Here is a 110,568-nt window from a genome sequence, read left to right as displayed (position 1 = left end):
GGGCTCTGCTGGAAAAGGTCTCGCCCAACGATTTCACAAACGCGACCAACCCCTTTGGTACTGCCCAGCAGATCGAGATCGGAATGGGCCTGGCCCGTGCACATCGCGTGACCTATGTGGGTGAGCTTGGGTGGGAAATCTATATTTCCTCAGACATGGCGGGCCACGTCTTTGAGACCCTGCATGAGGCTGGTCAGGACATGGGGCTGAAGCTGTGTGGTATGCACATGATGGACAGCTGCCGGATCGAAAAGGGTTTCCGGCACTTCGGCCACGATATCACCTGTGAGGATCACGTGGTTGATGCTGGTCTTGGCTTTGCCGTCAAGGTGGACAAAGGCTGTGATTTCATCGGGCGTGAGGCGGTGATTGCACGAAAAGAAAGCGGCCCGAAAAGCCGTCTGGTACAGTTCCGTCTGACCGACCCTGAACCGCTGTTGTTCCACAACGAGCCGATCGTGCGTGATGGCGAATATGTCGGCTACCTGAGTTCCGGCAATTACGGTCATAGCCTCGGTGGTGCCGTCGGAATGGGCTATGTCCCGTGCGAAGGTGAAAAGGCCGCAGACGTTCTGGGTTCAACCTATGAGATCGATGTTTGCGGCGTGAAGGTTAAAGCCGAAGCATCGCTTAAACCGATGTATGACCCGAAATCCGAACGGGTGAAGGTCTGACAGACAGGGTAGGGGGCGCTGCCCCCGCCGCCCGTGCCGGGCGACTCCCCCGGGATATTTTGGGCCAGATGAAGTGCGGATCCCTTGCTTCACCTGGCTCTAAATATCCCGGAGCGCGAGGCAGAGCCTCGCAATTTTAGGGGCAACAGCTGCGGTCAGCAAACTTATCACAAATCGTTATGTGACACTTCACTGTTTTCAGAGTTTTCAATCCGTTCAGTTCTGCCGTAAACGGAACCGGTATAAACCGGAGAGCCTTCGTGACACCCACGCCATTACCACCTCAGAATGTGGATACTCCCAAAGGTTTGGCTTTGGCTGTCACAGCGTACGTCATGTGGGGATTCCTGCCGCTTTATATGAAGGCGATGGATCACATTGGACCTGTCGAGGTGGTGGCGCATCGGGTTATCTGGTCTGTTCCGGTTGCAGGTTTGCTGCTGGTCGCGCTGGGGCGCACCCGGGACTTGAAAGCTGCACTGGGCAATCCCCGGATGCTGGCCATGGCGGCTTTGACGGCGGCGCTGATTTCCGTGAACTGGGCGATCTATGTTTGGGCGATCTCGACGGGGCACGCGCTGGACGCGGCGTTGGGGTATTACATCAACCCGCTGTTCAGTATCGCGTTAGGCGCGATTTTGCTGCGTGAGCCCCTGACGCGGACCCAGCTGTTCGCGGTGGGGCTTGCCGCGCTGGGCGTTCTTGTGCTTGTGCTTGAGGCTGGGCGACTTCCCTGGGCGGCGCTGGGTTTGATGGTCAGTTGGGGTTTCTATGCATTCTTTAAGAGATCCCTTCCAATTGGTCCCAACCAGGGTTTTCTGCTTGAGGTCCTGATCCTTTTGATCCCGGCCCTGGCCTATGTCACCTGGCTGGGTGTGCAAGGCACAGGCCATTTCGGCGCAGCGATGTCCGATACCGCATTGTTGTCCTGCGCCGGTATCGTCACGGCGGTGCCATTGCTGGTCTATGCGAACGGAGCCAAGCTGGTGCGCCTGTCGACCATGGGCATCCTACAATACATTGCGCCGACTATGATTTTCATTACAGCCATCACTCTGTTCGGTGAGAAGATCGACACCGGACGCATGATCGCATTCCCCCTGATCTGGGTGGCTTTGGTCATTTACTCGATCCCATTGATCCGGCAGGCGCGGGCTCAGGCCTGAAGCAACAGGCGTGCTGCAGCATCTGCCCACAGCGCATAGGCCCGGGGGCTTGGGTGATAGCCGTCCGGTGCCGCCAGGGCCGGGTCGTCGGGCAGATCAAGCCTCAGGTGCAGCACATGGGGATGGACGGACACAACCTGTTGCAACGCATTATCCAGCCGCGCAGCCTGACGGCCAAGCACCCAGGCCAATGGATGTGGCAGGGCCGGAAACCTGTTCATTTGCGGAACGCCGGTGATGACTATTCGCCGCGCCCCCAGTTCGTTTGACAGGATGTTGATAAGCTGCGCCTGGCGATCCGCAAATGTGCGGCAAGAGACGGCGCGGGTGACGTCATTCACCCCCAAAGCCGTGACCACCGCATCGAATTCGCCCTTTATGCCCCTCAGGCGGTCAATCGTATCCAGCGTCGTGTACCCTGTGGTGGCCTCAAGTTGCCACTCAACCGTGTGATTTCTGGCCAGCCGGTCCACAAGCTGTCCCGACAAGGCCTGCGCCTGAGTTCCCGCGCCCACTCCGGCCGCCGAGCTATCGCCGGTGATCAGCAAACGAAGGCGGGGGCCACGCCCTGTTCGGCCCTCTCGCGGGCCAGTTGGCTCTGGCAAAAGCCGGGCGTTGCGGCGCACCAAAAGCGCTTGCGTGGCCAGAACGGGCAGCAAGGGCACACGTAGTACCTGGTCGGGTGCTATCAGGGCGCGCATCATCAAGTCACGTCAGGGCGTTTTTGAATTCCAGAAAACGAGCGTCAGTCATCACGCGCGCCATCATCGCCTCGCGTAAAGCGCCGACTGTTTTGTAGGGGCGCATGGCGACTTCGAAGATTTGGATCAAACCGGCCTCGTTCAGTGTAATGAGGTCAACGCCAATGCCGTCCAAATCTCCAATCTTGCATTGAAATTCCAGCGCCCAATCGTTGCCGGCGCCCATGACCCGGCGATACCGGAAGTCGGAAAAGACCTGCCCGACATGGCCAAGTACGGCAGCCACAGGTGCGCGCCCGGTCCACGTACTGTAATAGGTTGGTGGCAGGAACTGCACATCTTCGGCCAGCAGATCGTGAATCAGCGCCTCATCGCCCTTGGCGACAACCTCTTGTAGTCGTTCAATTGTCGGGTGCATGTCCTGTCCTCCTGCGCAGAAGTTCACCGAACATGGCCGGGCGCGCAAGGACGACGTTGCGGGAAGGTGCGCGCTGAGATAGGCAGGCCCGCATGAGCGAAACCTATGCCCCCCCGCAAACCGCGCTGGACGTGCTGCACGAAGATGCGCAGCTGATTGTGGTGAACAAACCGTCGGGTCTGCTTTCCGTACCGGGGCGGGGCGAGCATCTGGCTGATTGCCTTCTGACACGCGTGCAGGCGGCTTTCCCTCAGGCGTTGCTTGTGCATCGACTGGACCGGGACACATCAGGTGTCATGGTTTTTGCCCAAACACCCCATGCGCAACGGCATCTGAGTATGCAGTTCGAAAAGCGGCAGACCCGGAAAACCTATATTGCCCGTGTCTGGGGGCGGATGGAGCCAAAGACCGGCACGGTTGACCTGCCGTTGATCGTGGACTGGCCCAACCGGCCCAGACAAATGGTGTGTCATGATACGGGCAAACCTGCGGTCACCGATTGGCGCGTTGTGAAACATGAGGGCGAGACCTCTCGCTTGCGTATGTTTCCCAAAACCGGGCGGTCTCATCAGCTGCGCGTTCATATGCAGGCATTGGGTCACCCGATCCTGGGCGATCCGTTCTATGCAACAGGTGCGGCGAGGGAGTTCCCCAGATTGATGCTGCATTCCGAAGAATTGCGCCTGAAGCATCCTGAGGGCGGGCACTCGATGAAATTTCGCGCCCAGCCCGATTTCTGATCTCAGACAATTCCGGCCCACAGCATCTTCAGGTTGCCCAGCGAAATGCGTCTTGTTCGTTTCGTCGAAACCGGCTGGCGGCAATGGCGCTCCTGCGCGAGCTCACGTTCAATCTCGAAGGCACGCAGTGTGTGATCCTGTGACCATTGACCAAGCTTCAGTGTCATCATGACGTGGTTGTCGAGGTGCGGCATTTCTTGGCTCCTTGTGTGATATCCACCCATTGTCGCGCGTCACTGCTGACAGCATGTTGTCAGTGGGGTGTGCTAGGGTGTCAGCAGAGTGTCAGGAGAATGCGATGCGCCGTTCGACCCGTTTATTTGAAATCATCCAGATTCTGCGGGCCGCAGGTGCGCCGGTCACGGCAGAAGCGCTGGCTGCCCGGCTGGAGGTGTCCATGCGCACCGTCTATCGTGACATTGCCGAATTGCAGGCCCAGCGAACACCCATCGAAGGTGAGGCCGGTGTCGGCTACATGATGCGGCGTGGTTACGATTTGCCGCCGCTGAATTTCGACGCCGAAGAGGTTGAGGCTCTGTGGGTTGGCCTGTCTCTTCTGGCGCGCACCGGCGACAGCCACTTGCAGCGCGCTGCAAGTCGAATCTGTCGGAAGATCGATGCACTGCATAGCCCGACCGATTGGTTGCAGGTTTCACCCTGGGGGGCTCCGGCGGATGATCCCGAGAAGGGATGTGTTTCTGTTTCGCATTATCGCGAAGCTATTCGGGCAGAACGGAAAATCCGCATCACTTACGTAGATGGTGAAGGCGAACAAACCATCCGCGTGGTGCGCCCACTGGCGCTGATCTATCACGTCGAATGTACGTTGCTGGCAGGGTGGTGCGAGATGCGAAACGGCTTTCGCCATTTCAGAACCGATCGCATCTGGTCCAGTGAATTCACTGACGAAGGATTTCTGGGGCAAGGTAAATCTTTGCGCGATCTCTGGCAGGAGCAACAGCTCGCGGGCACCTTTGCGGAACCGGTATGAATGGCCTTTGGCGGGTATTCGCCGATTTCACCGCATTGTTGCTTGAGCCTGTGAGCAAGCGCAGTGATATACTGGGTGAAATGGATCAAGCCCGAAAAACGGGTACCGGAGCAGAAGGTGATATCATGACGATTTCAAAGTTTTTCCTGGCGACAGGCTTGTGTTCAATCATGGCCGTGACGGCCTGTACCGATCCGGGCACCCTGACCGTTCAGAACGACCCCAACAAAAACACCAAGCAGGGTGCGGTTCTAGGCGGCCTTATCGGTGCGGGTGTCGGCGCGATTGCCAATAATTCGAACCCGGGTCTTGGGGCGCTGGCCGGCGCCGCCATTGGTGCCGCCGGTGGCGGTCTGATCGGCAACCAGTTGGACAAGCAGGCTGCCGAGTTGCGCCAACAACTGGCGAATGACGGGATTACAATCGTCAATGCGGGTGACCGGCTGATCGTGACTGTCCCGAATGACATTACGTTTGACACAGACAGCTCGACCGTGCGCCCGGCGCTGCGGGCGGATCTGGTGAAAGTGGGCCAAAACCTTGTCAACTATCCCAACTCGAACGTTCAGATCATCGGTCATACCGACAGCGATGGTGACGCGTCTTATAATCAGGGGTTGTCCGAGCGTCGCGCAAACGCGGTCGCGGATATCCTGCAAGCCAATGGTGTCAGCTACAGCCGTATCAGAACCTACGGTCAGGGTGAAAACAACCCGGTCGCGTCCAACCTGACGCCGCAAGGAAAAGCGCAAAACCGTCGGGTTGAGATTGTTGTGGTCCCCAGCGGAAACGCGTGATCCTGAAACGCAGGACCGGTCTGGCCCGGCCCCTGTTGCGCAATGACTGTGCGTCAATGGGGGTTTGGTCAGGGCCAATCTCGGTCTAACTATTGGGAAACACTGATACGGAGTTGTCCCTGATGTCTCAACCGACCCTGCTTGGCCTGTCCGGCTCCCTGCGCAAGGACGCGACGAACCGCAAACTGCTGCGCGAAGCGGCCCGGTTGTTCGACCCTGTCAGCTATACCGAAGCAGACCTGAACCTGCCGCTTTATGATGGCGATCTGGAGGATGCCGAAGGGATACCGGCACCTGTTCAGATGCTGGCCGACCAGATCGGGCAGGCGGATGCGGTGATCATCTCGACGCCCGAGTACAACAAAGGGCCTTCGGGAGTTCTGAAAAACGCACTGGACTGGGTCAGCCGGACGAAAGGCAATCCATGGGCGAGCAAGCCGGTTGCTGTAATGTCGGCTGCGGGTGGCCGCGCGGGTGGGGAAAGGGCACAGATGATCCTGCGCGCCTGCATGGTGCCCTTTCAGCCCCGCATCTTGCAGGGTCCGGAAATCCACCTCGCCGACAGTTCGAATGAGTTCGACGATCAGGGAAGGTTGTTATCCGAGCGATACGAAAACTCGCTGCACATGCTGATGCAGAAACTCAGGGCCGAGGCCGGTTTCTGAGCTTGGACTGCCCATATGTTGGAACAGCGTCAAAGCGATATCCTTGACCCGGCCCGTGCAGCGTCGTTTCAGGTTGCGTTGGGCTCTGAGCCAACAATTGCCAAAGGCTCAGCTCTGCCGCCATTCTTCCATCAGCTCTATTTCTGGGCGCCGCAACCGCCTGCCGAGCTGGGGCGGGATGGGCATCCCAAGGTGGGTGGCCTGATCCCGGATATGGGATTGCCCCGCAGAATGTGGGCCGGTGGGCAATTGGAATATCATGCACCGCTGATCGCGGGTGTCCCTGCTGACAGGACATCGGTTCTTGAAAACCAAAGCGCAAAAGCGGGCCGGTCCGGCCCGTTGGGTTTTGTCACGTTGCGGCACGAGATACGGCAAGGCGGCCAACTTTGTCTGACAGAATGGCAGGATCTTGTTTATCGTGAAGACCCCGCACCGGGTGTGATGACTCCGGCGCCGCCCCAATCGCGCACGGATGAAACGGATATCCGCGCGGTCGAGTTTAATTCCACCCTGCTGTTTCGCTATTCGGCGCTGACCTTCAACGGCCATCGCATTCACTACGATCTGGACTATGCGCGTGATGTGGAAGGATATGCAGGGCTGGTTGTGCACGGGCCACTTCTGGCGCAGCTTCTGATGCTGTTTGCAGTTGATCTTGGCGGACCACTCAAGTCGTTTTCTTTCCGTGCGACCTCACCGTTGATGCATTTCGAGACTGCCCAGCTGTGCCGGAAAGGTCAGGACATGTGGGTGCGCGGCCCGGACGGGCGGCAATGCATGAAGGCTGTGGCCCTATTACAGTGAGACTTCGGGGCGGAAGTCATCGGGGATCGAATCCCGGTCCTCCAGCATCAGATCGGCCATAACCTCGGCAACTTTCGGAGCCATGCCAAAGCCGATCTTGAAGCCGCCATTGGCGATGAACTGGCCCTGGTGCAATGGATGCAGGCCCAACATCGGGGCGCGGCTTTTGCTGCGGGGACGCACCCCGGCCCAACGTTCGATCACCTCGGCCCCGTGCAAAAGCGGCAGCGCGCGCGTGGCGCGGTCTATGACATCGTCCAAAGCACTGTCTGTGCTGGTCGGGTCGTCATAATCCCGTTCAGACGTTGATCCGATTGCAAGCGTTCCGTCCGCATGTGGCACGATATGGACCGCATCTGCGAATAGCTGTGGCATCTCTCCTGCATCAAAGCGCAACAGGGCGGCCTGGCCTTTGACACCGTTTCCGACGGTTTTTCCGTAGGCGTCGTTCAGTTCCAGTAATCCTGCTAGGCCCGTGGCGTGGACAACCTGTCCTTTATCATCAGCGTTACTGACAACGTGAACGCCCATCACCTCAAGGGCTGCAACCAGAGCGGCGCAGGCCCGCCGGGGATGCATGCGCGCTGTCAGTGTATCGCGGATGACAAAGCCGGTGGGGCTGGGCGGGCACCACGATCCGGCCTGCGATGTGCTGATCACCCGCCACTCTGCCAGCCCCTGCCAAAGTTGATCGGCTGAACCTTCGCGTTGCCGGGCCAGATCAAGGCTGCGGGTGTCAGGAATGGGTTGAAGACGGCCCAGACGGCCATAGCCGGGGGAAACGCCGCCGGTACCCTCGACCTGCTGCCAAAAGGGTTCGGCCATGATCAGGCTGTCGAATTGAAAAGCTTTCTTGGCATTCCAGTTTTCGGGCACATGCGGGGCCAAGGCCCCCACCAGACCGCCACTGGACCCGGAGCCCGGCCCAAAAGGGTCGACAACCTGTACCTTCGCGCCCCGCCGGGCGCAGGTCCAGGCGATGGACAGGCCGAAAATTCCTGCCCCGCGAACCGTCACATCGACCATTGCCAATTCCCTTTTCCTTGTTCAGTGTCGCGCCGCTTAGCTACAGGATTCCCCGATGGCAGACCAGCATGCCGAATTGACGTGGACCGAGGATCATATACCGGTCTCGGACCGTTTCGACGATCCCTATTACTCGTTGCAGAACGGGCTGGAAGAGACGCGCCATGTGTTTCTGGCAGGCAATGGTCTGCCAGAACGCTTTGCGCCGGGGTTTCATATTGCCGAGATGGGCTTTGGCACCGGTCTGAACCTGCTGACGGTTTGGTCTGAATGGGAGAAATCCGGCCAAACAGGCCCGCTTCGGTTCACCAGTTTCGAAGCCTTTCCCATGGCCACGGATGATATGCGTCGCGCGCTTGAGGCCTTCCCCGAGTTACACCCGTGGAGCAGCCGGTTTCTGGCCCATTGGACAGGTCACGCCTGCAATCTTGAAACCCTTCAATGCGAAGTGATCATCGGCGATGCGCGCAACAGCCTGCCGCAATGGGCAGGCATGGCCAACGCCTGGTTCCTTGACGGGTTCTCTCCGGCTAAGAACCCTGAATTGTGGGGGGCAGAGCTGATGCAGCAAGTGGCGGCGCATACTGCCACCGATGGCACGGCAGCCACATATACGGCCGCCGGGTTTGTTCGCCGCGGGCTTCAGGATGCCGGTTTCACCGTCACCCGTACATCCGGCTATGGCCGCAAGCGGCACATGACGCGGGCGCTCAAGGCATGACGCAGAAAAACAATGCAGGTGCGGGTATCGCCCTGATGGTGGGCGCGACGATTGTCTTTGCCTTGCAGGACGGTATCTCACGCCATTTGGCCGGAACCTATAACACCTACATGGTGGTGATGATCCGCTATTGGTTCTTTGCGGCCTTTGTCATTGCACTGGCGGCGCGATCTTCCGGCGGGTTAAGGGCGGCCATGCAGACGAACCAGATGGGGCTTCAAATCCTGCGGGGCCTGCTGCTGGCCACCGAGATCTGCGTCGCCGTGTTCGGTTTCACAGTGCTCGGTCTGATCGACAGTATGGCCGTTTTCATAAGCTATCCCCTGCTTGTCGCCGCGCTGAGCGGGCCGGTTCTGGGTGAAAAGGTTGGATGGCGGCGCTGGGTTGCGATCGGTGTCGGTTGCATTGGTGTTCTGATCATTCTGCAGCCGGGCGTTGGTGTTTTTGATCCTTGGGCCGTCATACCGCTGATCTCGGCGTTTTTGTTTGCGATTTACGGCCTGCTGACGCGCTACGTCGCACGTCAGGACAGCACGGCCACCAGCTTTTTCTGGACCGGCGTTGTTGGTGCCATCGCCATGACCCTTTTTGGAATGTGGTTCTGGGAGCCAATGGCCCGCAGCGACTGGCTGTGGATGGCGTTGCTGTGCGTCAGCGGGGCAACGGGGCACTGGCTGCTGATCAAATGTTATGAGATGGCCGAAGCCAGCGCCGTCCAACCCTTCGCCTATTTCCACCTTGTCTGGAGCGCGATTCTGGGGATTTCGATCTTTGGTGAAAAACTGCGCCCCGAAGTTGTCACGGGCGCAGCGATTGTTGTGGCCGCAGGTCTGTTTACCTTATGGCGCGAACGCCGCCAGCGATGATCCGATCAGTTCCTGCGAAAACGGAACCGGCAGGGCGGGCTGCCCCAGACGGGCGCGGTAGACCGGCAGGCTTTCGGTCACGCGCATCACATAATTGCGCGTCTCATTGAACGGAATGGTCTCAATCCAGTCTACGATATCCACCTCACCGGTGCGCGGATCACCATAGCGTTCCATCCACGAGATCGGGCGCTTTGGACCGGCATTGTATCCGGCCGCCATCATGACGACATTCCCGTTGAACTCGGTCGCAAGGCCCGAAAGATAGTTGGCGCCAAGCTTGGCATTGTATTGCCAGTCCGACGTCAACCGACCGGTCTGATGGCCGCTGAGTATCCCCAGTTCTCCAGCCACCAGCTTGGCTGTTGCAGGCATCACTTGCATCAGGCCGCGCGCCCCCGCGCCGCTGACGACAACCGGATCAAATTCGCTTTCGCGCCGCGCGATGGCCAGCGTCATTTCCTTGGCCATTGGCAGACGCATGTCGGCCACCGGATGAACTGGGTAATAGGCCGCAGGCAAAACGGTGCCCGTGGTCGCTGCCCGCTTGGCGATCATCACAGCCAGATGCGGCTGTTTCAGCTCAATCGCAAGGTCGCCCAACTGATTGGCCTGCACAGGGTCAAGACCTTCGACAAGATGGGTCAGGAACCTCTCGGACAAGTTGTCTTCGCCGGCCTTGAGCAACAGCAGCCCGGCTTCCAGAACGCTGGAATCGGCGAAATCTGCCTGACGCCAATGCGGGGCGCGACGCGGATTGGCCAGTTCCTTGTCAAATGGTCGTCCGATCCGTTCCGCCGCCAGAAGACCATAAAAAGAGGTCTGATGGTCCGCGCCCATGGCGTAGGCCTCATAGGCTTTGTCTGCGTCCCCAAGCTCGGCGTAAGCCCGCCCCAGCCAATAGCCCCCGCGCCCTTTCGAGATTGGCGATTGCACGGCATCCGAAAAATTCTGGAAGTGTCGCACGGCTGTGGCGGGGTCATTCAGTTTGCGCAGGGCCAAAAACCCGGCCAGCCACTCCAGATCCGCATAGGAATATCCCATTTCCGGGGTCATATGGTGCTTGGCCGCTACGTCATAAGCACGCGCCGCCCGCCCCGATCGCATCTCGAGCCGGGCCAGACGGCGACGACCCTCGGCCCATTTGTCAGGCTCGCCCAGGGCTTCCGGTCCGCTTGACCGTGCCAGCATCAGGTCGACGGCGCTGTCATCCAGTTCTTTCTTGTCCCGCCAGACAAAACGGTCGAATGCCAGCCCCGGCGTATCTGCCAGCGACTTCGGCACCGCCGCCACCTTGCCGTCAACGCCTGGCTGGCGTTTCTGCAATGCGATCCGCGCTTCGGCCAACTTGCGCTCGTCGGTGCTGACTAAGGGCAGCATCTGTTCTGCGCTGACCAAATGGCCATCCCACAGCATCCGGTCCAGCCGCGCGGCATGGTGCGGCTTCAGCAGTTTGGCAAAATTCTCCAGATAGTCCTTTTGCAACCCCGACCCCATCGGCATGGTACGCCAGGCTGTCACGATATCGGCTTCCGCCTCGCCAATGCGCCCTTTGGCCTTAAGGGCCACCGCATAGTTCAGCGCGCCTTCAGCAGTCTGAGGGGGCAAGCCAGCGTAAAACTTCAGAACTCTGTCGGGATCGGCCCCGGTAAAGACCGGCTCGCTCTTGCGGCGCAGCCAGTCCAGCCCGGGCCAGTCCGGGCGGCGTTCGAGAAACACCAGCACATCGCCCGAGCTGCCAAATCCCTCACGTAACCAGTGCCAGACGATGACATCGCGCGAGACCGAGCCGCGCTGGCCCGATACGCGCAGCGCCGCATTCCAGTCGCCCTTGCGCATTTCATACAGCCCGGAGCGCAAATCATCGGCCGCATCCGCGCGTGCGGCTTGCGGTGTCGTCACTGCGTATAGAATCAAACCGGTCAACAGTGCCAGAAAGCGTGTCATCCCTTGCATTTCCCAACCAACCGAGGATAGAGCCTGTGAGGATAAACCCTGCGCCGGCGGGATCAACTCACAAAGCTGGAAACGTGAGTGACCAGGGCGCAAAAACCGCAATATGCACCTTAAGGAGCGTGTCATGTTCAAAGGCTCGATGCCAGCCCTCGTCACTCCGTTCAACAACGGCGAGTTGGACCTGAAGACGCTTAAACATCTGGTTGAATGGCAGATCTCCGAAGGCTCGACCGGGCTGGTGCCTGTTGGAACCACCGGCGAAAGCCCGACGCTCAGCCACGACGAACACGAAACGGTCATCGAAGAAGTGGTCAAAACGGCTGCTGGCCGTGTTCCGGTTATTGCCGGTGCCGGGTCGAACAACACGGTCGAAGCCGTCCGGTTCGTTCAGTTCGCCGAAAAAGTTGGTGCCGATGCGGCGCTGGTTGTCACGCCTTACTACAACAAACCGACTCAACGCGGCCTGATCGCGCATTTCCAAGCCCTGCACGAGGCTGCGGATATTCCGATCATCATCTACAACATTCCCGGGCGATCGGTCATCGACATGACCCCGGCCACCATGGGCGAACTGGCCCGGTTGCCGCGTATTGTCGGGGTCAAGGATGCGACGGGCGATCTGGCGCGCGTCAGCCAGCAGCGTGCGATCTGTGGCAAGGACTTCTGCCAGCTATCCGGTGAAGACGCCACTGCACTGGGTTTTAACGCCCATGGCGGTGTCGGATGCATTTCAGTCACCGCAAACGTGGCTCCCAGGCTATGCGCCGAATTCCAGCAGGCCACATTGTCGGGCGATTATGCAAAGGCACTGGAATACCAGGACAAGCTGATGCCGCTGCACGAAGCGATCTTTATAGAACCCGGGTTGGTCGGCGCCAAATACGCGCTCAGCAAACTGGGTCTCTGCAGCACCGAAGTCCGCTCACCTCTGACTGAGCTGGAAGACAACACAAAAGCCGCGATTGATGCGGCAATGGCACACGCGGGCCTCATCTAACCCGGCCTTCAGAAACCAGTAAAGGCGGCCTCGACTACCGAGTGCCGCCTTTTTGGTTTTCAGGATCCAAACTTCATCTGGCCAAAAATATCCCGGGAGAGCCGCGGCTTGCCGCGGCGGGGGCAGAGCCCCCTCAGCGTTTGCCGTAATAAAGCCCTACGACATGTTCAGCCTGCGCAAAGAACAACCAGCGCGAGGTCGCGATGCCTGCCAGATGCGATGCCACTGCCAGCAGGGCCAGGAAATGGTTGAATGGCAGGACCAGAAACAGAACCGGCAGGACAAAGGCCAATACAAACGAGATCACCCTTAGCTTATCGGCATGTTTGCGCCCGACCACATGAACAAACTCACGCAGCAGATAGTTGGTACCGGTATGCGGTGGCTCGAACGCTCTGACGGTACCCCGGTTACCCAAACCTGTGGCTGTGCCCAGATTCGTTCCGGATGCTTCCAGCGCTTTGTCGCCTTTCTTCCAATACAGGATTTGAACCAAAGCGGCGATCAGCAGAAGCGGAATGGCAACCCGTGTCTGGCCAGCCAGCAACGCACCACCTGCCAGGCTGAAGCTCAGGAACATGGCGGGGGTCAGGTTCATATTCCAGCGCGGGATGGTCTTGAGTTGCGTGTAGATCATCGAAGTCGTGAACACGGTCGCCAGTGACATCAACGCTCCGATCCAACCCAGCAGGCTCCATTGCCGATCCAGAAACACCACGCCAATCGCGTAAAGCCCCATGACGACCAGGGCGAGCACGGCACACCAGCCCTCACGGCTGAGCCAGCTCGTTTTCCATTGAGTAAAAGCCTTCCAGGCCCGTTCTGGGTGGCCGAGATGGAAGGTCGAGGCCATCAGCCCTCCGACGGCCAGACCGTAAGCAATGGCGAAGAACACAAAGGCCACCCAACCCGAGACAGCCGGAAGGCCAAGACCAAGAAAGAAGAGCAGGCCGAAGCCCAGACCGGACAGGGTGGTAAAGAGGATGACGGAGGGTGCAGGATGCATCAGAGTTTCTCCAACGTCTTGTCGAGCCAGCCGAGGAAGCCCTTGGGCTCTTCAGCGACAGGTGCCAACAGGGGGGCCAGGATGTCGATCTGATCTTCCACCGTGTCTTTCGGGCGCGGCGGCAGATATTTATTGACGGGTTTGGTGCCCATTTCGGGCATCAGGTCCATTCCGCCGCGATCCGCAACAAGCTTGCTGACGTCGCTGTCCGGATCGCCCAGATCGCCAAAGTGCCGCGCGCCCGCCGGACAGGTTCGGACACAGGAGGGAATCCGGTCCACCTCGGGCAGGTTCTCGTTATAGATCCGGTCGACGCAGAGTGTGCATTTCTTCATCACCCCCTCGGCCTTGTCCAGTTCACGCGCGCCATAGGGGCAGGACCAGGCACACAGGCCGCACCCGATACAGTCGCTTTCATTAACCAGCACGATGCCATCTTCGACCCGCTTGTAGCTGGCCCCGGTCGGGCACACGGTAACACAGGGCGCATCTTCGCAATGCAGGCAGGATTTAGGGAAATGGATCAGTTGCGCGTGCCCTTCCGCCGGTTGCACCTCGTAGGAATGCACGCGGTTCAAGAAAGTGCCCGAAGGATTGGCGCCATAGGCATCCTGATCGGACAGTGGCGCGCCATAATTCTCCGTGTTCCAGCCTTTGCAGGAAATCACGCAGGCATGGCAACCAACGCAGGTGTCCAGGTCGATCACCAGACCCATCTTGCGCTCGGTGGAGTTCGGTAGCTGGGTCATGTCAGGATACCTGTGCTGTTGAGGACGGGTGAGGGGGCCAGCCCCCTCTTGAGCCTGCGGCTCAATTCACCCCCGGGATATTTGTGGCCAGATGAAGTGCGGATCCGGGTCATTTGCCCACCTTCCACGCCAAATTCGCAGGGCCCGTTCCTACCGGTGATTTGATTGGGTCAAAATGAGGCTGGCTTTGGGCATCGGCGGGCGCGTCGGCCTTTTCGATTTTCACCTTCAGGTCAAACCATGCGGCCTGACCAGTAATGGGGTCGGAATTGGCCCAACGTAGCCCGTCGCCTTTTGGCGGCAGCAATTCGTGGATCAGGTGGTTGAGCAGGAAACCCTTGGTGGCCTCGGGCGCGTCCTCTTGCAGGGCCCAGGCGCCTTTGCGTTTGCCGATGGCGTTCCATGTCCAGACGGTGTTGTCGTTCAGCGCGGCCATTTCCATCACAGGGACCGTAATCTCACCATGAGGGGATGTGATTTTGGCCCAATCTCCGTCGTTCAGGCCGTGCTTGCGCATCAGCCTGGTCGGAACATAAAGCGGATTTCGCCCGTGCAACTGCCGCAGCCAGGCGTTTTGCGTGCCCCAGCTGTGATACATCGCCATCGGGCGCTGGGTCAGCGCGTTGACTGTGAAGCCGTCGTTGCCGTGCTGATCGGTTTCGTACCAGATCGGAAGCGGGTCCATCGTGTCTTTGATCCGCTGGCGCAGATGATCAGGCGGCTGTCGGTCGCCATGGCCTTCGGCTGCCAGCTGAAACTTGCGCATCGGTTCGGAGTAGAGTTGGAATAGGTATGGCTGCGGGCTGTCATAGAGCCCCATGCCCACGGCCCAGTCCTGATAGGCTGTATTCCATGGTTTGTAGTAATCCGCGCCTTGCGGGATATGCGCCACGTAGAAGCCACCGTTTTCGATATAGCGGTTCAACTGATCCGGGTTGACCTCTCCGCGCCCTTCCTTGTCGGCGTTTTCACCGCGGAATCCGGCCAGCGGGCCAATACCCGGCTTGCGTTCGTGATTGACGATATAGTCGGCGTAATCGACCCATTTTGCGCTGCCGTCTTCATGGGTGAAACCCGGGAGCTTCATGCGGTTTGCGAGATCGATCAATACTGACTGAAACCCGCGCACGTCACGGTCCGGTTCGATCACAGGCCAGCGGATGGCGTCAGCGGCCGCGTCCGCCTCGCAAATCGGGCGATCCAGCAGCGAGATACAGTCGTGGCGTTCGAGGTAAGTAGTATCCGGCAGGATGAGGTCCGCGTAAGCCACCATCTCGGAAGAATAGGCGTCTGAATAGATGATGCGCGGGATCACGTAATCGCCGTTTTCATCCTTGTCCGTCAGCATCTCGATGACACCCGTGGTGTTCATGGTCGAGTTCCAAGACATATTGGCCATGTACATGAACAGCGTATCGATCTTGTACGGGTCGCCCGCATGTGCGTTCGAGATCACCATATGCATCAGCCCGTGGCTGGACATCGGGTTTTCCCAGGTGAACGCCTTGTCGATCCGTGCGGGGCTGCCATCTTCCTTCAGTGCAAGGTGTTCCGGACCGCGGACGAACCCCAAGTGCGGGCCATCCAAGGGCGAGTTGGGCGTCACCTTGCAATGCGGTGTCGGGTGCGCCTCGACCGGTTTGGGGTAGGGGGGCTTGAAGCGGAAACCGCCGGGAACCTCGACCGTGCCCAGGATGATTTGCAGCACGTGCAGAGCGCGGCAGGTCTGGAAACCATTGGCATGAGCCGAAACGCCGCGCATCGAGTGCATCGCGACAGGGCGGCCGATCATCTTTGTGTGTTTCTCGCCCCGGAAATCGGTCCATTCGTGATCCAGTTCGAATGCCTCGTCAAAGGCGACGCGCGCCAGTTCCGCGGCAATCGCGCGAATGCGCTTGGCGGGAATACCGCATGTTTCGGCAACGGCTTCGGGCGCGTGCTCCTCGGACAGGTATTTTTCCGCCATCAAGTGAAATACAGGGCGATGAACGACACCGTCGTTTGCGTAGACCGCCGACAAATCCGGGCGAACGCCAGGCGTATCGAAAGCCGTCAGCTTGCCTGTATTCCGGTCGATGACCAGAGGCTTTCCGTCATCGTCGCGCAGGAACAGGCCTTTTCCGGCGCCTTCGGACGCGTTCACCAAAACCGGGGCATTGGTATAGCGGCTGAGATAGTCGAGATCGATCTTTCCGGCTTTCATCAGCACATGGATCAACGACAGGATGAACAGCCCGTCAGTTCCCGGTGTGATGCCGACCCAATCATCAGCGACGGCGTTGTATCCGCTGCGGATGGGGTTGACGCCGATAACACGTGCACCGCGCGCCTTGATCTTTCCAATACCCATTTTGATCGGGTTGGAGTCGTGGTCTTCGGCCACGCCAAACAACATGAACAGTTTGGTGTGGTCCCAATCAGGCTGGCCGAATTCCCAGAATGCGCCGCCCATCGTATAAATGCCGCCCGCAGCCATATTGACCGAACAAAAGCCTCCATGCGCCGCATAGTTGCAAGTTCCGAAATTTTGCGCCCAGAAGCTGGTGAAGCTCTGGCTTTGGTCCCGTCCGGTGAAAAAGGCCAGCTTTTCCGGGTTGTCTTTGCGGATTGGCTCCAGCCAGCTGACCGCCAGTTCCAGCGCTTCGTCCCAGCTGATCTCTTCAAATTCACCCGAGCCACGCGGGCCGACCCGTTTCAGTGGCTTGCGCAGGCGCGAGGGGGCATTGACCTGCATGATCCCGGCGGATCCCTTGGCACACAGGACACCCTTGTTCACCGGGTGGTCGCGATTGCCTTCGATATAAGCAACCTTGCCGTCTTTCATGTGGACGTTGATGCCGCATCGGCAGGCGCACATGTAGCAGGTGGTCCTGCGGATTTCGTCCGAGACTTTCGGTGACGTATCAAGGATCGGCTGCTGATGGGTCATTTGCGGGTCCAGTTGGTTATGTCAGGAGGATTTTGTCAGTTTCCTCGGTACTTTAGAACATCGTTCCGGGAACGGTGCGAAAATTAAGTGTTACAGTCCAGTTGCCTGCAGCGCGGTCACGGCGATCATCTGGGTCACATCCTCGGCGCTGCATCCGCGGGACAGGTCGTTGGCGGGTTTGGCCAGCCCCTGCAAGACCGGACCAATGGCGGTGTAGCCCCCCAACCTTTGGGTGATCTTGTAGCCGATATTACCAGCATCAAGGTTGGGAAAGATCATCACGTTGGCCTGCCCGGCGACTGACGATCCCGGCGATTTTCGCTCGCCAACCGAAGGTACAAAGGCGGCGTCAAATTGCAATTCACCGTCGACATTCAGGTCCGGCGCGGCCTGGCGCAGCGCCTCAGTGGCCTCGATCACTTTGTCCACGTCGGGATGCTTGGCGCTGCCCTTGGTGGAAAAGCTGAGCATCGCGATTTTTGGATCGACCTGCAGCAGCGTCCGGGCCGATGCGGCGGATGCGATGGCGATCTTGCTCAGCTCGCTCGCGGTCGGATTGATGACCAGCCCGCAATCGGAATACAGCATCGCCCGCGCCCCGGGCTGAGCGTTTTCCGGCGGGTACATCAGGAAGAAAGACGACACCATTCCTGCATCGGGGGCCATGCCAATCACCTGGATCGCCGCACGGACGATTTCGCCGGTCGTGTGAACGGCCCCTCCTACGGTGCCGGTGGCACGTCCGCTGCGCACCAGCATGGCGGCATAGACGGGGGGTGTTTCAACGGCAGCACGGGCTTTGGCCCGATCGACGCCTTTATGCTGGCGCAGTTCGAAAAAGGTCTGGGCAAATTCTTCGGTCAGGTCCGAAGTCACAGGGTCATGGATCTCAACGCCCTGAGAGGCCGCAGCCCCCTGATCTTTCAGGGCTGCTTCGACCTCGGCGTACGGGCCAACCAGAATGATATCGGCCAGATTGGCCCTCTGCGCGTTGATGGCCCCTTTTGTGATGCGGGGGTCGTTGCCTTCGCTGAGGGCGATTATGGGACGGGTGGCCGGAGCGTTTTGCCGCAACAGCTCGACGGGTGTCAGGGTCATGTGCTCCGGCCTCGTCCTGGGGTTATGCGCCCTGCGCCTTCATGTCATCGGCGCTGATGCCGGCGACGGCGACGGGTTTTTTCATTGCGTCGCGGCGGAAAGGCTCGCCAAGCTCCTGGTTGATCAGGGCCTCGATCAGCGTGGTGATGCCGTTCTTCTGGTCCTCGATCGCCTGGTTCAGCGCCGCGGTCAGCTCGTCCTGGGTGCGGGCGACAACGCCTTTCAGGCCACAGGCCTGCGCGATACCGGCATAAGACACCTTGGTGTCCAGCTCGGTGCCCACGAAGTTGTCGTCGAACCACAGGGTCGAGTTGCGCTTTTCCGCGCCCCACTGGTAGTTGCGGAACACGATCTGGGTCACGGCGGGCCATTCCTCGCGGCCAATCGCGGTCAACTCGTTCACCGCGATGCCAAAGGCGCCGTCACCGGCAAAGCCCACAACCGGAACATCCGGGCAGCCGATCTTGGCACCGACAACGGCGGGCAGGCCATAGCCGCAGGGGCCGAACAGGCCCGGCGCCAGGTATTTGCGACCCTCTTCAAACGACGGATAGGCGTTGCCGATGGCGCAGTTGTTGCCGATGTCCGAGCTGATGATCGCCTCTTTCGGCAGCGCCGCCTGAATGGCGCGCCACGCCATGCGCGGGCTCATCCAGTCGGGCTTGGCCGCGCGGGCGCGCTGGTTCCAGGTGGTGCCCGGATCGTCATCCTCATGGGTCATCGAGGTCAGTTCCTGCGCCCAGGCCGATTTCTTCTGCGCGATGCGCTCTTTGCGCTCCTTGCGGCCTTCGTCACCGGCGGTGTCGCTCAGCTGGGCCAGAATACCCTTTGCAACCTTGGCAGCGTCGCCGATGATGCCGACGCTGACCGCTTTGGTCAGGCCGATACGGTCGGGGTTAATGTCGACCTGGATGATCTTGGCATCCGCGGGCCAGTAGTTGATGCCATAGCCCGGCAGGGTCGAGAACGGGTTCAGACGGGTGCCGAGGCACAGGACAACATCCGCCTCGCTGATCAGCTCCATCCCCGCTTTCGAACCGTTATAGCCCAGCGGACCGGCAAACAGCGGGTGGCTGCCCGGGAAGGCGTCATTGTGCTGGTAGCCGACGCAGACCGGCGCATCCAGACGCTCGGCCAGCGCTTTCGACGCCTCGATGCCGCCTTCGGCCAGAACCACACCGGCGCCGTTCAGAATGACAGGGTTTCTGGCGTTCGACAGCAGCTCGGCCGCCTGGGCCACGGCGGTTTCGCCACCCGAGGGGCGCTCGAACTCGACAATGGCGGGCAGGTCGATATCGACAACCTGGGTCCACATGTCGCGCGGGATGTTCAGCTGGGCCGGGGCGCTGGCGCGCTTGGCCTGCATGATCACACGGTTCAGAACCTCGCAGACGCGGGTCGGGTCGCGGACCTCTTCCTGATAGGCGACCATGTCCTCGAACAGCTTCATCTGCTCGACTTCCTGAAAGCCCCCCTGACCGATGGTCTTGTTGGCCGCCTGCGGGGTCACCAGCAGAAGCGGGGTGTGGTTCCAGTAGGCAGTCTTGACGGCGGTCACAAAGTTGGTGATGCCCGGACCGTTCTGCGCGATCATCATCGACATCTTGCCGGTCGCCCGGGTGTAGCCATCCGCCATCATCCCCGCGCTGCCCTCATGCGCACAGTCCCAGAACATGATCCCAGCCTTCGGAAACAGATCCGAAATCGGCATCATCGCAGAGCCAATGATCCCAAACGCATGTTCAATACCATGCATCTGCAAAACCTTAACAAAGGCCTCTTCCGTCGTCATCTTCATAGGGGTGTTCTCCAAGCAAGAGTGAGAAAACCGGGCACCGGGACCCGGGGGTTGATATGGTTTTGGCGTAAGGGTGCGACCTGCGTTAGGGCCAGACGCGTCTGCGGAATATGTCCAGTGCGATCTCAGGCAGACCGGATGGCATCCGCGATCAGTTCGACGCCGGGGCCTATGCGGTTGGTCGAAATAGAAGAGTACCCGAGGCGGTAGAAATTCTGCGGCCTGTCGGGCCCCGAGAAAAACGGAGCACCCGGTTCGATATGAACACCCTGGTTCTGCAGCTTTAGCGCAAGCTGCGTTGTGTTGACGTGCTCGGGGGCCGACATCCACATTGATGAGCCGCCCATTACGCCCCGTCCAGCCACTGTGAGCCCGCTTTCTTCGATGGCTTTGTCCATCGCATCGCGCCGCTCTTGCAGGGCTTTCGACATACGTCGGATCTGCGCGTCGTAATGGCCCAATGACAGAAAATACGCTGCCGTGCGCTGAATATGACCCGGAGGGTGGCGCAGGACCAACGAGCGAAGAGCACGTGCTTCGCGGATGAAAGGCTCGGATCCGACCATGTATCCAAGCCGCAATCCCGGAAACAGCGACTTGGAAAAACTGCCGACGTAAATCACGCGCCCATCCCGATCCATGGACTTGAGTGCAGGTGAAGGTGCGCTGCGAAAGGCCATTTCGAATTCATAGTCGTCCTCGACAACCATTGCATCCAGATCGCGTGCCCGATCCAGTAGCTTGTTGCGGCGGTCGATCGGCATCGTCGCGGTTGTCGGGCTTTGATGGCTGGGGGTGGTAAAGATGACATCTGCTTCGTCGGGGATCGCTTCTGGTGGCAAGCCGTCGCGATCGACGCTCAGGGGGGTCACAGCGCAGTCCCAGTGGTTCAAAAGGCTTCGCAGCGCGTAGTAGCAGGGATCTTCGATTACAGCCGTGCGTTTGTGTGTCAGCAAGATGCGTGAGGCCAGCCAAAGCGCGTTCTGCGCGCCCAGGGTGATCAAGATCTCTTCGGGGCGGGCGACGATACCACGGCGCGGCAGGGTGTGGCGCGCGATGAATTCGATTAGCAACGGATCATCCTGATCCACGTAATCCCCTGTCAGCGAATCGAAGTCTTTGTGCCCCAATGCGCGAACCGCGCATAATCTCCAGTTGGCGTGATCAAACAGGGTTCGGTCGGCCTGACCGTAGATGAACGGATAGCGGTATTCGCGCCAATTGCTGGGTTTCGGCAGGACGTCGCTGTCCAGAAAGCGGCGCGCCAATGCCCTGTCCCAGTCGACAGATTCCGTGCCGCGCTGCACGGGCGAGTATTTGGGCGGAACCGGTGCGTTTTGCGAGACGTAATATCCTGACCGGCCCTTTGCCGTCAGATAATCATTGGCCAGCAACTCGGTATAGGCAAGCGTCACCGTGATGCGGCTGACGCCCAGATGTGCGGCCAGCTTTCGCGAGGATGGCAGTTTTTCCCCCACGTGAAAGCGACCGGACAGAATGCCCTCGGCAATCATCTGCTGGATCTGGGCCTGCAACGTGCCCTGACCGTTGAGCTCAAGAAAGAATGTTTCGACCGATATCCCCATGCCTGCTTATAGGTTGGACTTAAGGCAGGGGCAATCTGGACTTACAGTGTCATGAAAAATTTTCCCAAGGTGGGTTGACCAGGGTCCTTTGTGAAACTACAAAACTAGAGATCTAGTTTAATGGAGGCAACTCATGTGGGAAACTGCTGCTGCCGGATTTTCCGCCATGGGTTCGGAAGCCCGGCTGAAAGTCCTCAAGACGCTAGTGCGGGCTGGTGAGGCCGGTCTGACCGTTGGCGAAATCCAGAACCGGACGGGGATTGCCCCGTCGACTTTGGCGCACCACCTGCGGTTTCTTGCAGCCGGAGGTGTGGTTGAGCAGGAAAAGATCGGTCGCACCACGATCAACCGGGCCTGTTATGACGAATTGAAGACGCTGGCGCAGTTCATTCTTAGCGAATGCTGCGCTGACGCGGTTGGAAAGGCGGCCAACGATGGCTGAATTGACGCAATCGCCCCGACTGACCGCCAAAGGTGCGCTTGAGATGATCAAGACACCCTGGGCATTGATCATGGTCATTCTTGTGGCGGTGGCCGTTCTCGACCCCGGCAACCTGCGTGAGGTTGCGAGTTTTGCAGTCAGGGCCTTGGCGCATACAGGACAATACATCCTGTTTGCTGTGCTTCTGTTGTCATATCTCAAGGCAACCGGGGCCGAGGTGATGGTGGCGCGCGCTTTTGAAGGGCGCGAAACCCGGATGATCTTTCTGGCCGCCCTGTTCGGCGGCCTCGCACCGTTTTGTTCTTGCGAAGTCATTCCCTTTATTGCGGGCTTGCTTGCACTCGGAGCGCCGCTGTCGGCCGTGATGGCGTTCTGGCTCAGCTCGCCGTTGATCGACCCGCCGACGCTTTTGATTACGGCTGCCGCGCTGGGATGGCCCTTTGCCATCGGTAAGGCGGTTGCCGCCGTTGCGCTTGGCCTGTTCGGCGGGTTCGCGGTTCGGTTACTGATGCGGCAGGGGGCATTTGCCCAGCCCTTGCGCGAATACAAACCTGCCGGGTGTTGCGGATGTGGTCCGAAAGCGGATGACAAGCCGGTCTGGAAGTTCTGGCAAGAGCCTGAGCGTCGCGTTCGGTTTCGTTCGGAATTCGCACACAACGGGCTGTTCCTGCTGAAGTGGCTGGCACTGGCCTATGTGCTCGAAGCTTTGTTGGTCAACTATGTGCCTGCGGACCTGATCGCTGGCGTCGTTGGCGGAGAAGGCGTGCTGCCGATCATCGTTGCTTCTCTGGTGGGGATGCCGGCCTATCTGAACTCTTACGTCGCGCCGCCGCTGCTGGCGGGTTTGATCGATCAGGGCATGACCGCGGGGGCTGCGATGTCGTTCATGGTTGCCGGTGCCGTCAGTTCCATACCGGCAATGGCCGCAGTCTGGTCATTGGTCAAACCGCGCGTGTTTGCGACTTACCTGAGCCTTGGTGTGGGGGGCGCAATAATCGCAGGCATCATCTTTCAGGTGGTATGAACGAAAAAGCCGCCCGGTGTCAGCATCGGGCGGCCTTGTTTTGTCTGAAATTTCGATCAACCGGATTCGCAGAGACGGGGCAGTTTGAACCGATACCGGGCTTCGCCGCTTTTGACGTAGATGCGTTTTTCCACGCAGGCCGTCGTTCCAACGGTTTGTGAAATCTGCGACTCGGTCGACGTAATCGACGTGGCCGATCCATCGGGCAGGCGAACCGAGGCTACGACGCCGTTCTTCAGGTCCCCGTTCACCGGGGTTGCGGCCAGAACCGGTACGAGCAGGAAAGCCTCGTGCTCGTGTTCGCCTTCGTCCCCCAACAGAAACAAGGTGGTGACGATGGCGATCATGACAACACCACCCGCCAGACCCAGCCCCCATGTCCTGAGAAAGGCGTAGATCGTTACGGCGCGGTGCGGGCCGAAAATCGCAGAAAGAATGCTCAACATGACAAGTCCGTCAAAAAAGCCCCAGCCGTTCCGACCGGGGCTGATTGTCTGTTACAGACGAGGATCATCCTCGTCTTCATCATCCGCCCCGCCTTTGGGCAGGTTGAAGAAACTGTCGGCGTCGATGATAGGCTCGTCGTCTTTTTCATCCGACCGATCATCGGACAGCGAGAAGGTTTCCAGACCTTCGATCGCGGTCGGGATTTTCGGCGCAGCGTCCATTTCCAGCGACTGCTCGGTCGAAACCAGCTTGCGACGCTCGTCATCGCTCATCACGCCGCCTTCGGCCGCTTTCTTGGCAGCGGCCTTCTGCACGATCGCATCCAGTTCGGACTGTTTGCACAGGCCCAACGCAACCGGGTCGATCGGCTGCATGTTCGAGATGTTCCAGTGCGTGCGCTCGCGGATCGACTGGATAGTCGGCTTGGTGGTGCCAACCAGCTTGGCGATCTGGCCGTCGCTGAGTTCGGGGTGGAACTTGACCAGCCACAGGATCGAGTTCGGACGGTCCTGACGCTTGGACAGCGGGGTATACCGCGGGCCACGGCGCTTTTCTTCGCCGGATGCCGCCGGGTTGAACTTGAGCTTCAGCTTGTGCAGCGGGTTGTTCTGCGCGGCGTCGATCTCATCCTGAGTCAGCTGGTTGTTTGCGATCGGGTCAAAGCCCTTTACGCCTGCGGCCACATCGCCATCGGCGATGCCCTGCACTTCCAGTTCGTGCATCCCTACGAAATCCGCGATCTGCTTGAAGCTGATCGTGGTGTTGTCCACCAGCCATACGGCGGTTGCCTTGGCCATAAGCGGTTTTGCCATCAGCCCGTCTCCTATACATACATCTTTCCCGTCGCCGGAATTCGGCGGCCCCTTGGTCTTGGGGCAGGTTTCCGTTGTCGGGGAACTTGGCCCGTATATAGTCGCCACGCAGCAAGAAGGGAAGAGGCGAATGCGCTGGGTCGTATTGTGGGTCTTCAGCGCGATGACAGCGCTGGCCGAAGGTGAAAAAGCAGGTGAGTTCGACTATTACGTCCTGTCTCTCAGCTGGTCGCCCAACTGGTGCGCCCGTGAAGGGGACGCGCGCGGGTCAGACCAATGTGACGACCGGCACGACCACGGATGGATCCTGCACGGGCTCTGGCCGCAATTTCATCAGGGCTGGCCATCCTTCTGCGGCTCGCCCGAGGCGCCGCCAACACGCCGCATGACGCGGGAAATGGAAGATATTCAGGGTAGTGCGGGCCTTGCATGGCATCAGTGGAAGAAACACGGCACCTGTTCGGGGCTTTCTGCGCCCGACTATTTCGCCCTGTCCCGGCGTGCCTATGACGCTGTCGAACGCCCGCAGGTCTTCCGCAAGCTGGACGCATCCGTCAAACTGCCGGCTTCGGTGGTCGAGGATGCGTTTTTGAAGGCCAATCCGGGGCTTGAGCGCGATATGATCACGGTCACCTGCAAACAGGGCTATATCGAAGAGGTCCGCCTATGCCTGTCGCGCGACCTTGATCCGGTGCCATGCGGCCGCGATGTAATTCGCGACTGCACCGCCAAGGACGCGCTGTTCGATCCGATTCGCTAGAGCTTCTTGTTCTGGCAGTCCCGCGCATAGTCCAGCGCCTTGGCGGTGCCTTTCAGATCAATCGCCATCACCACCTCGCCTGCGGGATTGTAAACCGTCATCGTCTTGTTCTGGGCAATCGCGGTGACGAAATTCCGGTCGGTAAAAAACACCGTCGCACCGGGCACTTTGCGTTCATTGAACCCGATAGCGGTGGCATCAAAGCTCTTGCCGTCCAGTTCGAACCGGATGGGATAGCTCTCACCTTGCTTAATGTCGCCCCAGGCCTTGTTGTAAACGGCGAAATACCCGCGATTATCCAATGCGTCATAGCCCAGCCGCACGACCGAGAGATCCTGATACACCGTCTGGATCAGACACCCGTTCCCAAGCGCCGGGTCCATCATGATGTTCCAGCCTTCGACAAAGCCCTTGTCGACCAGTTCCTGCGACAGGGCAGCGGTTGCGGTGAAGGCGGCGAAGGTAATGGCGAGAAGGCGGGTCATGGGCGGCTCCAAAATAATCGCTGAGTTTACCTATCCTTAGAGTAGTTCCATGGTCATCCAAAGTCGCTTTTTTGTCACCGCGACTGTTCTGACAACGATGATGAGTACAACATGAGTTTCGAACCCAAGCAATTTGTTCAGGTCACTATGGTTTCAACTCCGTTTGAAAGATGAAACACGCAACCCTGAGTTCGGGGTAGCTGTAGCAACTTGTCCAGATCGAGACCCAACCAAAGCCCTCTCAGCACCAAGGACGTGACGCCGTGGGTTACTATGATCGCAGGTTCATCTTGTTCCTTCAGAAATGAGTCTACTCTACCGCAGATGTCATCAAAGCTTTCCCCACCCGGGCTGCGGAAGAACCAATGATAGCTTTCATAGGAACAATCGATTTGCTCTCGGATGAAATCACGCGTTGCGCCTTCCCATTGCCCAAACGCGATTTCCATAAGCCGTTCATCATGTATCAACTCATGATGAGGCGTCGTTGCCAAGCGGGCGGTATGCATTGCTCTCTTTTGCGGGCTGACGAAAACGCGCAAAGGTGCATTCGGTATTCGCCTGAGTATCTCATTTTGTTTCCGGGCCTGAGACTTGCCAATTTCCGTCAACGGCGAATTCTTGCGCCCTTGGAACTTCCCCAGTGTGTTCCATTCGGTTTCGCCATGTCGCAGCACAAAAAGATCTGGATACTTGTTCAAGATGTGTACCTGAATTGAATACCGTTTGAGGTGCCATTCTTGTTGCCTCTTTTTAAGGACGCTGATTTATAGATGCTGACCTAAATTTCCTTGCGCGCCCGGAGCGCCGCCGTGATCGTTCCGTCATCCAGATAATCCAACTCTCCACCGATGGGCACGCCTTGCGCAAGTGAGGTCAGGCGCACCTGACCTTCCAGCTGGTCCGCGATGTAATGGGCGGTGGTCTGACCGTCGACGGTGGCGTTCAGGGCAAGGATCACTTCGGTGATCCCTTCGGCCAGGACCCGATCCTTGAGGCGGGGAATGCGCAGCTCGTCCGGGCCGACCCCGTCCAGTGCAGACAGTGTGCCGCCCAGCACGTGATAGCGGCCTTTGAAGACGCCTGACCGCTCCATCGCCCAAAGGTCGGCGACGTCCTCGACCACGCATAGCTCTCCGGTCGCTCGGGCCTCACTATTGCAGATGTCACAGATATCGGTGGTGCCTACGTTGCCGCAATTCAGGCATTCGCGGGCGGTGACGGCCACTTGCTGCATGGCGTCTGACAGGGGCGTCAGCAGCAAGGCGCGTTTGCGGATCAGGTGCAGCACCGCGCGGCGGGCCGAGCGCGGGCCCAGCCCCGGCAGTTTGGCCATCAGGTCGATCAGATTGTCGATTTCGCTGTTCGTTCCCATGGCCTGTCCTGCTTTGCGCCGGAGGGAGCCTCCGGCGGGAGTATTTGGGAAAAGATGAAGCTCAGAACGGTAGCTTGATGTCTTTGGGCAGGCCCATGCTTTCGGTCAGCTTGCCCATCTCTTCCTGTGAACGTTCGGCGGCTTTGGCCTGAGCATCCTTGATGGCAGCCAGGATCAGGTCTTCGACCACTTCCTTGTCATCGCCGTTGAAGATCGACGGGTCGATGTCCAGCCCCTTGAGTTCACCCTTGGCTGTGGCCGTTGCCTTGACCAGCCCTGCACCGGATTCGCCGACAACCATCATGTTGTTCAGCTCTTCCTGCATTTCGGTCATCTTGGTTTGCAGGTCTTGTGCGGATTTCATCATCTTTGCCATGTCGCCCAGTCCGCCAAGCCCGCCGAGTCCTTTCAGCATCAGTCGTCTCCTGTGTTTCTGTTTGGTTCTAAATACGGACCGCAGGCAGGTGGCACAAGAGGTCTCCCGCCTGTCCAGATCAGAGCGTCGCGGACCGATCATTTATGTGCCTGCAATCCCTCCCTCAGTTGCATGGTGGAGGGGCGTGAGTATGCCGGTTTCTTGAAACGTGGACCCACGGGCTGAGGCCTAATCCTCTTCGAACGGGTCCCATTCCTCTTCGACTTCGGGAAGGGCTTCGGTCACAACCTTGGCGGCGCGCTGCTCCGGTGTTTCGATCCGAATGATCTTTGCCTTGGGGAATTGCGTCAGCACGGCCTGAACCAGCGGGTGTTCTTCGGCCTCGGCTTTCAGGGCCAGCTCGGCCCGGTCCCGCACTTCCGCGATGGTCGCGGCATCCCCGTCCGAGACAATGGAGACGGCCCATCGATTGCCGGTCCAGCGTTGCAGGGCAGAGCCCAATCGCGACGCCAGATCCGACGGTGCCTGAGGTGTCTGGGTGAATTCGATCCGGCCAGGCTGGTACGACACAAGGCGCACGCCGCTTTCCACCTCGACAAGCAGTTTCACATCGCGGTTTGTGCGGATCAGTTCCACCACATGCCCGAAGGTTGGATAGCGGGCCAGGGCCGTCTGTGCATCCTGCGCCAGTGCAGCAACCGGTGCGCCACCCGCGCCGCGCGGGGGCGATGTATAGGCAGGCGGCGGGGTCGCGTTGGATTGCGTTGCCACCGGGGCCTGCCGGGACGGTGACATGCCCCCGCCCGGCCCGCCGGGTGGCGAAGGTGGGGCGTCTTGCAGCCGTTTGATCAGCTCTTCGGGGCTGGGCAAATCGGCGACATGCGTCAGTCGGATAACAGCCATTTCGGCGGCCATCATCGCGTTGGGCGCGGCAGAGACTTCCTCCAGCGCCTTCAGCAGCATTTGCCACATCCGGGTCAGAACCCGCATTGGCAAGGCCTCGGCCATGTGCTGGCCCCGTGTGCGTTCGTCGGGGGAAACCGTCGGGTCCTGGGCCGCGTCAGGTGTGATCTTTACGACGGACACCCAATGCGTGATTTCGGCCAGATCGCGCAGCACGGCCAGAGGGTCTGCGCCTTCCGCATATTGACCGCTCAGTTCAGTGAGCGCCCCTGCCGCGTCACCGCGCAGGATCATGTCCATCAGGTCCAGAACCCGTCCACGATCGGCCAGACCCAGCATCGCACGGACCTGATCTGCCGTCGTCTCTCCGGCCCCGTGCGAGATTGCCTGATCCAGCAATGAGGTCGCGTCGCGGGCCGATCCTTCTGCGGCGCGGGTGATCAACGCCAGCGCATCGTCGGCGATCTGCGCGCTCTCGGCCCCGGCGATCTTGCGCAGCAGGCCGATCATGTCTTCGGGCTCGATCCGGCGCAGGTCAAAGCGCTGACACCGCGACAGAACCGTGACCGGCACTTTGCGAATCTCGGTGGTCGCGAAGATGAATTTCACATGTGCGGGCGGTTCCTCGAGCGTCTTGAGCAGCGCGTTGAATGCGCTGGTCGAGAGCATGTGAACCTCGTCGATGATGTAGATCTTGTAGCGTGCACTGGCGGCGCGATAGCGGACACTGTCGATGATCTCGCGGATATCGTTGACGCCGGTACGGCTGGCCGCATCCATTTCCATCACATCGACATGGCGACCTTCCATGATTGCGACGCAATGCTCGCACTGACCGCAAGGCTCGGTTGTCGGTCCTCCGGTTCCATCCGGTCCGATGCAGTTCATGCCTTTGGCGATGATCCGCGCCGTGGTGGTTTTTCCCGTTCCGCGAATGCCGGTCATGATAAAGGCCTGCGCAATCCGGTCGGCCTCGAAGGCGTTTTTTAGGGTGCGCACCATAGCATCTTGACCCACCAGGTCGGCAAAGGTTTCCGGGCGGTATTTGCGGGCGAGAACCTGATAGGCGGGGCTTGGCGTGTCTGTCATGTCTTCTCGCTCGGATTCGGTGCTTCGGCACAGCGTAGTGGCGGCGGCAGTCCGCGTCCACTGTGGGGCGTGATGATTTTTTGTTTCAGAAACGGGCTGGTTTCCAACTAAACTGGTCCAGCGGATTTAATGACTCATTTCTTAAAGAGTACCTTGGGGGAGGACGCACTTCATGTCGCAGCTGGTCATTTTTACTCTGCAGGTCGGAGGCGGAACGCTTGCCCTTACTTCAATGCCCGGGCGTGGCGGGGATTACGTCGGCGATCTGGATATGATTGCGGCTTGGAAACCGGGCCTTGTGATTTCAATGACGACGGATGTTGAAATGCTTCAGGATGGCGCGCAGCACTTTGGCAGCGACATCCAAAGCCGTGCCAGCCGGTGGGTTCACCTGCCGATCGAAGATTTTGGAGCACCGACGCAGGCGGTTCAGAAGGCCTGGCCAGAGGTCAGCGCCACGGCCCGACATGCGCTGTCGGGCGGTGGCCGGGTTCTTGTGCATTGCCGTGGGGGGTGCGGCAGATCCGGGATGATTGTTCTGCGACTGATGGTTGAATGCGGTGAACGCGCCAGCGACGCACTGGACCGCCTGCGGGCCGTGCGCCCCTGCGCTGTCGAAACCGATGCGCAGCTGGCCTGGGCGTCCCGGATCACCCCGGCACAGGTGGAAGTGGGATCAAGCTGACAGCTGCTGGGGTGCGTAGCCGGTTTTCCGGGGCCGGATCGTTGAAACCTCGATCATGGCGCAAGGCGGGTTCGCGACAATGCCCGAGGGCAGCGTGCTGAATGTAGGTCCGAAGATCAAATCGGCATAGGCATCAAGGTCCCGAATTGCCGTATCAGGGTGCGCCCCGCAGAAAACGCGAACGCTGTCGGATCGCGCTCGGATCGTTGCCATGCACCCTTCCGCGCAATGTGACAGCGCGCTGTTGCCTTCAAATTCGAAATCTTCGCTGGTGGCCGAAACCGCCTGCGCCATGGCTTCGGAAATCGAGCGGGCCAGTCGCGCCAAAGCCGGGCAGGTATTGCCCGTCCGCTGGCACACAGTTGCGCTGTATTCGTGTGACTTTGTCTTCCAGATCATCCTGCGCCCTCCGCGCGTGGTGGGCTGGATATTGGGGCAGGTGGGACAGCATCTCGCTGTCAGGACCTGCCCGGACACCCCGCCCGAGTTTCGGTTTCAGTTCCGATGGCAGGTCTCCTGACTTGCGGGTCATTGCTCTGCCGACCTTCCCAGCCCGTGGGCCAGTGGTATTTCGGCATTGCTTACCGCTTACAGTTGCGGGGGCAGTCGCGGACTTGGTTGATATCTGTGTGACCAGACAAACCGCACCGTGTTCCCTTTTCATCCCGACCTCTTGTGGGGGCCGGAAACCATCACACAACCGCTAGCGCCTGATCGCGTTCCGAGTCAAGCCGATCTTTAGGCCGGACGTTTGGTCATGCTGGATGCGGTTTACGTTCCGGCTTAGTTTCGTCGGCATCGAAGGCAGGCAAACCATTGTTTCAGCGAAAGCCGGGGATCATGTTGGATACGGAACAGACGGTGTTGATCGAAGATTTCCGCTTTCCGTCAGGGTCCGTGACCTTGTCGGCGCGGCTGTACCGGCCAGTGGGTGAGCCGGAAACCGTTGTCGTACTTAACAGTGCCACGGGTGTGCCGCGTGACTATTATCAACACTTTGCGCGATGGCTGGCTACCGAGCGGGGGATAGCTTGCCTGACCTATGACTATCGGGACTACGGGCTTTCTTTGGTCGGCCGCCTGAAAGACGCAACTGCAACAATGGCGGATTGGGCGTTGATCGACATGCCAGCGGCACGGGCCGAAATGCGCAGGCGGTTTCCAAAGGCGCAGCAGTGGACCATCGGCCATTCCGTCGGTGCGATGCTGGGGCCGGTGCAGCCGGATATCGACCAGATCGACCGAATGATCGGTGTGTGTTCGGGGCTGGTGACTTTGAAAGATCACCCATGGCCCTATCGGGGGTTGGCAGGGCTGTTCTGGTATGGCCATGCACCGCTGATGGTGCGGGCGCTTGGGTATCTGCCCGGCAAAGCGATCGGGTTTGGTTCGGACCTGCCCGCCTCGGTCTACTGGCAATGGCGCAAATGGTGTACAGCTCCTCTTAGCTACATTCCCGAGATCGGGCAGAATTTGCCTGATGCGCATTGGGGCAGTTCTGGAACACCTGTGGATCTGTTCACGTTCGAAGATGACCAGATGGCTCCGCCCGAGGCAGTTTGGCGCCTTGCCGACCTGTACGGCCCCGAGTCCAGACGCCACCTTATGAAGCCTGCTGAATTCGGACTGCCGGAAATAGGCCATATCGGAGCATTTGCCCGTCGCAATGCAGCGGTCTGGCCGCGCCTGATCGCCTGATCAGACGCGACGCAGGTTTTCCTAACACCTTGCAGTTATGGCCGTTTGCGAAGTTTCTTGTCCTGCATGACACCGCGCACCATCTTGCCGAACGCCTTGTCCCGCGCCCGCGATTGGGCAACGGTTTCCGAGTTTCGCTGATCTTCACGCCGCAGCTTGCGCCAACGGTCCAGCCGCGCCGGATCAAGAACGCCTTCGTCGATTGCGTTCTGCACGGTACAGCCGGGCTCGGTCTCGTGCTGACAATCCGAAAAGCGACAGCTTTGGCCAAGCTCCGTGATGTCCGAGAACACGTTGTCGATCCCGTCCTGAGCGTCCAGCAAACGCAGTGCGCGCATTCCCGGCGTGTCGATCAGCCAGCCACCGTTACCCATCCCGTGCAACGCGCGCACCGTTGTCGTGTGTCTGCCCCGTGCGTCGTCGTCGCGAATTCCAGACGTGGCGAGGTTTTGATCCGTCATGGCGTTGCTGAGCGTCGTTTTACCTACGCCCGACGACCCGACCAGCGCGCCGGTCTGGCCTTTGGGGCACCATGCCAGAACCTTTTCGACATCTGCCGGGTCCAGCGCATTGATCGCCAGCACCGACAGAAAAGGGTCCAGAGATTGCACTTGTCCCGAGAAACTGCCGGGGTCATCCGACTGGTCAGCTTTCGTCAGGACGACGACCGGATAACATCCGGCCTGATGCGCCAGCGCCAGATAACGTTCCAGCCGAGGCAGGTTGAAATCGGCGTTGCACGAGCTGACGATGAACAACACATCGACATTAGCGGCAATCAGTTGTGTTGTGGCACCTGTACCGGCAGCCCTGCGTTGCAGCAGGCTGCGCCGGTCCAGAAGGCGACGTACGCGGTATTCGGCGTCCGCAAGAATCCAATCCCCGACGGCATATGAACCGGTCGGACTATCCGGTGTCAGCAAAGGGATTTCACCATTCGGGCTCAGCCCGATCAGACGGTCCCGATGAACCGAGGTAACGCGAAAGGGCGTGTCGGAAGGAAAAGCCGCGTGTTGCGCGGCAAAGTGAGAGGACCATCCCAGGTCCGAAAGCGTATAAGACATTTATCTGCCTGTTTTCAGAAACAGCAATGCCAACGGATGGCAATCGCGCATCCGCAGGTCGTGTGTTCAGGCAGTCCGGTGATTCCGGTGAATCAGAACCAGTCTGCCCGAAGGGTTTTCACTACAATCATAAAGCCCTCCTGCGGCTGTGGTTCACGAAGTGAGAGGTTGGACATCGACCCAAGCGGGGCTCGTTGTGGCTGCTTCCTTCCGGACCTGACCAGGTTGGCGAGGCGCTCGCCCGCGCCAACCTCTCGAGTCCGAGATATAGGGAAGGCATCGGGAAAAGACAACCCATCAGAGCGTCAGGCGAATGCGTTCAAATCCCCTGCCATCCGAGCCCAGCGACACGGGATCGAACCTGTGCAACTCATCCAGATATTTCAGGGCACCCGGACCTGTGCGAAGAATTGTTGTCACGCCCCGTTGCGGCATCAGCGAGAACGGGTAGGGCTGCGTGGCGATCGGGTCGGGCGGAAGGTGCTGCGCCAGGTAAACCTGCACAAGGTCCTTGATGCTCAGCGGTGGCAGGCTGATCAGCTCAGACGTTGTCGCATGCGGGAAATGCCCGCCTCCGCTGGCGCGGTAATTGTTCAGCGCCATAACGAACATCTGCTCCGGTCGTACGGGACGGCCTGCATATGTCAGATCGCTGATCCGCTTTTGGTCGGGGCGGATTATTTTCCCCTGCGCATCGTAACGAGGCGGCCGCGTGGGATCGATCTGATAAGACAGTCCAAACACGATGTCGAAATTGTATCCGGCCCGTTCAGGGTTGATCAGCTCGGGTTCGGAACCGGGCTTTAACTGGTTGAATACGCTGGCCGACATCTCCAACCAGTCCAGCAAATGCGCGCCGCTGATCCGGATTGCACGCAACTCGTTGGGAAACACATGCAGATCCGCGACATGGCGCAAACATATTTCTCCGGCGGGTACCTCGGTATAATGGCGCGGGCCTGAGCGTCCGCCGGATTTGGCAGGCGAAACAACCGACAAAATCGGCAGATCCGCCAGGTCTGGTCCCTGCAAAAACGGGCGCAGTGCGGCGGCTTGCGCCGCAGCTACAAGGGTCAGCCCGCGATCCGGCGCACAGCAACTGAAATAGCTGTGCAATGTATCCGGGATATGTGCCACCGGTGCGGCAACGGATTGACGGGTCATACGATGTGCCACCTCACACAAGCCCGCAATTTCACTGTCTTCCCCGACGGCTGTGCCGTTGCTGATAACCGGGCGCAGTTCGACGCAGCAATCCCGGATTTGCACTTTGCCGTCCGGCCCGGCGGTCACGGCCAAATCGATAACCCCCAGGTAAGAGCCCGCTGATCCCGGCATGACAACGGGTGTTCCATGTACCAGCCCCGTCAGGTGATCGACCATCGGGGTATTGGCATGGCCCTCTCCTGGAAGTGTCAGGTGAGTGTGCCCGGCCACAATGGCATCGATGCCTTTGATCGCGGCCAAGGGTATCACGGCGTTTTCCATCCCTGCCACCGGTTCGTTGCCCCCAAGGCCGGAATGAGCAAGCGCCACGATGATATCACACCCCTCGTCGCGCAATGTCTGCGTCAGGGACTTTGCCGCAACTAGGATATCCTCGACGACGATATCGTCATCCAGATTATGCGCCTCCCAACAGGCCGTTTGCGGCGGAAGAACCGAGAAGATGCCGATGCGAACGGGAATGTCTTCACCGTTCAAAGATACAGTGCGGTCCAGAACGGTGTATCGCTGCCAGAGCTGTGGGCCGCGCGTGCGATACAGGTTGCTGCAAACGACCGGACAGGGGGCTTGCGTCAGGATGTTGCCCAATGACACCAGCCCGAACCCGAAATCATGGTTGCCCAGCCCGATCGCGTCATAATCCAGGGCTTCGAACGCCTTCATCATCGGATGGGCAGTGCCACTCTTTGCCGCCCAATCGCCCATTGGGGTTCCCTGCAACGAATCCCCGTTGTCAAACATCAGCACCAGCGCGTCCTTGGCCTCTTGTCGGGCAGCGCGGATCAGGCTGGCAGTGCGCGTTAATCCAACCGTCTGGTCTGGCGTGTCAGTGTAATAGTCAAAACCGGTGAGGTTCATATGCAGGTCGGTTGTGGCCAGAATGCGAATTTTCCCAATGTCACCAATGGGCTGTACCTGCGTCGAGGAGGGGATCTTCACTTTGAGTATTCTGCTATTGAATGTGTGTATTGATTAAATCCATCAAAATTCACTCTAGATGATTTTTCCGAGGCCACCATGCGGCTTTTCAGCGGCAGGGTGGTGGATTTTCTATCCCTGAATAGCCATTGCAACACGGGCTGAGACGTGGCAGCCCTGTGCGCAAGACCAAAAGGAAATCCAATGAAAAACGCAGAGCAGGTAACCTTCGGGGGTTCGGGCCTTGATCGGGCGGCGCAGTATCGCGGAGATGCGGACAAGCTGGCCGAGGCGATGCACAACCCGGCCGCCCGCTGTGTCTTGCTGTGGCGTGGAAAACTGCTGGTACAGGGTGAGGGGCTGGACCAGCTTGCCATGATCCCGATGACGCACCCGCTGATTAGCAATGGTCCCGGCGGCGTCATTGAATCCCCGGTGTTTTTGAGTCTGAGCGCTGACAGCGCCCCCGTGTTTGCCGTTGATATTTCCGCATGGACAGCCGAGGGGCTGGATCTAACAGGTCTGGGCGCGTTCGTGGACAAGTCCGAACAACAGCACCCGGAGTTACCGCAAGGCCACGTGTTTGCCGAGCTGCGCCGGATCATGACACGGCTGTCGGCACGCGACGCGGAACTGGCGGCCACGTCTAAGGCAATAATCGGGTGGCATGAAACACATCGCTATTGCGCCCGATGCGGTGCCGCCAGCGAGGTGTCGCAGGGGGGATGGCAGCGCAGTTGCCCGTCCTGTGGCGGGCAGCACTTTCCGCGCACCGATCCGGTTGTGATCATGTTGATCACGCATGGAGACAGCGTGCTGATGGGCCGGTCTCCGGGTTGGCCTGATGGGATGTTTTCCTTGTTGGCGGGATTTGTTGAGCCCGGCGAAACACTTGAGGCAGCAGTGCGCCGCGAAGTGATGGAAGAGGCGGGCGTGCCGGTGGGTGCGGTTTCGTACCTGTCCAGTCAGCCCTGGCCATTTCCGGCCTCATTGATGTTTGGATGTGCGGGTGAGGCGCTGTCACGCGACATCGTGATCGACCCGGTCGAGATAGAAGAGGCGATGTGGGTCAGCAAATCCGAAATGATGCAGGCCTTTGCCGGTGATCATCCTAGGCTATTGCCAGCGCGCAAAGGGGCAATCGCTCATTTTCTGCTTCAGAACTGGCTTGCAGATACTCTGGACTGAGGAAACATTAGCTCAGCAATAAAACAGCAAAGGTCATTATGCAGTTTTCAGCGCGCGAAGATATCGAGGCCCCCATCCAATCGGTATTCGACATGGTGTCGGATTTTGAACGATTCGAGCGTATGGCAATGCGCCGTGGCATCGATGTGCGCCGTTTGGGCGGTGGCACAGCGGTGACGGCCGGAACCGAATGGAATACGGAGTTCAAGCTGCGCGGAAAGCCGCGTCAGATGTCGGTGGTGATGACGGATTTCGACAGGCCTTCGCAAATGCGATTTGACGCTGCCAGCAAGGGCATTACCGGGTTCACGACCGTGGATTTTCTGGCCCTGTCCCCGCGCCGGACGCGCCTGAGCGTAGAAATGTCACTCGCCGCCAAGTCCCTGCCGGCACGGTTGCTGTTGCAATCCATGAAGCTGGGGCAATCCAGATTTCGCAAACAGTTCCAGGTGCGTCTCAGCGAATTCGCACGCGAGTTGGAGCAAAGGTACCTGCATGGCGGGTAAGGCACATGATCGCACGGCAGGTGCGATGGGCCCGGACCACCTGAGTTTCAAACCCGCATCCGAAAGCGATGCCGAAGGGGTCGCTGGCGTTCTTCACGATCTGGTCTTGGTTGGCAAGCGGCGCAAAGCCCACGATGTCGATTTTGCCCTAAGGCACTATGTTCGCCACCCGGATCAAATACGGTGTACAATCGCCACGGACCCGAATGGTCACGTGCTTGGGTTCCAATCCCTGAAATATGCGGTCGAAAACCACCCCTACGACGTGTCAGTCGGGTGGGGCGTGATTGGAACCCATATCCGACCATCAGCCGCCCGGCTTGGGATCGGGCGCGCACTTTTCGCGCACACTCTGGACGCGGCCCGCGCGCATAGTCTCCCTGCTATCGATGCAACAATTGGCGCAGGCAATACCGAAGGTCTGGCCTACTACGAAGCCATGGGTTTCCGGACCTACCGCACGCAAGATGGGTCTGTGTCAATGGTCTACCGGATTAACCGCTAGAGAGCGACGATTCCAGGCGCAGCGGCGCGGGACATTGGGAGCCACCGGCATTGCAAACAGCTTCGAAAAACGGGCAACATCCAAACAAGCCCAAAGGAATGCCGTCGTGAACCGTGATTATCCACGCGGATGTGCTGCCGGATAGACGCCCAGAACCTCGACATTTGTCGTGAAATGCTCAAGCTCGTCCATGGCCAGCTGCACGTTGCGGTCTTCGGGATGCCCGACGATATCCGCGTAAAACTGCGTCGCGGTAAAGGAGCCGTCGACCATATAGCTTTCCAGCTTGGTCATGTTGATCCCATTGGTGGCAAACCCGCCCATCGCTTTGTAAAGCGCAGCAGGGATGTTGCGGACCTGAAACACAAAGCTGGTGATCATCCCATGATCGCCCCGGCGGGACAAATCCGTTTCGCGCGACATGACAAGAAAGCGGGTCGTATTGTCGTCATTATCCTCGATATGGCGGGCCAGAACGTTCAGGTTATAGATCTCACCGGCCAGCTCACTGGCCAGCGCGGCTGAATGCGGATTGCCTTCCTCGGCCACTTCGCGAGCGGCGCGGGCGTTATCGGGGCTGACGCGGCCGCGGATGCCGTGTTCCTTAAGGAAACCCGCACATTGCGGCAGCAGCACCAGATGCGAATGCGCCTCGGTTATGTCTTCCAGTTTTGCACCCGGCACGGCAAGAAGGTTGATATGAACCCGGACAAAGGCCTCATCGATGATATGCAGCCCGCTGTGGGGTAACAGCCGGTGAATATCGGCCACCCGCCCATAGGTCGTGTTCTCGACCGGAAGCATTGCCAGATCCGCATCGCCTGAGCGGACCGATTCGATCACATCCTCGAAGGTGCGGCAGGGCAGGGCTTCCATATCTGGCCGAGCGTTGCGGCAGGCCTCGTGACTGTAGGCGCCGGGTTCCCCCTGAAAAGCAATGCGATTGGTCATTTGGTCGATTCCATGCAACAAGTTCGCGATTTGGTCGTTTCGTCGCGGTGTCTATACCTTGCCTCTCGCAAGGGGAAGCCTTAGACAGCTGCCCAGACAGCTGAAATGGACTCGCGATCAATGTTCGACACGATGACAGTAACCAAGGCCGCCGCAGGCCTGTTCGGCACATTCCTGGTGCTGCTTCTGGCCAAGTGGGGGGCGGATGTCCTCTATTCTTCCGGTGGCCATGGCTCGGCTGAGGCCGCCTACATTATCGAAACCGAAAGCTCGGGCGAAAGCGCCGACGGTGAAGAAGTGGTCTTTGAGGACCTGCTGGCCGCCGCAGACGTCGAGAGCGGCGCAAAAGTGTTCCGCAAATGCACCGCGTGCCACAAGCTGGAAGACGGCGCAAACGGCACCGGCCCTTACCTGTACGGTGTGGTTAATCGCCCCGTCGCCTCGGCCAACGGCTTCACCGGTTACTCGGCCGGTATGCAGGCGCATGGCGGCAACTGGACACCCGAAGCGCTGGATGCCTTCCTGACCAAGCCCGGCAGCTATATCTCGGGCACATCGATGAGCTTTGCCGGCCTGAAAAAGCCGCAGGATCGCGCCGACGTGATTGCCTATCTGCAGACAATCGGCAACTGATTGCCTGACCGATCAGAACCATTCAAAGCCGCTGCCGCAACGCAGCGGCTTTTTTGTCTGAAGAAACCTTCACAAAGTGCTCACGCATTCTAAACTTGAATCTGCACGTGCTGGCACTTTAGCTAGCGGTTACGACATTGACGGTGACAATGACCGAGAGGATGAGCAATATGATATCCCTGATGCCTGCTGCACGTGATCTTGAGGTAAGGCCATGGGTTGGCATTTTGGGGCTCTGCGCCGCTCTGATTGCTCCGCATGCAGCACAGGCGCTGGATGAAGGCGTCACCCGCAGTCACGGGTATTCGTATTTCGGAAATCTGGATTACCCGGCGGATTATTCGCATCTGAATTATGTGAATCCCAACGCCCCCAAGGGTGGCGAGCTTTCGCTGGCAGCCTCTGGAACGTTCGATTCTCTCAACCCCTATTCACGCAAAGGGCGCGCCGGTGCGCTGACCACATTGCAATATGACCGTCTGTTTGAAAGTACCGAAGACAGTGTCGGGCAGTATTACGGCGTAGTTGCGGAAAGTCTGGAATATGACGAAGGGCGCAATTACGTCATTTTCCATTTGCGCCCCGAAGCAACTTTTTGGGATGGCACGCCTGTCACGGCGGAAGATGTTGTCTACAGCCACCGTTTGTTCATCGAACAGGGCCTGCCGTCTTATGCGCAGGCCGTTGGCCGTATGGTGACAGGAGCCGAGGCGTTGGATGACCATACCGTAAAATTTACCTTCAATCCCGAAGTCACCCGCCGCAGCCTGATCGAAACCGTCGGCTCAACTCCTGTTTTCTCAAAAGCATGGTTCGAGGCGGATGAGACACGGCGATTGGATGAACCGCGGCTGGAAGTGGCGGTGGGCTCTGGCCCCTACAAGCTCGACAGCTACGACATCAATCGCCGCATCGTTTACAAACGCCGGGACGATTATTGGGGCAAGGACCTGCCTTTCAATGTCGGGCGCAACAACTTCGATACAATCCGGGTTGAGTATTTCGCCGATCAGACGGCAGCGTTCGAGGGTTTTAAGGCAGGTGAATACACATTCCGGATCGAAAGTGACCCTAAGCTTTGGGCGACCGGGTATGATTTCCCAAAGCTGGATGAAGGCACAGTTATTCGGGATGAGATCGCGGATGGCAGCCCGCCGACACCTTCGGGCTTTGTCTTCAACCTTGGAAAGCCGCAATTTGCCGACAAGAATGTTCGCAAGGCCCTGGCCCTGGCCTTCAATTTCGAATGGACGAACGAGTCATTGTTGTTCGGCCTGAACACGTCGCGGGATTCTTTCACGCAAGGAACCCCGATCGAGGCGCAAGGCCTGCCCGAAGGGGCGGAGCTGGCGTTCCTGCAGGCGCTTGGCGACGTCGTTCCCGAAGATGTCCTGACGGAACCCGCTGTTGTGGCGCACGAATCAAACCCTGCACGCCTGAATGACCGAAAAAACCTGCGCAAAGCTGCCAACATGCTGGACGAGGCAGGCTGGTCCGTCGGCGAAGGCAATATTCGTCGCAATGCCGAAGGGCAGACTTTGAAGGTGAATATTCCATATCCTTCAAACCTGCCGACCTCGACCGCAACGATGATCGAAACCTATGTCCAGAACCTGCAATCCATCGGGGTGGATGCCTCGACCGAGAAAGTGGATCCGGCGCAATACACGTTGCGCAGCCGCGAGCGGGATTATGACATTGTCTATTCCACGCGCTACGGATCGTTCTTGTCTACCGGGGGCGGTCTGAGCCAGATGTACGGATCGGAAGAAGCGGCCTTTAGCCTGTTCAATCCGGCAGGTCTGGCCAGCCCCTTGGTCGACGCAATCATCGAAGCGTCCTTTGAGACTGACAATCAGGCCGATCAGGACACGGCGTTGATGGCTTTGGATCGCGCCTTGCGGTACGAGTTTTTCGTAATCCCCGTGGGATACATCGCAGAATACTGGACAGCATATTACGATATGTACGAATACCCGGAAAACCTGCCGCCCTATTCGCTGGGTTATCTTGATCTGTGGTGGATCAATCCGGAAAAACAGGCTGCGTTGAAAGCGAAAGGCGCGCTGCGATAACATGGGCGCCTATATACTAAGACGCTTATTGCTGATCATTCCGACCCTTCTGGGTATCATGATCGTCAACTTCACGCTGGTCCAGTTCGTACCTGGCGGGCCGGTCGAACAGATCATCGCGCAAATCGAAGGTCAGGGTGACGTGTTCGCCGGGTTCGCCGGTGGGGGCGACGCCGGAGCGGGTTCCGAACCGGCGGGCGGTGTCTTCGACGACAAATATGTCGGCGCACGCGGCCTTCCGCCCGAGTTTATTGCTGAGCTGGAAAAAGAATTCGGCTTCGACAAGCCCCCGCTTGAACGGTTCCTGATCATGATGGGCAACTATCTGACGTTTGATTTCGGCGAGAGTTATTTCCGCTCGATCAGTGTGATCGACCTGGTGCTAGAAAAGATGCCGGTCTCGATCTCGCTGGGGCTGTGGTCGACCCTGATTGCCTATCTGGTCTCGATCCCGCTGGGTATTCGAAAGGCGGTCAAGGATGGATCGCAATTCGATACCTGGACAAGCGGGGCGATTATTGTGGCCTATGCTATTCCGGGCTTTCTGTTTGCGATCCTGCTGCTGGTGCTCTTCGCTGGCGGATCATATTGGCAAATCTTCCCGCTGCGCGGCCTGACGTCGGACAATTGGGATAGCCTGAGTTTCTTTGGCAAGATCACGGATTATTTCTGGCACATAGCACTGCCGACGATTGCGCTGACGATATCTGCCTTTGCGACGCTGACCCTGCTGACCAAGAACTCGTTTCTGGATGAGATCAAGAAACAGTATGTCATGACCGCCCGTGTCAAAGGGCTGAGCGAGCGCAAGGTTCTCTATGGTCATGTCTTCCGCAACGCGATGCTGATCGTGATTGCAGGGTTCCCGGCCGTGTTCATCGGGGTGTTTTTTGGCGGGTCGATCATCATCGAGACGATCTTCTCGCTGGATGGTTTGGGCCGATTGGGGTTCGAGGCCGCCGTGGCCCGCGATTACCCGGTGATCTTCGGCACGCTGTTCATCTTCGGTCTGATGGGGCTGGTCGTTGGCATCATCAGCGACCTGATGTATGTGCTGGTCGACCCGCGCATCGATTTTGAAAAGCGGGAGGGGTAAATGGCTTTGTCCCCGCTAAACCAGCGCCGCTGGAGCAATTTCCGCCGCAACAGACGGGCCTTCTGGTCGCTGATCATCTTCGCGGTATTGTTCGGCCTGTCGTTGTTTGCCGAGTTCATCGCCAACGACAAACCCATCCTTGTAAAGTATCGGGGAGAGTACTTTACGCCGGTTTTCAACTTCTATGCCGAAACCGAATTTGGCGGTGATTTCCAGACCGAAGCGATCTATCGCGACCCCGAGGTTCAGTGCCTTATCGACAGCGGTGGATTGGAAGACTGTTTCGACGATCCCGAAGGCATCATCGAACAGATCGACGCCGGTACATTCCAGGCCGAGGGTTTTGAACGCGGCTGGTCGCTCTGGCCGTTGATCCCCTATTCCTTCAATACCTCGGTGGATCGGCCCGGCGCGGCGCCCCTGCCGCCCAACGGCCAGAACCTGCTGGGTACCGATGATACCAAGCGCGACGTGCTGGCCCGCGTGATTTACGGCTTTCGCCTTTCGATCCTGTTCACGCTGCTTGTGACGGGCGCGGCAAGCCTTATCGGGATTTTCGCGGGCGCCATCCAAGGGTTCTTTGGTGGGTGGCTGGACCTGATCTTTCAGCGGATCATCGAGATCTGGTCCGCAACCCCGTCGCTTTATGTCATCATCATCATGTTTGCGGTGCTGGGGCGAAGTTTCTGGTTGCTGGTCGCGCTGATGATCCTGTTCAGCTGGACCGGGCTGGTTGGCGTGGTGCGCGCCGAGTTCCTGCGGGCGCGGAACCTTGAATATGTGCGCGCCGCGCGGGCGCTGGGCGTGGGCAACATGACGATCATGTTCCGCCATATGCTGCCCAATGCGATGGTGGCCACGCTGACCTTCATGCCGTTCATCGTCACCGGAACCATCGGCGGGCTGGCTTCGCTGGATTATCTGGGCTTTGGCCTGCCATCCTCGGCCCCCTCGCTGGGAGAGCTGACCTTGCAGGCCAAACAGAACCTGCAGGCCCCATGGCTGGCCTTCACCGCCTTCTTCACCTTTGCCATCATGCTGTCGCTGCTGGTCTTCATCTTTGAAGGCGTGCGGGATGCGTTCGATCCCAGAAAGACCTTCTCATGAGCTTGCTGGATGTGAAAAACCTCAAGGTCTCGTTCCGTCAGGATGGGCAGGTCAACGCGGCCGTCAAAGGCGTGTCCTTCACTGTGGACCGCGGGGAAACCGTCGCGCTGGTGGGCGAATCCGGATCGGGCAAATCGGTCACCGCGCTCAGCACCGTATCTTTGCTGGGCGACAGCGCGTTGGTCGAAGGCTCGGTCACCTATGACGGGCAAGAGATGATTGGCGCCTCGGAACAGCGTCTGATGGATGTGCGGGGCAACGACATCAGCTTTATCTTTCAAGAGCCGATGACATCGCTGAACCCTTTGCACACGATCCAGAAACAGATGGCTGAATCGCTGGCCCTGCATCAGGGTGTCGCTGGCGATGTGGCACGGGACAGGATTGTCGAATTGCTGACCAAGGTCGGTATCCGCGATCCTCAAGACCGGCTGGACAGCTATCCGCATCAGTTGTCGGGCGGTCAGCGGCAGCGGGTGATGATCGCCATGGCCCTTGCCAACAAACCGGACATCCTGATCGCGGATGAGCCGACAACGGCACTGGATGTGACCATTCAGGCGCAGATCCTCGAGCTGCTGGCTGAATTGCAGAAATCGGAAAACATGGGGATGCTGTTTATCACTCATGATCTGGGCATCGTGCGCCGCATCGCCGACCGGGTCTGTGTGATGAAAGACGGCGAGATTGTCGAGACCGGCGTGACGGCCGAGATATTCGAAAACCCGCAGCACCCCTATACCCGCAAACTACTGGCGGCAGAACCGTCGGGTCAGCCTGAACCCGTTGCCACAGATGCGGAAGAGGTCGCACGCACCGACCACATTAAGGTCTGGTTCCCGATCCAGCGCGGGTTTCTGAAGCGTACGGTTGGATATGTGAAAGCGGTGAACGACGCGACCCTCAGCGTGCGCGCGGGTGAGACGTTGGGGATTGTTGGCGAAAGCGGGTCGGGCAAGACCACACTGGCACTGGCCATAATGCGGCTGATTGCGTCCGAGGGTGGCATCACCTTTCGCGATCAGGACGTGCGCAAATGGTCCACGCGGGAACTGCGCCGGTTGCGCAAGGACATGCAGATCGTGTTTCAGGACCCGTTTGGCAGCCTCAGCCCGCGGATGACCTGTCAGCAGATCATTGCGGAAGGTCTGGCCATTCACAAAGTCGACCCGGACCGCGCGCCACGCGAACTTGTGGCCGAGGTGATGACCGAAGTGGGGCTTGATCCGGCAACGATGGATCGATACCCGCACGAGTTTTCCGGCGGTCAGCGTCAGCGCATCGCCATTGCCCGCGCGATGGTTCTGCGGCCCAAACTGCTGGTCTTGGACGAGCCAACCAGCGCGCTGGATATGACCGTTCAGGTTCAGATCGTCGATCTGCTGCGCAATCTGCAACAGAAATACGGGCTGGCCTATCTGTTCATCAGCCATGACCTGAAAGTGGTCCGTGCCATGTCGCACAAAGTGATCGTCATGCGAAACGGCGATGTGGTCGAAATGGGCGCGGCAGAGGATTTGTTCGAAAACGCCCAGACCGACTATACCCGCGAGCTGATTGCAGCGGCGGGATAGCATGAAAAAACAAAGAAATGACTACGTCGGTAAGGCATTCTTCGTCGGGATTTCTTGCTTAGTTGCATTCAGCTGCCAAGAGTTCCGAACCTCTTTCAAAGCTCAAGTTGGTCTAGGTCTCGCAGTTTTCGCGGTTTTGTTTGGCGCGTCGCTTTGGGAATGGCTCAAGTCCAAGTGGTGACTGTACAGAGATAGGGTCGAAGGCACTTGTGCCTTCGACAGTCTCAACACCGACTGAGTAAACGTGGGCAAGTTAAGCGCTTGCCTTTTCTTTGGTCGCCGCTTTCGGCACAGGCCCGCGCAGTTCCTCGTAGTGATCAAAGCTAAGCTTGACCCACCCGGTCCCGCGCGTGGCACTGGCAAGGGTGCGGTGCAGTTCGTCCTCGGCAACGGCGGGCAACTGGGCGTTGAATATCTCCCAGCCCGTCGCATTCGGGTTGCCCTCAAATCCCAGAACCTGCCCCTGAAGGGTGCTGATCGTTGGCACAAGATCGCCCACAAAAGCCGAGGGCAAGTGTATCTCGGCGCTCAGGATTGGTTGCAGGACAACCGGCTTGGCCTGCGGCAACGCCTCGCGCACGGCGTTTTTGCCTGCGGTCCGGAAGGCATAATCCGAACTGTCCACATTGTGGTGTTTGCCATCGCTCAGGGTCACTTTGACATCAACCACGGGAAAGCCTTCGGGGCCTTGTTCCAATGCGTCCTTGGCCCCGTGTTCCACCGACGGGATGTAGTTCTTGGGAACGGCACCGCCCTTGACCACCTCATCGAACTGGAACCCCGATCCGCGCGGCAATGGCGCAACCGAAATCACCACATCTGCGAATTGCCCCGCGCCGCCGGACTGTTTGCGATGGCGATGGCGATGCTCAACCGTTGTGCGAATGGTTTCGCGATAGGCGGTTTCCACCTGTTCCGCCTCGATCTCGATCCCGAAATCCTCGGCCAGCTTGGCGGTCACGCGGCGCATATGTTGCGGTCCCTGCGAGCCCAGAATCGAATGACCGCTCATCTCATCCTGTTGCAGGTGCAGGCCCGGATCGATTTCGGCCAGACGGCTCAGGGCGTTTGACAGGCGCACATCGTCCCGCTCATGCGCGGGCGAGACGACCTGACGATGCGCAACCGGATGAGACGACGCCCATTCCGGCAGTTCCGTCGCAGAAGAACTGTCATAAATGTATCCGGGGTTGAGGTGATCGGATTTGACCGCCAGTCCGATCTGCCCAGCCTCCAGCGTGGCGATCTGGGTCTTGGCGTCCAGAGTTGTCAGGTTGCCGACCGTTTCACCGCCCAACGCCTCATGCGCTTTTACCCCGTCCCCAAGGCCGCGCAGAACGATGATCTTTCCGATATGCTTTTTGACATCCGCAAAGCCAGCAATGGCACGGGCGCTTTCGGCGGCCTCGTCCCGTCCGGCAGCAATATCAAACTCGGGGGCCTCATGACGCAGCGCTTTCATCAGGCGCGTCAGCCCGTTGCCGTGGCTTGCGGCGCCCAGACAAGCGGGGATCAACTGATGATTCTGTAGAACTTGCGCGGCCAGCTCATAAACCTCATCGCTTGGGGGCTGTTTGTCTTCGATCAACTGTTCCAGCAGGTGATCATCGAAATCGGAAAGCGTCTCAAGCAACTCGGTCCGGGCTTCCTGCTCGCGATCCTCGACAGATTTGGGCAGCTCAATCAGGGCCGACGGCTGGCCCTCCTGATACTTCCACGCCCGTTCCGAGATCAGATCGACCGCGCCGATGATCGTGTCGCCCTCGCGGATCGGAACCTGACGCAGGGCGATGTGGTGCGTGCAATAGGTTTGCAGCGCCGCGATGATGTCGCGGATGCGGCCATTGGGGTTATCCATGCGGTTGATGAAAAGAAAACAGGGAATGCCCGCCTCTTCCACCAGCCGAAGATAAGGCGCGCACAGCACGGCGGCATTTGGATCGGGCGGTACCACGATAACGGCTGCATCCGAGATTGCCATGGCAGGCCCGACATAAGCGAGGGAATCGCCACCCCCATCCACGTCGACTGCGCACCAGGGCTCGTCCAGGTAAGAAAAACCGTGCAAGTGCACGGTTCCGGAAACATCGAATGTGGTCGGGCGCCCGTCGAGGCGGCTGATGGCCTCGACCAGGGTAGATTTGCCCGACTGGCTGGGCCCGAGGACGGTGAATACGCGCATGAGTGTTGTCCCTCTTTCAGGTTGCAGAATGGCTGCACGAAAAGGGCCATCCGACGCAGTCGCGTCAGCTAGGACTGTCTGTAATTTGCCCGCCTCAGGCCGCAGGGCGAAACATCACCCCACAGCTTGAGTGTGGGAAAAACCGCAGGCGTGCGTCAAGCCCCCGATGTGTTTTGTGCTTTCCGGGCTGAATGTTGCCCGCAAAAAGAGAGGTCAGATCGCCGAGCTGTGCCCGGCTTTGCTGAGGTCGTATGCGTCAAAGCTGCGGGCAACCATCCGGGTCAGCGCGCGCGCCTCGGGGGGGATAAACAGCCCCTCGTCGCTGATTTGCAGCAGCCCGTCGAATGAGGCGTTGGCAGCGCGATACATGTCGTTCAGCGCTGCGACCGAGATATCGTGATCGCGCAGGATTTCAGCCGAATCGATCCGGAAATCGCACATCAGCGCTTCGATCAGACGGGCGCGCAGAATATCCTGACCTTTGAACAGGTGCCCGCGGGATGTCGAAAACTGCCCGTTGCGAATGGCCTTGGTATGAGCAGACGTAGCCGGGGCATTCTGCGCATAGCCTTGTGGAAAGCGCGAGATCGAGCTGGCCCCGACACCGATCAGAACATCGGCCAGGTCGTCGGTATAACCCTGGAAGTTCCGCTTCAGACGACCCGCGCGCAGGGCATGGGTCAGCCCGTCATCCTGCGTGGCAAAATGGTCGATGCCGATCTCGGCGTAGTTGTCCCACAGGAACAGGCGGCGGGCGGTGTCGAACAGTTCCAGCCGTTGTTCGGGCGTTGGCAGTGCGTCCGACGGGATCAGCTGCTGCCGTTTGGCCATCCACGGCACATGGGCATACCCATAAAGCGCCACGCGGTCCGGGCTGAGCGACAGAAGCTTCTGCACGCTTTCCGTCATCCGGGCCTTTGTCTGGTGTGGCAGCCCGTAAAGGATGTCCGCATTCAGGCTGGCAATGCCACGTGCGCGGATCATGTCGATTGCATCGCGCGTGGTATCGTAGCTTTGAATGCGGCCAATGGTTTTCTGGATTTCATCGTCGAAATCCTGCACCCCGATCGAGGCACGGTTCATGCCCGCCTCTGCCAGCGCATCCAGACGCGCCTCGTCAATCTCGTTCGGATCGATTTCAACCGAGAATTCGGCATCCGGCCCCATGGGGACGATCCCCAGAATGTGCTGTGCCAGATCGCGCATCAGCTGGGCGTTCAGCAACGTCGGCGTACCGCCGCCCCAGTGCAGGCGCGACAGCACCACACCCGCGGGCAGGCGCGCCGCCAGCAGGTCCAGCTCGGCTTTCAGAACATCCACATAGGCAATCACCGGGTTATCGGTTTGTGTGCCTTGCGTCCTGCAGGCGCAGAACCAGCACAGCCTGCGGCAGAACGGGACGTGGATGTAAAGGGATATGGCGCTGCCGGGTTTGATTCCCGAAATCCAGTCGCCAAACATGTCCGCCCCCACGTCATTGTTGAAATGGGGCGCTGTGGGATAGCTTGTGTAACGCGGTACTTTCGCGTCAAAAAGTCCAAGCTTTGCCAATTGTGGTTTCACTATCATGACGATACCCTTAGGGGGCAGGCGACTTAGGTGCTTTGACGGAGATCAAGTGGAAACGCAGATGACAATAAAAGCACAGTTCGATCACTCAAATTGCGAAGACTGCCCGATACGACATCGCGCGGTCTGTGCCCGCTGTGACGCGGACGAGCTGGAAGCGCTTGACGGCATTAAATATTACCGCAGTTTCGAGGCGGGTCAGACCATCATCTGGTCGGGTGACCAGATGAATTTCGTCGGCTCGGTCGTATCGGGGATCGCTTCGCTGACGCAAACCATGGAAGACGGGCGCACCCAGATGGTCGGCCTGCTTCTGCCCAGCGATTTCGTCGGTCGCCCGGGGCGCGACGTTGCGCCTTACGATGTGCAGGCGACAACGGATGTCGTGATGTGCTGTTTCCGCAAGAAACCATTCGAAGAGCTGATGGACGAAACGCCTCACATCGCGCATCGCCTGCTGCAGATGACATTGGACGAGCTTGACGCCGCCCGCGAATGGATGCTGGTTCTGGGTCGCAAGACAGCGCGCGAAAAGATTGCCAGCCTGATTTCGATCATTGCCCGGCGGGATGCGTCGATTGGTCAAAAGGGCCTGTCAGGACCGATCGTGTTCGATCTGCCCCTGACCCGAGAAGCCATGGCGGATTATCTGGGACTTACGCTTGAGACGGTCAGCCGCCAGATTTCAGCTCTGAAAAAGGACGGTTTGATCTTACTGGAAGGCAAACGTCACGTGACCATCCCCGATCTTGGGCGACTCATGGAAGAAGCAGGCGACGATTCCGATGGCGGGTTTCTGGTCTGACCAGTCTTTCGTTCGGCAGAGTTCGCTTACCGCGACCAGCCGGTCGGTTCACGTACTAACATAGGAGTGTGGCATGGGGTTCAGCAGTCTGTTGGCAATGCTGTTCATTGGCGCAATCGCCGGATGGCTTTCGGGAAAGATCATGGAAGGCCGTGGGTTCGGCCTGATCGGCAACATCATCGTCGGCATCGTAGGCGCGTTCCTGTCGGGCATGATCTTTCCGGCGCTTGGTTTTTCCGTTGGAGGGGGCCTGTTCTCGTCGATCCTTTTCGCGACAATTGGGGCGGTGATCCTGTTGTTCCTGATCGGCCTCATCCGCCGGGGGTGAAAAAAGCCGCCTGTCGAGGCGGCTTTTTAACTTGATTGGGTCAGTGCGCCAGGAACACCGGAACCGAGGATTGTTCCAGCATGTTCCGGGTCGCCCCTCCCAGAATGGCTTCGCGAAAGCGGGAATGGCCATAAGCGCCCATCACGATCATGTCCGATTCGGTATCCGTCGCGTGGCGATTAAGGATATCCGAGACTCGGGTCATGGTCTTGCTGAGCACGTCGATCTCGCATTTGACACCATGACGGGCCAGCATCTGGGACAGCATCCCACCCGGGTCTGACCGGTCCGGCCCATGCTGTGGCGGGTCGATGACCACAATACGGACGATCTCGGCCTGTTTGAGGAAGGGCAGGGCCCGCCGGATGGCGCACATGGCCTCGACGCTTTCGTTCCAGGCGATCATAATGTTGCCCGGCGCTTTCAATGGCGCGCCGCTGTCGGGAACTACAAGAACCGGGCAATGTCCTTCGAACATGGCCGCTTCGATAATGGGTTCGGCCTCGGCCCCCCGACCATCACCATACGGATGCGGCAGGATCACAAGGTCGGAAAACCGGGCCCGGTGCGCGACGTGGCGCCCGATATCAGCAATCTGTGCAACGCCGTGTTCGGCGGACCAGCGTACGCCGGATTTGCCGAGATAATCATTGGCAAAGGTCAGCAAATCCTGTGCCTCGGCATTGGCCCGGTTCAGCGTTTCCTGAACGATCAACGCATTGGCACCCGCATAATAATAACCTGTCTGACTGCGATCGACACCCAGACACAGGACTTCGGCATGGGCATCCTGAGCCTCAGCCAGGGCCACAATCTGCGCCAAAGCAGCCTGTGCAGTCTGCGTTTCGGTCATGACTGTGAGAAGAGATTTATACGCCATTTTGACCTCATGTTTCGGGCAATTGGTCTCATGTGACCTGTTAGCCCTTTTCTACTACCATGCGTGTCATAGAAAACGCTGGGCTGTCTTGATACAGATCAAAGCAATGAAGGTGGCCGTGCTTCAGAACGGCAGCCAGTCAAATGGGTTTCGCGCGTCACAAGAATCAAAAACGCGCGGAGCATGGCAAAGGGACGCAATATGTCGAATTACATCAAGCTGATCGTGCTTGGTCTGATCGCGCTGTTTGCAGCGATCGGAACCAATTATGCACGCGATTTGGCGTATCAGGTACATGCGCTGCTGGTGATGCTCATCGCCGGTGGCCTGTTCATCTGGACGCTTCGAAACACTGACGAGCCAGGTAATCAGATCGACCGCTCGGGCGAATACATGGATGGCGTGATCCGCTATGGCGTGATCGCAACTGCCTTCTGGGGCGTGATCGGGTTCCTCGCCGGGACCTTTATCGCGTTTCAGCTGGCGTTTCCGGTACTGAACTTCGAATGGGCGCAGGGTTATCTGAACTTTGGTCGTTTGCGTCCGTTGCACACCTCGGCAGTCATTTTTGCCTTTGGCGGTAACGCATTGATCGCAACCTCGTTCTACGTGGTTCAGCGTACCAGCGCGGCGCGGCTTTGGGGCGGCAACCTCGCGTGGTTCGTGTTCTGGGGCTATCAGCTGTTCATCGTGCTGGCCGCGACCGGCTATGTGCTGGGCGGAACGCAGTCCAAGGAATATGCCGAACCTGAATGGTATGTCGATCTGTGGCTGACCATTGTCTGGGTCGCCTATCTGGCTGTCTACCTGGGTACGATCATCAAGCGGAAAGAACCCCACATCTATGTGGCCAACTGGTTCTACCTGGCCTTTATCGTCACCGTCGCCATGCTGCATCTGGTCAACAACATGACCATCCCGGTCAGCATCTGGGGTTCGAAATCGGTCATCGTCTGGTCAGGCGTGCAGGATGCTATGATCCAGTGGTGGTATGGCCACAACGCTGTGGGCTTCTTCCTGACCGCGGGTTTCCTGGGCATGATGTACTATTTCATCCCGAAACAGGCCGAACGTCCGGTGTTTTCCTACAAGCTGTCGATCATCCACTTCTGGGCGCTGATCTTCCTGTATATCTGGGCCGGTCCACACCACCTGCACTATACCGCGCTGCCTGACTGGGCGTCGACGCTGGGCATGGTGTTCTCGGTGATCCTGTGGATGCCGTCCTGGGGTGGTATGATCAACGGTCTGATGACCCTGTCGGGGGCCTGGGACAAGCTGCGCACCGATCCGATCATCCGCATGATGGTCATCTCGGTCGGCTTCTACGGCATGTCCACCTTTGAAGGTCCGATGATGTCGATCCGTGCTGTGAACAGTCTCAGCCACTACACCGACTGGACCATTGGTCACGTGCATTCTGGCGCGCTGGGCTGGAACGGCATGATCACCTTTGGTGCACTGTACTTCCTGGTGCCTGTCCTGTGGAAACGCGAGCGTCTGTACTCGCTGCAAATGGTAAGCTGGCACTTCTGGCTCGCCACGATCGGCATCGTGCTTTATGCCGCGTCGATGTGGGTCACCGGTATCATGGAAGGCCTGATGTGGCGTGAAGTGGATGCAAACGGCTTCCTGGTGAACTCGTTCGCTGACACCGTGGCCGCCAAGTTCCCGATGTATGTGGTGCGTGCTCTGGGTGGCGTGATGTTCGTCGCTGGCGCCGTGATCATGTGCTACAACCTGTGGATGACTGTGCGGAAAGCGCCGGCCAAAGAGGCCAGCCTGACCGTCGCGGTCCCGGCTGAATAGAGGGAGGGCCGGAGCAATGGCAATTCTCGACAAACATAAGATCCTCGAGACCAACGCGACCCTCCTGCTGATCTTCAGCTTTCTGGTCGTGACCATCGGTGGCCTGGTGCAGATCACCCCGCTGTTCTATCTTGAGAACACCATCGAGAAGGTGGAGGGCATGCGCCCTTACACCCCTCTCGAAATGGCAGGGCGTGAGATCTACATCCGCGAAGGCTGTTATGTCTGCCACAGCCAGATGATCCGCCCGATGCGGGACGAGGTCGAACGTTATGGCCACTACTCGCTGGCGGCTGAATCGATGTATGACCACCCGTTCCAGTGGGGATCAAAGCGTACCGGGCCTGATCTGGCGCGTGTCGGTGGCCGCTATTCAGATCAGTGGCAGATGGACCACCTGCGCAACCCGCAGTCTGTGGTGCCTGAATCGGTGATGCCGAAATACGGCTTCCTCGAACATCGCAAGATCGACGGCAAGTATATCGGTGACATCATGGCGACCAATGCGGTTGTCGGCACCCCCTATACCGACGAGATGCTGGAAAACGCGGTTGCCGATTTCAGCGCGCAGGCCGACCCTGACAGCGACTACGACGGTCTGCTCGAGCGGTACGGTGACAAGGTCAACGTGCGCAACTTCGATGGTCAGCCTGAACTGACCGAAGCCGATGCGCTGATCGCCTATCTGCAAATGCTGGGTACGCTGGTCGATTTCTCGACCTTTACCCCGGATGCAAGCCGTTAACAGGAGGGTGTGATGGAAGAATACACACTTCTTCGACAGTTCGCGGATAGCTGGATGCTGCTTGTGTTGTTTGTCTTCTTCGTTGGCATCGTGATCTGGGTTTTCCGCCCCGGTGCCAGCAAGGAATACAAGGACACCGCCAACATCCCCTTCCGGCACCAAGACAAACCCGCCACACCCAAGGAGGCGCGGCAATGAGCAAGACACCTGATAAACAGCCGGGCGATCCTAATACAACCGGGCACAGCTGGGACGGAATCGAGGAATTCGACAACCCCATGCCGCGCTGGTGGCTATGGACCTTCTACGCCACCATCTTCTGGGGCGTGATCTATACGATCATGTTTCCAGCCTGGCCCCTGGTCCATGGCGCGACAGCCGGTGTGCTGGGATGGTCAACCCGTGAAAACGTACAGCAGGACATGGTTGCCTTCGAAGAGGCAAACGCGCCCTGGAACGCCAAGCTGGTGGAAACTTCGCTGGAAGACATCTCTAAGGATGCAGAGCTTCAGCAATATGCCGTGAACTCGGGCGGTGCGGTGTTCCGGACCTGGTGCGCACAATGCCATGGTTCGGGTGCGCAGGGTGCGCCGGGTTTCCCGAATCTGCTGGATGATGCCTGGCTGTGGGGCGGAACGCTGGACGATATCGTCTACACCGTCAGCTACGGTGTGCGGAACGAAGAAAGCGACGATGCGCGCTATTCCGAGATGCCGGCATTTGGCGAAATCCTCGAACACGACGAAATCACGCAGGTGGTTCAGTACGTCATGTCGCTGAGCAATGCCCAGACCGACGATGCGGCGGCGCAGGCAGGTAAAGTTGTCTTCGAAGACAACTGTGCGGCCTGCCACGGCGAGGATGGCACAGGCGATATCTTCCAGGGTGCGCCGAACCTGACTGACGCGATCTGGCTTTACGGTGGCAGCGAAGAAACGCTGACGGAAACCGTAACTTACAGCCGCTTTGGTGTCATGCCGAACTGGGATACCCGCCTGACCGAGGCGCAGATTCGCGCCGTATCTGCCTATGTCCACCAGTTGGGTGGCGGTCAGTAAGATCTAAAGAACACCTTCGGGCGGTTCGCCGCCCGAAGGCTGGGGCACCGGCTGTTCCATCTGTTCGCGCGTTTCCTGAACAGCCGGTGCTTTTTTCCCACAATAAGGCCACTTAAACCTGTGGTCCAGATTCAGGTTTACTGTTCCTTGCGTCAAAAGTTGCTCGGATCCACCTCGCGCGGGTTTTTAATCCACCAATGACCTTCCGGCAGCCAACGGCGTTTGCGGTGACCCGGCTTTGGCGCATCGCGAATATGCGGCGCATTGATCCGGGTTGCGGTCATGAAAGATCTGGCAAAAACGGTCAGCATGGTTGGTCTCCTCTGCAAGGGTATCTCTGCAGTAAAGATTGACCTTTGCGGTGCTGAATGCGACTCAAATACCATTCCATAGTGTAAGTCAGGATTACATATGAACTGGTTGTCGCTTCCCCCGTTGGCCGCGCTGAGGGCGTTTGCGGCATTTGCTGAAAAGCGCAACGTCGTCGAAGCTGGGGCTGCGCTAAACGTAAGCCATGCGGCGATTAGCCAACAGTTGCGCGTACTTGAGAAACATCTGGGTGCTGCCTTGCTGGATCGAACCGGCAAAGCCCTGACCCTGACCGCCGATGGCGAGCACCTGGCTCGAGCCCTGCAACTGGGGTTTGGCGCGATCGAGGTGGCAGTGGGGGATTTGGCGCGGTCTGGTCAGGATCGCCCGGTCCACGTGTCGCTGACATCTTCTTTTGCAGCCTCATGGCTGATGCCGCGCCTACCTGCCTTTCGCGAAACCCACCCCGAGGTGAACCTGATCCTCGATCCTACTGCGGAAATTGTCGAACTGCGGCCGGGTGGGATCGACATTGCCATTCGGTACGGCCCCGGCGGTTGGACCGGTGTGCAATCAGAAATGCTGTTGCAGTCGCCCGTGGTCATCGTCGCCGCCCCGAAACTGCTGGGGGAAAAGACGTCTTGGACCCCGACCGAACTGGCCCAGCTCCCCTGGCTTGAGGAAATCGGCACCACCGAGGCGACGACCTGGCTGGCCGAACACGGTGCCGGTCCTGAACGCGGCGCCGGGCGCACCGAGTTGCCGGGAAACTTGGTACTGGACGGACTGAGGGCCGGGCAGGGGGTCACTGTCACAGTGCGACATTTCGTCGAGCCTGACATCAAGGCCGGTCGCATCGTTGAGCTTTATGCAGAGCCGGATACGCGCGGTTACCATATTGTGACGCCAAATTCGGCACTTAGACCCGCAGTAAAGACATTTGTGACGTGGTTGAGGCGTCAGGCTCGGGAAATGTGATAAAAGGTGTCTGTACGATGCGCGTTTTGACCCATGTCAAAGTTGCTATGCGCGTGATCTGGAAGAACACACACTCAGAAGAGCCAGTACCGGAGCCAGCCTGTGAGCGATTCCAACCCCACCCCCAGCCTATACGCCGCACGAGAACCGATCTTTCCAAGACGCGTTTCCGGGCCATTTCGGAACCTGAAATGGATCATCCTTATCGTGACACTGGGCATTTACTATGTAACGCCCTGGATCAGATGGGATCGCGGCCCCAGCCTGCCGGATCAGGCCGTCCTGCTGGATTTGGCAAACCGGCGCTTCTATTTCTTCTGGATCGAAATCTGGCCGCACGAGTTCTATTTCGTGGCGGGCCTGCTGATCATGGCGGGGCTGGGTCTGTTCCTGTTCACATCTGCGCTGGGGCGGGTCTGGTGCGGGTATGCCTGCCCGCAAACGGTCTGGACAGACCTTTTCATTCTGGTCGAGCGCTGGATCGAAGGTGACAGGAACGCCCGTCTGCGCCTGCATCGTCAGGAGAAGCTGGATTTCCGCAAGGCACGGCTCCGGGTGACGAAATGGGTAACCTGGTTCCTGATCGGTCTGGCCACCGGCGGTGCCTGGGTGTTTTATTTTGCGGATGCGCCGACGCTGCTCCGCGATCTTGTGACGGGTAACGCGCATCCCGTCGCTTACACGACGATGCTGGTTCTGACCGGCACGACCTTCTTTTTTGGCGGGTTCGCCCGCGAACAGATTTGTATCTACGCGTGTCCTTGGCCGCGCATTCAGGCCGCGATGATGGATGAAGACACGCTGGTCGTGGGATACCGCGAATGGCGCGGCGAGCCGCGCGGCAAAGGCAAGCGAACAGCCGATTCCGAGTTGGGGGATTGCATCGACTGCATGGCCTGCGTGAATGTCTGCCCTGTTGGGATCGATATCCGGGATGGTCAGCAGCTTGAATGTATCACCTGTGCCCTGTGTATCGACGCGTGTGATGACATGATGGCCAAGATCGGCAAACCGCGCGGGCTGATCGACTATATGGCGCTCAGCGACGAGCCGCGCGAACGCTCAGGCCAACCGCCCAAGAATGTCTGGAAACACATCTTCCGGCCCCGCACGATCCTGTACACCTCGTTGTGGTCACTGGTGGGGTTTGCGCTGCTGTTCGCCCTGTTCATTCGCTCTGACATCGATCTGACCGTAGCGCCCGTGCGCAACCCGACCTTTGTCACCCTGTCAGACGGCACCATTCGGAACACCTATGATGTCAGACTGCGCAACAAGCACGGCGAGGACCGCCTGTTCAAATTGTCTCTGGCGGGCGATCCGTCGATGCGACTGGAAATCGAGGGAACCAAGATCGATACTGTGAATGTCACGGCGGATACGGCACAATTGACCCGTGTATATATCGTGGCATCCCGTGACAGCGGTCCGGCGGCAGCAGAAGCGACACCAGTGCGGATCTGGGTCGAAGACCTCAGCAGCGGCGAACGCGCTTACAAAGACACCACGTTCAACGGACGGGGGAACTGATCATGGCCGAACGTAAATTCACCGGAAAGCACGCTCTGGCGGTGTTTGTCGGTGCCTTTGGCGTGATCATCGCGGTGAACCTCGTGCTGGCTTATAATGCGGTGAAAACGTTTCCGGGACTGGAGGTCAAGAATTCCTATGTTGCCAGCCAGGAGTTCAACGATCGCCTGAAAGAGCAGCAGGCATTGGGCTGGACGGTTCGGGCAGAAACCAAAGGTGGCCTTCTGATCCTGCATATTACGGACGCGACCGGTGCACCGGTTCAGGTCAGCGAATTGCAGGCGGTGGTTGGCCGCGCAACCCATGTGCGGGACGATTTTGCACCGGATTTCACCTTTGACGGCGCGGCCTATGCCACACCTGCCACGCTGGGCAAGGGCAACTGGAATATCCGGTTGGTCGCGCGTGATGGCAGTGGCGCCGAGTTTTCGCAGCGCGTTCCGCTGTACGTGAAAGGGTAGCCGATGACGGCGCAGCTTTCATCCGGTACGGCGGCCTGTCCGGGGTGTCTGGCAGCACCAGCAGAACCCGCGCGCCCGATTCCGGAAGATGTGCAGATTGCCTTGTCGCTGCCGGGCATCCACTGCTCGGCCTGTATCGCGACGGTCGAACGTGAACTGAACGCCCATCCCGGTGTCGAAGACGCGCGGGTCAACCTGACTTTGAAACGGGCGATGATCAAAGCCGCGCCGGAAACCCGCGCGGCCGATCTGATCCCGGTGCTTGAACGGGCAGGTTTCGAAGCGCACGAGCTTGACCCCGGCGCTTTGTCGGCAACACAGGCGGACAAGGCGGGGCGTGACCTGCTGATGCGACTGGCCGTCGCCGGGTTCGCATCCATGAACGTGATGCTGTTGTCGGTGTCGGTCTGGTCCGGTGCAACAGACGCGACGCGCGACATGTTCCACTGGATTTCCGCTGCAATCGCGCTGCCTGCCATTGCCTTCTCGGCGCAACCGTTCTTTGCCAACGCCTGGAGCGCCCTGCGGGTGCGGCGGCTGAACATGGATGTGCCGATCACGCTGGCGATCCTGCTGGCGCTGGTCACCTCCCTGTGGGAGACCGCACTGAGCGGAGAGCACGCCTATTTCGATGCCGCGCTGACCCTGACATTCTTCCTGCTGGCGGGCCGGTATCTGGATTACCGCACCCGCGCCGCAGCCCGATCCGCCGCAGAAGAGCTCACCGCTCTGGAAGTGCCGCGCGCGATCCGCATTTTGGATGGGGTGGAGGCCGAAGTTGCGGTGGCCGATCTGAAGGTCGGTGATCTGATCCTTGTGCGCCCCGGTGGCCGAATGCCGGTGGACGGTCAGATCGTGTCTGGTCAGTCCGAACTGGACCGTTCGCTGTTGACGGGGGAAACCCTGCCGGTGTTTGCCGAAGCCGGCCAGTTGGTCAGCGCGGGCGAGGTCAACCTGACAGGTCCGCTGACCCTGCGCGCCACAGCAGTGGGGCAGGATACGTCGCTGCACCGGATGGCGGATCTGGTGGCCATCGCTGAATCGGGGCGGTCCCGCTATACCTCGCTGGCCGACAAGGCCGCCAAGCTTTATGCGCCCGGTGTCCACATCCTTTCGGCGCTCAGCTTTGTAGGGTGGTACATCTATTCGGGCGATTTGCGCACCGCTCTGAACATTGCCGCAGCGGTTCTGATCATCACCTGTCCCTGCGCCTTGGGTCTGGCTGTTCCAGCAGTGACCACCGCTGCCTCGGGCCGGTTGTTCCGCAAGGGTATGCTGATCAAGCACGCAACCGCGCTCGAACGGTTGTCCGAGACCGACACCGTGGTTTTCGACAAGACGGGCACACTGACCTCGGGTGCGCCGGAACTGGTCAATCTTGGCGACCACGCCCGCGCACAGGTCGAGGTCGCGCTGGCCTTGGCCGAGGCCTCCGCGCATCCCTTGTCCGTGTCATTGGCAAAGGCCGCGCGGCAGGCCGGGATCAAACCTGCTAACGTCCGGGACATTACCGAAGTGCCGGGATACGGCACCCAAGGGGAATACCGCGGTCAACGCGTTCGTTTGGGCCGGGCCGCATGGGTTGGCGCACAGCAGGGCGCGGAAACGTCCGCCTGGCTTGCAATTGGCGACGATGCGCCCTTGGCGTTCCGCTTCTCGGACGCGTTGCGCCCGGGCGCGGACGAGGCGGTGGAAGCGTTGCGCGCGTCGGGCAAGCATGTGCTGTTGATCTCAGGGGATTCGAAAGGTGCCGTGCGCGCATTGGCCGAGAAGCTGGGAATAACGGATTGGGTCGCCGAGGCTTTGCCGCAGGACAAGGCACAGCGCATTCAGGACCTCAGGGACCAGGGCCGCAAAGTTCTGATGGTGGGGGACGGCCTGAACGATACGGCTGCTTTGGCGGCGGCACATGTGTCGATCTCTCCGGCCTCGGCGCTGGATGCGGCGCGGGTTGCCTCGGACATCGTGCTTCTGGGCAATGACCTTCTGCCCATTGCGGATGCCTGCGATACGGCCATCAAGGCCACCCGTCGCATCCGCGAGAACTTCCAGATCGCAACCGTTTACAACGTGATTGCCGTTCCGCTGGCCGTGATCGGACTGGCGACACCGCTGATCGCGGCCTTGGCGATGTCGACCTCGTCGATTACCGTATCGCTGAACGCATTGCGGCTGAGGTAACCCTGATGGAAGTGCTTGCCTATCTGATCCCGATTTCCCTGTTTCTGGGGGGCGTTGGTCTGGTCGCCTTTATCTATACCGTTCGTTCCAATCAGTACGAAGACCCCGATGGCGATGCGCGCCGCATCCTGAGTGACGAGTGGGACGACAAACCCAAACCCTGACCAATCGCCCGATACGCGCAGAGTTCATCCAAGCGCCCTTGAAATTGCCGCAATGCCCGGCTATGTCCGGCCCATCCGCAAGCAGAGAGAACACGCCAAATGGCCACCACCAACCCGATCCAGTTCATTCAGCAAGTCCGTGCCGAAGTTTCCAAGGTCGTCTGGCCGACCCGGCGCGAAGTGCTGTTGACCACGGTCATGGTCTTCATCATGGCGGCGCTGACAGCTGTGTTTTTTGCTTTGGTCGATCTGGGTATCCGGGGCGGCCTTCAGCTGATTCTGGGCGCTTTCGGCTAAGCCGGTTCAGGCGGGGGCAAATACGACTGCCCCTTGCACCTCGCGCGATGTCAGAGTAGGTGACGCATATTCGGAATGGGCGTGTGGCGATTCGGGTCACGCGCCGCTTTTTATTCCGGATGACGTGACAGGATTTAAATGACGGGTGTGTCCGCAATATGTGATGCCCCGAAGACAAACAAGGACGACAGGTTCATGGCGAAACGGTGGTACTCGGTCAGCGTTCTTTCGAATTTCGAAAAGAAGATCGCAGAGCAGATCCGCACGTCGGTGGCTGAACAGGGCCTTGAGAACGATATCGACGAAGTTCTGGTGCCCACCGAAGAGGTGATCGAAGTGCGCCGGGGCAAGAAGGTCACCACCGAACGCCGCTTTATGCCGGGTTACGTGCTGGTGCATATGGAAATGTCGGATCAGGGCTATCACCTGATCAACTCGATCAACCGCGTCACCGGTTTTCTGGGTCCGCAGGGCCGCCCGATGCCGATGCGCGACGCCGAGGTGAACCAGATCCTCAACCGCGTTCAGGAAGGCGAAGAAGCGCCCAAGCTGATGATCACCTTCGAGATCGGCGAGAAGGTCAAGGTCAACGACGGCCCGTTCGAGGATTTCGACGGCATGGTCGAAGGCGTGGACGACGAGGCGCAGAAGCTGAAAGTATCGGTCTCGATCTTCGGCCGCGAAACGCCAGTTGAGCTGGACTTTACTCAGGTCACGAAGCAAAGCTAAGCGCGCTTCCAAAGAAATTCGAAACGCCGCGATGTGAAAGCATAGCGGCGTTTTCGTATCTGTGCCGCAGAAAGCACAACGATCTACCTGCGCCAAAGTATCGACACAATTTGTTGATTATTTCCAGAACGGCGACAATTGAGGGATTACTTGAAAATGACAGCTTTTGCGCAAGATGTGTTGGCCGTCAAAAGCAAAGAAACACCCAATGTTTCCAGTCTTCTTGTCGAAGTTGCTCGACGGACCGGGAGAAGTCCATTTTCGCTGGCCTTTGACTTTTTCAAGCTTCGCAAGAAACGCGGAAAGCTGAGGTTTTACGAGTACTTTCTTTACGAGCTTTATGATCGGGAGCGTTGGTCTGATATTGAGCGTGAGGAGTTCGTTTCATCTCATGTCCACTGGCCGCTTGTAAATGCTTGCAACAACAGTCAATGGCAGGCCCTCACCGAAGACAAATGGTTGTCTGCGTGTTTCCTCGAACACAACAGGCTGCCCGTGCCGAAAACTTTGGCTGTCTTTGATCGCAGCGCGCGCCAGTTCGGTGGAACGCCAAAACTGACAAACGCCGAAGACTTGAAGTCCTTCTTTTCGACCCACGCGTCATGCTCGGCTTTCGCGAAACCTATCGTCGGGATGTGGAGCGCAGGTGCCATGCGCATTTCGGGGCATACTGATACGCATGTCATTCTGGACGGGCAGGAACCTCAAACCTACGAGGACTTCGCAAATTCGACACTTGGTGAAATCCCCTACATCTTTCAGGACTGTCTGAAACCACATGGTTTTTTTGACGGTATTACCGACGCTATTGCGACCGTGCGCAGTTTGAACATTATCGACGACAATCAACTTTCCGTTCCGTTTACAATGCTAAAGCTGCCACTTGCGGGGAATGTTGCGGACAACTTCTGGCGGCCCGGCAACCTTCTTTGCAACCTGAACCCGGAAACCGGCGAGGTTAAGGCCATAGCCTCAGTTGAAGACGGTCGCCGAGTTGAACTTAGCTCTCTGCCGGAATGCGACCGCACTCTTATTGGTGAAAAACTGCCATTCTGGGCTGAACTGAAAAAGCTGAACCAAGAAATCGCTTTGTTGCACGCAGAAAATCACTTTGGATCAACGGATATCGCTCTTACTGAGAATGGCCCGGTTGTGGTTGAAGTGAACAATGGCTGCGCTTTTGAACTTGTGCAAATTGCGACTGGTAAAGGGTTTCTCGACGAAAAAATGAAAGAGTTCTTTAGCAAACACAATGTGAAATTCTAGAATATTGGCGAATGCGGCCTTCAACGTTGTCGGATAAGTTCCACTCGCACGTGATTTCAGGGCTCGTATTCTTGTGTCAGATCATTGTGATAAGCCAGAGGGGCGTACAGCCAGCAATGTTTCGCCCCAAAGAACGCCCAGCAAGCTTTTGACGACCAGAACGCAGTGCCTTTTGTAGGCCGGGTTCTTGTTTGATTATGGAAGCGTAACACCGCGGTGCATTTGGCACCGCGGCGGTTTAGTTTAAGACGCGGAGTCTCGACGCCGTTTCGCGTTTGGGCTTACTGCGACTGAACCATGGCTGCGCGCAAAAGCTGCGGGCGGTCGGTCTGGGACGGCAGGAAGACCGCCTGCGACCCGGCATCCAGCGCCGAAAGGCTTGCATCATACCATTGCATCGCAAGATCGCGGCGCGCCTGAACACCAAAGCCTTCGCGCAGATGGTGACCGACCAGTTCTCCGTATGCGGGTTCACCCATGGCAACCAGCATCAGCGCAGACCCAACTGCGGTATCCATGTTGTCCTGACGATATCCCATCGCAAGGCAGACCTTGCTGGTTGCGGCAAGATCAGCAGGGCTAAGACCCGAATCCAAGGCAAGCTTGCGCACCTGGGTTTCAGCCTCTGATTTCGAGTTGATAGACAGCGCGTCAACTTGCGGTGCCAACATGTCGCCAAAGGCGGCGCACTGGTCTGCGACCTGATCGGGTGTAAGACCCTGAATGCCCTGCATCAGCTCTTCGCCCTGTGCCATCGCATAGCTGCGGGCAAGGCAGAATTGTTCGCTGAGCGCAAAGTCAGGATCGGACATGTTAGACAGGGTCGTATAGCCGCCATTGGTCGACGTTTGCAGCATGACCCCGCTGCACCGATTGGCCAGCGACGGGCCTCCGGTTCCGCCGGAAAACAGGCTCGGCAGGCTGGCTGTCGTGGTTTCAGTGGCGCTTGTTGCGGGTTCGGCCTGTTGAGGCGTGATAACCGGGATGGCCGGTGCCTGGGTCTGAGGTGCAGCCGCCAAGGCAGAGCCGGTTTGCACCTGTTGGCGATAGGCCATCAAAAGCGGTTGACCCGAAAGCTGGGTTGCCGCCTGCCCACCGCTTGTCGCCCAGTAATAGGCCTGCATCAGAAAGTCATACTGATAGGGCTGGAAGTCATAGCCATTCACAGGATAGCCCATGGACACCTGGTAGCGTTCGATCGCCGACCGGGTTCCATGCCCGACCTGCCCATCGACACGCCCGGCGTTATAGCCGAAATAGTTGAGCGCGGTCTGCGTTTGCGCCCCTTGCGAGGTCGATGGAATGCCCGACCGGTAGGTCTGGCTCGAAGACCGGGACTTTTTCTTTTGCTGGTCTTTGCCGATCGCGTATCCGACGACCCCGCCAACGACAGCACCGCCGATAAAGTCGCCCGCATCGGCCCGCGCGGTCTGGGGAACGGCCGCTGCAAAAGACAGCGCAGCGATTAGAGTAGTTAATAAACGAAATATCATGACGAACCTCCGAACAAATTTGTTCTGCCCAAGTATAGCACAGCTACGGCATGGCTCGGTCATTTATACTACTTCAAAGATCGACGCCCTGAGGGGATTACCGCCAGGCGACGGATTCGCCGATATTGCTCAAGCGATTTAAGCCTTTAACATCCAGTGATACCTTGGGGTTCATGCCGACTTGTAACTCCTTGGGTTGGCCGGAAAGGGTGGCAGTTTCTTGCCCACGGGTTTCAATGATGTTGGTCATCGACTTTAAACTCGATTCGGTGATCCCGAATTGAAAGGCAGGCCACTTGCCAACCCCCATGATCCCCTGTAAACGCCGCCTCTATCGTCTTCGGGCGAGATTCTCTCGTGGGAGGTTACCGGGGTCGCGATCCCGGGCCGGACCACGCAACAAAATCCGGGTGAGACGCGTTTCACCCTAGTTGAAAGGAAAACCAAATGGCCAAGAAGCTTGCTGGTACAATGAAACTGCAGGTTCCTGCAGGTCAGGCGAACCCGTCGCCGCCAGTTGGTCCGGCGCTGGGTCAGCGCGGCATCAACATCATGGAATTCTGCAAGGCGTTCAACGCCAAGACCGCAGATATGGAGCCCGGCGCGCCGTGCCCGACCGTGATCACCTACTATCAGGACAAGTCCTTCACCATGGACATCAAGACGCCGCCCGCGTCTTATTACCTGAAAAAAGCTGCTGGTCTTAAGCCGGTCGGTAAGCGTAACCGCCCCCGCGGCGCGGAAAACCCAGGTCGCGAGACCGTGGCAACCGTGACCTCCAAGCAGGTTCGTGAAATCGCCGAAGCCAAAATGAAAGATCTGAACGCCAACGACGTCGAAGGCGCAATGCAGATCATCCTGGGCTCGGCCCGCTCCATGGGCATCGAGGTGAAGTAAGATGGCAAAACTCGGTAAACGTACCCGCGCTGCGCGCGAAGCCGTCGCTGGCAAGGAAAACCTGTCGGTGGACGAAGCTGTTGCCCTGGTCAAAGCCAATGCAACTTCGAAATTCGACGAGACTATCGAAATCGCGATGAACCTGGGCGTTGACACCCGTCACGCAGACCAGATGGTGCGCGGCGTTGTCGGACTGCCGAACGGCACAGGCAAAGACATGCGCGTTGCTGTCTTCGCACGTGGCGCGAAGGCTGACGAAGCGAAAGAAGCAGGCGCGGATATCGTTGGTGCAGAAGACCTGATGGAAACCATTCAGGGCGGCTCCATCGAATTCGATCGCTGCATTGCAACCCCGGACATGATGCCGATCGTCGGTCGTCTGGGTAAGGTTCTTGGCCCCCGTAACCTGATGCCGAACCCCAAGGTTGGCACTGTGACCATGGACGTGAAAGCAGCCGTGGAAGCAGCCAAAGGCGGTGAAGTTCAGTTCAAGGCGGAAAAAGGCGGCGTTGTGCACGCAGGCGTTGGCAAAGCGTCGTTTGACGAAGCCAAGCTGGTCGAAAACATTCGCGCTTTCGTCTCGGCTGTTGCACGGGCCAAGCCGTCGGGCGCCAAGGGCACCTACATGAAGAAAATCGCGCTGAGCTCGACCATGGGCCCTGGTGTGACCGTTGATGTGGCAGAAGCTTCGGGCGAATAAGCCTGACCTACGCCAAAGCAATGTTGCGGGCGGTCCCTTCGGACCGCCCGTTTTTTTTAGCTGAACTGCAACGCTGTGTGGCTGGCTGTATCGCCGGTCAGGGTGAAGAAGCTCCGGTCTTCAATGGGCGTCCATTTTCCTGTGCCCTTGTCCAGCGGCTCGGACGCAATGACCTTGCCGCCGTGGTCCAGACCTTCCCCGAAATACAGGGACGGGCTGCGCTGATCGCTGGAATACCGAAAGGCATACAGGTTCTGCCCATCCGAAAAGGCGACGGCCATGCGATCCGGTTGCGTCCGATGACCGTCAAGCGCATCGATCTGACGCAGAGTTGCGACAACAGCGTCCTGCGGCGCATCATCCAGCCCGTTTGCCAGCAGGAGCAGAAACAGAAGCTCTGAATCCGTCGACCCGCGCCGCGCCGCATAAAGTTCGTCCGGCAGTGAGGATTCAAGCCGTCTTCGCAAACGCCCGAACTCGCCAATCTGGCCATTATGCATGAAGGACCATTTGCCAAACGTGAAAGGGTGGCAGTTTGCGCGCGACACTTCGCCGAACGTCGACGCGCGGACATGGGCCAGAAACAGCGAGGATTTTATCATCCTGCAAAGATCGACCAGGTTACCATCCGACCACGCGGGCAGGACATCCCTGTACAGGCCGGGGCGATCCTGGTCTGCGTACCAGGCCATACCAAAGCCATCGCCATTGACGGCAAGTTTAGCTTCGGCCGCGTGCTGGCTTTGCTCCAGCAAGGAATGCTGGGGCCGGATGACGATGTTTTCAAGCGGGATACTTGGTCCGCAATAGGCGGCAATTCTGCACATTTGTTCTGATTCTTCTTGTTTCTGAGAAAAATTGTCGGGTTATAGTCTTGAACTTGGAACAATGTCACGAACTATTTTGCGCTCAGCCCTGAAATTCGACCAAATCAATTGCTCGTCACCGCACTTAATCTTGTGGTTCTGGTCATCCCTTGTTGCGTCTGATTAATCCCAATTTACCTCTTGGAAACCCCGGCCATCTGTCCTAAGTAGACCTGCGGAATAAAGCGTGCGATTCGTCGTGCGCTTTATTTTGTTTCGTCCAAGACGGTGGGTGGTGCCATATGGCCCCTTAATTCCCTGCCTGAGACGGGTAAGACCAAAGAATTCTGAGGGTCCCACCCTCGGGCGAGTTTTGGCCAATCCCGTAACAACGGACCTGAACGCCGGGGCGCAAGCCGCGGCAAATATGAGCCGGGGTGAGAACTCACCCCTAACTTGGAGAGAACTGTGGATAGAGCCCAGAAAGAGAAAGTGGTCGAGGAACTCGGCCAAATCTTCGAAAGCTCTGGCGTCGTAGTGGTTGCCCACTACGCCGGTCTGACAGTTGCCGAGATGCAGGACCTTCGCGCACGTGCCCGTGACGCGGGTGGCTCCGTGCGTGTTGCCAAGAACAGGCTCGCCAAAATCGCCCTCGAGGGTAAGCCGTGTGCAAGCATGGCCGACCTGCTGACAGGGATGACCGTTCTGACCTATTCCGAGGACCCCGTGGCAGCAGCCAAGGTGGCCGAGGACTTCGCCAAGGATAACAAGAAATTTGAAATCCTCGGCGGTGCAATGGGCGAGAACGCTCTGGACCGCAAAGGCGTTGAAGCCGTTTCGAAAATGCCGTCTCGCGAGGAGCTTATTGCTTCGATCGTGGGCTGCATTGGCGCACCTGCTTCGAACATCGCCGGCGCGATTGGCGCACCTGCAAGCAATATCGCAAGCATCCTTTCCACCATCGAAGAGAAGGCGGAAGCTGCGTAAGCGGTTGGCACTGAATGATCTGCGTAGGGTACCTACCCTGACGTTGGAACACACATTGTAAACGGAAAGAGCTGATAAAATGGCTGATCTGAAAGCACTCGCAGAAAGCATCGTGGGTCTGACCCTGCTGGAAGCACAAGAACTGAAAACCATCCTCAAAGACGAATACGGCATCGAGCCCGCAGCTGGCGGCGCCGTAATGGTCGCAGCAGCTGGTGGCGACGCCGGTGGCGCAGCTGAGGAAGAAAAAACCGAATTCGACGTCGTTCTGAAGAACGCCGGCGCTTCGAAAATCAACGTGATCAAAGAAGTTCGCGGCATCACCGGTCTGGGCCTGAAAGAAGCCAAGGAACTGGTCGAAGCCGGCGGCAAGATCAAAGAAGGCGTGTCGAAAGACGAAGCCGAAGACGTCAAAGCCAAGCTGGAAGCAGCTGGCGCCGAAGTCGAGCTGGCCTAAGCCTGGTCTCAGGCGCATCGCTGATGCGCCGAAAATTTTGGCTGGATCCGGAGAAATCCGGGTCCAGCCGAACCTGTCTTAGAAAGGGCCTCACGGAATGGGGCGTTTTCTAAGACACGGTTTTCGGATCGGGAGGCCGCCTTCGGGACGGTGGCCACGAATTGATCCGGACGTGTTGTCTCGATTGTGCAAGATGCCGGGGCCCGACGGTGTCTTTGCCCGCTGAGAACATCGAAAGGTGACATCTGACATGGCTCAAACGTTCCTTGGCCAGAAACGTCTTCGTAAATATTACGGCAAAATCCGCGAAGTACTGGAGATGCCGAACCTCATTGAGGTACAGAAATCTTCTTATGATCTTTTCCTGCGCTCCGGCGATGCAGAACAGCCCACAGACGGCGAAGGCATCAAAGGCGTGTTCCAATCGGTTTTCCCGATCAAGGATTTCAACGAAACCTCTGTTCTGGAGTTCGTGAAATACGATCTGGAGAAACCCAAATACGACGTCGAAGAGTGCATGCAGCGCGACATGACCTACAGCGCACCGCTGAAGGTTACCCTGCGCCTGATCGTGTTCGATGTTGATGAGGACACCGGCGCGAAATCGGTAAAAGACATCAAGGAACAGGATGTCTTCATGGGCGACATGCCCCTGATGACCCCGAACGGCACCTTTGTCGTCAACGGCACCGAGCGTGTGATCGTCTCCCAGATGCACCGCTCGCCCGGTGTGTTCTTTGACCACGACAAGGGTAAAACCCATTCCTCGGGCAAGCTGCTGTTTGCCTGCCGCATCATCCCGTATCGCGGCAGCTGGCTGGACTTCGAGTTTGATGCCAAGGATATCGTGTTCGCCCGTATCGACCGCCGCCGCAAACTGCCTGTGACAACCCTGCTTTATGCGCTGGGTCTGGATCAGGAAGCGATCATGGACGCGTATTACAAAACCGTGTCCTACAAGCTGGACAAGAAGAAGGGCTGGGTCACGCCGTTCTTCCCCGAGCGTGTTCGCGGCACCCGTCCGACCTATGACCTGATCGACGCGAAATCAGGTGAGGTGATTGCCGAGGCAGGCAAAAAAGTCACCCCGCGCGCGGTCAAGAAGCTGATCGACGAGGGCACCGTCACAGAACTGCTGGTTCCGTTCGATCACATCGTTGGCAAGTTTGTCGCCAAGGACATCATCAACGAAGAAAACGGCGCGATCTATGTCGAAGCCGGTGACGAACTGACGCTGGAATATGACAAGGATGGCGACCTGATCGGCGGTACCGCGAAGGAACTGATCGACGCGGGCATCACCGATATTCCGGTTCTCGACATCGATAACGTCAATGTCGGACCCTACATGCGCAACACCATGGCGCAGGACAAGAACATGAACCGCGAAAGCGCGCTCATGGATATCTACCGCGTCATGCGTCCGGGTGAACCGCCCACCGTCGAAGCGGCGTCGGCCCTGTTCGACACCCTGTTCTTCGACAGCGAGCGGTATGACCTGTCCGCCGTTGGCCGCGTGAAGATGAACATGCGCCTGGCACTGGACGCGCCGGATACCCTGCGTACCCTGCGCCGCGAAGACATCGTGGCCTGCGTCAAGGCTCTGGTCGAACTGCGCGACGGCAAAGGCGACGTGGACGATATCGACCACCTCGGCAACCGTCGTGTGCGTTCGGTCGGTGAACTGATGGAAAACCAGTACCGCGTCGGTCTGCTGCGCATGGAGCGCGCGATCAAAGAGCGTATGTCGTCGGTCGAGATCGACACCGTCATGCCGCAGGACCTGATCAACGCGAAACCGGCTGCTGCTGCTGTGCGTGAATTCTTCGGCTCGTCGCAGCTGTCGCAGTTCATGGACCAGACCAACCCGCTGTCGGAAGTCACCCACAAACGCCGTCTTTCGGCGCTTGGCCCCGGTGGTCTGACGCGTGAGCGTGCGGGCTTTGAAGTGCGCGACGTGCACCCGACCCACTATGGCCGGATGTGCCCGATTGAAACGCCGGAAGGCCCGAACATCGGTCTGATCAACTCGCTGGCCACCTTCGCCCGCGTGAACAAGTATGGCTTCATCGAAACACCTTACCGCGTCGTCAAGGACGCCGAGGTGACCGATGAGGTTCACTACATGTCCGCGACCGAGGAAATGCGTCACACCGTGGCGCAGGCGAACGCGACGCTGGACAAGAACGGCAAGTTCATCAACGATCTGGTTTCGACCCGTCAGGCAGGCGACTACACCCTTGCCCCGCGCGAGAATGTGGACCTGATCGACGTGTCGCCGAAACAGCTGGTTTCGGTCGCGGCTTCGCTGATTCCGTTCCTTGAAAATGACGACGCCAACCGCGCTCTGATGGGCTCGAACATGCAACGTCAGGCGGTTCCGCTGCTGCGGGCCGAGGCACCGCTGGTCGGTACCGGGATCGAGGAGAAGGTCGCGATCGACTCAGGCGCTGCGATTCAGGCGAAACGCGCCGGCATCATCGACCAGGTCGATGCCCAGCGTATCGTTATCCGTGCCACCGAGGATCTGGAACTGGGTGACGCTGGCGTTGACATCTATCGTCTGCGTAAGTTCCAGCGCTCGAACCAGAACACCTGCATCAACCAGCGTCCGCTGATCAAGGTGGGTGACACCGTCCAGAAGGGCGAGGTCATTGCCGACGGTCCGTCGACCGATATGGGTGAACTGGCGCTGGGTAAGAACGTGGTCGTCGCGTTCATGCCGTGGAACGGTTACAACTACGAAGACTCGATCCTGATCTCGGAACGTATCGCGCGTGATGACGTCTTTACCTCGGTTCACATCGAGGAATTCGAAGTTGCGGCCCGTGACACCAAGCTGGGCCCGGAAGAGATCACCCGCGACATCCCGAACGTCGGTGAAGAAGCGCTGCGCAACCTCGACGAGGCTGGCATCGTTTACATCGGTGCGGATGTTGAGCCGGGCGATATTCTGGTCGGCAAGATCACTCCGAAGGGCGAAAGCCCGATGACTCCGGAAGAAAAGCTGCTGCGCGCCATCTTTGGTGAAAAAGCATCTGACGTGCGCGACACCTCGCTGCGCGTGAAGCCGGGTGATTACGGTACGGTCGTTGAGGTTCGCGTCTTCAACCGTCACGGCGTCGAGAAAGACGAGCGTGCGCTGCAGATCGAGCGTGAGGAAGTCGAACGTCTGGCCCGTGACCGGGACGACGAGCTGGCGATCCTTGACCGCAACATCTATGCGCGACTGCAAGGTCTGATCCTTGGTAAAACCGCTGTCAAAGGCCCGAAAGGCGTCAAGGCTGGGTCGGTGATCACCGAGGAGCTGCTGGAAACCCTGACTCGTGGTCAGTGGTGGCAGCTGGCGCTGGAAGACGAGAAGGACGCACAGATCGTCGAGGCTCTGAACGAGCAGTACGAAGTGCAAAAGCGTGCTCTGGACGCTCGTTTCGAAGACAAAGTCGAGAAAGTCCGCCGTGGCGACGACCTGCCGCCGGGTGTGATGAAGATGGTCAAAGTCTTCATCGCCGTGAAGCGCAAGTTGCAGCCGGGCGACAAGATGGCCGGTCGTCACGGGAACAAAGGTGTGATCTCCAAGGTTGTTCCGATGGAAGACATGCCGTTCCTGGCCGATGGTACTCCGGTTGACTTCTGTCTGAACCCGCTGGGTGTGCCTTCGCGTATGAACGTTGGTCAGATCCTTGAAACCCATATGGGTTGGGCCGCACGCGGTCTGGGGCTGAACATCGACGACGCTCTGGGTGAATACCGCCGTTCCGGCGACCTGACCCCGGTGCGCGAGGCGATGAAGCTGGCCTATGGCGAAGATGTCTACGAAGAAGGCATCACCGGCATGGACGAGGAAACGCTGGTCGAAGCAGCGGGCAACGTGACCCGCGGTGTTCCGATCGCAACCCCGGTCTTTGACGGTGCCAAAGAGGCTGACGTCAACGACGCGCTGGTGCGTGCGGGCTTCTCGGAAAGCGGACAGTCGGTTCTGTTCGACGGTCGTACGGGTGAGCAATTTGCGCGTCCGGTGACCGTGGGCATCAAGTACCTGCTGAAACTGCACCACCTTGTGGACGATAAGATCCACGCGCGTTCGACCGGCCCCTACAGCCTGGTTACCCAGCAGCCGCTGGGTGGTAAGGCGCAGTTCGGTGGTCAGCGCTTTGGTGAGATGGAGGTCTGGGCTCTGGAAGCTTACGGCGCCGCCTACACCCTGCAAGAGATGCTGACGGTGAAGTCGGATGACGTCGCCGGCCGGACCAAGGTCTATGAGTCGATCGTCAAGGGCGAGGATAACTTTGAAGCGGGCGTACCGGAATCGTTCAACGTTCTGGTGAAAGAAGTCCGCGGCCTCGGCCTGAATATGGAACTCCTGGATGCGGAGGTCGATGAGTGACGAAGGGATGCCGGGCTGAAGCCCGGCCTACCATCTGATCCGGCGTAGGCCGGGCTTCAGCCCGGCTTTGCGTGACCCCCGCACCCTCTAACTCTGAGGTAAAGAGATGAACCAGGAAATCACCAACAACCCGTTCAACCCGCTGACGCCCCCGAAGGTTTTCGACGAGATCAAGGTCTCGCTGGCGTCGCCCGAGCGGATCCTGTCTTGGTCCTATGGCGAGATCAAGAAACCTGAAACCATCAACTACCGGACGTTCAAGCCCGAACGTGACGGTCTGTTCTGCGCGCGTATCTTTGGCCCGATCAAAGATTACGAATGTCTGTGCGGCAAGTATAAGCGGATGAAGTATCGCGGCGTTGTCTGCGAGAAGTGCGGTGTGGAAGTCACCCTGCAGAAAGTCCGCCGCGAGCGTATGGGCCATATCGAACTGGCCGCGCCCGTTGCACATATCTGGTTCCTGAAATCGCTGCCGTCCCGCATCGGTCTGATGCTGGACATGACGCTGCGCGATCTGGAACGCGTTCTGTACTTTGAAAACTATGTCGTCATCGAGCCCGGTCTGACTGACCTGACCTACGGCCAGATGCTGACCGAAGAAGAGTACATGGATGCGCAGGATGCCTTTGGCATGGACGCGTTCACCGCCAATATCGGTGCCGAAGCCATCCGTGAGATGCTGGCCCAGATCGATCTGGAAGCCGAAGCCGAGCAGCTGCGCGCTGATCTGGCCGAAGCCACAGGCGAGTTGAAGCCCAAGAAGATCATCAAGCGTCTGAAGGTTGTTGAATCCTTCCTCGAGTCGGGCAACCGTCCCGAATGGATGGTCATGACCGTGATCCCGGTCATCCCGCCGGAACTGCGCCCGCTGGTTCCGCTGGATGGTGGCCGTTTCGCGACCTCGGATCTGAACGATCTCTATCGCCGCGTGATCAACCGGAACAACCGTCTGAAGCGCCTGATCGAACTGCGTGCGCCTGACATCATCGTCCGCAACGAAAAGCGGATGCTGCAGGAATCCGTGGACGCTCTGTTCGACAACGGCCGTCGAGGCCGCGTGATCACCGGCGCCAACAAGCGTCCGCTGAAATCGCTGTCAGACATGCTGAAAGGTAAGCAGGGCCGCTTCCGTCAGAACCTTCTGGGGAAACGCGTCGACTTCTCGGGCCGTTCGGTCATTGTGACCGGTCCGGAGCTTAAGCTGCACCAGTGTGGTCTGCCCAAGAAGATGGCGCTGGAGCTGTTCAAGCCGTTCATCTACTCGCGCCTTGAAGCCAAAGGTCTGTCTTCGACCGTGAAACAGGCGAAGAAATTGGTCGAGAAAGAACGCCCCGAAGTGTGGGATATCCTCGACGAGGTGATCCGCGAACACCCTGTCATGCTGAACCGTGCGCCGACGCTGCACCGTCTTGGCATTCAGGCATTCGAACCGGTCCTGATCGAAGGCAAGGCGATCCAGCTGCACCCGCTGGTCTGCTCGGCCTTCAACGCCGACTTTGACGGTGACCAGATGGCCGTTCACGTCCCGCTGAGCCTTGAGGCACAGCTGGAAGCCCGTGTTCTGATGATGTCGACAAACAACGTTCTGTCGCCTGCAAACGGCGCGCCGATCATTGTTCCGTCGCAGGATATGATCCTGGGTCTCTACTACGTGACCCTGGAACGTGAAGGCATGCCGGGCGAAGGCAAGGTCTTTGGCTCGATCGAAGAAGTTCAGCACGCGCTGGACGCGGGTGAGGTGCATCTGCACTCGAAAATCACCGCCCGGATCACGCAGATCGACGAGGAAGGCAACGAAGTTCAGAAGCGCTATGAGACCACTCCGGGCCGTCTGCGTCTGGGTGCGTTGCTGCCGATGAACAACAAGGCGCCGTTCGATCTGGTAAACCGCCTGCTGCGGAAGAAAGAAGTGCAGCAGGTGATCGACACCGTCTACCGCTACTGCGGTCAGAAAGAGTCGGTTATCTTCTGTGACCAGATCATGTCGATGGGCTTCAAGGAGGCCTTCAGGGCCGGTATCTCGTTCGGCAAGGACGACATGGTCATCCCGAACGACAAGTGGGGCATCGTCGATGACACCCGCGACCAGGTGAAAGACTTTGAACAGCAGTACATGGACGGCCTGATCACTCAGGGCGAAAAGTACAACAAGGTTGTCGATGCCTGGTCGAAGTGTAACGACCGCGTCACCGAGGCGATGATGAACACCATCTCGGCTTCCGCGCGTGACGAAAATGGCGCCGAGCAGGAACCGAACTCGGTCTACATGATGGCCCACTCCGGTGCGCGGGGCTCGGTCACTCAGATGAAACAGCTGGGCGGTATGCGCGGCCTGATGGCCAAGCCGAACGGTGACATCATCGAGACGCCGATCATCTCGAACTTCAAGGAAGGTCTGACCGTTCTTGAATACTTCAACTCGACCCACGGTGCCCGTAAGGGTCTGTCGGATACCGCTCTGAAGACGGCGAACTCGGGTTACCTGACCCGTCGTCTGGTGGACGTGGCGCAGGACTGCATCGTTCGTGAGATCGATTGTGGCACCGAGCGCGCAATCACTGCCGAAGCTGCGGTCAACGATGGTGAGGTTGTCGCCTCGCTGGCCGAGCGTATCCTGGGCCGTGTGGCGGCTGACGATATCCTGCGTCCGGGTACGGATGAGGTGCTTGTTGCGGCTGGTCAGCTGATCGACGAACGTATGGCAGACACCATCGACGAAGCGGGCGTTCAGTCGACCCGCATCCGCTCACCTCTGACCTGCGAGTCTGAGGAAGGCGTCTGTGCCACCTGCTACGGTCGTGACCTTGCTCGCGGTACCATGGTGAACACGGGTGAGGCTGTCGGCATCATCGCCGCCCAGTCCATCGGTGAACCCGGTACACAGCTGACGATGCGGACCTTCCACATCGGTGGTGTTGCGCAAGGTGGTCAGCAGTCGTTCCAGGAAGCCAGCCAGGCTGGTGTCGTATCCTTCGAGAACCCGCAGATCCTGGTCAATGCCGCAGGCGAAAGCCTTGTCATGGGCCGGAACATGAAGCTGGTGATCAAGGACGATCACGGCGAAGAGCGCGCCAGCCACAAGCTGGGCTACGGCTCCAAGCTGTTCGTCAAGGAAGGCACCAAGGTGGCCCGCGGCGACAAGCTGTTCGAATGGGATCCCTACACCCTGCCGATCATCGCCGAGAAAGCCGGTACCACCAAATACGTCGATCTGGTTTCGGGCCTTGCTGTCCGTGACGAGACCGACGAAGCAACCGGCATGACCCAGAAGATCGTGATCGACTGGCGCGCCGCCCCCCGTGGAAGCGACCTCAAGCCCGAGATCATTCTGGTCGGTGACGATGGCGAACCGGTCCGCAACGATGCGGGCAACCCGGTTCACTATCCGATGTCGGTGGATGCGATCCTGTCGGTCGAAGATGGCCAGAAGATCGAAGCCGGTGACGTTGTTGCGCGTATTCCGCGTGAAGGTGCCAAGACCAAGGACATCACCGGTGGTCTGCCGCGTGTGGCCGAACTGTTCGAAGCCCGCCGTCCGAAAGATCACGCGATCATCGCAGAAGCCGATGGTTACGTGCGCTTTGGCCGCGACTACAAGAACAAGCGCCGCATCAGCATCGAACCGGCTGACGAGTCGCTGGAACCCATCGAGTACATGGTACCCAAGGGCAAGCACATCCCTGTTGTCGAAGGCGACTTCGTACAGAAGGGCGACTACATCATGGACGGTAACCCGGCCCCGCATGACATCCTGTCCATCATGGGTGTCGAGGCGCTGGCGAACTACATGATCGACGAAGTGCAGGATGTGTATCGTCTGCAAGGCGTGAAGATCAACGACAAGCACATCGAAGTCATCGTGCGCCAGATGCTGCAGAAGTGGGAGATCCTGGATTCAGGCGACACCACCCTGCTGAAAGGCGAACATGTCGATAAGCAGGAGTTCGACGCAGCCAACGAAAAGACCATCGCCCGCGGTGGTCGTCCGGCACAGGGCGAGCCGATCCTTCTGGGGATCACCAAGGCTTCGTTGCAGACGCGTTCGTTCATCTCGGCGGCGTCGTTCCAGGAAACCACCCGCGTACTGACCGAAGCGTCCGTGCAGGGCAAAAAGGACAAGCTGGTCGGCCTGAAAGAGAACGTCATCGTTGGTCGCCTGATCCCCGCCGGTACCGGTGGGGCCACACAGGCCGTCCGCCACATCGCGCAGTCGCGCGACAATGTGGTGATCGAAGCCCGTCGGGAAGAGGCCGAAGCGGCCGCTGCCCTGGCTGCGCCGATCATGGATGATGATCTGGTCGGGGATGAGCTGGACGTTCTGGTGGAAACACCCGAAAGCCGCGAGTAATCGCCCGATTGACAAGTTTAGGAAGGCCCCGCGATTTCGCGGGGCCTTTCGTTTTTGCAGGGCTGAAACGCGCACCACGCTTAAGGCGGTTCCAGACCACTGGAATATCGCGCTCGCCGTATGAGACCTGCAATAACAGTAGGGTTTTTCTGGTTTAGCCTAAACTGTGCTACCATCCGCCATGAGTTCACACAGGTGACGGGGGTGGATGATGAGAGCTGTCACAAAGTTGTCGCGCGTATTTTCGGTTTTCGGTCTGGGCCTGATGGCCGCCTGCACGGACTATGCCTATGTGGGGATGCCACCGGGCCAGCCATCGCGTGAGATCGTGATCCCGAACGGCACGACGCGCCTGATCCCGATCTCCGGATCGATCGTCGGGTTGGCTTATGATGAGCCGCGACGGCGGATCTTCCTGCGCAATCTTCCCGGCACCCAACTACAGGAGTTGGACCGAAATGGCCGTGTCCTGCGTACCTTTGCGGCACAGCGGGTTCCGGCCGGATGCGGTGGCATCACACCTGACGAGTTTCCCATCAAGGAATGCGGGTTGGCCATTCGGGGAAGCGACGGGCATTTGTTCCTCGACCATCCGAACGGGGTGATGATCGCGGAACTGACCCGCGACGGGCAATTTGTGCGCAACATAACCCTCAGCCAGCCACAGGGGCCGATTGGCGGGCTGGCCTTTGATGAAACGACCGGCACGCTTTATGTGCTGTTCATCCGCAATCGCCTGATCGCCGAGGTGGATTTGAACGGCACGGTGCTTAGGACAATCCGGGCGACCAATCCATCGGTCGGCGCAGCGGTGCAGATCGAACGCTTTGGCCTTGGCATCAATTCCAAACGCCGCGAGCTTTATGTTGCGCTTCAGAACGGCAACCAGCTTGGCGTTCTGGACATGTCCGGCGGGTTGATCGCAACGTACACGCTCAGCGCCGGGGTGGCTGTGGAAGGGATCGGAGGCGGTCGGGTCTCTGGTCTCTGATAGGGGCTCAGAAGGCGTTTTCGGCCCGCTCCCAACGCGTCGGAGCGTAATTCTTGCGCTGATCTGATTTGATGCGTTGACAGGCGGTTGTCCGATTGGGCCAATGGCCCGATCACTCTGCGCAGGGCCAAATCTGACATGAACCCAAACACCAAAGGTGCCTTGCTGATGATGGGCAGCATGGCGGCCTTCACCCTGAACGACACTTTGGTCAAGGTCGCGCTTCGGGATCTGCCATTGTTCCAACTGGTGGCCATGCGGGGCGTCCTGGCCGTTTTCCTTGTCTACGGTCTTGCCCGTTATCTGGGGGCGCTGCACCTCAATTTCTCAAACCACGACCGGTTGCTGGTTGCGCTGCGCAGTCTGGCCGAACTGTCGGCCACCTTCTTTTTTCTGACAGCGCTCAAGAACATGCCGCTTGCCAATGTGACGGCCATTCTGCAGGCGCTGCCCCTGACCGTGACGCTGGGCGCGGCACTGGTCTTTTCCGAACAGGTCGGCTGGCGGCGCATATTGGCAATTGCCATTGGTTTTGGCGGCATGGTTCTGATCGTCAGACCCGGTCCTGACGGCTTCAGCCTGTATTCCATCTACGCGCTGATCGCAGTGGCTTCGATCACGGTTCGCGATCTGGTGACGCGACGCATGTCGCCCCAGGTTCCGTCAATGGTGGTGACGTTGGCGACCTCTCTCTCAATCACGGTGGCCGCAGCCATTGCATCGGTGTTTGAAGGATGGGTTCCGGTTTCCGGCGCTGCGGGTTCTCTGGTTGCGGCGGCGGCCGTGTTCGTCCTGATGGGCTATCTGTTCAGCGTCATGGTCATGCGTCAGGGCGATGTCGGGTTCATCGCGCCGTTTCGCTATTCCAGCCTGATCTGGGCCCTGGGGTTGGGCTGGGCCGTATTCGATGAATGGCCTGACGGTCTGACCATGCTGGGTGCGACACTTATCGTGGCCGCCGGATTGTTTACGCTGTTCCGGGAACGCGCGCGTCGGGAAGCGGCGTGAACCTGCGTGACACGGCTCTGAACACTGGTTATCCGAAGGCGAAACCCAGCCTCCGGTTGCGGGCTTGGTTCGGCATTGGCACTTCTGGTGCAGGGCGGTTTTATGAACCCGGTAAAGCCCGCGCACCCACTTCGGCACGGCCCGGATCAGCCTATTGCCGGGCAACCGGTATCGTGCTGTTGACACTCGGGCCGACTCCCCCTATTACGCGCGTCATCTCGGTGACGGGGGCCGCCCCATAGCCGATTCCAGTAATGAGCTGGTCAAGGCCCGGACAATTTTGCAGTTCGCGCCCTCTGAGAAACAACCGCGACGTTCACCTCGGAATGGGAACGCTCGTGGGTTTTGCGCTTGTGGACGCATAAGCGCAGCGAAGTTAGCCGCACGCAGCCCGCGTGCATGTCATGTGTGTTGCAAAACGGGGAAGAAACCGGAATGCCAACTATTCAACAGCTGATCCGCAAACCGCGGCAGCCCAAAGTAAAACGCTCGAAGTCCATGCACCTGGAGCAGTGCCCGCAGAAGCGCGGTGTCTGCACACGTGTTTACACCACCACACCGAAGAAACCGAACTCGGCTATGCGTAAGGTTGCCAAGGTGCGCCTGACCAACGGATTCGAGGTCATCTCGTACATCCCCGGTGAAAGCCACAACCTTCAGGAACACTCGGTTGTTCTGATCCGTGGCGGCCGTGTGAAAGACCTTCCCGGTGTGCGTTACCACATCCTGCGCGGTGTTCTGGATACTCAGGGCGTCAAAGACCGTAAGCAACGCCGTTCGAAATACGGCGCGAAGCGTCCCAAGTAAGAAGGAGAGGCTGATATGTCACGTCGTCACGCCGCCGAAAAACGCGAAGTCCTGCCTGACGCCAAGTTTGGCGATAAGGTTCTGACCAAATTCATGAACAACCTGATGATCGACGGCAAGAAGTCGGTCGCCGAGCGCATCGTCTACAACGCGTTTGACCGCGTTGAGAACAAGATCAAGCGCGCGCCCGTCGAAGTGTTCCACGAAGCACTCGACAACATCAAACCGTCGGTCGAGGTTCGCTCGCGCCGGGTTGGTGGTGCAACCTATCAGGTTCCGGTCGAAGTCCGCCCCGAGCGCCGCGAAGCACTGGCCATCCGCTGGCTGATCACCGCTGCGCGTGGCCGCAATGAAAACACCATGGAAGAACGCCTCGCCGGTGAACTGCTGGACGCTGTACAGTCCCGCGGTACCGCCGTGAAGAAGCGCGAAGACACCCACAAGATGGCCGAGGCGAACAAAGCCTTCAGCCATTACCGTTGGTAATCCCAGAGGCTTATCCAAATGGCACGCGAATATCCGCTCGAACTATACCGTAACTTCGGTATCATGGCGCACATCGACGCAGGTAAGACCACCTGCTCGGAGCGTATCCTGTATTACACTGGTAAATCCCACAACATCGGTGAGGTGCACGATGGTGCAGCCACCATGGACTGGATGGAGCAGGAGCAGGAACGCGGCATCACCATCACTTCGGCTGCGACCACCACCTTCTGGGAACGCACCGAAGACGGTCAGACCGCCGATACCCCCAAGCACCGCCTGAACATCATCGACACCCCCGGCCACGTTGACTTCACCATCGAAGTCGAACGCTCGCTGGCGGTTCTCGACGGTGCCGTCTGCGTTCTGGACGCAAACGCCGGTGTTGAACCCCAGACCGAAACCGTGTGGCGTCAGGCTGACCGCTACAAGGTTCCGCGTATGGTTTTCGTCAACAAGATGGACAAGATCGGCGCAGACTTCTTCAACTGCGTTCGCATGATCGAAGACCGCACCGGCGCACGCGCTGTTCCGGTTGGTATTCCGATCGGTGCCGAAACCGAGCTGGAAGGCCTGGTTGATCTGGTCACCATGGAAGAGTGGCTGTGGCAGGGCGAAGACCTTGGTGCAAGCTGGGTCAAAGCTCCGATCCGCGACAGCCTGAAAGACATGGCTGACGAATGGCGCGGCAAGATGATCGAAGCGGCCGTCGAAGAAGACGACGACGCGATGATGGCCTATCTGGAAGGCGAAGAGCCCGACGTTCCGACCCTGCGCAAACTGCTGCGCAAAGGCACGCTGGCGCTGCATTTCGTTCCCGTTCTGGGTGGCTCGGCGTTCAAGAACAAAGGCGTTCAGCCGCTGCTCAACGCTGTGATCGACTATCTGCCCAGCCCGCTGGACGTTGTTGATTACATGGGCTTCAAACCCGGCGACGAGGAAGAAGTTCGTAACATCGCACGTCGTGCCGATGACGACATGGCCTTCTCGGGTCTGGCGTTCAAAATCATGAACGACCCCTTCGTTGGTTCGCTGACCTTCACCCGCGTTTACTCGGGCACCATGAACAAGGGCGACTCGATCCTGAACTCGACCAAAGGCAAGAAAGAGCGCATCGGTCGTATGATGATGATGCACTCCAACAACCGGGAAGAGATCGAAGAAGCGTTTGCAGGCGACATCATCGCGCTGGCGGGTCTGAAAGACACCACCACCGGTGACACTCTGTGCGATGCGAAGGATCCGGTGGTTCTGGAAACCATGACCTTCCCCGATCCGGTGATCGAGATCGCGGTCGAGCCCAAAACCAAGGGCGACCAGGAAAAGATGTCTCAGGGTCTGGCCCGTCTGGCCGCCGAAGACCCGTCCTTCCGCGTGGAAACCGACCTGGAATCGGGTCAGACCATCATGAAGGGCATGGGCGAACTTCACCTGGACATCCTGGTGGACCGTCTCAAGCGCGAGTTCAAGGTCGAAGCCAACATCGGTGCGCCTCAGGTGGCTTATCGTGAAACCATCTCGATGCCGGTCGAACACACCTACACCCACAAGAAACAGTCGGGTGGTTCGGGTCAGTTCGCCGAAGTCAAGCTGGAGATCCAGCCCACCGAGGCAGGCGAAGGTTACTCGTTCGAAAGCCGCATCGTTGGTGGTGCCGTTCCGAAGGAATACATCCCCGGTGTTGAAAAAGGCATCAACTCGGTCATGGACAGCGGCCCTCTGGCTGGCTTCCCGGTGATCGACTTCAAGGTTGCCCTGCTGGACGGTAAGTTCCACGACGTTGACTCGAGCGTTCTGGCGTTCGAAATCGCGGCCCGTATGTGTATGCGTGAAGGCATGCGCAAAGCTGGCGCGAAGCTGCTGGAACCGATCATGAAGGTCGAAGTGATCACCCCGGAAGAATATACCGGCGGTATCATCGGCGACCTGACCTCGCGTCGGGGCCAGGTGTCTGGTCAGGAACCGCGCGGCAACGCGATCGCGATCGATGCGTTTGTTCCGCTGGCGAACATGTTCGGCTACATCAACACCCTGCGTTCGATGTCGTCGGGCCGCGCCCAGTTCACCATGCAGTTCGACCACTACGATCCGGTTCCGCAGAACATCTCGGACGAGATCCAGGCGAAATACGCATAAGCGACGATTTGAGGGAGCGCCGTTCCGGGGCTCCCTTCATTACAGAAAAAGGAGGCCATCATGGCAAAGGAAAAGTTTGAGCGTACAAAACCGCACGTCAACATCGGCACGATTGGGCATGTTGACCACGGCAAGACGACGCTGACCGCAGCAATCACCAAGTATTTTGGTGACTTCAAGGCGTATGACCAGATTGACGGCGCGCCGGAAGAGAAAGCCCGCGGCATCACCATCTCGACCGCGCACGTGGAATACGAGACCGACGCGCGCCACTATGCGCATGTCGACTGCCCCGGCCACGCCGACTATGTCAAGAACATGATCACCGGTGCCGCTCAGATGGACGGCGCGATCCTGGTTGTGAACGCTGCAGACGGCCCGATGCCGCAGACCCGCGAGCACATCCTGCTGGGCCGCCAGGTTGGCATCCCGAAGATGGTCGTGTTCATGAACAAGGTTGACCAGGTTGACGACGAAGAGCTGCTGGAACTGGTGGAAATGGAAATCCGCGAGCTGCTGTCTTCGTATGAATACCCCGGCGACGATATTCCGATCATCGCAGGTTCGGCTCTGGCCGCGATGGAAGGCCGTGACCCTGAAATCGGCGAGAACAAGATCCGCGAGCTGATGGCGGCTGTTGACGAATATATCGACACGCCCGAGCGTGCTGTTGACCAGCCGTTCCTGATGCCGATCGAAGACGTGTTCTCGATCTCGGGCCGTGGTACCGTTGTGACCGGCCGTATCGAGCGTGGCGTGATCAACGTTGGCGACGAGATCGAAATCGTCGGCATCCGCGACACCTCGAAAACCACCTGCACCGGCGTTGAAATGTTCCGCAAGCTGCTGGACCGCGGTGAAGCGGGCGACAACATCGGCGCCCTGCTGCGTGGTGTGGATCGTGACGGCGTTGAGCGTGGCCAGGTTCTGTGTAAGCCGGGTTCGGTGACACCGCACACCAAGTTCGAAGCCGAAGCCTATATCCTGACCAAGGAAGAAGGCGGCCGTCACACCCCGTTCTTCGCGAACTACCGTCCGCAGTTCTACTTCCGTACGACTGACGTGACCGGCACCGTGACCCTGGCGGAAGGCACCGAGATGGTCATGCCCGGCGACAACGTGTCGTTCGGCGTTGAACTGATCGCACCGATCGCGATGGAGCAGGGCCTGCGCTTCGCCATCCGCGAAGGCGGCCGCACCGTCGGCGCCGGCGTCGTGTCGAAGATTACTGAATAATTCGCACAAGCGAATGAACCAACGAAAAGGGCTTCCCTCGGGACGCCCTTTTTTCGTTTTTGCCTAAGCTGATTGTAATGCTACTTCTCTCATATTGAGGCATCACAATTAGAAAGAGGTCACAGCATGCACTTATTGGCGCGTTCAGTTGGTCTAGTTGCTGCACTTGTTTATTTATCCACATCAGCGTCCGCACAGCAGATCGCGGACAGGATTTATCTCGGAGGGCCTGTGTTAACGATGAACGATAAGGCTCCGTCCGCTGAAGCGGTCGCAGTCAAAGACGGACGCGTTCTTGCTGTGGGGTCGTTGTCTGATTTGTCGATGCATCGCGGTGAAGAAACCGAAACGTTTGACCTGGAAGGCCGCGCGATGCTTCCGGGTTTTGTAGATAGCCACGGTCATGTGGTCATGGGGGGGTTGCAGGCATTGTCCGCCAACCTTCTTGCGCCGCCTGATGGGAAAGTCGTTGATATCGCCAGTCTGCAAGCCACGTTGACTGACTGGGCCGACGAAAATGCGCAAGCCGTTGAACAGGTCAAAATGATCATCGGCTTTGGTTACGACAATGCTCAATTAAAGGAACTGCGCCACCCTACGCGACAAGAACTGGACATTGTGTCTGAGGACTTGCCGGTCGTTATCGTTCATCAGTCCGGGCATTTGGGAGTAGCAAACTCGAAAGCTCTAGAGTTGGCAGGCATCACAGCCGCTTCAAAAGCCCCTCCGGGCGGAGTGATTCAACGCGATGACGCCGGTGAGCCAAACGGTGTTCTGGAAGAGTATGCGTTCTTTTCGGTCCTTGTGCCCATGTTGGGAAATCTGGGTGAAGAAGGCCTGGCGGCATTTGCCAAAGCTGGAACCGAACTTTGGGCACAGTTTGGATACACGACCGGACAAGAAGGCCGAACCTCAGGAGAAATTGTTGACGTTCTCAAGAAAGTTGCCGCCGAAGATGGGCTCCCAATTGACGTGGTAGCCTTCCCGGATGTTCTTGAGGCTAGGGAATATATAGGTGCAAACACCTCCAAGAACTACGACGACCGGGTTCGGGTCGGGGGCTGCAAGCTAACGATTGACGGCTCGCCTCAGGGTTTCACGGCTTTGAGGGATCGGCCCTATTATGATCCAGTCGGAAGCTACTCCGCCGGTTATTCAGGGTATGCTGCTATTACGATGGAGCAGCTACAGGACGCCGTTAATTGGTGTTACGAAAATGGGTTCCAAATCCTTGTGCACTCTAACGGGGAAGGGGCTTCTGACATGCTGATAGCAGCTCTCGAAGAGGCACAGATGAAGTATGGCGACCCGGGGAATCGTCCGGTTCTGATCCACGGTCAGTTTCTAAGAGAGGATCAGGTTGCGAGTTTTAAACGCCTCGGCGTATTCCCATCGCTTTTCCCGATGCACACGTTTTACTGGGGGGATTGGCATCGTGATCACACCGTTGGGCCGGTCAATGCAGACAATATCTCACCCACAGGATGGCTGCTCGAGCGGGACATGATGTTTGGCACACACCACGATGCCCCGGTGGCCTTTCCAGATAGCATGCGTGTTCTTGCTGCGACGGTTACTAGACGCACACGCTCTGGAGATATTTTGGGGCCGCATCAAAGGGTCGATGTTATGACTGCCTTGAAAGCCATGACAATCTGGCCCGCTTGGCAGCATTTCGAGGAAGATGAAAAGGGGTCCATTGAGGTTGGCAAAGTTGCGGATTTCGTGATCCTGTCAGACGACCCCACATCCGTTGACCCAGAAACACTGGCGGAATTAGAAGTGCTTGTAACCGTGAAGGGCGACGAGATTGTTTATGAAGCCGAAGTGGGTGTCCGAGAGGGCAAATTGGATTACTCGCCGTTCTCAAATGATCCTGTGATTGCCCATCTGTATCTGCATGCGGTTTACCAAGGGATGAAGGTAGAAGACGCATGGCTAACCAATGGCGTGTCTGGCGGCGAATAAAACGGTGTTCTTTGTGACGTTTGCCCCTTGTCAAACCCCGCCAACCCCACTAATACGCGCAGGTTCTCAACAAGAACATCAAGGCGGGATGATTCCCGCCTTTTGGGTTCGATGAGGGTTGGCGATGCGCGTCTGTCCTCCTCTCAACCTCAACGCCTGATAAAAGGCTGTTACTATGCAAAGCCAAAATATCCGTATTCGGCTGAAGGCATTTGACTATCGCGTTCTGGATGCCAGCACGCAAGAGATCGTCAACACTGCCAAGCGGACCGGCGCGAATGTGCGCGGCCCGATCCCGCTGCCGAACAAGATCGAGAAGTTCACGGTTCTCCGTGGCCCTCACGTTGACAAGAAATCCCGCGACCAGTTCGAGATCCGCACGCACAAGCGTCTGCTCGACATCGTTGATCCGACCCCCCAGACCGTTGACGCGCTGATGAAGCTCGACCTGGCTGCTGGTGTGGACGTCGAGATCAAGCTGCAGTCGTAAGATCGGAGGGTATAGATTATGCGCTCTGGTATTATCGCAAAAAAAGTTGGCATGACCCGCCTGTTCATGGAAGACGGCAAGCAGATCCCTGTGACCGTTCTTCACCTGGACAACCTGCAGGTTGTTGCACAGCGGACCGCTGAAAAAGACGGCTACACCGCCGTTCAGCTGGGCGCTGGTGCTGCCAAGGCAAAACGCACCTCGAAAGCCATGCGCGGCCACTACGCCGCTGCCAAGGTCGAGCCCAAGCGCAAGCTGGCCGAGTTCCGCGTCTCCGAAGATGGCCTGATCGAAGTGGGCGCCGAAATCTCGGCAGAGCACTTCCTGGCCGGTCAGAAGGTTGACGTTTCGGGCACCTCGATCGGTAAAGGCTTTGCCGGTGCGATGAAGCGCCACAACTTCGGTGGTCTGCGCGCCTCGCACGGTGTGTCGATCAGCCACCGTTCGCACGGCTCGACCGGTCAGTGTCAGGATCCGGGCAAGGTGTTCAAAGGCAAGAAGATGGCCGGTCACATGGGTGCTGCCCGTGTTACCACCCAGAACCTCGAGGTTGTCAAAACCGACGCCGACCGTGGTCTGGTCTTCATCAAAGGCGCCGTTCCCGGACCGAAATCGGGCTGGGTCACCGTCAAGGACGCCGTGAAGAAGAAAGCACCGGAAGGCCTGCCTTTCCCGGCTGCTGTGAAATCGGCTGCAACCGAAGCACCTGCGGAAGAAGTATCCGCGGAAGGTGGTGAAGCATGAAACTTGATGTAATCAAACTGGACGGCGGCAAGGCCGGCGACATCGAGCTGGATGCAGACCTGTTCGGCCTCGAGCCGCGCGCGGACATCCTGCACCGTGTGGTCCGTTGGCAGCGTAACAACGCGCAGGCCGGCACCCACAAGGTCAAGACCCGCTCGGAAACCAGCTACTCGACCAAGAAGATCTACCGCCAGAAGGGCACCGGTGGCGCACGCCATGGTGACCGTAACGCGCCGATCTTCCGTAAGGGTGGTGTTTACAAGGGCCCGACCCCTCGTTCGCACGGCCACGACCTGCCGAAGAAGTTCCGCAAGCTTGGCCTGCGCCATGCTCTGTCGGCAAAAGCCAAAGCAGGTGAACTGGTTGTGATCGAGAACGCCGAAGCCGAAGGCAAGACCGCCACACTGGCCAAACAGGTTGCAAACCTGGGCTGGAAACGCGCTCTGGTCATCGACGGCGCGACCGTGAACGAAGGGTTCCTGAAGGCGTCGCGCAACATCGAAGGTCTGGATATCCTGCCGTCGATGGGTGCAAACGTTTATGACATCCTCAAGCGTGACACCCTGGTGCTCACCAAAGCGGCTGTCGAAGCACTGGAGGCTCGTCTGAAATGAGCGCGAAGGCAGAACACTACGACGTGATCCGCAAGCCGATCATCACCGAAAAGTCGACCATGGCGTCCGAAAATGGCGCGGTTGTCTTTGAAGTGGCGATCGAAAGCAACAAGCCGCAGATCAAAGAGGCCGTTGAGGCGCTGTTTGGTGTGAAGGTCAAGGCGGTGAACACCACCGTGACCAAAGGCAAGGTCAAGCGGTTCCGCGGCCAGCTGGGCCGTCGGAAAGACGTCAAGAAAGCATATGTGACCCTGGAAGAGGGTAACACAATCGACGTAAGCACCGGTCTCTGATCCAACGCTTACAGCGACACTTTTCGGCCCCGGTGGATCACTCCTCCGGGGCCGATTTCGTTTCAGACGTCAAAGCTCTGGGTTTGCGCGTCAGGGCAGGGCGGTCACACGCCCTCCATCGGCCGCTCAGGGCGGTTCTGGCGTCACGGGCACGTTGACCGCATCAACACAGTTATCGCACCCTCTGGTGGCCTCTGAGCAGCTTACACGCAGGGCAGAGCCTGCGACGTATATAGAAAAGGCGCCGTTAAGGCGCCTTTGGGTCATTTCAATTGTGTGAGTGGTTACGAGCAATATACGTGCCGGTGCGCGATATCTGCGATGTCGCAGCGGCGGATGCCGATATCGTCCAGCTCACGGTTGCTCAGACGCTGCAACTCGGTATAGGTGCGCTGATACTCAGCAGCACGTGCGCGGGCTGTTTTGATCCGTGTGATCATGTCAGCGATCCGGGTGCCGAAGTTGAAGCCGGTATGGGTCAGTGTTGCAGTTGTCATCTCTTTATTCCTTTCTCGTATCAGGGCGTATTCCCTGACGTTTCCTTTTGAGTTCCTTCATTGGACAAGGCAGAGATAGGAGCGTTTGCTATCGCTAACAACGCAGATTTTGGTCTAGCCGATATGCATCTATTGAATGGCTATACATGTCGTGGGCCACGTCAATCACACGCCGCTTTCATTTCTTTTGCGCGTTTTATTGCGGGCGGCCATCGCCCGACCATCACGTATGCTCAGCCCCATCAGTGTCAGATTGGTCGCCCCGGCAATCAGTTCGATGATCTGTACAATATAGAAGCTGGTATCAAACGAGCCCGCGTTTGCCTTTGCGCTCAGGTAGACGGCGGCTGGAACAAGGACGATGAGCCCGTTCATAGCAATGATTGGCATCCTTTTCTTTTTGGCGAGCGCAGGGGCATCTTTTCGACGACGCCCAAGTGTCGCCCCGGATGCACCGACAATCACCATTGCAGGCACCAGAACAAAGAGCCCGCTGACGATCATGGACTTTACTGCCGCGACGGTCTCATGGTTTGCAAATAACTCACTGTACAAAGTGGATGTCCAGAATACGAGGATCGTAAGAAAGCCTACTACTCCGGCGATGGGGTGGATGGTTCTTAACATGTTGCTACTCCCAAATGAGGGTCAGGCGACGCAGTGGTTTTCGACTGCGAGCTTGCGAAGAAGATGTGGCCGGGCCACTGCGCTTGCTGGATAGTCCGCGATCCGACGCTGGAACTCGGGATGAGTGAATGCGTCGCGAAAGCTTTGCACGTTCTGCCAGATCGCGTAGTTCACAAAGGTCGAACTGCCCGCGATACCCTGATGGAGCTGGGTCGAGATATATCCCGGTTGCGATTTCATGAAATCCGCATCATGCGCCCATGCCCGAAGCAGCGCCTTTTCGTCTTCGGCGTCCACCGTAAACAGGTTGATCAGCACCACCGGTCCTTCCTCGGCCTGCATCTGATCTGCCAGCGTGACGATCGTGTCCAACTCTTTGATACGAGCCATTTCGGTTCCCTTCGATTCTGAAATATAGCAAGCTATATAAAATTGCATAGCATGCTATTCAAGTGTAAATCCAGGACATGGACTTCGAAAAAGAAAACTCGGCCGGGTATCTGGTTAATCACATGGCACGATTGTTCGCAAAGGAGTTGCAGCAACGCATTGCGCCCTTTGGCATCGTCGTCGGGCAATTCCCAATCTTGCTGGAACTCTGGCTCAAAGACGGTGTGACGCAAAAGGATCTGCTGACCAAAATTGACGTCGAACAGGCGACATTGGCCAACACGCTTAACCGTATGGAACGTGATGGCTTGATCAAAAGAACGAAGAACCCTGCTGACGCCAGGGCGCAATTGATTTGGTTGACCGAGAAGGCCGCAGCACTTCGTAACAGCGCCTACGAGGCAGCTCAGAACGTGAATGCTGATGCATTACAGGTCTTGAATGACCCTGAGCGCGCACAATTCATGAACTATATGCGTCGAGTCATAGGCGGCATGCGCTCGGGGTGAATTGACGGAGGATCAGTTCACGGCACCGGCATGCAAGCCATTAAGCAAAAAACGCCCCCGACCGAGGCCGGAGGCGTTTCTAAGTCTTCGAAGCTGCGGGCTTAGCCGCGCTCTTCGATGATCTCTACCAGATGCGGGATCTTGCGGATCATGCCGCGCACCGAAGGAGTATCCTCCAGCTCACGGGTTCTGTGCATCTTGTTCAGGCCCAGGCCGATCAGGGTTGCGCGCTGTTCGGCGGGGCGGCGGATCGGCGAACCGACCTGTTTGACGACGATGGTTTTTGCCATGACGTGCTCTCCTTATGCTTCTGCTTCAGCAGCAGCCGGTGCTTCGTCCCGCTTGGGCAGGATGTCAGCAACCTTTTTGCCACGACGTGCGGCAACCGAACGCGGGCTCTGCTCTTTCTGCAGGCCGTCGATGGTGGCGCGGATCATGTTGTACGGGTTCTGCGAGCCCAGCGACTTGGACACAACGTCCTTGACGCCCAGCATTTCGAACACGGCACGCATCGGACCACCGGCGATGATACCGGTACCTTCAGGCGCGGCGCGCATAACCACTTTACCGGCGCCGTGACGGCCCTCGATGTCGTGGTGCAGGGTCCGACCTTCGCGCAGCTGCACGCGGATCATCTGACGCTTGGCTTGCTCAGTCGCCTTGCGGATGGCTTCAGGTACTTCTTTCGCTTTACCCTTGCCAAAGCCGACGCGGCCTTTCTGATCGCCGACAACCACCAGAGCGGCGAAGCCAAAGCGCTTACCACCTTTTACGGTTTTCGACACGCGGTTGATTGCGACCAGGCGATCTGCAAATTCCGGTGTTTCTTCACGGTCGCGGCCACGGCCCCGACGGTTTTCACGTTCTGCCATTTGGCATCCCTTTTCCTCTAGAGGCGCTTGCGGCGCCAATTACTCAATCGAAGTGAACCCGCGAATGACATTCCGGGGCTCCCCGATCATCGAGGCGGGCGGACCCGCCTTCAAAGTGCCGGTGCCGGGCTGAAGCCCGGCCTACGGCGTCGTTTCCGGTAGGCCGGGCTTCAGCCCGGCACACCATCAGATCTTCAGACCACCTTCACGCGCAGCGTCGGCGACAGCCTTCACTTTGCCGTGGAACAGGAAGCCGCCACGATCGAAATAGGCCTCTTCGACGCCTGCCTTCTTGGCACGCTCGGCGATGGCCGCGCCGACTTTCGTCGCCGCTTCGACGTTGTTCTTGCCAACAACACCCAGATCTTTTTCCAGGGTCGAGGCCGAGGCCAGGGTCACGCCACGTACGTCGTCGATCAGCTGAACAGAGATGTTCTTGTTCGAACGGTGTACGGACAGGCGCGGACGACCCGCGTTGACCTTGCGAAGTTTGTTCCGAACGCGCAGGCGGCGCTTCAGAAACAGGGTTCTTTTGCTGTTTGCCATTGTCTGCGTCCTTACTTCTTCTTGCCTTCCTTGCGGAAGATGAACTCGCCCTTATAGCGGATGCCCTTGCCTTTGTACGGCTCGGGGCGGCGCCACTCGCGGATTTTGGCCGCGGTTTCGCCCACCAGCTGCTGGTCGATACCTTCCACAACGATTTCGGTCTGCTTCGGTGCGGTGATGGTGACACCTTCCGGAGCCGTGAAATCAACATCGTGGCTATAGCCCAGGTTCAGCTTCAGGGTGTTGCCCTGCATCTGCGCCCGGTAACCAACACCCTGGATCTCCAGCTCTTTTTTGAAGCCTTCAGTCACACCGGTTACCAGGTTGGCAACCATGGTGCGGCTCATGCCCCACTGCTGGCGGGCACGCTTGGACATGCCGCGAGGGTCGATCTTGACCACGTTGTCTTCAACCGACAGCGTCACGTCGTCGGTGGCGGTGAAGCTGCGGGTGCCTTTCGGACCTTTGACTTCGATGGTCTGACCCGACACAGAGGCGGTTACGCCGCTGGGCAGCTCGACCGGTTTTTTACCAATACGAGACATTGCAGACCTCCTTAGAAGACGGTGCAGAGCACTTCGCCGCCAACATTGTTGGAGCGAGCGTTTGCGTCCGACATCACACCTTTCGGAGTGCTGACAATCGACACGCCCAGACCCTGACGGACCTGCGGGATGTCATTGACGCCCATGTATACGCGGCGACCGGGTTTCGAAACCCGCTTCAGTTCGCGAATGACAGGGGTGCCTTCGTAGTATTTCAGGCTGATTTCGATGGCCGGATGACCGTTTTCACCGGTCGTCTTTTCATAGCCACGGATGTAGCCTTCGTCCGCCAGCACGTCCAGAACCCAAACACGCAGCTTCGACGCCGGAGTGGAAACGGTGGACTTGCCGCGCATTTGCGCGTTGCGGATACGGGTGAGCATATCGCCGATAGGATCATTCATATCTATGTCTCCCTTACCAGCTCGATTTCACCATGCCGGGGATCTGACCAGCAGAACCCAGCTCGCGCAGCATGATACGGCTGACCTTCAGCTTACGGTAGTAAGCGTGGGGACGACCGGTCAGCTGACAACGGTTGTGCAGACGGGTAGCCGAGCTGTTGCGCGGCAGTTTCGCCAGTTTCAGACGCGCTTTGAAACGCTCTTCCATCGGCTTGCTCTCGTCATTCGCGATTTCTTTCAGCTCGGCACGCTTTGCGGCATATTTGGCCACCAGGCGTTCGCGCTTCTTTTCGCGTTCGATCATTGCTTTTTTAGCCATGTCTCAATCCTCCCGGCGCTTACGCGTTGAACGGCATGTTGAATGCTTTCAACAATGCCTTTGCTTCAGCGTCGGTTTTCGCTGTGGTGGCAATTACGATATCCAGGCCCCAGACCTCGTCGACCTTGTCGAAGTCGATTTCCGGGAACACGATGTGCTCTTTCATGCCCATGGCAAAGTTGCCACGACCGTCGAAAGAAGGCTTAACACCGCGGAAGTCACGAATACGCGGCATTGCGATCGTGATCAGACGATCCAGGAATTCGTACATCCGGTCACCGCGCAGGGTCACTTTCGCACCCAGCGGCATGTCTTCCCGGACGCGGAAACCCGCGATCGACTTCTTCGCCTTAGTTGAAACGGCCTGTTGACCGGCAATTGCAGTCAGATCCTCGACAGCAGCTTTCGCTTTCTTCGAGTCTTTGACGGCCTCGGCACCACAGCCGATGTTCAGAACGATTTTTTCCAGCTTGGGCAGCTGCATGTCGTTCTTGTAGCCGAACTCTTCTTTCAGAGCGGCACGGATGGTCTCGGCGTACTGCGCTTTCAGACGCGGGGTGTAGGTTGCGTTATCAAGCATCGATCACGTCCCCTGTGGTCTTGGCGAAGCGAACTTTCTTGTCGCCTTCCACGCGGAAGCCAACGCGGGTTGCTTTGCCGTTCTTGTCCAGCAGTGCCAGGTTCGAAAGATCGACCGGCAGAGCTTTGGGCAGGCGGCCGCCTTGCGAGGTTTGCGACTGGCGGGTGTGGCGGATGGCGATGTTGATGCCATCGACCACAGCTTTGCCGGCTTTGGGGTCAACCGAGGTGATAGTTCCCTCTTTGCCCTTGTCCTTGCCGGACAGCACGACGACCTTGTCGCCTTTGCGGAGTTTAGCAGCCATGATTACAGCACCTCCGGAGCCAGCGAGATGATTTTCATGAAGTTCTTCGCGCGCAGTTCACGAACAACGGGGCCAAAGATACGGGTACCTACGGGCTCGTTGTTGTTGTTCAGGATGACGGCGGCGTTGCGATCGAAACGGATCGCGGTGCCGTCTTCGCGACGGACTTCCTTGGCGGTGCGTACGACGACGGCCTTACGGACGTCACCTTTCTTTACGCGGCCGCGCGGGATGGCTTCCTTCACCGAGACGACAATGATGTCGCCAACGGAGGCGTATTTACGCTTGGAACCACCCAGGACCTTGATGCACTGAACTCGGCGTGCGCCAGAGTTGTCAGCGACATCCAGATTGGTCTGCATCTGGATCATGTGGTTTCTCCCGACCTGTGGGGGCTGGTCTGATTAAATCCCCCAGGGTTTCGACAAATGAAAAATCCCGGAAGCTTACGCTTCCAGAACTTCCCAACGTTTCGTCTTCGATTTCGGCGCGCATTCGATGATGCGTACAGAGTCGCCGACCTTGAAGGCGTTCTTTTCGTCATGAGCCCGGTATTTCTTGGACTTACGAACGGTTTTGTGCAGCAGCGGGTGCTTGAAACGGCGCTCGACCAGCACGGTGATGGTCTGTTCGTTGGCGTCGCTGGTCACGGTGCCTTGCAGGATACGCTTGGGCATCTGATTACTCCTCGGATGCCGCAGCAGCGGCCTTTTCGTTCAGGATGGTTTTGACGCGGGCAGCGTTGCGGCGGGCCGCTTTGATGCCAGCAGTGTTTTCCAGCTGACCGGTTGCCTGTTGAAAGCGCAGGTTAAAGCTTTCTTTCTTCAGGTTGACCAGTTCCTCGCGGAGCTGATCAGGGGTCTTGTCACGCAGTTCTTGGGCGTTCATCGCCTTTTCCTTTGCTCAAAACACCAGAAGGCCCCGTACTCGGGTCACCTTTGACCTGGTGGATGAATGATAGACATACGAATCGCCCGACAACGCCGGGAGACCGCAAGATGCCGCTCTATAGGGGGTTAGGGGTGGGGTGGCAAGGGAAAGTTTGCCATGCGGGAACAGGGAATTTCCCGAAATCAAAAACCCGCTTGTGTCACCGTGTCAGACCCTGGCTATTTGCCACTCTGGTCAATACGGACAGCATCTCGGAAACCTCTTCCGGCGAAAGACGGCCATGACCGTCCAGGAACGCTCCGATGTCACGCCCGGTATATCGCCCCGTCAGCTTCCCTTCCTCAAGGATCAGATTGTTTCGCACGAGCTCCACGGCGGTCACATGGCAAATACGGCATTTCTCGATGAAGATCCCGCCCGAGTCCCGGATAATTCGGAAGTGAGCAAGCAGAACCTCGGCCTTGTCCGGAGTCACCCCGCCATGACCGGAGCGCAGGTAAATTTCGACCGCCCGTCCGGACCGGGCTCCGACCAGCACGCCATCTGACACATTAAGTTCATCCCAAACGAAATCACCGGAATGGGGGGCGTGGCATCCGGAACAGCTGTTTTCGTAGATGCGGTGCGGGTCGACCTCCTGTCCCACAACGCCAGTCGCGCTTGAGACCAGTAGCCCTATGACCAATGTGACAAATCTCAGCACGGTGTGTCCGATCAAACCAGATACGCGGCACTCCGGTCCGACTCATCAGGCAGACCGACGCATTGGAGCGGAGTCTACAACGAGCAGGCTTAAGTGTGCTTGATCCCGATCAATCAAACAGGTGCAGAAGTCAGCCCTGCCAGAAACGGTCAGTCCCACTTATAGTTGAAACTCACCGAAATCCGCTCATCCTCGGACATGTTCATCGGCACCTCGTGGCGCAGCCAGCTTTCCCATAGCAGGACATCGCCCACCTGCGGCTTCATATAGATGAAGGGCTGCAAATCGCGTCGCCCGCCTTTCAGCCGCGTCGGCGCGGCCATCATGCGGCCTGAGCGGGGGTCTTCCAGCTTCAGCGCGCTCGCGCCTTCGGGCATCGCCACATAGGTGGTGCCGGAAATCACACTGTGCGGGTGCAGATGGCTGGAATGCATGCCACCCTCGGGCAGGATGTTGATCCACAGGTCTTCCAGCTTCAGCTCACCCTCACCCAGATCAAACTCCAGATCCTTGGCAAAAGCCGCCACATGGCTGTCCAGCGCTTTGACCAGATCGGCGAATATCGGAAACCGCCAGGGCAGGTCGGTCAGCGAAGCATAGCTGGTGTAACCGGGATAGCCGTTTTCTTCGCACCAGTCCTGACCGGCCTCGTCATCCTCGGCGATGACAAGGCACGAGTTTTCCAACTCCTCCGCATCGATCGGGGGACCAAACTCGGACAAAGAGGCACTATATAGGCGGGTGACGAAGAGTGATTCAATCTGTGGCATGGCGCCGTCTTAACCCAGCCGCGTGGCGAAGGCGATGGCTGTTTTGCGAGGCTCTGCCTCGCGCTCCGGGATATTTGCGGCCAGATGAAGAACGGATCCCCTGCTTCATCTGGCCCAAAATATCCCGGGGGAGGCGCGCGGCACGCGCGACGGGGGCAGAGCCCCCTATGGAAAAACCCCCGCCGGTGTTCCGACGGGGGTCAATCCTGTCACGAGCGGGGGTGCCCCCGGATCGCTTACCAGTCTTCGCGAACCACGACGCGGGTCTTGATCGGCAGCTTCATCGCAGCCAGGCGCAGGGCCTCGCGGGCGATGTCGTCATTGACGCCGTCGATCTCGAACATCACGCGACCGGGCTTGACCTTGCAAACCCAGCGGTCGACCGAACCCTTACCTTTACCCATACGAACTTCGATCGGCTTTGCAGTGACCGGAGTGTCGGGGAAGATGCGGATCCAGACACGGCCCTGACGCTTCATGTGACGCGTCATGGCACGACGTGCAGCTTCGATCTGGCGTGCGGTTACACGCTCAGGCTCGATCGCTTTCAGGCCGTAGGTGCCAAAGTTCAGATCAGAGCCGCCCTTGGCTTCGCCCTTGATCCGGCCTTTGTGCAACTTGCGGAATTTTGTACGCTTTGGTTGAAGCATATCTTTCCCTCCTTAGCGACGACCGCCACCAGCACCACGAGGTGCAGGGCCGTCCTGGAGTTCCTGTGCTTTACGGTCACGTGCCTGCGGATCGTGCTCCATGATCTCCCCTTTGAAGATCCAGACCTTGATCCCGATGATCCCGTAGGGGGTCATCGCTTCGGCATGTGCGTAATCGATGTCGGCGCGCAGCGTGTGCAGCGGCACACGGCCTTCGCGGTACCATTCGGTCCGTGCGATTTCGGCACCACCCAGACGGCCAGCGACGTTCACCCGGATACCCAGGGCGCCCATGCGCATGGCGTTCTGTACGGCACGCTTCATCGCGCGGCGGAACGAAACACGGCGTTCCAGCTGCTGAGCGATCGACTCGGCAACCAGCTGACCGTCAAGCTCGGGCTTGCGCACTTCGACGATGTTCAGGTGCAGTTCGCTGTCGGTCATCGCGGCCAGCTTCTTGCGCAGAACTTCGATGTCTGCACCTTTCTTGCCGATGATGACACCCGGACGTGCGGTGTGGATCGTAACGCGGCACTTCTTGTGCGGACGTTCGATGATCACACGGGCAACACCGGCCTGCTTGCACTCTTTCTGAATGAACTCACGGATCTTGAGGTCTTCCAGAAGAAGATCACCGTAGTCCTTGGTATCTGCGTACCAGCGGCTGTCCCAGGTGCGGTTGACCTGAAGGCGCATGCCGATCGGATTGACTTTATGTCCCATTAGGCTTGCTCCTCAACTTGACGCACCTTGATGGTGATCTCCGAGAACGGCTTCATGATCTTGCCGAAACGGCCACGGGCACGCGGGCGACCGCGCTTCATGACCAGGTTCTTGCCAACCCAGGCTTCGGCGACGATCAGCTCGTCAACGTCCAGGTTGTGGTTGTTTTCGGCATTCGCGATTGCGGACTGCAGGCACTTCTTGACGTCCTGCGCGACGCGCTTGTTCGAGAAAGTCAGGTCGGTCAGGGCCTTCTCGACTTTCTTGCCGCGGATCATTTGCGCAACCAGGTTCAGTTTCTGCGGGCTGGTGCGAAGCATGCGCGTTTTCGCCATTGCTTCGTTTTCAGCCACGCGGCGGGGGTTCTTTTCCTTGCCCATGACTTACTTCCGCTTCGCTTTTTTGTCTGCGGCGTGGCCATAATAGGTCCGTGTCGGCGAATATTCACCGAACTTCTGACCGATCATGTCTTCCGAGACGTTTACCGGGATATGCTTCTGGCCGTTGTACACACCAAAGGTCAGACCCACGAACTGGGGCAGGATGGTGGAACGACGCGACCAGATCTTGATGACTTCGTTGCGGCCCGACTCGCGCGCTGCTTCGGCTTTTTTCAGCACGTAAGCATCGACGAAAGGACCCTTCCAAACAGAGCGAGACATGGATTAACGTCCCTTCTTCTTGGCGTGCCGCGAGCGGATGATCAGCTTCTGGGACGCTTTGTTCTTGTTGCGGGTACGCTTACCCTTGGTGTCCTTACCCCACGGCGTAACCGGCGTACGGCCACCCGAGGTACGACCCTCACCACCACCATGCGGGTGATCGATCGGGTTCATAGCAACACCACGAACCGACGGACGCACGCCCTTGTGGCGCATACGACCGGCTTTACCGAGGTTCTGGTTGCTGTTGTCGGGGTTGGACACGGCACCGATGGTGGCCATGCATTCCTGACGGACCATGCGCAGCTCGCCCGAGCTCAGACGGATCTGAGCGTAACCGCCATCGCGGCCCACGAATTGCGCGTAAGTACCGGCCGCACGTGCGATCTGACCGCCTTTGCCAGGCTTCATCTCGATGTTGTGGACGATGGTACCGATGGGCATGCCCGAGAACGGCATTGCGTTGCCCGGCTTGATATCGGCCTTTGCCGATGCGATGACCTTGTCACCAACAGCCAGACGCTGCGGAGCCAGGATATACGCCTGCTCGCCGTCTTCGTATTTTACCAGTGCGATGAACGCGGTCCGGTTCGGGTCATATTCGATCCGCTCGACGGTTGCCGCGACATCAAATTTGTTCCGTTTGAAGTCAACGATCCGGTAGAGACGCTTTGCGCCACCGCCGCGGCGGCGTGAAGTGATCCGTCCGGTGTTGTTCCGGCCGCCCGATTTGGTCAAACCCTCTGTAAGAGACTTGACCGGACGTCCTTTCCAAAGCTCCGAACGGTCGATCAGCACCAGCCCGCGCTGGCCCGGCGTCGTCGGCTTGTACGACTTGAGTGCCATGCTTTCTGTCTTCCGTTTAGCAAGTGCAGGGGAGGTCCCCCGCTATGTGATAGGCCCCCGTAGGTGCCAAAGGTATAGGGCCCCGAAGGTCCCCGGTTGCAAAATATCTAAGGCCCCGGAACGAATCCGAGGCCGCAAGATTGGGTGCGTTTAGCAGGGTTGGGGGTGGGTGTCTATAGTCACTATTCAAAATTAGGGCACGTTACTTATCGCATCAATTGACTGAAATCTCCCGCCCACCGTTCGGCAAATCTACATCCCTCAGGTCAGGGTAGTTTGGGACAATGTTTGTAAAACTGCCTTCGAAAGTTGTCCGTTTAAGTCACCAAAGTTCTCATACAGCACAATGTTCTTAGCACGAAGATCAAAAGGTATCTCATCTAGGTTGCCTGGCACCCTTGCGGTCAAGATTACAGGCTTGTCCAACATATGAGCTATGCCTAATTCATACATTACGTTCGGGTTTCTGCCGTTCAAGTTGGCGACAATGACTCGGCTTTCCATCATGAGTTTGACGATGTGTTGGAGTATGTCCGATCGCTTTGTTTCGTCACCCCGAAAAACCTGAAAGCCAGCTTCAATTAGGATAGTTCTCATAGCAGAGAATGTCTCTTTTTCGGCGTCCGAGAATGGCGTCAAAATAAATACTTGGTTTGGCTTCTCCTCAACTTTGCCGTCCAAACCTAAAGAACTAAGAAACTTGTTGTCATAACCTTCGTTGATCTTTTGCCCGCTTAAAGCAAGGTGGTTTACTTCTGCAAAATCATCCGGATTTTTTTGAAATCCCATGCCCAGATTAATCAAGCTCTCCTCTAAATCAGCACGCCTATTCGAGAAGCGTGAGTGAAACGCGAGTTCCATAAGTTCACGCTCGATTCGCTCCGACCGAATAGTCTGTCTGTAGAACAGAAGAACGAACACAAGTAAAAACGCACCAACGAACGCGGTGAGTATAATGTAGACAAAATCGCTAGTAGCTATTTCGTTCATGCCGGTACCACCGTGAACAGGAAGTGAGTCACTGAATACGTCAGAACAATATTCGGCAAGTTCCAGCGAATGCACGATCCCCAGTCAGGATTAGCCTTCAGTTGTACCGTAGCAAACACCTTTTTTTTACTTTGCTTCCAACACAGAGCCGACCCGAGTATAACCAATAGAAAAACAAAGGCCCAAGCTTCCTTTGCCATCGACACTTCAAATCCAAGCAAACCGAACTTCAATTCATTAGAAGTGTATCGGGTCGCCATAAAGACCAAAAAAATCAAGATGATGTAGTCCACGAATACTTCCAATAGTATTCCAATGGTCTGCGCCTTGTTCCAGGTTTGCCCAACCGCTCTCTTTGCTAAATTGGACAGCAGCATTCCAAGCACTGGTTCAACGATTGTAATCACTTGGTCTTTCCATGTCTCAATCAACTCACACGGGAAAGCTGCATTAATTCCGACTTGTACGCAATGAGTTTTCTCCGGCTATCCGGCGAGAGATACACACTTTTGGCTTTGGTTGGGCCGTCCAGCTTGCCACCTAACGGAATTTTAGAAATTGCCCAACACAAAATGGTACGCTACTGCTCCAGCGTCTGTTCGCATGAGACACGAAAGTTCACAACGAAAACGTCCCGGCGGGCTGGCGCTTTGGGGACGTTGGCGCCTCGCTAGGAATTCGGAAGTGTCTGGTACCATAAAGCGCGCTGATCAGCTGTTGCAGCGCCACCCCACGGGCAGTCGCTGGCGCGGCTCACGGACCGGTAACCCTGAAAACTCCGCCTGCGCTCGACGCCGCAGAAGACCTCACCCGTAAAGCGCGCGGGCCTCGGCGAAGGACAGCAGTCGGCGGCTTTGCTCATCCCACAGGTGCAGGCGCGCGTTGGCGAGGCTCTCGCGGATGGTCATCCGGTTGCTGTTGGCCAGCTCATCATGGTCGCGCAGTACTTCGGTCAGGCGATAGAACGGAATGCGGCTGTACAGGTGATGCACGTGGTGGATGCCGATATTGGCGGTGAACCACTGCAACACGGACGGCAATATATAATGAGAGCTTCCGTGCAGCGCCGCTTCGTGCAACTGCCAGTCTTCATCGGCGTCCCAATGCGTGTCCTCGAACTGGTGTTGCACATAGAACAGCCATACCCCGGCGGTAGCGGCAATCAGGGTCGAGGGCAGGAAGATCAGAACCATCGGCATCAGCCCGCCAAAATAGTAAATGGCCACAAGCGCAACCAGAATGGCAAGATTGGTGGCCATGGCGCTGACCCAGAACCGGACGCTGTCGGTCAGGCCCAGTGGAAGCCGGTTCTGAAACAGGAACAGATATCCGGGGCCAAAGACAAACAGGGTGATCGGGTTTCGATACACACGATACCAGAACCGGTTCATCGGGGTTTTCGCCTGATATTCAGCCACGGTCAGGGTGTGGATATCGCCCATACCGCGCTTGCCCAGATTGCCGGAACTGTTGTGATGTGTGGAATGCGTGCGGCGCCAGACATCATAAGGTGTCAGCGTCAGAACTCCGATCGTGCGTCCAACCCAGTCGCTGACCGTGCGGTTCTTGAAGAACGCGCCGTGCCCGCAATCATGCTGGATGGCAAACAGGCGCAACAGAAAGGCCGCGTTGAGAACGGAAATCGCAAAAGCCAGCCAATAGCTGACCGACAGCGACATCCAGGACAAGGCCCAAAGCGCGAAGAAGGGGATGATACTGACGCCCAGTTCAAACGCGCTGCGCAGCTGATCGGGTTCGCGATATTTGGCAAGCGTTGTGACCCAGTCACGTGCAGCGGTAGCCCCAGGCTGTGTCCGGGTCGAAAGATTGGTTTCAGTCATGCGCCTGCCAAGTTCTTGTTTGTGGCAATCCGGATAGACTACCGCCCGGTCATGGCAAGCGATATTTGCCAAAATCGCCATATTTCGTGCTCAATTTTCGGTCAGACCCCGGTGAAGGTGTCCTTTTGGGTTCACCTTGCGGGGTCGGTCCCGGGGCTTTGGCCGATCAGGCCAAGCGGCTGGCGATCTACAGGCTTGCCAAGGGGGATCATCGGGCCTATACGCCTGCGGTGGCTTTTTGGCCGCGAGAATCAAAACCAAGAAATGCCGTGTTTGGCCCATCACGCTTCGGGGGTCATATCCGGCTTAGGAGAAGCGAAATGAAACTGAACGAATTGCGCGACAATCCTGGCGCCGCCCCGAAACGCACCCGCGTTGGCCGCGGTCCGGGCTCCGGCAAAGGTAAAATGGGTGGCCGTGGTATCAAAGGCCAGAAATCCCGCTCGGGTGTGGCCATCAACGGCTATGAAGGCGGTCAGATGCCCTTGTACCAGCGTCTGCCCAAGCGTGGCTTCAACAAGCCCAACCGCAAGGAATTCGCCGTCATCAACCTGGGCCTGATCCAGAAATTCGTCGAAGCCGGCAAGCTGGACGCCAACGCTGCGATCACCGAAGACGCTCTGGTTGCGTCCGGTCTGGTCCGCCGCAAGCTGGATGGTATTCGCGTTCTGGCCAAAGGCGAGATCAGCGCCAAGGTTGATCTGGAAGTGACCGGTGCGTCGAAAGCTGCTGTCGAGGCAGTTGAAAAAGCGGGCGGTTCACTGAAAGTCACAAAAGCCGCTGCGGCAGAGTAAGCGCTTGTGAGCGGGCAAAGACCCGCTTACATAGACTTCAGAGTTTTCCAAGACGCCGTCCGAGCCGGAAAACGGTTCCGGGCGGCGTTTGCATAAGAGAGACCGACTTTATGGTATCAGCAGCAGAACAAATGGCAGCCAACACAAGCTGGGCTGCCCTTGGCAAGGCCACCGATCTGCGCAACCGCATCCTGTTCACGCTGGGTTTGCTGATCGTCTATCGTCTGGGCACCTTCATTCCGGTGCCGGGGATCGACGGAGCAGCCTTGCGCGAGTTCATGGAACAGGCGGGGCAGGGCATCGGCGGCATGGTTTCGATGTTTACGGGCGGGGCGCTTGGCCGAATGGGCATCTTTGCCCTTGGCATCATGCCCTATATCTCGGCCTCGATCATCGTACAGCTGCTGACATCGATGGTTCCCGCGCTCGAACAGCTCAAGAAAGAGGGCGAGCAGGGCCGCAAGAAGATCAACCAATACACCCGTTTCGGCACCGTGGCACTGGCCACCGTGCAGGCCTACGGTCTGGCTGTGTCGCTGGAATCGGGCGATCTGGCGACCGATCCGGGCCTGTTCTTCCGCATGTCGACCATGATCACGCTGGTCGGCGGCACCATGTTCCTGATGTGGCTGGGTGAGCAGATCACCGCGCGCGGCATCGGCAACGGTATTTCTCTGATCATTTTCGTCGGCATCATCGCCGAGGTTCCCGCCGCCCTGGCGCAGTTCTTCGCGTCGGGCCGTTCGGGCGCAATCAGCCCCGCCGTGATTGTTGGCGTGATCGTGATGGTGATTGCCGTCATCATGTTCGTGGTCTTCATGGAACGGGCGCTGCGAAAGATCCATATCCAGTACCCACGCCGTCAGGCCGGGATGAAAATCTACGAAGGCGGCTCCAGCCACCTGCCGGTCAAGGTCAACCCCGCGGGCGTGATACCGGCGATCTTTGCCAGCTCGCTGCTGCTGCTGCCGGTGACGATCTCGACCTTCTCGTCGGGCGCTGCAAACGGGCCGGTCATGTCGTGGCTGCTGGCCAATTTCGGCCCCGGACAGCCGCTGTATCTGCTGTTCTTCGCGTCGATGATCGTGTTCTTTGCGTATTTCTACACGTTCAACGTGTCGTTCAAGCCGGATGATGTGGCGGACAACCTGAAAAAGCAGAACGGGTTCGTGCCCGGTATCCGCCCCGGCAAGAAAACCGCCGAGTATCTGGAATACGTGGTCAACCGCGTACTGGTGCTGGGGTCGGCCTATCTGGCTGCCGTCTGTCTGCTGCCTGAAATCCTGCGGGGCCAATTTGCCATCCCGTTCTATTTCGGTGGCACCTCGGTTCTGATTATCGTCTCCGTGACCATGGACACGATCCAGCAGGTTCAGAGCCATCTTCTGGCGCATCAATACGAAGGGCTTATCGAAAAGTCTCAACTGCGCGGCAAAAGCAAGAAACGCGGCAGGAAGGGACCCTCTCGTCGATGAATATCATTCTGTTGGGCCCCCCGGGGGCAGGGAAAGGAACGCAGGCGCGTCATCTGGTTGAAACACGCGGCATGGTGCAGCTCAGCACGGGCGACATGCTGCGCGAAGCCAAAACCTCGGGCACGGAGATGGGCCGGAAGGTTGCGGCGATCATGGATGCGGGCAAGCTGGTCACCGATGAAATCGTTATCGGCCTGATCGAAGAGAAACTGACCACCGAAACAGGCGCCGGTTTCATCTTTGACGGCTTTCCCCGCACGCTGGCGCAGGCCGATGCTTTGGCCGCTCTGCTGACCAAGCTGGGCCAGTCGCTGCACACCGTGATCGAGATGCGCGTTGATGACGACGCGCTGGTGGGCCGGATCACCGCACGCTCAACCTGTGGCGGATGTGGCGAGGTCTATAACGACAACACCAAGCCGATCCCGGCGGATGGCAAATGCACCAATTGCGGCAAGGAAAATGACTTCCAGCGCCGCGCCGATGACAACGAAGACAGCCTGCGCACACGGTTGATGGAGTACTATAAAAAGACCTCGCCGCTGATCGGTTATTACTACGCCAAGGGCGATCTGCGTCCGGTGAATGGGCTGGCGGATATCAAGGAAGTCACCGCGTCGATCGAGGCGATACTGGGTTAGTCCGCCGGGACTTCGTATGATTTATCGAAACGCAGCTGTGCCTCCTGAATTGGAGCCAAAGATTGATCTTTATAGAGATCTTTTGGAAGAGGGGCGCAGCCTTTTCATAAAGTCTACGAAGCGATGGTTCTTGCTTGGATTACCCATCGTTGCATTGTGGCTGTTCTTGGCAGAGTACATTTTGCAGCATATCAGCGTGTCTCTGTTTTACCTCCTTACTGTATTTGGTCTACCTGCTTTGATCACGTGGGATATCCGCCGTAAGCGGGATGCTTTGCAAAACCAGATTTTCGCTATTCAGTATGAGTTTCAACGAAAGGGATTGAGCATCGCTCACGATCCAGGGTCAAACATCAGCGTTGATAAGTGGTCTTAACTGCTCCAAAGTTCGCGATATCTAGGCTTTTGAGTTCTCTGTAATTACCTTCGAGATTGACGGTCCTCGTTTCGGACTTGACGCCAGCGCCAAAAGCCCATATCGACCCCCATCCCTAAAGGGAATCAAGACCGCATGCGGGATTCGTCCCAATTGCCCCGACCACCTCGAATAATACTGGACCCTCTGGCGTCACTGCCACGGTAAAGTGTTGTGAAAAAAGGTTCCGGAGTTACGGAACCGCAACAAAAAGGAAAGTGACACGTGGCACGTATTGCCGGCGTAAACATCCCGACTGCAAAGCGGGTTCCAATCGCCCTCACATATATCACCGGTATCGGCAACACCTCGGCCAACGCAATCTGCGAAGCCGTGGGCATTGAAGCGCACCGCCGCGTCAATGAACTGTCGGATGCCGAAGTTCTGGCCATCCGTGAACATATCGACGCCAACTACACCGTCGAAGGTGACCTGCGTCGCGAAGTTCAGATGAACGTCAAGCGTCTGATGGACCTGGGCTGCTATCGCGGTCTGCGTCACCGCCGCAACCTGCCGGTTCGCGGTCAGCGTACCCACACCAACGCTCGTACTCGCAAAGGCCCCGCAAAGGCCATTGCCGGTAAGAAGAAATAAGGGAGGGTCTGACCGATGGCACGCGATAAGACTCGCATCAAGCGCAAAGAGCGCAAGAACATCGCATCGGGCGTTGCCCATGTGAACTCGACCTTCAACAACACCAAGATCCTGATCTCGGACGTACAGGGCAACGCCATCTCGTGGTCGTCTGCCGGTACCATGGGCTTCAAGGGATCGCGGAAATCTACTCCGTATGCCGCGCAGATGGCTGCGGAAGACGCAGGCAAGAAAGCGCAGGAACATGGCGTCAAGACGCTGGAAGTCGAAGTTCAGGGCCCCGGTTCGGGCCGTGAATCGGCTCTGCGCGCACTGGCTGCCGTAGGCTTCAACATCACGTCGATCCGCGACGTGACACCGATTGCTCACAACGGCTGCCGTCCGCCGAAGCGTCGTCGCGTCTAAGCGATCTGGAATTAAGCTGGGGCTGTGTTTTTGCACGGCCCCAGCACGTCATTTTGAACCTCGGGCGTCTGCACCTTGTTGGTCATGGGGCGCGGGCAGGAATGGAGGGATTACATGATCCACAAGAATTGGGCAGAATTGATCAAGCCGACCCAGCTGGAAGCCAAGCCGGGCAACGACCCTGCGCGTCAGGCGACCCTGGTTGCCGAACCGCTGGAACGTGGTTTTGGTCTGACCCTGGGCAACGCCCTGCGTCGCGTTTTGATGAGCTCGCTGCAAGGCGCGGCCATCACCAGCGTCCAGATCGACAACGTCCTGCACGAGTTCTCGAGCGTGGCGGGCGTGCGTGAAGACGTCACCGACATCATCCTGAACCTCAAGCAGGTTTCCCTGCGCATGGAAGTCGAAGGCCCCAAGCGCCTGTCGATCAATGCCAAAGGTCCGGCAATCGTTACGGCTGGTGACATCAGCGAAAGCGCAGGTATCGAGGTTCTGAACCGCGATCACGTCATCTGTCACCTGGATGACGGCGCCGACCTGTTCATGGAGCTGACCGTCAACACCGGCAAGGGTTACGTTTCGGCTGAAAAGAACAAGCCGGAAGATGCGCCCATCGGCCTGATCCCGATCGACGCGATCTATTCGCCGGTCAAGAAAGTCGCCTATGACGTTCAGCCGACCCGCGAAGGCCAGGTTCTGGACTATGACAAGCTGACCCTGAAGATCGACACCGACGGTTCGATCACCCCCGATGACGCACTGGCCTACGCCGCGCGCATCCTGCAGGATCAGCTGTCGATCTTCGTCAACTTCGACGAGCCGGAATCGGCAAACCGTCAGGACGAAGACGATGGTCTGGAGTTCAACCCGCTGCTGCTCAAGAAAGTGGACGAGCTGGAACTGTCGGTCCGTTCGGCAAACTGCCTGAAGAACGACAACATCGTCTATATCGGCGACCTGATCCAGAAGACCGAAGCCGAGATGCTGCGCACCCCGAACTTCGGCCGCAAGTCGCTGAACGAGATCAAGGAAGTGCTGTCCGGCATGGGTCTGCACCTCGGCATGGATGTCGAGGACTGGCCGCCCGACAACATCGAAGATCTGGCAAAGAAATTCGAAGACGCGTTCTAAGCATCTTCGGCTGCGGCGGCGGGGCCAACCTGCCGTCGCAGGTTTTGTACATTTCGGACCAATGGGGTCTGAAAGCCGGTACAAAACGTACAATCCGGGCAATCCCGCCCCAAGGTGAGCCTCTGACACGCATCGGAGGCCGGACAAAGCAAAACGCGAAAGAAGGAATTGAAAAATGCGTCACGCACGTGGTTACCGCCGCCTGAACCGTACTCATGAGCACCGCAAGGCTCTGTTTGCAAACATGGCTGGCTCGCTCATCGAACATGAGCAGATCAAGACAACTCTGCCCAAAGCAAAAGAACTGCGCCCGATCATCGAAAAACTGATCACCCTGGGCAAGCGCGGCGACCTGCACGCCCGCCGTCAGGCCGCAGCTCAGCTGAAAGAAGACAAAGACGTCGCCAAGCTGTTCGAAGTTCTGGGCCCCCGCTATGCTGAGCGTCAGGGCGGTTATGTCCGCATCCTGAAAGCCGGATTCCGCTATGGTGACATGGCTCCGATGGCGATCATCGAATTCGTCGATCGCGACATCGATGCCAAAGGCGCCGCGGACAAAGCCCGCGCTGCCGCCGAAGAGGCCGCAGCCGAAGAATAAGCACGACGGTCATCGACCTGATGCGCCTGCCCGAGCAATCGGGCGGGCTTTTTTGTGCCTCAGCTAACCAATTGCCTTCATTCGATTTGCGCCATAAGTTCAGGCTGTTATGGCAAGTGAACCCGCAGCAGGATACTCAGGCAAACCGCTCTGGTCGAAACTGGGTTTCAAACCCGGATATGCGGTCCGTACGCTCAACGCTCCTGCCCATTATCCCAACCTGACTGCAGGTGCCGACGGTGTTCTGTTCGACCCTGCAGCCGATCCTGCGGATGCGGTTCACATGTTCCTGAACCATCCGGACCAGATCGCCGAATTGGCCGCTGAGCAAATCGCCCACATACGGAGCGGAGGAATGCTGTGGGTCTCCTGGGCCAAGAAATCTTCGCCCCTGCACGCAGGTGTGACCGAGGATATGCTGCGCAGTGAAATCCTGCCGCTGGGCTGGGTCGACGTGAAGGTTTGCGCGGTTGACGCCGATTGGTCCGGGCTCAAGTTCCTGCGCCGCCGAAGCTGAGCGCGCGGCTTGCATTTATTGCCTTTGCCCCGCATATCCCAAGGATAATCAAATCCGGAGCCCCCATGATCCGCGCATCCTTTATCTCTCTTATGCTTGTCATGGCCCTGCCAGCATTTGCCGAAACCCGCGTCCCGCAATCGCAGTCCGAAATCTCTCTGGGCTTTGCTCCGGTGGTCAAAAAGGCCTCGCCTGCGGTGGTGAATATCTACGCCAAGATCGTGCGGCAGGGGCGGGCCAGCCCGTTTTACTCGGACCCGTTCTTTCGGGATTTCTTTGGCGGCAGCCTGGGAACGCCGCAGCCGCGGGTTCAGAACTCGCTGGGCTCCGGGGTCATCCTGTCTGAAGATGGTTACGTTGTGTCCAACTACCATGTTGTAGGCTCGGCGACCGAGATCAGGGTCGTGACAACCGATCGGCGCGAGTTTTCTGCCACGGTCGTACTGGGGCACGAAGAAAGCGATATTGCGATCCTGCGTCTGGAAGAGGCGCAAGATCTGCCCTACCTGACCCTGCGCGATTCCGATCAGGTCGAGGTTGGCGAACTGGCCCTTGCCATCGGCAACCCGTTCGGGGTGGGGCAGACGGTGTCCTCTGGCATCATCTCGGGCTTGGCGCGTACAGGTACGGCGACGGGCAATGCGCGCGGGTATTTCATTCAGACAGATGCAGCGATCAATCCGGGGAATTCCGGCGGTGCGCTGATTGATGTGAACGGGGACCTTATCGGGATCAACACCTCTATTCTAACACGCTCGGGCGGGTCGAATGGCATCGGTTTTGCCATCCCCGCAAATCTTGTGGCCGAGTTTCTGAAACAGGCCCAGCAGGGCAATGACAGTTTTATCAGCCCCTGGGCAGGCATGACCGGTCAACATATGAGCGCGGATATTGCTGAATCCCTTGGTCTTGCCATCCCGCTGGGTGTTGTCATCTCGGACCTTCATGACCTTAGCCCGCTGCGCGAGGCGGGGCTTAAGGTGGGGGACGTCGTGACCCATGTGGACGGGGACGAAGTGAACTCGCCTGCCGAGATGAAGTTTCGCATGTCCGTAGCGGGGGTGGGGGGGACATCGGTTCTGACACGGCTGCGCGGCACCCAGAGCGAAGAGGTTGAGGTGGCACTGATCAAAGCGCCGGAAACCCCCGCCGCTGAAAAGACGACATTGGATGAAGACACTGTCCTGCCGGGGCTGGTGGTGTCCCGCGTCAATCCTGCGGTGATCTCCGATATGGGCTTGCCACTGTCCCAGACAGGTGTCGTTGTTGTTGATCCCGGCCCCTATGGTGGACGCGCGGGTTTGCGATCGGGGGATATTCTTGAAAGCATCAATTCCAATGACATCGAACGTCCTGGGGATGTGGAGAATGCGCTGACAGATCCGGGTCGTCGTGTGCAGATGGGTCTTCTGCGCGGTGGCCGGTCAGTCTCATTGCGGTTCCGGCTGTAACCCGTGAGCGATCTGTTCGATACCGGGCCAACGGAACCCACCGCTGCGCCACACCGTCCCCTGGCGGACCGGTTGCGCCCGCAGTCACTGGCCGAGGTCATCGGTCAGGAACAGGTTCTTGGCCCGGATGCACCGCTGGGGGTCATGCTGGCGTCAGGCAGTCTGTCCAGCCTGATCTTCTGGGGGCCGCCCGGTGTCGGCAAGACGACGATCGCACGGTTGCTGGCGCAGGAAACCGATCTGCAATTCGTTCAGATCAGTGCGATTTTCACCGGTGTTCCGGATTTGAAGAAGGTTTTCGAAGCGGCCAAGATCAGGCGCCAGAACGGGCAGGGGACCTTGCTGTTCGTGGACGAGATACACCGCTTCAACAAGGCGCAACAGGACGGGTTTCTGCCGCATATGGAGGACGGCACGATCCTTCTGGTCGGGGCAACGACCGAGAACCCGTCCTTTGAGCTGAACGCCGCGGTTCTCAGCCGGTCGCAGGTTCTGGTGCTGGAACGGCTTGGCCTTTCCGATCTTGAACGCCTGACCCAGCGCGCCGAAAAAGAGCTGGACCGCGCGCTGCCGTTGACACCCGCAGCCCGCGATGCGTTGCAGGAAATGGCCGATGGTGACGGGCGGGCGTTGCTGAACCTGATCGAACAGGTCTCGGCCTGGAAGGTGGATGCGCCACTGGACACGGACGCGCTGTCGACGCGGCTGATGCGGCGGGCGGCGAAATATGACAAGTCGGGCGATGAACATTACAACCTGATTTCAGCCCTGCACAAATCGGTGCGCGGGTCCGACCCGGACGCGGCGCTGTACTGGTTTGCGCGAATGCTGACAGGGGGCGAAGACCCGCGCTATCTGGCGCGTCGGATCACACGGATGGCGGTCGAGGATATCGGTCTGGCCGACCCGCAGGCGCAGGCCATCTGCCTGCAATCCTGGGAAACGTATGAGCGGCTCGGCTCTCCCGAAGGTGAGCTGGCGCTGGCGCAGGCGCTGGTCTATCTGGCCCTTGCCCCGAAATCCAACGGTGCTTATGTCGGCTATAAGGCAGCGATGCGGCTGGCCAAGCAATCAGGCAGCGAGCCACCACCCAAACATATCCTGAATGCCCCCACATCACTGATGAAGGATCAGGGATATGGTGCTGGCTATGCGTATGACCATGACGCCGAAGACGGGTTTTCCGGTCAGAACTATTTTCCTGAAACGATGAAACGCCCGGTTCTGTATCAACCGGTCGAGCGTGGGTTCGAGCGTGAGCTGAAAAAGCGCCTCGATTACTTCGCCAAGCTTCGGACCCAGCGCAACAGCTAGGCTGGCTGGGAATGTATTGACCGCGCCGAGAAGTGGCGGGTGGCGCTGAGCCCCCACGAACGCCAAAGGTTCCTGTCTGATACCTTGACTCTTGCCGCGTTGCGCGCGAGAGACCCCCATGATTTCTGGGACACGGACAAAGACGCAATCCGGGCGGATCACCCGCGCGGCGCAAGGGGCAATGGCATGAGTGGCGTACAGATGATTACAGTCGCTGAAGGGGACGGCGATCAGCGTGTGGACCGCTGGTTGCGCCGCCTGTTCCCGCATGTCAGCCAGGGCCGCATCGAAAAGATGTGCCGCAAGGGAGAACTGCGTGTGGATGGCAGCCGGGCCAAGGCCTCGACCCGATTGGAGGTCGGTCAGGTGGTTCGTGTGCCGCCGTTGCCGGGGCCTGATCACAAACCGGTTGAGGTCAAGCATCGTATCTCGGATGCGGATGCCAAGATGATCCAGTCCTGCGTGATCTACCGTGATGATCACATTCTGGCCCTGAACAAACCGCAGGGCCTGCCGGTACAGGGCGGCAGCGGGCAGACCCGGCATGTCGACAGCCTGTCCGAGGCGTTGCGGTTTGGGTATGACGAAAACCCGCGTCTGGTTCATCGCCTGGACAAGGACACGTCAGGAGTTCTGCTGCTGGCCCGCACGCGCGAAGCCGCAAAGGGGCTGACAGCCGCTTTCCGCCACCGCGACACGCGCAAGATTTACTGGGCGCTGGTTGCAGGTGTTCCCACGCCATATCTGGGTGAAATCAAGACGGGTCTTGTGAAAGCAGCTGGTCATGGCGCCCA

The 110,568-nt window shown here is 58.5% G+C and carries 119 protein-coding genes, 1 other RNA gene and 1 riboswitch (2 of these 121 only partly in view); of the genes, 66 read left to right on the top strand and 54 right to left on the bottom strand.

The features are described 5' to 3' along the window. Together ACR3E2_RS11115 and rarD are read left to right on the top strand one after the other, a co-directional pair. Window positions 1–674: the 3' portion of a GcvT family protein gene (locus tag ACR3E2_RS11115; RefSeq protein WP_480484091.1), read on the top strand. It extends 1,780 nt beyond the left edge of the window; 674 of the gene's 2,454 nt are visible here — the last part of the coding sequence; the start codon falls outside the window, past its left edge; its stop codon occupies window positions 672–674. Between the two features lie 260 nt (window positions 675–934). Beyond that, on the top strand, window positions 935–1,840 hold the full coding sequence (rarD, locus tag ACR3E2_RS11110; protein WP_267363579.1) for an EamA family transporter RarD: 906 nt from the start codon (window positions 935–937) through the stop codon (window positions 1,838–1,840). Here rarD and ACR3E2_RS11105 read toward each other — a convergent pair. Continuing rightward, window positions 1,831–2,544, bottom strand: coding sequence for an SGNH/GDSL hydrolase family protein (locus tag ACR3E2_RS11105; RefSeq protein ID WP_480484090.1), 714 nt, complete (start codon window positions 2,542–2,544; stop codon window positions 1,831–1,833). The genes rarD and ACR3E2_RS11105 overlap by 10 nt on opposite strands. Before the next feature lie 4 nt (window positions 2,545–2,548). Beyond that, window positions 2,549–2,959 (bottom strand): nuclear transport factor 2 family protein, encoded by a 411-nt coding sequence (locus ACR3E2_RS11100; protein ID WP_209504951.1) that lies wholly within the window; start codon window positions 2,957–2,959, stop codon window positions 2,549–2,551. A 92-nt stretch (window positions 2,960–3,051) separates the two neighbouring features. Here ACR3E2_RS11100 and ACR3E2_RS11095 point away from each other — a divergent pair, with 92 nt between their 5' ends. Then, entirely contained in the window at window positions 3,052–3,699 is a 648-nt protein-coding gene (locus ACR3E2_RS11095; RefSeq protein WP_480484089.1) for an RluA family pseudouridine synthase, read from the top strand. Window positions 3,700–3,701: 2 nt separating this feature from the next. Here ACR3E2_RS11095 and ACR3E2_RS11090 read toward each other — a convergent pair whose 3' ends face one another. Continuing rightward, a complete protein-coding gene (locus tag ACR3E2_RS11090) occupies window positions 3,702–3,893 on the bottom strand; it encodes a hypothetical protein (protein WP_480484088.1) in 192 nt (63 codons plus the stop codon). 104 nt (window positions 3,894–3,997) lie between these two features. On the opposite strand from ACR3E2_RS11090, the gene ACR3E2_RS11085 reads away from it, so the two are divergent. The 4 genes from ACR3E2_RS11085 (at window position 3,998) to ACR3E2_RS11070 (ending at window position 6,959) form a co-directional block, all read left to right on the top strand. Next, the gene (locus ACR3E2_RS11085; RefSeq protein ID WP_480484087.1) at window positions 3,998–4,690 is read left to right on the top strand and encodes a helix-turn-helix transcriptional regulator; all 693 of its coding nucleotides are present in this window, start codon (window positions 3,998–4,000) and stop codon (window positions 4,688–4,690) included. A gap of 125 nt (window positions 4,691–4,815) precedes the next feature. Beyond that, a complete protein-coding gene (locus tag ACR3E2_RS11080) occupies window positions 4,816–5,487 on the top strand; it encodes a YiaD family glycine zipper/OmpA-like lipoprotein (protein WP_480484182.1) in 672 nt (223 codons plus the stop codon). A gap of 122 nt (window positions 5,488–5,609) precedes the next feature. Continuing rightward, a complete protein-coding gene (locus ACR3E2_RS11075; protein ID WP_480484086.1) occupies window positions 5,610–6,152 on the top strand; it encodes an NADPH-dependent FMN reductase in 543 nt (180 codons plus the stop codon). A gap of 15 nt (window positions 6,153–6,167) precedes the next feature. Further along, a complete protein-coding gene (locus tag ACR3E2_RS11070; protein WP_480484085.1) occupies window positions 6,168–6,959 on the top strand; it encodes an HTD2 family dehydratase in 792 nt (263 codons plus the stop codon). On the opposite strand, the gene ACR3E2_RS11065 is transcribed toward ACR3E2_RS11070, so the two are convergent. After that, window positions 6,951–7,985, bottom strand: coding sequence for an NAD(P)/FAD-dependent oxidoreductase (locus tag ACR3E2_RS11065; protein ID WP_480484084.1), 1,035 nt, complete (start codon window positions 7,983–7,985; stop codon window positions 6,951–6,953). The two genes, ACR3E2_RS11070 and ACR3E2_RS11065, sit on opposite strands and share 9 nt — an antisense overlap. 55 nt (window positions 7,986–8,040) lie before the next feature. On the opposite strand from ACR3E2_RS11065, the gene mnmC2 reads away from it, so the two are divergent. Then, window positions 8,041–8,706: a tRNA (5-methylaminomethyl-2-thiouridine)(34)-methyltransferase MnmC2 gene (gene mnmC2 / locus ACR3E2_RS11060; RefSeq protein WP_480484083.1), complete on the top strand. Its 666-nt coding sequence runs from the start codon at window positions 8,041–8,043 to the stop codon at window positions 8,704–8,706. Next, complete coding sequence (locus ACR3E2_RS11055; RefSeq protein WP_480484082.1) at window positions 8,703–9,572, top strand: DMT family transporter; 870 nt, start codon at window positions 8,703–8,705, stop codon at window positions 9,570–9,572. Before mnmC2 ends, ACR3E2_RS11055 begins: the two co-directional genes overlap by 4 nt. Here the strand turns inward: ACR3E2_RS11055 and ACR3E2_RS11050 are convergent. After that, window positions 9,546–11,519 carry a lytic transglycosylase domain-containing protein gene (locus ACR3E2_RS11050; RefSeq protein ID WP_480484081.1) on the bottom strand — a complete coding sequence of 658 codons (1,974 nt, stop codon included), beginning with the start codon at window positions 11,517–11,519 and terminating at the stop codon, window positions 9,546–9,548. The two genes, ACR3E2_RS11055 and ACR3E2_RS11050, sit on opposite strands and share 27 nt — an antisense overlap. Window positions 11,520–11,652: 133 nt before the next feature. On the opposite strand from ACR3E2_RS11050, the gene dapA reads away from it, so the two are divergent. Continuing rightward, the gene (gene dapA / locus ACR3E2_RS11045; RefSeq protein WP_267363596.1) at window positions 11,653–12,525 is read left to right on the top strand and encodes a 4-hydroxy-tetrahydrodipicolinate synthase; all 873 of its coding nucleotides are present in this window, start codon (window positions 11,653–11,655) and stop codon (window positions 12,523–12,525) included. Between the two features lie 133 nt (window positions 12,526–12,658). On the opposite strand, the gene ACR3E2_RS11040 is transcribed toward dapA, so the two are convergent. The 6 genes from ACR3E2_RS11040 to pdxR all read right to left on the bottom strand — a co-directional run bounded on the left by ACR3E2_RS11040 (window position 12,659) and on the right by pdxR (window position 21,691). Next, window positions 12,659–13,531 (bottom strand): dimethyl sulfoxide reductase anchor subunit family protein, encoded by an 873-nt coding sequence (locus ACR3E2_RS11040; protein ID WP_480484080.1) that lies wholly within the window; start codon window positions 13,529–13,531, stop codon window positions 12,659–12,661. Next, the gene (locus tag ACR3E2_RS11035; protein ID WP_267363598.1) at window positions 13,531–14,280 is read right to left on the bottom strand and encodes a 4Fe-4S dicluster domain-containing protein; all 750 of its coding nucleotides are present in this window, start codon (window positions 14,278–14,280) and stop codon (window positions 13,531–13,533) included. Before ACR3E2_RS11035 ends, ACR3E2_RS11040 begins: the two co-directional genes overlap by 1 nt. 109 nt (window positions 14,281–14,389) lie before the next feature. After that, a complete protein-coding gene (locus ACR3E2_RS11030; protein WP_480484079.1) occupies window positions 14,390–17,209 on the bottom strand; it encodes a molybdopterin oxidoreductase family protein in 2,820 nt (939 codons plus the stop codon). A gap of 90 nt (window positions 17,210–17,299) precedes the next feature. Then, a complete protein-coding gene (gene pta, locus ACR3E2_RS11025; protein ID WP_480492736.1) occupies window positions 17,300–18,307 on the bottom strand; it encodes a phosphate acetyltransferase in 1,008 nt (335 codons plus the stop codon). Window positions 18,308–18,329: 22 nt separating this feature from the next. Further along, the gene (gene xsc / locus ACR3E2_RS11020) at window positions 18,330–20,105 is read right to left on the bottom strand and encodes a sulfoacetaldehyde acetyltransferase (RefSeq protein WP_209508319.1); all 1,776 of its coding nucleotides are present in this window, start codon (window positions 20,103–20,105) and stop codon (window positions 18,330–18,332) included. A gap of 125 nt (window positions 20,106–20,230) precedes the next feature. After that, a complete protein-coding gene (gene pdxR, locus ACR3E2_RS11015; protein WP_267363605.1) occupies window positions 20,231–21,691 on the bottom strand; it encodes a MocR-like pyridoxine biosynthesis transcription factor PdxR in 1,461 nt (486 codons plus the stop codon). Window positions 21,692–21,824: 133 nt separating this feature from the next. On the opposite strand from pdxR, the gene ACR3E2_RS11010 reads away from it, so the two are divergent. After that, complete coding sequence (locus ACR3E2_RS11010) at window positions 21,825–22,133, top strand: ArsR/SmtB family transcription factor (RefSeq protein ID WP_209507696.1); 309 nt, start codon at window positions 21,825–21,827, stop codon at window positions 22,131–22,133. After that, entirely contained in the window at window positions 22,126–23,157 is a 1,032-nt protein-coding gene (locus ACR3E2_RS11005; RefSeq protein ID WP_480484667.1) for a permease, read from the top strand. Before ACR3E2_RS11010 ends, ACR3E2_RS11005 begins: the two co-directional genes overlap by 8 nt. 56 nt (window positions 23,158–23,213) lie before the next feature. Here ACR3E2_RS11005 and ACR3E2_RS11000 read toward each other — a convergent pair whose 3' ends face one another. Together ACR3E2_RS11000 and ACR3E2_RS10995 are read right to left on the bottom strand one after the other, a co-directional pair. After that, complete coding sequence (locus ACR3E2_RS11000; RefSeq protein ID WP_480484668.1) at window positions 23,214–23,603, bottom strand: hypothetical protein; 390 nt, start codon at window positions 23,601–23,603, stop codon at window positions 23,214–23,216. A 51-nt stretch (window positions 23,604–23,654) separates the two neighbouring features. Then, window positions 23,655–24,416, bottom strand: a complete 762-nt coding sequence (locus ACR3E2_RS10995) for a DUF1013 domain-containing protein (RefSeq protein ID WP_480484669.1) — start codon at window positions 24,414–24,416, stop codon at window positions 23,655–23,657. A 130-nt stretch (window positions 24,417–24,546) separates the two neighbouring features. Here ACR3E2_RS10995 and ACR3E2_RS10990 point away from each other — a divergent pair, with 130 nt between their 5' ends. Next, a complete protein-coding gene (locus tag ACR3E2_RS10990) occupies window positions 24,547–25,176 on the top strand; it encodes a ribonuclease T2 family protein (protein WP_480484670.1) in 630 nt (209 codons plus the stop codon). On the opposite strand, the gene ACR3E2_RS10985 is transcribed toward ACR3E2_RS10990, so the two are convergent. From ACR3E2_RS10985 to ACR3E2_RS10965, 5 genes are all read right to left on the bottom strand, one after another. Then, window positions 25,173–25,661: a hypothetical protein gene (locus tag ACR3E2_RS10985; RefSeq protein WP_480484671.1), complete on the bottom strand. Its 489-nt coding sequence runs from the start codon at window positions 25,659–25,661 to the stop codon at window positions 25,173–25,175. The two genes, ACR3E2_RS10990 and ACR3E2_RS10985, sit on opposite strands and share 4 nt — an antisense overlap. Before the next feature lie 137 nt (window positions 25,662–25,798). Continuing rightward, entirely contained in the window at window positions 25,799–26,338 is a 540-nt protein-coding gene (locus ACR3E2_RS10980) for a histidine phosphatase family protein (RefSeq protein ID WP_480484703.1), read from the bottom strand. 104 nt (window positions 26,339–26,442) lie between these two features. Continuing rightward, window positions 26,443–27,036 (bottom strand): recombination mediator RecR, encoded by a 594-nt coding sequence (gene recR, locus ACR3E2_RS10975; RefSeq protein WP_480484672.1) that lies wholly within the window; start codon window positions 27,034–27,036, stop codon window positions 26,443–26,445. 61 nt (window positions 27,037–27,097) lie between these two features. Beyond that, complete coding sequence (locus ACR3E2_RS10970; protein WP_209507712.1) at window positions 27,098–27,451, bottom strand: YbaB/EbfC family nucleoid-associated protein; 354 nt, start codon at window positions 27,449–27,451, stop codon at window positions 27,098–27,100. Window positions 27,452–27,640: 189 nt separating this feature from the next. After that, a complete protein-coding gene (locus ACR3E2_RS10965; protein WP_480484673.1) occupies window positions 27,641–29,404 on the bottom strand; it encodes a DNA polymerase III subunit gamma/tau in 1,764 nt (587 codons plus the stop codon). Between the two features lie 172 nt (window positions 29,405–29,576). On the opposite strand from ACR3E2_RS10965, the gene ACR3E2_RS10960 reads away from it, so the two are divergent. Further along, complete coding sequence (locus ACR3E2_RS10960; protein ID WP_480484674.1) at window positions 29,577–30,089, top strand: protein-tyrosine phosphatase family protein; 513 nt, start codon at window positions 29,577–29,579, stop codon at window positions 30,087–30,089. Here ACR3E2_RS10960 and ACR3E2_RS10955 read toward each other — a convergent pair. After that, window positions 30,081–30,488: a hypothetical protein gene (locus tag ACR3E2_RS10955; protein WP_480484675.1), complete on the bottom strand. Its 408-nt coding sequence runs from the start codon at window positions 30,486–30,488 to the stop codon at window positions 30,081–30,083. The two genes, ACR3E2_RS10960 and ACR3E2_RS10955, sit on opposite strands and share 9 nt — an antisense overlap. Window positions 30,489–30,578: 90 nt before the next feature. Further along, a riboswitch (cobalamin riboswitch) is annotated at window positions 30,579–30,797 on the bottom strand. 132 nt (window positions 30,798–30,929) lie between these two features. Between ACR3E2_RS10955 and ACR3E2_RS10950 the strand changes: the two genes are divergently transcribed. Then, window positions 30,930–31,787 carry an alpha/beta hydrolase family protein gene (locus ACR3E2_RS10950; RefSeq protein ID WP_480484676.1) on the top strand — a complete coding sequence of 286 codons (858 nt, stop codon included), beginning with the start codon at window positions 30,930–30,932 and terminating at the stop codon, window positions 31,785–31,787. Window positions 31,788–31,822: 35 nt separating this feature from the next. Here ACR3E2_RS10950 and rsgA read toward each other — a convergent pair whose 3' ends face one another. From rsgA to ACR3E2_RS10935, 3 genes are all read right to left on the bottom strand, one after another. Beyond that, window positions 31,823–32,851, bottom strand: coding sequence for a ribosome small subunit-dependent GTPase A (gene rsgA / locus ACR3E2_RS10945; protein ID WP_480484677.1), 1,029 nt, complete (start codon window positions 32,849–32,851; stop codon window positions 31,823–31,825). Window positions 32,852–33,009: 158 nt separating this feature from the next. Then, window positions 33,010–33,108: signal recognition particle sRNA small type (ffs, locus tag ACR3E2_RS10940), an RNA gene on the bottom strand. Between the two features lie 40 nt (window positions 33,109–33,148). Beyond that, window positions 33,149–35,017 (bottom strand): bifunctional 2',3'-cyclic-nucleotide 2'-phosphodiesterase/3'-nucleotidase, encoded by a 1,869-nt coding sequence (locus ACR3E2_RS10935; RefSeq protein ID WP_480484678.1) that lies wholly within the window; start codon window positions 35,015–35,017, stop codon window positions 33,149–33,151. A gap of 183 nt (window positions 35,018–35,200) precedes the next feature. On the opposite strand from ACR3E2_RS10935, the gene nudC reads away from it, so the two are divergent. Genes nudC through ACR3E2_RS10920 form a run of 3 tightly spaced genes read left to right on the top strand, consistent with a single transcriptional unit; the run spans window position 35,201 to window position 37,195 of the window. Further along, window positions 35,201–36,184, top strand: coding sequence for an NAD(+) diphosphatase (nudC, locus tag ACR3E2_RS10930; protein ID WP_480484679.1), 984 nt, complete (start codon window positions 35,201–35,203; stop codon window positions 36,182–36,184). 38 nt (window positions 36,185–36,222) lie between these two features. Further along, window positions 36,223–36,690, top strand: coding sequence for an SRPBCC family protein (locus tag ACR3E2_RS10925; RefSeq protein ID WP_480484680.1), 468 nt, complete (start codon window positions 36,223–36,225; stop codon window positions 36,688–36,690). After that, the gene (locus ACR3E2_RS10920) at window positions 36,680–37,195 is read left to right on the top strand and encodes an N-acetyltransferase family protein (protein WP_480484681.1); all 516 of its coding nucleotides are present in this window, start codon (window positions 36,680–36,682) and stop codon (window positions 37,193–37,195) included. The genes ACR3E2_RS10925 and ACR3E2_RS10920 overlap by 11 nt, the downstream gene beginning before the upstream one ends. A gap of 117 nt (window positions 37,196–37,312) precedes the next feature. Here ACR3E2_RS10920 and ACR3E2_RS10915 read toward each other — a convergent pair whose 3' ends face one another. Next, window positions 37,313–38,146 carry a prephenate dehydratase gene (locus ACR3E2_RS10915; RefSeq protein ID WP_209507731.1) on the bottom strand — a complete coding sequence of 278 codons (834 nt, stop codon included), beginning with the start codon at window positions 38,144–38,146 and terminating at the stop codon, window positions 37,313–37,315. Between the two features lie 120 nt (window positions 38,147–38,266). On the opposite strand from ACR3E2_RS10915, the gene ACR3E2_RS10910 reads away from it, so the two are divergent. The 5 genes from ACR3E2_RS10910 to ACR3E2_RS10890 all read left to right on the top strand — a co-directional run bounded on the left by ACR3E2_RS10910 (window position 38,267) and on the right by ACR3E2_RS10890 (window position 44,631). Then, window positions 38,267–38,779, top strand: a complete 513-nt coding sequence (locus ACR3E2_RS10910) for a c-type cytochrome (RefSeq protein ID WP_209507801.1) — start codon at window positions 38,267–38,269, stop codon at window positions 38,777–38,779. A gap of 170 nt (window positions 38,780–38,949) precedes the next feature. After that, the gene (locus ACR3E2_RS10905) at window positions 38,950–40,854 is read left to right on the top strand and encodes an extracellular solute-binding protein (RefSeq protein ID WP_480484682.1); all 1,905 of its coding nucleotides are present in this window, start codon (window positions 38,950–38,952) and stop codon (window positions 40,852–40,854) included. Window position 40,855: 1 nt separating this feature from the next. Beyond that, complete coding sequence (locus tag ACR3E2_RS10900) at window positions 40,856–41,950, top strand: microcin C ABC transporter permease YejB (protein ID WP_480484683.1); 1,095 nt, start codon at window positions 40,856–40,858, stop codon at window positions 41,948–41,950. Continuing rightward, complete coding sequence (locus tag ACR3E2_RS10895; protein WP_267363535.1) at window positions 41,951–43,057, top strand: ABC transporter permease; 1,107 nt, start codon at window positions 41,951–41,953, stop codon at window positions 43,055–43,057. It abuts the gene before it with no gap. Then, window positions 43,054–44,631 (top strand): ABC transporter ATP-binding protein, encoded by a 1,578-nt coding sequence (locus ACR3E2_RS10890; protein ID WP_480484684.1) that lies wholly within the window; start codon window positions 43,054–43,056, stop codon window positions 44,629–44,631. Before ACR3E2_RS10895 ends, ACR3E2_RS10890 begins: the two co-directional genes overlap by 4 nt. Before the next feature lie 253 nt (window positions 44,632–44,884). On the opposite strand, the gene ACR3E2_RS10885 is transcribed toward ACR3E2_RS10890, so the two are convergent. Both ACR3E2_RS10885 and hemN read right to left on the bottom strand, forming a co-directional pair. Continuing rightward, window positions 44,885–46,813 carry an elongation factor G gene (locus ACR3E2_RS10885; RefSeq protein WP_480484685.1) on the bottom strand — a complete coding sequence of 643 codons (1,929 nt, stop codon included), beginning with the start codon at window positions 46,811–46,813 and terminating at the stop codon, window positions 44,885–44,887. A 213-nt stretch (window positions 46,814–47,026) separates the two neighbouring features. Beyond that, the gene (gene hemN, locus ACR3E2_RS10880) at window positions 47,027–48,382 is read right to left on the bottom strand and encodes an oxygen-independent coproporphyrinogen III oxidase (protein ID WP_209598280.1); all 1,356 of its coding nucleotides are present in this window, start codon (window positions 48,380–48,382) and stop codon (window positions 47,027–47,029) included. 61 nt (window positions 48,383–48,443) lie between these two features. On the opposite strand from hemN, the gene fnrL reads away from it, so the two are divergent. Both fnrL and ACR3E2_RS10870 read left to right on the top strand, forming a co-directional pair. After that, a complete protein-coding gene (gene fnrL / locus ACR3E2_RS10875; protein ID WP_267363531.1) occupies window positions 48,444–49,187 on the top strand; it encodes a transcriptional regulator FnrL in 744 nt (247 codons plus the stop codon). Between the two features lie 73 nt (window positions 49,188–49,260). Beyond that, complete coding sequence (locus tag ACR3E2_RS10870; protein ID WP_209598278.1) at window positions 49,261–49,515, top strand: GlsB/YeaQ/YmgE family stress response membrane protein; 255 nt, start codon at window positions 49,261–49,263, stop codon at window positions 49,513–49,515. Between the two features lie 40 nt (window positions 49,516–49,555). Here the strand turns inward: ACR3E2_RS10870 and ACR3E2_RS10865 are convergent, their stop codons facing one another. Beyond that, window positions 49,556–50,395, bottom strand: a complete 840-nt coding sequence (locus ACR3E2_RS10865) for a universal stress protein (RefSeq protein ID WP_480484686.1) — start codon at window positions 50,393–50,395, stop codon at window positions 49,556–49,558. A 201-nt stretch (window positions 50,396–50,596) separates the two neighbouring features. Here ACR3E2_RS10865 and ccoN point away from each other — a divergent pair, with 201 nt between their 5' ends. The 4 genes from ccoN to ccoP are packed head-to-tail and all read left to right on the top strand — an operon-like array spanning window position 50,597 to window position 54,007. Further along, window positions 50,597–52,204 (top strand): cytochrome-c oxidase, cbb3-type subunit I, encoded by a 1,608-nt coding sequence (ccoN, locus tag ACR3E2_RS10860; protein ID WP_480484687.1) that lies wholly within the window; start codon window positions 50,597–50,599, stop codon window positions 52,202–52,204. Between the two features lie 16 nt (window positions 52,205–52,220). Next, complete coding sequence (gene ccoO / locus ACR3E2_RS10855; protein ID WP_480484688.1) at window positions 52,221–52,949, top strand: cytochrome-c oxidase, cbb3-type subunit II; 729 nt, start codon at window positions 52,221–52,223, stop codon at window positions 52,947–52,949. A gap of 12 nt (window positions 52,950–52,961) precedes the next feature. Further along, window positions 52,962–53,147, top strand: coding sequence for a cbb3-type cytochrome c oxidase subunit 3 (locus tag ACR3E2_RS10850; protein ID WP_267363526.1), 186 nt, complete (start codon window positions 52,962–52,964; stop codon window positions 53,145–53,147). Further along, on the top strand, window positions 53,144–54,007 hold the full coding sequence (gene ccoP, locus ACR3E2_RS10845) for a cytochrome-c oxidase, cbb3-type subunit III (protein ID WP_480484689.1): 864 nt from the start codon (window positions 53,144–53,146) through the stop codon (window positions 54,005–54,007). The genes ACR3E2_RS10850 and ccoP overlap by 4 nt, the downstream gene beginning before the upstream one ends. Window positions 54,008–54,159: 152 nt before the next feature. On the opposite strand, the gene ACR3E2_RS10840 is transcribed toward ccoP, so the two are convergent. Next, on the bottom strand, window positions 54,160–54,318 hold the full coding sequence (locus ACR3E2_RS10840) for a hypothetical protein (RefSeq protein ID WP_480484690.1): 159 nt from the start codon (window positions 54,316–54,318) through the stop codon (window positions 54,160–54,162). A gap of 100 nt (window positions 54,319–54,418) precedes the next feature. Here ACR3E2_RS10840 and ACR3E2_RS10835 point away from each other — a divergent pair, with 100 nt between their 5' ends. The 8 genes from ACR3E2_RS10835 (at window position 54,419) to ACR3E2_RS10800 (ending at window position 61,922) form a co-directional block, all read left to right on the top strand. After that, on the top strand, window positions 54,419–55,294 hold the full coding sequence (locus tag ACR3E2_RS10835; protein WP_480484691.1) for a LysR family transcriptional regulator: 876 nt from the start codon (window positions 54,419–54,421) through the stop codon (window positions 55,292–55,294). Between the two features lie 102 nt (window positions 55,295–55,396). Then, entirely contained in the window at window positions 55,397–56,824 is a 1,428-nt protein-coding gene (gene ccoG, locus ACR3E2_RS10830) for a cytochrome c oxidase accessory protein CcoG (protein WP_480484692.1), read from the top strand. 2 nt (window positions 56,825–56,826) lie between these two features. Next, window positions 56,827–57,285, top strand: coding sequence for a FixH family protein (locus ACR3E2_RS10825; RefSeq protein ID WP_209507766.1), 459 nt, complete (start codon window positions 56,827–56,829; stop codon window positions 57,283–57,285). A 3-nt stretch (window positions 57,286–57,288) separates the two neighbouring features. After that, complete coding sequence (locus tag ACR3E2_RS10820; protein ID WP_480484693.1) at window positions 57,289–59,466, top strand: heavy metal translocating P-type ATPase; 2,178 nt, start codon at window positions 57,289–57,291, stop codon at window positions 59,464–59,466. A 5-nt stretch (window positions 59,467–59,471) separates the two neighbouring features. Continuing rightward, window positions 59,472–59,630, top strand: a complete 159-nt coding sequence (gene ccoS, locus ACR3E2_RS10815) for a cbb3-type cytochrome oxidase assembly protein CcoS (RefSeq protein ID WP_209507770.1) — start codon at window positions 59,472–59,474, stop codon at window positions 59,628–59,630. Window positions 59,631–59,729: 99 nt separating this feature from the next. Continuing rightward, entirely contained in the window at window positions 59,730–59,927 is a 198-nt protein-coding gene (gene secE, locus ACR3E2_RS10810; protein WP_170427365.1) for a preprotein translocase subunit SecE, read from the top strand. Between the two features lie 195 nt (window positions 59,928–60,122). Next, a complete protein-coding gene (gene nusG, locus ACR3E2_RS10805; protein WP_209507773.1) occupies window positions 60,123–60,656 on the top strand; it encodes a transcription termination/antitermination protein NusG in 534 nt (177 codons plus the stop codon). A 156-nt stretch (window positions 60,657–60,812) separates the two neighbouring features. Beyond that, a complete protein-coding gene (locus ACR3E2_RS10800) occupies window positions 60,813–61,922 on the top strand; it encodes a sugar-transfer associated ATP-grasp domain-containing protein (protein WP_480484694.1) in 1,110 nt (369 codons plus the stop codon). 281 nt (window positions 61,923–62,203) lie between these two features. Here the strand turns inward: ACR3E2_RS10800 and ACR3E2_RS10795 are convergent, their stop codons facing one another. Next, the gene (locus ACR3E2_RS10795; RefSeq protein WP_480484695.1) at window positions 62,204–63,415 is read right to left on the bottom strand and encodes a peptidoglycan-binding domain-containing protein; all 1,212 of its coding nucleotides are present in this window, start codon (window positions 63,413–63,415) and stop codon (window positions 62,204–62,206) included. Window positions 63,416–63,512: 97 nt separating this feature from the next. Continuing rightward, window positions 63,513–63,665, bottom strand: a complete 153-nt coding sequence (locus ACR3E2_RS10790) for a hypothetical protein (protein ID WP_480492731.1) — start codon at window positions 63,663–63,665, stop codon at window positions 63,513–63,515. 197 nt (window positions 63,666–63,862) lie between these two features. Here ACR3E2_RS10790 and rplK point away from each other — a divergent pair, with 197 nt between their 5' ends. Together rplK and rplA are read left to right on the top strand one after the other, a co-directional pair. Continuing rightward, window positions 63,863–64,312 carry a 50S ribosomal protein L11 gene (rplK, locus tag ACR3E2_RS10785; RefSeq protein WP_010440985.1) on the top strand — a complete coding sequence of 150 codons (450 nt, stop codon included), beginning with the start codon at window positions 63,863–63,865 and terminating at the stop codon, window positions 64,310–64,312. Between the two features lies 1 nt (window position 64,313). Continuing rightward, complete coding sequence (gene rplA / locus ACR3E2_RS10780) at window positions 64,314–65,012, top strand: 50S ribosomal protein L1 (protein WP_480484697.1); 699 nt, start codon at window positions 64,314–64,316, stop codon at window positions 65,010–65,012. 56 nt (window positions 65,013–65,068) lie between these two features. Here the strand turns inward: rplA and ACR3E2_RS10775 are convergent, their stop codons facing one another. Continuing rightward, complete coding sequence (locus ACR3E2_RS10775; RefSeq protein WP_480484698.1) at window positions 65,069–65,839, bottom strand: class II glutamine amidotransferase; 771 nt, start codon at window positions 65,837–65,839, stop codon at window positions 65,069–65,071. A 447-nt stretch (window positions 65,840–66,286) separates the two neighbouring features. Here ACR3E2_RS10775 and rplJ point away from each other — a divergent pair, with 447 nt between their 5' ends. The 15 genes from rplJ to ACR3E2_RS10700 all read left to right on the top strand — a co-directional run bounded on the left by rplJ (window position 66,287) and on the right by ACR3E2_RS10700 (window position 86,770). Next, complete coding sequence (gene rplJ, locus ACR3E2_RS10770) at window positions 66,287–66,805, top strand: 50S ribosomal protein L10 (protein ID WP_209507785.1); 519 nt, start codon at window positions 66,287–66,289, stop codon at window positions 66,803–66,805. A gap of 79 nt (window positions 66,806–66,884) precedes the next feature. After that, a complete protein-coding gene (gene rplL, locus ACR3E2_RS10765) occupies window positions 66,885–67,262 on the top strand; it encodes a 50S ribosomal protein L7/L12 (protein ID WP_209507787.1) in 378 nt (125 codons plus the stop codon). A gap of 250 nt (window positions 67,263–67,512) precedes the next feature. Next, on the top strand, window positions 67,513–71,649 hold the full coding sequence (gene rpoB / locus ACR3E2_RS10760; RefSeq protein WP_480484699.1) for a DNA-directed RNA polymerase subunit beta: 4,137 nt from the start codon (window positions 67,513–67,515) through the stop codon (window positions 71,647–71,649). Window positions 71,650–71,755: 106 nt separating this feature from the next. Further along, a complete protein-coding gene (gene rpoC, locus ACR3E2_RS10755) occupies window positions 71,756–75,997 on the top strand; it encodes a DNA-directed RNA polymerase subunit beta' (protein ID WP_480484700.1) in 4,242 nt (1,413 codons plus the stop codon). A gap of 211 nt (window positions 75,998–76,208) precedes the next feature. Next, window positions 76,209–76,988, top strand: coding sequence for a hypothetical protein (locus tag ACR3E2_RS10750; RefSeq protein WP_480484701.1), 780 nt, complete (start codon window positions 76,209–76,211; stop codon window positions 76,986–76,988). Window positions 76,989–77,126: 138 nt separating this feature from the next. Next, window positions 77,127–77,996, top strand: a complete 870-nt coding sequence (locus ACR3E2_RS10745) for a DMT family transporter (RefSeq protein WP_480484704.1) — start codon at window positions 77,127–77,129, stop codon at window positions 77,994–77,996. A gap of 435 nt (window positions 77,997–78,431) precedes the next feature. Further along, complete coding sequence (gene rpsL, locus ACR3E2_RS10740; protein ID WP_005621086.1) at window positions 78,432–78,803, top strand: 30S ribosomal protein S12; 372 nt, start codon at window positions 78,432–78,434, stop codon at window positions 78,801–78,803. 15 nt (window positions 78,804–78,818) lie between these two features. Next, window positions 78,819–79,289 carry a 30S ribosomal protein S7 gene (gene rpsG, locus ACR3E2_RS10735; RefSeq protein ID WP_039529242.1) on the top strand — a complete coding sequence of 157 codons (471 nt, stop codon included), beginning with the start codon at window positions 78,819–78,821 and terminating at the stop codon, window positions 79,287–79,289. Window positions 79,290–79,307: 18 nt separating this feature from the next. Continuing rightward, window positions 79,308–81,425 (top strand): elongation factor G, encoded by a 2,118-nt coding sequence (fusA, locus tag ACR3E2_RS10730; protein ID WP_480484702.1) that lies wholly within the window; start codon window positions 79,308–79,310, stop codon window positions 81,423–81,425. Window positions 81,426–81,485: 60 nt separating this feature from the next. Continuing rightward, the gene (gene tuf / locus ACR3E2_RS10725; RefSeq protein WP_480474060.1) at window positions 81,486–82,661 is read left to right on the top strand and encodes an elongation factor Tu; all 1,176 of its coding nucleotides are present in this window, start codon (window positions 81,486–81,488) and stop codon (window positions 82,659–82,661) included. A 240-nt stretch (window positions 82,662–82,901) separates the two neighbouring features. Beyond that, window positions 82,902–84,629 (top strand): amidohydrolase, encoded by a 1,728-nt coding sequence (locus ACR3E2_RS10720; protein WP_480484782.1) that lies wholly within the window; start codon window positions 82,902–82,904, stop codon window positions 84,627–84,629. Between the two features lie 175 nt (window positions 84,630–84,804). Then, complete coding sequence (gene rpsJ / locus ACR3E2_RS10715) at window positions 84,805–85,119, top strand: 30S ribosomal protein S10 (protein ID WP_008756422.1); 315 nt, start codon at window positions 84,805–84,807, stop codon at window positions 85,117–85,119. Window positions 85,120–85,137: 18 nt separating this feature from the next. Then, window positions 85,138–85,863 (top strand): 50S ribosomal protein L3, encoded by a 726-nt coding sequence (gene rplC, locus ACR3E2_RS10710; protein ID WP_171638102.1) that lies wholly within the window; start codon window positions 85,138–85,140, stop codon window positions 85,861–85,863. After that, window positions 85,860–86,477, top strand: coding sequence for a 50S ribosomal protein L4 (gene rplD / locus ACR3E2_RS10705; protein WP_480484781.1), 618 nt, complete (start codon window positions 85,860–85,862; stop codon window positions 86,475–86,477). The genes rplC and rplD overlap by 4 nt, the downstream gene beginning before the upstream one ends. Then, the gene (locus ACR3E2_RS10700) at window positions 86,474–86,770 is read left to right on the top strand and encodes a 50S ribosomal protein L23 (protein WP_170609990.1); all 297 of its coding nucleotides are present in this window, start codon (window positions 86,474–86,476) and stop codon (window positions 86,768–86,770) included. Before rplD ends, ACR3E2_RS10700 begins: the two co-directional genes overlap by 4 nt. Window positions 86,771–87,054: 284 nt before the next feature. On the opposite strand, the gene ACR3E2_RS10695 is transcribed toward ACR3E2_RS10700, so the two are convergent. The 3 genes from ACR3E2_RS10695 to ACR3E2_RS10685 all read right to left on the bottom strand — a co-directional run bounded on the left by ACR3E2_RS10695 (window position 87,055) and on the right by ACR3E2_RS10685 (window position 88,284). Then, a complete protein-coding gene (locus tag ACR3E2_RS10695; protein WP_209505835.1) occupies window positions 87,055–87,267 on the bottom strand; it encodes a DUF1127 domain-containing protein in 213 nt (70 codons plus the stop codon). 165 nt (window positions 87,268–87,432) lie between these two features. Continuing rightward, a complete protein-coding gene (locus tag ACR3E2_RS10690; protein WP_480484780.1) occupies window positions 87,433–87,894 on the bottom strand; it encodes a hypothetical protein in 462 nt (153 codons plus the stop codon). Window positions 87,895–87,915: 21 nt separating this feature from the next. Continuing rightward, complete coding sequence (locus ACR3E2_RS10685; protein WP_480484779.1) at window positions 87,916–88,284, bottom strand: antibiotic biosynthesis monooxygenase family protein; 369 nt, start codon at window positions 88,282–88,284, stop codon at window positions 87,916–87,918. 77 nt (window positions 88,285–88,361) lie between these two features. Here ACR3E2_RS10685 and ACR3E2_RS10680 point away from each other — a divergent pair, with 77 nt between their 5' ends. Further along, on the top strand, window positions 88,362–88,793 hold the full coding sequence (locus tag ACR3E2_RS10680) for a MarR family winged helix-turn-helix transcriptional regulator (protein ID WP_480484778.1): 432 nt from the start codon (window positions 88,362–88,364) through the stop codon (window positions 88,791–88,793). Window positions 88,794–88,894: 101 nt separating this feature from the next. On the opposite strand, the gene rpmD is transcribed toward ACR3E2_RS10680, so the two are convergent. The 21 genes from rpmD to ACR3E2_RS10575 form a co-directional block, all read right to left on the bottom strand. Further along, window positions 88,895–89,083, bottom strand: a complete 189-nt coding sequence (gene rpmD / locus ACR3E2_RS10675) for a 50S ribosomal protein L30 (RefSeq protein ID WP_267364815.1) — start codon at window positions 89,081–89,083, stop codon at window positions 88,895–88,897. 12 nt (window positions 89,084–89,095) lie between these two features. Next, window positions 89,096–89,665, bottom strand: coding sequence for a 30S ribosomal protein S5 (gene rpsE / locus ACR3E2_RS10670; RefSeq protein WP_480474056.1), 570 nt, complete (start codon window positions 89,663–89,665; stop codon window positions 89,096–89,098). A gap of 186 nt (window positions 89,666–89,851) precedes the next feature. Continuing rightward, window positions 89,852–90,211, bottom strand: coding sequence for a 50S ribosomal protein L18 (rplR, locus tag ACR3E2_RS10665; RefSeq protein ID WP_010437103.1), 360 nt, complete (start codon window positions 90,209–90,211; stop codon window positions 89,852–89,854). An 11-nt stretch (window positions 90,212–90,222) separates the two neighbouring features. After that, window positions 90,223–90,756, bottom strand: coding sequence for a 50S ribosomal protein L6 (gene rplF / locus ACR3E2_RS10660; RefSeq protein ID WP_039523384.1), 534 nt, complete (start codon window positions 90,754–90,756; stop codon window positions 90,223–90,225). Window positions 90,757–90,767: 11 nt separating this feature from the next. Further along, the gene (gene rpsH, locus ACR3E2_RS10655) at window positions 90,768–91,160 is read right to left on the bottom strand and encodes a 30S ribosomal protein S8 (RefSeq protein ID WP_209505841.1); all 393 of its coding nucleotides are present in this window, start codon (window positions 91,158–91,160) and stop codon (window positions 90,768–90,770) included. A gap of 13 nt (window positions 91,161–91,173) precedes the next feature. Further along, window positions 91,174–91,479, bottom strand: a complete 306-nt coding sequence (gene rpsN, locus ACR3E2_RS10650; protein WP_142639784.1) for a 30S ribosomal protein S14 — start codon at window positions 91,477–91,479, stop codon at window positions 91,174–91,176. A 19-nt stretch (window positions 91,480–91,498) separates the two neighbouring features. Further along, window positions 91,499–92,059 (bottom strand): 50S ribosomal protein L5, encoded by a 561-nt coding sequence (gene rplE / locus ACR3E2_RS10645; protein ID WP_480484777.1) that lies wholly within the window; start codon window positions 92,057–92,059, stop codon window positions 91,499–91,501. Continuing rightward, window positions 92,052–92,363 carry a 50S ribosomal protein L24 gene (gene rplX / locus ACR3E2_RS10640; protein WP_480484776.1) on the bottom strand — a complete coding sequence of 104 codons (312 nt, stop codon included), beginning with the start codon at window positions 92,361–92,363 and terminating at the stop codon, window positions 92,052–92,054. The genes rplE and rplX overlap by 8 nt, the downstream gene beginning before the upstream one ends. A 2-nt stretch (window positions 92,364–92,365) precedes the next feature. Then, the gene (gene rplN / locus ACR3E2_RS10635; protein WP_005621870.1) at window positions 92,366–92,734 is read right to left on the bottom strand and encodes a 50S ribosomal protein L14; all 369 of its coding nucleotides are present in this window, start codon (window positions 92,732–92,734) and stop codon (window positions 92,366–92,368) included. A gap of 75 nt (window positions 92,735–92,809) precedes the next feature. After that, window positions 92,810–93,040, bottom strand: coding sequence for a 30S ribosomal protein S17 (gene rpsQ, locus ACR3E2_RS10630; RefSeq protein ID WP_209505845.1), 231 nt, complete (start codon window positions 93,038–93,040; stop codon window positions 92,810–92,812). A gap of 4 nt (window positions 93,041–93,044) precedes the next feature. Beyond that, window positions 93,045–93,251, bottom strand: a complete 207-nt coding sequence (rpmC, locus tag ACR3E2_RS10625; RefSeq protein ID WP_209505847.1) for a 50S ribosomal protein L29 — start codon at window positions 93,249–93,251, stop codon at window positions 93,045–93,047. A gap of 202 nt (window positions 93,252–93,453) precedes the next feature. Then, window positions 93,454–93,957, bottom strand: coding sequence for a hypothetical protein (locus tag ACR3E2_RS10620; RefSeq protein WP_480484775.1), 504 nt, complete (start codon window positions 93,955–93,957; stop codon window positions 93,454–93,456). Between the two features lie 149 nt (window positions 93,958–94,106). Further along, the gene (locus ACR3E2_RS10615; RefSeq protein WP_480484774.1) at window positions 94,107–94,727 is read right to left on the bottom strand and encodes a 2OG-Fe(II) oxygenase family protein; all 621 of its coding nucleotides are present in this window, start codon (window positions 94,725–94,727) and stop codon (window positions 94,107–94,109) included. A 236-nt stretch (window positions 94,728–94,963) separates the two neighbouring features. Continuing rightward, window positions 94,964–95,377, bottom strand: a complete 414-nt coding sequence (gene rplP, locus ACR3E2_RS10610) for a 50S ribosomal protein L16 (protein WP_267364819.1) — start codon at window positions 95,375–95,377, stop codon at window positions 94,964–94,966. 12 nt (window positions 95,378–95,389) lie between these two features. Continuing rightward, window positions 95,390–96,100, bottom strand: a complete 711-nt coding sequence (gene rpsC / locus ACR3E2_RS10605) for a 30S ribosomal protein S3 (protein WP_209505853.1) — start codon at window positions 96,098–96,100, stop codon at window positions 95,390–95,392. Beyond that, window positions 96,100–96,480: a 50S ribosomal protein L22 gene (gene rplV / locus ACR3E2_RS10600; RefSeq protein WP_039538267.1), complete on the bottom strand. Its 381-nt coding sequence runs from the start codon at window positions 96,478–96,480 to the stop codon at window positions 96,100–96,102. The genes rpsC and rplV overlap by 1 nt, the downstream gene beginning before the upstream one ends. Before the next feature lie 3 nt (window positions 96,481–96,483). After that, complete coding sequence (gene rpsS, locus ACR3E2_RS10595; RefSeq protein ID WP_005980699.1) at window positions 96,484–96,762, bottom strand: 30S ribosomal protein S19; 279 nt, start codon at window positions 96,760–96,762, stop codon at window positions 96,484–96,486. A 3-nt stretch (window positions 96,763–96,765) separates the two neighbouring features. Beyond that, complete coding sequence (gene rplB, locus ACR3E2_RS10590) at window positions 96,766–97,608, bottom strand: 50S ribosomal protein L2 (RefSeq protein ID WP_170531634.1); 843 nt, start codon at window positions 97,606–97,608, stop codon at window positions 96,766–96,768. A 261-nt stretch (window positions 97,609–97,869) separates the two neighbouring features. After that, entirely contained in the window at window positions 97,870–98,598 is a 729-nt protein-coding gene (locus ACR3E2_RS10585) for a hypothetical protein (RefSeq protein WP_480484773.1), read from the bottom strand. Then, the gene (locus ACR3E2_RS10580) at window positions 98,595–99,005 is read right to left on the bottom strand and encodes a hypothetical protein (RefSeq protein WP_480484772.1); all 411 of its coding nucleotides are present in this window, start codon (window positions 99,003–99,005) and stop codon (window positions 98,595–98,597) included. The genes ACR3E2_RS10585 and ACR3E2_RS10580 overlap by 4 nt, the downstream gene beginning before the upstream one ends. 399 nt (window positions 99,006–99,404) lie before the next feature. Continuing rightward, window positions 99,405–100,439 (bottom strand): fatty acid desaturase, encoded by a 1,035-nt coding sequence (locus ACR3E2_RS10575; RefSeq protein ID WP_480484784.1) that lies wholly within the window; start codon window positions 100,437–100,439, stop codon window positions 99,405–99,407. 320 nt (window positions 100,440–100,759) lie between these two features. Between ACR3E2_RS10575 and rplO the strand changes: the two genes are divergently transcribed. The 11 genes from rplO to ACR3E2_RS10520 form a co-directional block, all read left to right on the top strand. Further along, window positions 100,760–101,233, top strand: coding sequence for a 50S ribosomal protein L15 (gene rplO, locus ACR3E2_RS10570; RefSeq protein ID WP_480484771.1), 474 nt, complete (start codon window positions 100,760–100,762; stop codon window positions 101,231–101,233). 110 nt (window positions 101,234–101,343) lie between these two features. Continuing rightward, entirely contained in the window at window positions 101,344–102,708 is a 1,365-nt protein-coding gene (gene secY, locus ACR3E2_RS10565) for a preprotein translocase subunit SecY (protein WP_209505860.1), read from the top strand. Beyond that, window positions 102,705–103,349, top strand: a complete 645-nt coding sequence (locus ACR3E2_RS10560; RefSeq protein ID WP_209505861.1) for an adenylate kinase — start codon at window positions 102,705–102,707, stop codon at window positions 103,347–103,349. The genes secY and ACR3E2_RS10560 overlap by 4 nt, the downstream gene beginning before the upstream one ends. Window positions 103,350–103,989: 640 nt before the next feature. Beyond that, complete coding sequence (gene rpsM / locus ACR3E2_RS10555; RefSeq protein WP_209505862.1) at window positions 103,990–104,358, top strand: 30S ribosomal protein S13; 369 nt, start codon at window positions 103,990–103,992, stop codon at window positions 104,356–104,358. A 15-nt stretch (window positions 104,359–104,373) separates the two neighbouring features. Further along, on the top strand, window positions 104,374–104,763 hold the full coding sequence (gene rpsK / locus ACR3E2_RS10550) for a 30S ribosomal protein S11 (RefSeq protein WP_170462414.1): 390 nt from the start codon (window positions 104,374–104,376) through the stop codon (window positions 104,761–104,763). A 114-nt stretch (window positions 104,764–104,877) separates the two neighbouring features. Further along, entirely contained in the window at window positions 104,878–105,894 is a 1,017-nt protein-coding gene (locus tag ACR3E2_RS10545; RefSeq protein WP_480484769.1) for a DNA-directed RNA polymerase subunit alpha, read from the top strand. 175 nt (window positions 105,895–106,069) lie between these two features. Beyond that, complete coding sequence (gene rplQ / locus ACR3E2_RS10540) at window positions 106,070–106,492, top strand: 50S ribosomal protein L17 (protein WP_480474043.1); 423 nt, start codon at window positions 106,070–106,072, stop codon at window positions 106,490–106,492. Window positions 106,493–106,601: 109 nt separating this feature from the next. Next, the gene (locus ACR3E2_RS10535; RefSeq protein ID WP_480484768.1) at window positions 106,602–107,009 is read left to right on the top strand and encodes a hypothetical protein; all 408 of its coding nucleotides are present in this window, start codon (window positions 106,602–106,604) and stop codon (window positions 107,007–107,009) included. 65 nt (window positions 107,010–107,074) lie between these two features. Beyond that, window positions 107,075–108,460 carry a trypsin-like peptidase domain-containing protein gene (locus ACR3E2_RS10530; protein WP_480484767.1) on the top strand — a complete coding sequence of 462 codons (1,386 nt, stop codon included), beginning with the start codon at window positions 107,075–107,077 and terminating at the stop codon, window positions 108,458–108,460. A 3-nt stretch (window positions 108,461–108,463) separates the two neighbouring features. Further along, entirely contained in the window at window positions 108,464–109,774 is a 1,311-nt protein-coding gene (locus ACR3E2_RS10525) for a replication-associated recombination protein A (protein ID WP_480484766.1), read from the top strand. Between the two features lie 186 nt (window positions 109,775–109,960). Next, a protein-coding gene (locus ACR3E2_RS10520; RefSeq protein WP_209505873.1) for an RluA family pseudouridine synthase crosses the window boundary here: on the top strand, window positions 109,961–110,568 show its 5' portion. The gene runs 436 nt beyond the window's last position; 608 of the gene's 1,044 nt are visible here — the first part of the coding sequence; the start codon lies at window positions 109,961–109,963; its stop codon lies beyond the right edge, outside the window.

It is taken from the genome of Ruegeria sp. AL7, assembly GCF_056536105.1.
This window is presented reverse-complemented; position numbering and strand designations above follow the sequence as displayed.

Bases quoted from the DNA above. Each gene is read 5' to 3' on its own strand.
- ACR3E2_RS11105 (WP_480484090.1), bottom strand. From the start codon at position 2,544: ATGATGCGCGCCCTGATAGCACCCGACCAGGTACTACGTGTGCCCTTG.
- ACR3E2_RS11100 (WP_209504951.1), bottom strand. From the start codon at position 2,959: ATGCACCCGACAATTGAACGACTACAAGAGGTTGTCGCCAAGGGCGAT.
- ACR3E2_RS11095 (WP_480484089.1), top strand. From the start codon at position 3,052: ATGAGCGAAACCTATGCCCCCCCGCAAACCGCGCTGGACGTGCTGCAC.
- ACR3E2_RS11090 (WP_480484088.1), bottom strand. From the start codon at position 3,893: ATGCCGCACCTCGACAACCACGTCATGATGACACTGAAGCTTGGTCAA.
- ACR3E2_RS11085 (WP_480484087.1), top strand. From the start codon at position 3,998: ATGCGCCGTTCGACCCGTTTATTTGAAATCATCCAGATTCTGCGGGCC.
- ACR3E2_RS11080 (WP_480484182.1), top strand. From the start codon at position 4,816: ATGACGATTTCAAAGTTTTTCCTGGCGACAGGCTTGTGTTCAATCATG.
- ACR3E2_RS11075 (WP_480484086.1), top strand. From the start codon at position 5,610: ATGTCTCAACCGACCCTGCTTGGCCTGTCCGGCTCCCTGCGCAAGGAC.
- ACR3E2_RS11070 (WP_480484085.1), top strand. From the start codon at position 6,168: ATGTTGGAACAGCGTCAAAGCGATATCCTTGACCCGGCCCGTGCAGCG.
- ACR3E2_RS11065 (WP_480484084.1), bottom strand. From the start codon at position 7,985: ATGGTCGATGTGACGGTTCGCGGGGCAGGAATTTTCGGCCTGTCCATC.
- mnmC2 (WP_480484083.1), top strand. From the start codon at position 8,041: ATGGCAGACCAGCATGCCGAATTGACGTGGACCGAGGATCATATACCG.
- ACR3E2_RS11055 (WP_480484082.1), top strand. From the start codon at position 8,703: ATGACGCAGAAAAACAATGCAGGTGCGGGTATCGCCCTGATGGTGGGC.
- ACR3E2_RS11050 (WP_480484081.1), bottom strand. From the start codon at position 11,519: ATGACACGCTTTCTGGCACTGTTGACCGGTTTGATTCTATACGCAGTG.
- dapA (WP_267363596.1), top strand. From the start codon at position 11,653: ATGTTCAAAGGCTCGATGCCAGCCCTCGTCACTCCGTTCAACAACGGC.
- ACR3E2_RS11040 (WP_480484080.1), bottom strand. From the start codon at position 13,531: ATGCATCCTGCACCCTCCGTCATCCTCTTTACCACCCTGTCCGGTCTG.
- ACR3E2_RS11035 (WP_267363598.1), bottom strand. From the start codon at position 14,280: ATGACCCAGCTACCGAACTCCACCGAGCGCAAGATGGGTCTGGTGATC.
- ACR3E2_RS11030 (WP_480484079.1), bottom strand. From the start codon at position 17,209: ATGACCCATCAGCAGCCGATCCTTGATACGTCACCGAAAGTCTCGGAC.
- pta (WP_480492736.1), bottom strand. From the start codon at position 18,307: ATGACCCTGACACCCGTCGAGCTGTTGCGGCAAAACGCTCCGGCCACC.
- xsc (WP_209508319.1), bottom strand. From the start codon at position 20,105: ATGAAGATGACGACGGAAGAGGCCTTTGTTAAGGTTTTGCAGATGCAT.
- pdxR (WP_267363605.1), bottom strand. From the start codon at position 21,691: ATGGGGATATCGGTCGAAACATTCTTTCTTGAGCTCAACGGTCAGGGC.
- ACR3E2_RS11010 (WP_209507696.1), top strand. From the start codon at position 21,825: ATGTGGGAAACTGCTGCTGCCGGATTTTCCGCCATGGGTTCGGAAGCC.
- ACR3E2_RS11005 (WP_480484667.1), top strand. From the start codon at position 22,126: ATGGCTGAATTGACGCAATCGCCCCGACTGACCGCCAAAGGTGCGCTT.
- ACR3E2_RS11000 (WP_480484668.1), bottom strand. From the start codon at position 23,603: ATGTTGAGCATTCTTTCTGCGATTTTCGGCCCGCACCGCGCCGTAACG.
- ACR3E2_RS10995 (WP_480484669.1), bottom strand. From the start codon at position 24,416: ATGGCAAAACCGCTTATGGCCAAGGCAACCGCCGTATGGCTGGTGGAC.
- ACR3E2_RS10990 (WP_480484670.1), top strand. From the start codon at position 24,547: ATGCGCTGGGTCGTATTGTGGGTCTTCAGCGCGATGACAGCGCTGGCC.
- ACR3E2_RS10985 (WP_480484671.1), bottom strand. From the start codon at position 25,661: ATGACCCGCCTTCTCGCCATTACCTTCGCCGCCTTCACCGCAACCGCT.
- recR (WP_480484672.1), bottom strand. From the start codon at position 27,036: ATGGGAACGAACAGCGAAATCGACAATCTGATCGACCTGATGGCCAAA.
- ACR3E2_RS10970 (WP_209507712.1), bottom strand. From the start codon at position 27,451: ATGCTGAAAGGACTCGGCGGGCTTGGCGGACTGGGCGACATGGCAAAG.
- ACR3E2_RS10965 (WP_480484673.1), bottom strand. From the start codon at position 29,404: ATGACAGACACGCCAAGCCCCGCCTATCAGGTTCTCGCCCGCAAATAC.
- ACR3E2_RS10960 (WP_480484674.1), top strand. From the start codon at position 29,577: ATGTCGCAGCTGGTCATTTTTACTCTGCAGGTCGGAGGCGGAACGCTT.
- ACR3E2_RS10955 (WP_480484675.1), bottom strand. From the start codon at position 30,488: ATGATCTGGAAGACAAAGTCACACGAATACAGCGCAACTGTGTGCCAG.
- ACR3E2_RS10950 (WP_480484676.1), top strand. From the start codon at position 30,930: ATGTTGGATACGGAACAGACGGTGTTGATCGAAGATTTCCGCTTTCCG.
- rsgA (WP_480484677.1), bottom strand. From the start codon at position 32,851: ATGTCTTATACGCTTTCGGACCTGGGATGGTCCTCTCACTTTGCCGCG.
- nudC (WP_480484679.1), top strand. From the start codon at position 35,201: ATGAAAAACGCAGAGCAGGTAACCTTCGGGGGTTCGGGCCTTGATCGG.
- ACR3E2_RS10925 (WP_480484680.1), top strand. From the start codon at position 36,223: ATGCAGTTTTCAGCGCGCGAAGATATCGAGGCCCCCATCCAATCGGTA.
- ACR3E2_RS10920 (WP_480484681.1), top strand. From the start codon at position 36,680: ATGGCGGGTAAGGCACATGATCGCACGGCAGGTGCGATGGGCCCGGAC.
- ACR3E2_RS10915 (WP_209507731.1), bottom strand. From the start codon at position 38,146: ATGACCAATCGCATTGCTTTTCAGGGGGAACCCGGCGCCTACAGTCAC.
- ACR3E2_RS10910 (WP_209507801.1), top strand. From the start codon at position 38,267: ATGTTCGACACGATGACAGTAACCAAGGCCGCCGCAGGCCTGTTCGGC.
- ACR3E2_RS10905 (WP_480484682.1), top strand. From the start codon at position 38,950: ATGATATCCCTGATGCCTGCTGCACGTGATCTTGAGGTAAGGCCATGG.
- ACR3E2_RS10900 (WP_480484683.1), top strand. From the start codon at position 40,856: ATGGGCGCCTATATACTAAGACGCTTATTGCTGATCATTCCGACCCTT.
- ACR3E2_RS10895 (WP_267363535.1), top strand. From the start codon at position 41,951: ATGGCTTTGTCCCCGCTAAACCAGCGCCGCTGGAGCAATTTCCGCCGC.
- ACR3E2_RS10890 (WP_480484684.1), top strand. From the start codon at position 43,054: ATGAGCTTGCTGGATGTGAAAAACCTCAAGGTCTCGTTCCGTCAGGAT.
- ACR3E2_RS10885 (WP_480484685.1), bottom strand. From the start codon at position 46,813: ATGCGCGTATTCACCGTCCTCGGGCCCAGCCAGTCGGGCAAATCTACC.
- hemN (WP_209598280.1), bottom strand. From the start codon at position 48,382: ATGATAGTGAAACCACAATTGGCAAAGCTTGGACTTTTTGACGCGAAA.
- fnrL (WP_267363531.1), top strand. From the start codon at position 48,444: ATGACAATAAAAGCACAGTTCGATCACTCAAATTGCGAAGACTGCCCG.
- ACR3E2_RS10870 (WP_209598278.1), top strand. From the start codon at position 49,261: ATGGGGTTCAGCAGTCTGTTGGCAATGCTGTTCATTGGCGCAATCGCC.
- ACR3E2_RS10865 (WP_480484686.1), bottom strand. From the start codon at position 50,395: ATGGCGTATAAATCTCTTCTCACAGTCATGACCGAAACGCAGACTGCA.
- ccoN (WP_480484687.1), top strand. From the start codon at position 50,597: ATGTCGAATTACATCAAGCTGATCGTGCTTGGTCTGATCGCGCTGTTT.
- ccoO (WP_480484688.1), top strand. From the start codon at position 52,221: ATGGCAATTCTCGACAAACATAAGATCCTCGAGACCAACGCGACCCTC.
- ACR3E2_RS10850 (WP_267363526.1), top strand. From the start codon at position 52,962: ATGGAAGAATACACACTTCTTCGACAGTTCGCGGATAGCTGGATGCTG.
- ccoP (WP_480484689.1), top strand. From the start codon at position 53,144: ATGAGCAAGACACCTGATAAACAGCCGGGCGATCCTAATACAACCGGG.
- ACR3E2_RS10840 (WP_480484690.1), bottom strand. From the start codon at position 54,318: ATGCTGACCGTTTTTGCCAGATCTTTCATGACCGCAACCCGGATCAAT.
- ACR3E2_RS10835 (WP_480484691.1), top strand. From the start codon at position 54,419: ATGAACTGGTTGTCGCTTCCCCCGTTGGCCGCGCTGAGGGCGTTTGCG.
- ACR3E2_RS10825 (WP_209507766.1), top strand. From the start codon at position 56,827: ATGGCCGAACGTAAATTCACCGGAAAGCACGCTCTGGCGGTGTTTGTC.
- ACR3E2_RS10820 (WP_480484693.1), top strand. From the start codon at position 57,289: ATGACGGCGCAGCTTTCATCCGGTACGGCGGCCTGTCCGGGGTGTCTG.
- ccoS (WP_209507770.1), top strand. From the start codon at position 59,472: ATGGAAGTGCTTGCCTATCTGATCCCGATTTCCCTGTTTCTGGGGGGC.
- secE (WP_170427365.1), top strand. From the start codon at position 59,730: ATGGCCACCACCAACCCGATCCAGTTCATTCAGCAAGTCCGTGCCGAA.
- nusG (WP_209507773.1), top strand. From the start codon at position 60,123: ATGGCGAAACGGTGGTACTCGGTCAGCGTTCTTTCGAATTTCGAAAAG.
- ACR3E2_RS10800 (WP_480484694.1), top strand. From the start codon at position 60,813: ATGACAGCTTTTGCGCAAGATGTGTTGGCCGTCAAAAGCAAAGAAACA.
- ACR3E2_RS10795 (WP_480484695.1), bottom strand. From the start codon at position 63,415: ATGATATTTCGTTTATTAACTACTCTAATCGCTGCGCTGTCTTTTGCA.
- ACR3E2_RS10790 (WP_480492731.1), bottom strand. From the start codon at position 63,665: ATGACCAACATCATTGAAACCCGTGGGCAAGAAACTGCCACCCTTTCC.
- rplK (WP_010440985.1), top strand. From the start codon at position 63,863: ATGGCCAAGAAGCTTGCTGGTACAATGAAACTGCAGGTTCCTGCAGGT.
- rplA (WP_480484697.1), top strand. From the start codon at position 64,314: ATGGCAAAACTCGGTAAACGTACCCGCGCTGCGCGCGAAGCCGTCGCT.
- ACR3E2_RS10775 (WP_480484698.1), bottom strand. From the start codon at position 65,839: ATGTGCAGAATTGCCGCCTATTGCGGACCAAGTATCCCGCTTGAAAAC.
- rplL (WP_209507787.1), top strand. From the start codon at position 66,885: ATGGCTGATCTGAAAGCACTCGCAGAAAGCATCGTGGGTCTGACCCTG.
- rpoB (WP_480484699.1), top strand. From the start codon at position 67,513: ATGGCTCAAACGTTCCTTGGCCAGAAACGTCTTCGTAAATATTACGGC.
- rpoC (WP_480484700.1), top strand. From the start codon at position 71,756: ATGAACCAGGAAATCACCAACAACCCGTTCAACCCGCTGACGCCCCCG.
- ACR3E2_RS10750 (WP_480484701.1), top strand. From the start codon at position 76,209: ATGAGAGCTGTCACAAAGTTGTCGCGCGTATTTTCGGTTTTCGGTCTG.
- ACR3E2_RS10745 (WP_480484704.1), top strand. From the start codon at position 77,127: ATGAACCCAAACACCAAAGGTGCCTTGCTGATGATGGGCAGCATGGCG.
- rpsL (WP_005621086.1), top strand. From the start codon at position 78,432: ATGCCAACTATTCAACAGCTGATCCGCAAACCGCGGCAGCCCAAAGTA.
- rpsG (WP_039529242.1), top strand. From the start codon at position 78,819: ATGTCACGTCGTCACGCCGCCGAAAAACGCGAAGTCCTGCCTGACGCC.
- fusA (WP_480484702.1), top strand. From the start codon at position 79,308: ATGGCACGCGAATATCCGCTCGAACTATACCGTAACTTCGGTATCATG.
- tuf (WP_480474060.1), top strand. From the start codon at position 81,486: ATGGCAAAGGAAAAGTTTGAGCGTACAAAACCGCACGTCAACATCGGC.
- ACR3E2_RS10720 (WP_480484782.1), top strand. From the start codon at position 82,902: ATGAACGATAAGGCTCCGTCCGCTGAAGCGGTCGCAGTCAAAGACGGA.
- rpsJ (WP_008756422.1), top strand. From the start codon at position 84,805: ATGCAAAGCCAAAATATCCGTATTCGGCTGAAGGCATTTGACTATCGC.
- rplC (WP_171638102.1), top strand. From the start codon at position 85,138: ATGCGCTCTGGTATTATCGCAAAAAAAGTTGGCATGACCCGCCTGTTC.
- rplD (WP_480484781.1), top strand. From the start codon at position 85,860: ATGAAACTTGATGTAATCAAACTGGACGGCGGCAAGGCCGGCGACATC.
- ACR3E2_RS10700 (WP_170609990.1), top strand. From the start codon at position 86,474: ATGAGCGCGAAGGCAGAACACTACGACGTGATCCGCAAGCCGATCATC.
- ACR3E2_RS10695 (WP_209505835.1), bottom strand. From the start codon at position 87,267: ATGACAACTGCAACACTGACCCATACCGGCTTCAACTTCGGCACCCGG.
- ACR3E2_RS10690 (WP_480484780.1), bottom strand. From the start codon at position 87,894: ATGTTAAGAACCATCCACCCCATCGCCGGAGTAGTAGGCTTTCTTACG.
- ACR3E2_RS10685 (WP_480484779.1), bottom strand. From the start codon at position 88,284: ATGGCTCGTATCAAAGAGTTGGACACGATCGTCACGCTGGCAGATCAG.
- ACR3E2_RS10680 (WP_480484778.1), top strand. From the start codon at position 88,362: ATGGACTTCGAAAAAGAAAACTCGGCCGGGTATCTGGTTAATCACATG.
- rpmD (WP_267364815.1), bottom strand. From the start codon at position 89,083: ATGGCAAAAACCATCGTCGTCAAACAGGTCGGTTCGCCGATCCGCCGC.
- rpsE (WP_480474056.1), bottom strand. From the start codon at position 89,665: ATGGCAGAACGTGAAAACCGTCGGGGCCGTGGCCGCGACCGTGAAGAA.
- rplR (WP_010437103.1), bottom strand. From the start codon at position 90,211: ATGGCAAACAGCAAAAGAACCCTGTTTCTGAAGCGCCGCCTGCGCGTT.
- rplF (WP_039523384.1), bottom strand. From the start codon at position 90,756: ATGTCTCGTATTGGTAAAAAACCGGTCGAGCTGCCCAGCGGCGTAACC.
- rpsH (WP_209505841.1), bottom strand. From the start codon at position 91,160: ATGAATGATCCTATCGGCGATATGCTCACCCGTATCCGCAACGCGCAA.
- rpsN (WP_142639784.1), bottom strand. From the start codon at position 91,479: ATGGCTAAAAAAGCAATGATCGAACGCGAAAAGAAGCGCGAACGCCTG.
- rplE (WP_480484777.1), bottom strand. From the start codon at position 92,059: ATGCTTGATAACGCAACCTACACCCCGCGTCTGAAAGCGCAGTACGCC.
- rplX (WP_480484776.1), bottom strand. From the start codon at position 92,363: ATGGCTGCTAAACTCCGCAAAGGCGACAAGGTCGTCGTGCTGTCCGGC.
- rplN (WP_005621870.1), bottom strand. From the start codon at position 92,734: ATGATCCAGATGCAGACCAATCTGGATGTCGCTGACAACTCTGGCGCA.
- rpsQ (WP_209505845.1), bottom strand. From the start codon at position 93,040: ATGCCCAAGCGTATCCTGCAAGGCACCGTGACCAGCGACGCCAACGAA.
- rpmC (WP_209505847.1), bottom strand. From the start codon at position 93,251: ATGAACGCCCAAGAACTGCGTGACAAGACCCCTGATCAGCTCCGCGAG.
- ACR3E2_RS10615 (WP_480484774.1), bottom strand. From the start codon at position 94,727: ATGCCACAGATTGAATCACTCTTCGTCACCCGCCTATATAGTGCCTCT.
- rplP (WP_267364819.1), bottom strand. From the start codon at position 95,377: ATGCTTCAACCAAAGCGTACAAAATTCCGCAAGTTGCACAAAGGCCGG.
- rpsC (WP_209505853.1), bottom strand. From the start codon at position 96,100: ATGGGACATAAAGTCAATCCGATCGGCATGCGCCTTCAGGTCAACCGC.
- rplV (WP_039538267.1), bottom strand. From the start codon at position 96,480: ATGGGCAAGGAAAAGAACCCCCGCCGCGTGGCTGAAAACGAAGCAATG.
- rpsS (WP_005980699.1), bottom strand. From the start codon at position 96,762: ATGTCTCGCTCTGTTTGGAAGGGTCCTTTCGTCGATGCTTACGTGCTG.
- rplB (WP_170531634.1), bottom strand. From the start codon at position 97,608: ATGGCACTCAAGTCGTACAAGCCGACGACGCCGGGCCAGCGCGGGCTG.
- ACR3E2_RS10585 (WP_480484773.1), bottom strand. From the start codon at position 98,598: ATGAACGAAATAGCTACTAGCGATTTTGTCTACATTATACTCACCGCG.
- ACR3E2_RS10575 (WP_480484784.1), bottom strand. From the start codon at position 100,439: ATGACTGAAACCAATCTTTCGACCCGGACACAGCCTGGGGCTACCGCT.
- rplO (WP_480484771.1), top strand. From the start codon at position 100,760: ATGAAACTGAACGAATTGCGCGACAATCCTGGCGCCGCCCCGAAACGC.
- secY (WP_209505860.1), top strand. From the start codon at position 101,344: ATGGTATCAGCAGCAGAACAAATGGCAGCCAACACAAGCTGGGCTGCC.
- ACR3E2_RS10560 (WP_209505861.1), top strand. From the start codon at position 102,705: ATGAATATCATTCTGTTGGGCCCCCCGGGGGCAGGGAAAGGAACGCAG.
- rpsK (WP_170462414.1), top strand. From the start codon at position 104,374: ATGGCACGCGATAAGACTCGCATCAAGCGCAAAGAGCGCAAGAACATC.
- ACR3E2_RS10545 (WP_480484769.1), top strand. From the start codon at position 104,878: ATGATCCACAAGAATTGGGCAGAATTGATCAAGCCGACCCAGCTGGAA.
- rplQ (WP_480474043.1), top strand. From the start codon at position 106,070: ATGCGTCACGCACGTGGTTACCGCCGCCTGAACCGTACTCATGAGCAC.
- ACR3E2_RS10535 (WP_480484768.1), top strand. From the start codon at position 106,602: ATGGCAAGTGAACCCGCAGCAGGATACTCAGGCAAACCGCTCTGGTCG.
- ACR3E2_RS10530 (WP_480484767.1), top strand. From the start codon at position 107,075: ATGATCCGCGCATCCTTTATCTCTCTTATGCTTGTCATGGCCCTGCCA.